Here is a 115,343-nt window from a genome sequence, read left to right on the forward strand (position 1 = left end):
GAATGTGCAGATATGCGAATGTGCAGATTAAGAAATGTGCAAATAGGCAAACATGCAGCTATTCGGATTTAAAATTTCTATTAATTATCAAATATGAGAATATATAAAATTGTTGTTCATTTTTCTTTTTCATCTGCATATCTAAAATTCGCACATCGTTCTCTTTTTCATCTGCACATCTGCATATCCAAAATCCGCACATCATTCTCTTTTTCATCCGCACATTTGCACATCAAAAATCCGCACATCGTTTTCTTCTTCATCCGCACATCAGTCATCACTCGTATCTCCATTACCATTGTATGCACTTTTGCGCACTATAGGCATGCCCACGGCCTTAAACAGATCATCCAGCTTTAACAGGCTGCCGTTTGAAAGGTTTGTGAGCAGTACAACGGTAATATCATCTTTAATATCGCGCAAATAAATATGCCTGAATCCGTGCCACCAGCCTGTGTGGTAAATAACCTGCTTGCCCGGTGCTTCAAAAATGCGCCATCCGTAGCCATAGCTAAAATGTCCGTGAACCATAGGGTTGCGCGGAACGTAGGCCGAATCCATAGTGCCTTGTTTTAGTAACCTTCCGGCGCGTAGTGCGCGGTCATAAAGCCAAAGATCGCCTACTGTACTGTAAATGCCTTTATCGCCAACTGGGCCGTCCAAAAAATTCTGGACTACCGAGTAGCGCCATTGCCCCCTGTCATGTCCTACCACATCTACCGGAATTTTATCATAAACCGCCTTTGAATAAACTGCCGTATTCAGCATTTTGGCAGGTTTAAAGATGTGCGTCTGCATAAAATCGGCATATGACTGGCCGCTTACTTTCTCAATGATAGAGCCAAGCACCATAAAGTTTGAATTGTTGTACAAAAACCTGGCATTAGGTTTATTAAACGGCCTTGGTTTGTACTGGGCTATCAAAGCCATCTCTTCGGCATTGGTGATCCCCTTTTTTTGGTTAATGTGCTGGCTGCGGTACAGGTCATCCGTAAAATAAACATAGTTCATCATGCCTGAGCGGTGAGTAAGCAACAGGCGGATGGTAACACCATCATACGGAAAATCAGGAAAAAACTTCTTTACATCATCATCCAGCTTCAGTTTCCCCTGCTCCATCAGCATTAATATTCCGGTGCTGGTAAAAGTTTTGGTTACCGAGGCCAGCTCAAATTTCGAGCTTATTTTCAGGCTGTCGCGGTGCAGGTAATCTGCCCAGCCAATTGCTTTTTCATATATTATTTTGCCGTGTTTGGCAACAAGTACATTCCCATTAAAGCCGCGTGTTTTATGAAGCTGCTGCATAACCTCATCAATCTTTTTATCGGCATTTTTAGCATCGTACGCTAAAAATGCTTTGGTATCAAACGGGGCATCAGGGTCAGTACCGGGCAGCTTTGCGCTTTTATCACTTTGTTTAGAAGAGCAGGCGGTTAAAACAAACAGGAAGGATGTAAATATTATAATGGGCTTGTACACTAATCTCATAAAGTAAAATTCTCACTTGGTAAACGGTGGCAAAAGTCAGAAATTATACAGCAGTTATAAAGTAATGTTTTAAATATTTTTTCTTTTAGTTAATTCCACTTCCTAATTTTAGCCTATGAAATATTTTCAATACCTGCTGATAAGCCTTTTTATAATTACAATTTGCAGCAAATCATCTGCCCAAAACAATGAAGATGCGCGGGCATTGGTTAAAGAAGGTGTAAAGCTAAATGACGAAAAAAACTATGCCGGGGCAATAGAAAAATATAACCAGGCGCTAAAGCTGGATACCGGCAATTTATATGCGGATTACCAGCTGGCCTATTCTTTATTTTTATCGGATAAAGGAAAAGAAGGCATCCCGTACCTGCAGAAGGTTGTTAAAAGCGATAACAAATTAAACTCTGCTGCTTACGATTTGTTGGGATTGATCTATTTTAAAAATAAGCAATACGCCGAAGCGGAGAAAAATGCAATTGAGGCCATAAAGCTCGACCCAAAACATGCAAGCACTCAACGAATGTATGCCCTGGTTTGCTTTCATCAAAACAAACGCGCAGCTGCCCTGCTGGGCTTTTGCAGCTTTATTTTGCTGGAGCCAAACACAGCCCGCAGCGCCGAAGCATACGGCAACATTCAACATATTTTACAAGGCGGCGCATTAAAACCCGAACCGGGCGAAATGGCATCAAACGCTATTGAGGCCAATACCAGCGCCTTAAACCAGGCCATAACACAAGCCGTTGCTGATTTTAGCAAAAGAAGGTACACCTTTGCCGGCGACCTGTTAACAGCCGAGCTAAAAGCCATATTTATAAACACGGGCCAATTGGCCGAAAAGCAAACCGGCAATGATTTTTTCAGGAAATATATGGTTGCCTGGTTTTATCAGCTGGCACAATCGCCAAATATGCCGGCCTGTGCAAGGCTGGTTAGCTTAAGTACACCTGAAAGTGCTAAATGGGCGAAGGAAAATGCGCAGCAAATGACGGATCTGGACAATTGGGTTAATGGAAATCAGCGGAATTTCTAATAATTCTGTCTCCTTGTATTTCTATAATAAAACAGGCCGTGGTCAACCTAACGTGTTTTTAAAAAGATTTCACATGGCATTTTAAAGCATAAAAAAATGCTTTGACGTATTAATAATTTATAGTTTTGGCGTTTTTCTGAATTTAATCGTTAAGAAACAGAAAGGTTAAATTTAGAAGATACATCGTTCCTATGAGTAAGAATTATATCAAATATTTTAAAATAGTACTTTTTATTTTCGCGGTTTTTTATGCTTTTAAATGTGCTAAAGTCGGCCATGATTTTGAAGTTTTTGTATATGCTGGTGGTAAATTAATAAATGGGCAAAACATTTACAAGCCGTCATTTATACAGGGCTTACAATACTATTACAGCCCTTTATTTGCATTATTACTGGCTCCGTTTTCCAGCTTACCTATTATTATCCCTCAAATACTCTGGATCTTCCTTTCCTACTATCTATTATACCGCACCTGGATTTTATCCGCTGCATATTTTGATGTTTCAAAGTTTACCGCTAAGCAAAAACTTTCGTGGATAATTATTACTTCAGCCCTATCAATACGATTTATACTGATTGATATCGGATTTGTACAAATGACCATCTTTTTATTATGGGCCACTTTGCAAAGCATGCAGCTTATTAAACAAGGGCGCTATATTTCAGGAGCCGCCCTGCTTGCATTTGCAATAAATATCAAGCTTTTGCCATTGGCGTTTGTGTGTTATTTATTTTATCGTAACCAAATAAAAGCAGCAGCGCTTACCTGCGTGTTTTATGTCTTGCTTCTGTTTATCCCGGCTTTATATTTAGGATGGGATAGAAATCTTAGCCTTATTCATGATTGGTTTAGTATTATTAACCCTTTAAACAAAGAATGGACAGTTGAAGCAGAAGACGGCCCAAGCAGCCTTGTGGCCTTAATTCCGGTATACCTTACTAAAACAACCGGTGTGTTGTCCTTTAAACGGAATTTTTTAGATCTAAATTTAAGCCAGGTTACGTTAGTTCTTAATATAGTAAGGCTGTTTTTTGTATTACTTACACTGGTGTTTTTACGTACTAGGCCATTTAAAGCCATAAACAATAATACCAGGAGCTTTTGGGAAATGTGTTATTTATTTATAATAATTCCTTTAATATATCCACATCAGCAACAATATGCGTTTGTGTATATCATTCCGGCATTTGTTTATATAACATGGTTCTTTGTGCTGAACTGGGATACTATTAAGCAGAAATTTAATCCTTTCACTTGGATACTCCTCCTTATTGTTTGCTTTAACTTTACCCCCCTTATTGGGCGCGATATTATAACAAGCCATTTTTTTGAGGTTTTATTATATCTAAGAATCCTTCCTTTAGCTGTCATAGTGCTGATCCCGGTATTATGGTATTGCCGGCCTAAAGAGAAATTGAAATTAGCGATTTGATTAAACATTTCAACTAGCCGCCAATGTGAGCAGCTGTTTGTGAGGACACAAACAGCGGAGTTGGGAGGCTTTACAATTTAAACTTTACCGCCAGCATTTCCTTCACTTTTTCCCGGTTTAGCTTTGATACGGGGATTTTAATACCATCCGTTAAAAGCAAGCTGCCGCCATCTTCCCGCAGCCAGCTTTTTATAAATGCAGTATTAACCAGGTGCGACTGATGGCTCCGTAAAAAACCATAATTGAGCAGCATATCGGCATACTCCTTTAGCGTTTTTGATACTAATATTTGCTCCCCACCAATAAGCGCAAATCGTGTATACGTATTATCGGCCTCACAGCGTACAATGTCATTAATGTTTACATAACGCGTTTCGCCAAACAGAGGCAAGGCAATGCGGGGCCTTATTTGGTTATCATCTTTTAAATATTCAAGTAAATAGCCCAGGCGTTCGTTCTTTTGTTTTTGCTTGATTGCTTTGCGGGCTTTGCTTATGGCAGCCGTTAACTCGTCAATATCTATAGGTTTCAGCAGGTAGTCAAGCGCGGCAAATTTTACAGCTTGTATTCCGTATTGATCATAAGCGGTAACAAATATGATCTCAAAATTTATTTCGCCAAGCTGTTTCAGCAGGTCAAAACCAGATTGCTCATACAATTGAATATCCAAAAACACAAGCTCGGGCCGATGCAGTTTTATGGCTTTCAGGCCGGTATCAACATCTTCGGCAACAGCGCATACTTCCACATCGGGCTCGTACCCCTGCAGCAGTTGCTGCAAGTTTTCCCTGTTTGAGGCTTCATCATCAACAATAAGCGCTTTCATCTTCTTTTATAGCCAGTTTTTTAGCTCAACAGTTATCAGCGTACCATTGTTGCTTTGCACATTTTTATGCAGCAAGATAGTGCTATTTTTATAGATGCTGTTCAGCAGCTTTATCCGCTCTTTACAAAGTTTTATCCCTATCCCGGTTGTTTGCGTATCATTAAATCCCTTGCCGTTATCACTAACGCTTAATATCAAATCATTATCATTTTTGGCAATACCTACGGTTATCAATCCTTTGTCTTTTAAAGTTGACACCCCGTGCTTAACTGCATTTTCAACAAAGGGTTGTAGCAGCATAGCCGGGATCTCTATTTGCTGGTCAATATCATCCACATTAATATTAAATGTAAAGCCAAAGCGCAGTTGTTCCATTTGCAGGTAATCGTTCAGCAAGTCGGCTTCATGCTCAATGGCGGTTAGCTCTTTATTGCCATCATCAAGCACACTACGGGTAATGCGGGCAAAACGGGCCAGGTATTTATTAGCAAGCTCAATTTCATTTTTATTCATCAGATTTTGGATACCTGCCAGTGCATTGAACATAAAGTGCGGATTAAGCTGTGAGCGTACCGACTGTAGCTGCAAAGTGGCAATCTGCCTGCGCTGGGCTTCGGCTTCGAGGAAACGCTTTTGCCGTTTGCGATAATATAGAAACAGCAGCGCGATAATGACAGTCAAAACAAAAGCCATTAGTATTACTGCGCGTAACGGGATACTATGCCTAACATCCAAAGCGGGTAATACAGTGAAGTTAATGCTGGTATCCAGCTTATGCAATAACGTTATTGGCTCACCACCATGCTTATGAATCTTTGGCGTAAAGGTAATTTTGTACTTACCCGGATTTTTCCAAAACTCTTTATACAGTACAAATTTGTCGTTTGTCTCACCGAAGTCTATACTGTCTGTATATCCGTCAACTTCTCTTTTCAGGCTGATCCGGTAATTATAAAGCCTTTTACCATTAGTTATACCAAAAGAGATGTTTTGCAGCGAATCGCCAAGCCTGAACTTTATATCGTTTATTGAGCTGGTTTCTATAAAGTTTAAAGAACCCGGTATAGTAATGGTAACATACTTTCCCAATATTAACCGCTTCTCCTTTTTAGCCGGATGTTTAATGTCCTTTAACCATGCTGAAAGCAATCCGTTATCTGGAATATGAAAGCTTTTGCTGATAAATTGAATAACACCGCCAACGTTTGCAGCCTCAACTTTCCGCCAGTCAATCAGTAAAGCATCCTGCTGTTTGAAATTTTTAGTGTTATAGATCTCAACCTTTAGTACCTGGCCGGGTACATAATTAAACCGGCCTAAATAAGCATATTTAAAGCGTTTATCGGCTGTATACTTAAAAACGGAGGGCTTTGTCCATGGCGCCAGTTCCTGATTATCGTTTTGTATAACCCGGTATAAATAATAGGCGGCGTTTTTTTCGGTTACATCAAGGGCTGATAACTCAACCGCGCAATCTCCGTCAATAATAATGCTTTTCAAAAATTTGCTGCCGCCCCAGTTCAACCCTTCGTAAACATCACTTTTAATGTTGCCATTGTTGTTAAATTTGATGCCAAGGTTGCCTGCATAAGGAAACTCATAATAGTAATGCTCTTTTATCAACTGCCTTAGCCTTTGCAACTCATGAACTTTCGTAATTTGTTCATGGGTTGCATTCAGGGTGTCTATCAGTTTATAATTATCATAAACTTTAAAATTATTGTTTTTTTCAATAACGCTTCTGCCCGCCTGGCAGAAAGCCGTTAAACTTAAAAAGGATAAAGAAGCAATTAATATACTCTTTTTTATCAGCAGTTTCATTGTTTTCATATTTAAATTTTGTTTGCTGATATAAAACTGCATAGCCTGCTAAATATACACAAGCACCAAACAGTAAACAACCTTTGCCGGTTAGTATCCGGTAGTGTTTGCTTAAAAAAATTGCAATGTATTAATTTTATGGCAACTGGCTTTAAACCACATAAAACTATAAATTTGCACCCGCATAACATACTATCATCATGAGTTTCAGAACCGAACACGACACCATGGGCGAGGTACAGGTACCTGCCGATAAATACTGGGGAGCACAAACCGAAAGATCACGCAATAACTTTAAAATTGGCCCTGAGGCATCTATGCCTAAGGAAATTATTGCGGCATTTGCTTATCTTAAAAAAGCTGCCGCTTATACCAATACCGATTGCGGCGTACTGCCTGCCGAAAAACGCGACCAGATTGCACAGGTTTGCGACGAGATCCTTGATGGCAAATTAACCGGCGAATTTCCGCTGGTGATCTGGCAAACAGGCTCGGGCACACAATCAAACATGAATGTGAATGAGGTTATTGCCAACCGCGCCCATGTGGTAGCAGGCAATAAGCTGGGTGAAGGCAAAACCTTTATCCACCCGAATGATGACGTAAACAAATCACAATCATCAAACGATACCTACCCCACCGCCATGCACATTGCCGCCTATAAAATGGTGATTGATGTAACTATACCGGGCATTGAAAAACTGCGCGATACGCTGAAAGCAAAATCTGAAGCGTTTAAAAGCGTAGTTAAAATTGGCCGCACACACCTGATGGACGCAACGCCATTAACTTTAGGTCAGGAATTTTCAGGCTATGTATCACAACTGGATCATGGCCTAAAAGCGTTAAGAAACACGCTTGACCACCTTTCCGAACTGGCATTAGGCGGCACCGCTGTTGGTACCGGTATTAATACGCCAAAAGGGTATGACGTAAAAGTGGCTGAATACATTGCCAAATTCACCAATCTGCCTTTCCGCACTGCCGAAAATAAGTTTGAAGCGCTTGCAGCGCATGATGCTATTGTTGAAAGTCATGGCGCATTAAAGCAGATAGCCGTTTCATTAATGAAAATTGCCAATGATATCCGTATGCTGGCTTCCGGTCCGCGTTCAGGGATCGGCGAGATCCACATTCCGGATAATGAACCGGGATCGTCAATTATGCCGGGCAAGGTTAACCCAACCCAAAACGAAGCCGTTACCATGGTAGCAGCACAGGTTATGGGTAACGATGTAACCATTTCTATTGGCGGCTCAAACGGGCATTACGAGCTTAACGTGTTTAAACCGGTTATGGCAGCCAACTTTTTACAGTCGGCCCGCTTAATAGGCGATGCATGCACCTCGTTTAACGACCATTGCGCCGCAGGTATTGAGCCAAACTACGCCGGTATTAAAAAGCACCTGGAGAACTCATTAATGCTGGTAACCGCATTAAACCCTCATATTGGCTATGAAAACGCTGCTAAAATTGCCAAAAAAGCGTTGAAAGAAAACCTTTCTCTTCGCGAAGCGGCCTTAGGCCTTGGCTTGCTCACCAATGAGCAGTTTGATCAATGGGTTCGTCCGGAAGATATGATTGGTAGCTTAAAATAAGATCCTTGTGCCTCACCCTAAATCCCTCTCCAAAGGAGAGGGACTTGAAAAATACACTTCATGCAAAAGCCCTTTCGCCTTTCGCCATTTACCTTTCGCCTCCTGGCTTTTAGCTTCCTGCTTTCAGCTTTTACCTCCTCGTGCAGCTTCAATCCCAATAGGCAAACACCGGGGCAAAGCTATTTACAGGGTGAGTGGCAGCAGGACTCCGTGGCCGGGCAAAAGCAACTGGTAAGCTATTCGTTATATCGCCTTAAATTCAGCTGCGATTCTTTTTTTATGGCGATCCACTCCTATAGTAAAGTAAGTACCGGGACTGATAGTTGCACGAGCAAAGGCCAGTGGACAGAATATTGCCGGGGCACCTATACTGAAAGGCATGATACCCTGCACATGAAGGGCCTGTTTTGCAATGCAAATATGACCCTAAAGGATGATAAAGGCTGTTTCCGCTCCGGCGATTACGAGGAGTTTTTTAAGATCAGCAAAAAAACTGATTCACTAATCCAATTTGCCAGTACTACAAACGTTATCCCTATCAACGCACATTTAATAAAAAGAACATCCTGTGTCCCAAAACCGCTATAAAACATATTAGTGTTATGAAAACAAACCTTTTAAAGAAACTGGCGATAGGCATTGCCATAATTTATGCACCGCTGCAATCAATGGCATGGGGCGCCGAGGGGCACCGCATTTGCGGACAAATTGCCGACAGTTATTTAAGCCCGCAGGCAAGAAAAGCCATAAAAGAAATTTTAGGTAATGAGTCAATAGCCATAACCAGCAACTGGGCCGATTTTATAAAATCAGACCCGGATTTTAACTATCTGTCGTCGTGGCATTATATTGATTTTGACAAGGCTTATACCTTGCCTGAAATGCAGGATTTTTTAGCGCACGACACCAAAGTTGATGCCTATACCAAGCTAAACTTCCTGATAACCGAGCTAAAAAAGAAGGACCTGAGCAAAGAGAATAGATTACTTTACCTGCGGATGCTGATCCATATTATTGAGGATGTTCATCAGCCCATGCATACTGCACATACCGATGACAAAGGCGGTAACGATTTTAAAGTGAACTGGTTTAATACGCCAACAAACCTGCATTCTATCTGGGATTCGCAGCTGATAGAGTTTCAGCAATTAAGCTATACCGAATATACCAACGCTATTAATCATGCTACGCTGGCTCAACGTAACGAGTGGCAGAAAGCCCCAATAGCCCAATGGCTTTATGAATCGAACCAGATTGCTGAAAAGCTGTACACCGAAATAAAACCCGGGGATACCTTGAACGGCTATAAATACAATTTTAATCACATTGATACCCTGAACAACCAACTGCTTAAAGCCGGCGTAAGACTAGCAGGGGTGCTAAATCAACTATTTAGTTGATTGGGTTGATTAAGTGAGTGGTTGATTGAGTTAAAAAAACTTAGCTACATTCAACTTAATCAACCCAATCAACCACTCACTTAATCAACTGATTCACAATGAAACTACTAATGGTTTGCCTCGGCAATATCTGCCGGTCGCCGCTGGCTCATGGGATAATGGAGCACCTTGCTAATGAGCAGGGACTTGACTGGGAGATCGAATCTGCCGGTACAGGCAACTGGCATGTGGGTGAAGGCCCTGACCGCCGGTCAACCCGCACTGCACGCGAACATGGGATAGATATCAGCAAACAAATTTGCCGCCTGTTCAGGATCAGTGATTTTGATACGTATGATCACATTTTTGTGATGGATAAAAGCAACCTTAGCGATATACTCTCCATGGCCCGAAACGAGGAGGACAGAAAAAAGGTGCGCTTATTACTGGTCGATAAAATAGTACCCGACCCATATTATGACGATACCCAGTTTGAGCCTGTTTTTCAAATGATTGAGAAGGGGTGTAAGGAGATAATTAAACAATTGACCTAACTACATATTCCTATAATATTAAATTAAGCCTGTAAATAGCTATATTTGATTTATAACAACTATTTGAATATGGACAGAATAGTTTTTGAAGTAGATGACATTTCAGCAAAGAACACCGACGATTTTTGGCTGTTTTTAGACGAGGTAGGTAGAAAAGCAGAAGAAAACGGCCTTACCGAAGAACATTTGAATAAGTTGTTAAATGAAGACTAAACAAACATAGTTTATTATAGTATTATTTCTGCTTCATATTTCTTAAATCAATTTTAGATCAGGCTCCTAAAAAACGCCAATTCCTCCCCATTTCTGAAATAATTCCCATCTCTTTTCATTCCGGCTTTTTCAAGCACCCGCTGTGAGGGGATATTGCCCAGGTCGGTCACAGCTACAAACTTTGCCGCCTGGTTGATATTCCGCATATGAGTTAAAAGTGCGTCAGCCATTTCAGATGCTACGCCTTTGCCCCAATGGTTATAATGTAACGCATACCCCAACTCAATGCTATCGCTGCCATCATCAAAAAGCCGTAATAAACACATTCCTATAAAATCATTATCCGCCTTATTAAATAGTCCCCAACGACCGGTAACGCTTCCAACCGGACCCGTAACAAGATGCTCTCTGAATATTTTAATATGCTCTTCCCTGCTGCGGAAAGGCAAGTATAACATCACCCTTTCGTCGTTATAAAGACTCAGGTACATTTCTTCTTCTTCAGGCTCAAATAAGCGAATAATAATTCTCGGGGTTTGGGTTATAATGTTCATTGGGTTCAAATTTAATCAACAATGGCGTTAAATTTAAAATCCCATGTCATTACTTTATAACATTTTAGCTTCTTCAACATTTATAACCTTTCCAACTTTTCAACTATAAAAAGTACCTTTGCGCCCTATGGCATCCATCAAACCATCCGTACCAAAGGGCACCCGTGATTTTTCACCTACCGAAATGGTGAAGCGTAATTTTATTTTTGATACCATTAAAAGCGTATTCCGCAAGTATGGCTATCAGCAGATAGAAACGCCGTCGATGGAAAAGCTATCTACCCTAACTGGTAAATATGGAGAAGAAGGTGATAAGCTAATTTTCAAAATACTTAACAACGGAGATTTTTTATCTGATGCCGGGATCAGCGAATCAAACATCACAACTGATAGTAAAAAGCTTGCGTTCCAGATAGCAGAGAAAGCTCTCCGTTATGACCTCACCGTCCCCTTTGCCCGTTATGTAGTACAGCACCAAAACGAGATCACTTTCCCTTTTAAGCGTTTCCAGGTGCAGCCGGTTTGGCGTGCAGACAGGCCGCAAAAAGGCCGTTACCGTGAATTTTACCAATGTGACGCCGATGTGGTTGGCTCTGACAGTTTATTGAACGAAGCTGAATTTGTGCTGATCTATGACGAAGCTTTAAGCAAGCTTGGATTAAAAGATTTCACCATAAAAATCAATAATAGAAAAATACTATCAGGCATTGCCGAAATTATAGACAAAGCTGATAATATTATTGATTTGACTGTAGCCATTGATAAATTGGACAAAATTGGTCTTGATGGCGTGATAAAAGAACTGATGGATCGTGGTTTTACCGCAGATGATATTGAAAAAATAAAGCCTGTTATTTTGCTCGAAGGATCAAACAGTGAAAAGCTGGAAAGCCTGCGCAGCGCGTTAGCAAGTTCAGTAACCGGCTTAAAAGGCTGTGAGGAACTGGAAACAGTATTCAATTATATTGCCAACTGCCAACTAATAACTGCCAGCTTAGAACTTGACATAACTTTAGCGCGCGGCTTAAACTACTACACCGGGGCCATCTTCGAGGTAAAAACCAATGAGGTAGCCATGGGCAGCATAGGCGGTGGCGGCAGGTATGATGACCTTACCGGGATGTTCGGCTTAAAAGGACTAACCGGTGTTGGCATCTCTTTTGGTGCCGACAGGATCTATGATGTAATGGACGAGCTTAACCTTTTCCCCGAAGCAACAAGTCAGTCCACCCAATTATTGATCTGCTGCTTTGATAAGGACGGTGAAAAGTTTGCCATGCCGATTTTGCAGCAACTGCGCAAAAAAGAGATTACTGCGGAGCTCTATCCGGCCGGGGCTAAACTTAAAAAGCAGCTTGATTACGCCAATAATAAAAATATTCCATTTACTATTATCATTGGCAGCGACGAGATTGAAAGCGGCTTGTTAACTATTAAAAACATGCAAACAGGTCTGCAGGAAAAATGCAGCGCTGATCAGATCCTGGAAATTATCAGCAAATAAAAAGGGAATAGGATCCTGAATTTATTTAAGCTCTCCATCTGCTAATTAACCTATCCAGATGACAGCCTCCTTGTGGTACCTAAACAGGTATTGATGCGGTGGGCTTTTGGAATGAACTTATAGATATCCCTTTAAGAATTACTGTATCGCTTGTATTACCTGTATTGCACAATACAAACGATACAGCGATACAATAATTTAAAATATAACTTATAGATATCCCTTTAAGAATTACTGTATCGCTTGTATCACCTGTATCGCACAATACAAACGATACAGCGATACAATAATCAAAAAATATAACTTATAGATTTCCCTTTCAGAATTACTGTATCGCTTGTATCATCTGTATCGCATAAACCTAACGATACAGCGATACAATGATTAAAAAATATACTTTATAGATATCCCTTTGAGAATTACTGTATCGCTTGTATCACCTGTATTGCATAATACCTAACGATACAGCAATACAACAACCATTTATTGCAATATAAAAGTGTATAAGATCAGTATTACTAAATGATATTGAGTTTATAGTTTAATAAAACAGACAGGTAGTTATTAAAAATATACTATATATATAATTATACTATTCTATTTAGATTACCTTAACCGTTGATACTTCAAATGCTTAGCTTGTATCGTTGTATCACTATGCTTACTGATACAACGATACAAGCGATACAGGCGATACAGGTTCACCCCTATTGGCTAATAATCCCGATATGAATTAAAATGCTGTTCTGTATCGTTGTTCTATTCGATACAGGCGATACAGTGATACAGGAAAACCAAAGCAGCAGGTTGTCTGAACCATGATTAGTAGGATTTAAGGATTATCATGATAAGCCCCAATTAAAAAATCAAGTCATCCTAAAATCAAGCGAATCATGGTTCAAAAAATAGCAGGATGATTAAGGAGTGTGCACCCCCATCAGGTATATTACCCCAATACAAACAATACAGCCATTACAAGCATTCCGCCCTAACTCTCTGTATAAAAGCATTATATAAAATAAAACATAACGGTGTTTTTGTAAAATCTTTGTTCCCGTCTTGTCATCTAAACAAAAAACTTTATAACTTGTACTACAATAAAGCCATTACTTATGGAAGACGAAAGAGACCATGCTTTGCCCGGATCTGAACCGGAGGCGAAGGATAATTCACGCCGTAATTTCTTAAAACAGAGCACCTTATTAACTGCTATTGCCCTAACACCAGGCACAGCTGTTAAAGCCGCAGAGATGCACGTTGATGAAAAAATAGCGGCGGTATTTGAAAAGATGCCCATAAAAATGGAGGTTAATGGCGTTGCGCACAGCCTTTCGGTTGAGCCGCGCGCTACTTTGCTGGATATTTTACGCGAACAGCTTGACCTTACCGGTACAAAAAAGGGTTGCGACCACGGCCAGTGCGGCGCCTGTACCGTGCATGTTGACGGGCATCGGGTAAACAGCTGCCTTACCCTTGGCGTTATGGCCAGCGGTAAAAAGATAACCACCATTGAAGGGCTTGCCAAAGGCGATGAGCTGCACCCCATGCAGGAAGCTTTCCTGAAACATGACGGGTTTCAATGCGGATATTGTACGCCGGGGCAAATCATGTCGGCAGTAGCTTGTATCAGGGAGGGGCATGCCAATTCAGAAATGGAGATACGGGAATATATGAGCGGGAACATCTGCCGCTGCGGGGCTTATCCAAACATAGTTAACGCCATACAGGAAGTTAAGGAAGGAGGGCAAGCCGTATGAAACAGTTTCAATACACCCGGGCATTAACCCAGCAAAGCGCCATTGAGGCCATAGCCAAACCCGGCACAAAGATAATAGCAGGCGGCACCAACCTCATCGACCTGATGAAACGTGGTGTTACCGCGCCTGATAAGCTGGTGGATATAAACCATCTGCCATTAAAAAACATAACGGCTACCAAAACCGGCTTGCACATTGGTGCGCTGGCATTAAATAGCGTAGTATCAGAAAATAGCCTGGTGCTGCAAAAACAACCTTTGCTCAGTATGGCCTTAAAGGCAGGGGCATCGCCGCAGCTGCGTAACATGGCTACAGTTGGTGGTAACATGATGCAGCGCACCCGCTGTTCATATTTTTACGACACCACCATGCCCTGCAATAAACGGGCCCCCGGCACCGGCTGTGGTGCAATGGAAGGCATTAACCGCATGCATGCCATATTTGGCACCAGCGACCAATGTATAGCCGTAAACCCAAGCGATATGAGTGTGGGCCTGGCAGCACTTGATGCCGTAGCAATTATCGCAGGCAAAAAAGGCGAAAGACGCATTCCGTTCACCGAATTTCACCGTCTGCCCGGTGATCATCCTGAATTAGACAATCATTTAGCAGCCGGAGAGATGATTGTTGGTGTGGAGATCCCCGACAATAACTTTGCTAAAAATAGCTATTACCTGAAGGTGCGCGACAGGCAGTCGTACGCTTTTGCGCTGGTATCGGTAGCGGCAGCTTTGGAGATCAGCAACGGCACTATAAAAAATGCCCGGTTGGCAATGGGCGGTGTAGCGCATAAGCCATGGCGTTTGTTTGACGCAGAGAAAGCACTGATAGGCAAACCCGCAACCGAAGACAGCTTTAAGCAGGCTGCACAGATAGCCATGCAGGGCGCAAAAGGCTACCAGTATAATTCATTTAAATTAAAGCTGGCCCCGGCAACCATTACCGAAGCGCTGAAACATGCGGCGGGGTTAGCTTAATGTGAGTTGTAAGGGTTGTAATTGTTGTAGAAGTTGTAAGGACGTTTACGAAGCAAAATAATTCAACTGATTAACAGGTTCCTTTTTACCAATGACATAATGACTAATAACACAATGACCAAAGGAATGAGCCGGATAGACGGGCGGTTAAAGGTTACCGGGGCAGCCAGGTATTCGGCAGAGTTTACGCCTGCCGGTATGGTTTATGGGGTACTTGTGGGCAGCACCATCACCAAAGGCAGCATCCGGTTGATTGATACTAAAGCGGCTGAAAGAGCGCCTGGTGTTTTAAAGGTGATCACCTGGTTAAATTCGCCAAAAATAGCGGGTTACCAGGTTGAGCACGGCAAGCCCGAACCTGCCAAGGGTACTTATAAGCTGTTTTATAATAATAAGATCCTTTTTAACGGGCAGCCGATTGCTGTTGTTGTTGCCGATAGTTTTGAGCGGGCTTTATTTGCCGCATCATTGGTTAAGGCGCAATATAATGCGGACCCGCACCATACCAACTTACGTGATAATGCCGCCAAAGCCTTTGCACCCGAAGGCGACGGGACAACCAAACGCGGAACAGAAGATGCATGGAAAACGGCCCCGGTAAAATTGGAGCAGGAATACATTATCCCATCCGAAGTGCACAGCCCAATGGAGCTCCATGCCATCATAGCAAAGTGGGATGCTGAAGATAAACTTACCGTATGGACCAAAACCCAGGGCGTACAGGATACCCGCGATGGCATTGCCGGAATATTTAAACTCCCAAAAGAGAATATCCAGGTGAACTCAAAGTTTGTTGGCGGTGCTTTTGGCAGCGCTTTACAGGTTTGGCCGCATGAGGTGGCTGCTATTTTAGCTGCAAAAGCGGTTAAGCGCCCGGTTAAGCTGTTGCTTGGCAGGGCCGATATGTTTACTTCGGTGGGCTACCGCCCCTATACCTGGCAAAAGATAGGAATAGGCGCAACTGCCGATGGAAAACTGGTAGGCATCACCCACGAGGCCATAGGCCAAACATCAACTTACGAAGATTTTAACGAAGGGCCGATAGGTGTGAGCAGATCCACCTATGCCTGCCCCAATGTAAATACCATTTATAAGCTTGCTGCGCTTGATATCGGTTCACCAACATGGATGCGCGGACCGGGTGAAGCAACCGGAGCCTTTGCACTCGAATCAGCGCTGGATGAGCTCTCTTATGAGCTGAAGATCGACCCGATAGAACTCCGCATGAAAAACTATGCATCAACCGATCCGGAGAGCGGCAAACCTTTCTCAAGCAAGTTTTTGGACGAAGCTTACAAGCTGGGTGCCGAAGGGATAAACTGGAAAGACAGGAACGCTAAACCTGCATCCGTTACAAAAGATGGCTGGATGGTTGGCTACGGAATGGGCGGCGGCATGTTTGGCGCATACCGCGATAAAGCTGCCGCAAAAGCAATACTGATGGCTGATGGAACACTGATCATCCAAACAGCCGTTAGCGATATTGGCCCCGGCACAGGCACAGCAATGGTTACCATAGCAGCCGGTGTTATGGGGATTCCTGCGGATAAGATCAGGTTTGATATGGGCGATTCCTCACTGCCCCTGGCGCCAAGCCAGGGTGGGTCGGCAACTACTGCAACCGTAGGCTCGGCAGTTTACCAGGCATGTACCGATCTGAAAGAAAAATTTCAAAAGCTGATAGGTAATGGCGGTACAGATCATCCTGATTATGCAGCTATACTAAAGCAACATAGCCTGCCCAAACTGGAAGTAACTGTAGAATCAAGCGGCGGAACTGAGCGCGATAAATATGCGTTTTACTCATGGTCGGTTCATTTTATAAAGGTATTGGTGCACCCGGCAACAGGTGTTGTTAAGGTTGACAGAGCAGTTTGTGTGGCGGATTCAGGGAGCATTGTTAGTCCTAAAACTGCCCGCAGCCAGATAGTAGGCGGCGCCATTGGCGGCATTGGTATGGCGCTGATGGAAGAAACCGTGATAGATCATCGCTACGGAAATATAGTGAACAACAACTTTGCCGATTATCATGTGCCTGTTAATGCGGATATCCCGCAGATAGAGGCCCTGTTTGTTAACAAACCCGATCCGCACATAAACCCAATGGGCGCAAAAGGCATGGGCGAGATTGCTTTAATAGGCATGGCCGCAGCAGTAGCTAATGCGGTATACAATGCAACCGGTAAACGGGTAAGGGAATTACCTATTACACCTGATAAGCTGGTAGGGATGGATTTGGAGTTGAGTTAGGTGGGGAGAAGTTGATTGGGTTGATTAAGTTGGATTAGGTTGAATGAGTTAAGAGAGTTATAAGGGTTGGAGTTGTTGTAAAAGTTGAAGGCATTTTTCCTCCCTCTTTACCGCTTTCGGTAAAGAAGGAAAAGAAAACTAATAAATCAAAGTCGTTCCTTACCTCTTTACGCGCAGCGAAGAGAGGTCGACGAGCGAAGCAATGTCGGGTGAGTCAACTCTGCGCCATGCGTTTACGTAAAGCAGTGACGTTGGTGCATTGGCGTTCATGTCGCCAGCAGATTTTACTCACCCGGTCGACGCTTCGCTGGACCTGCCCTCTCTTCGCTGCGCGTAAAGAGGGGGAAGAAGTATTGATTAAGGATTGAAATTATGCAACTGCGCAGCACAAATAAAAACCCATGAAAAGCATCCCAATGACTAATGACATAATGACCAATGACAAACCAGGTCTCAGCCGTGTTGATGGCCGCCTGAAAGTTACCGGCAAAGCCAAATATTCTGCAGAATATAGTGTGAAGGGATTGGTGTATGGCGTGCTGGTTGGCAGTACCATTACCAAAGGCAGCATCAAAGCTCTCGATACAAAAAAGGCTGAAAGTGCACCCGGCGTACTTTCGGTGCTTACTTATTTAAATGCGCCCAAAATTCCGGGTTACCAAACGGATAGCCCTACATCAAAAGGTCCTCTAAAAATATTTTATAACGATCAGATCTATTTTAACGGACAACCAATTGCCCTGGTAGTTGCCAATACCTTTGAACGCGCCTTGTTTGCTGCATCGCTGGTAAGCTCAACCTATAACGTTGAACCGCATTTAACCGATTTAAAAAGCAACCTGGATAAAGGATTTTCAACCCGGAAAGAAGATAAGGATTATGTGCGGGGCCAGGAAGATGCCTACAAATCGGCCTCCATAAAAGTTGAGCAGGAATATATCATCCCCACCGAGGTGCATAACCCCATGGAGCTGCATGCCATTATTGCCCGCTGGGATGCTGATGATAAAATTACCGTTTGGGATAAAACGCAGGGTGTAAAATCAACCCAGCGAAGCATTGCACAGGCATTTAAAATTCCGCCTGAAAATGTGCAGGTAACCTCGCCTTTTGTTGGCGGAGCTTTTGGTGCTGCCCTGCGCACCTGGCCGCATGAAATTGCTGCTGTGCTGGCGGCAAAGGTATTGAACAAGCCTGTTAAGCTGGTTTTAAGCCGTGCCGATATGTTTACTTCGGTAGGCTATCGCCCTTATACATGGCAAAAGGTTGGTATTGCCGCTACTGCCGATGGTAAGCTTACAGGCATTACCCATGAAGCTACCGGGCAGTCGTCAGTTTATGAAGATTTTACCGAGGGAGTGGTTAACATCAGTCAGCTGATGTATGCCTGTCCGAATGTAAATACCCGGTATAAGCTGGTATCGTTAAATGTAAATACTCCTACACCCATGCGTGGCCCCGGGGAAGCAACCGGCGCATTTGCATTGGAATGCGCGATGGATGAACTTTCCTACGCGCTTAACATCGACCCAATAGACCTCCGCATAAAAAACCATGCCGATACCGACCCGCTTAGCGGCAAACCTTATTCAAGCAAATATTTAATTGATGCATACAAAATGGGCGCTGATAAAATAGGCTGGCAAGACAGGAACGCCAAACCGGCATCGGTTACAAAAGATGGCTGGCTGGTTGGCTACGGAATGGCTGCCGGCATGTTTGGCGCTCACCGCAGCTCAGCCACGGTAATGGCAAGAATGATGGCCGATGGCACACTGATATTGCAAACCGCAGTAACAGATATAGGCCCGGGCACGGGTACGGCAATGGTAACCGTAGCATCCGAAACTATGGGCATCCCTGCCGATAAGATCAGGTTTGATCTGGGCGATTCATCGTTGCCGCCATCACCAACACAGGGCGGCTCGCAAATAACATCAACCGTTGGCTCGGCAGTGCATGATGCCTGTGTAGCGCTTAAAGAAAAGTTTCAAGCCCTGGCAGGCACTACTGATGCCAGCAACTATACGCAGATCTTAAAGCAGCAAAACCTTGATAAGCTGGAAGTAACAACCGCTTCAAAAGGCGGAACCGAGATGGGTAAATATGCAATGTACTCATGGTCGGTACATTTTATGAAAGTGCTGGTGCATCCGGCTACGGGAGTGGTGAAAATTGATAAGGCCATTTCAACAGCGGATGCCGGAACAATCATCAGCGCAAAAACTGCCCGCAGCCAGATGATAGGCGGCACCATAATGGGGACTGGTATGGCGCTGATGGAAGAAGCAGTAATAGATCACCGTTATGGCAGGCTTATAAACAACAACTTTGCCGATTACCATGTACCGGTACAGGCAGATATACCGCAGATAGAAGCCTACTTTGTAAATAAACCCGATCCGATCATTAACCCTATAGGCGCAAAAGGCATGGGTGAGATAGCCACAATAGGCGTAGCCGCAGCCATAGCCAATGCCGTTTATAATGCCACCGGTAAACGGGTAAGGGATTTGCCTATTACACCGGATAAATTGATTTGATGGTTAATTAAGCTGATTGAGCTAAAATACCGGCAATTCAAAAAAAGATAACACTGTCGGCAACATTTCCGTATAAACAGTGAAACTTCTTTTATTTTAATACAAACGCACTATAAATCAGGGCTCTGTATAAAATAAAACTGCGGTTTTTAAGGTTTAAAAATAAATTAAATCATCATGGTTGCCGAGCAAGTGAATGCTAAATCAAATTACAAGGGGATAACATCAATCGACAAAAGGACAAACCTTTCGCACGAGGAATTTATAAAGGAATATGTTAATAAATCACTTCCCGTAATACTTACCGATGCTGCAAAAGATTGGAAGGCAATGGGAAAGCTGACTCCTGCTTTTTTTAAGGAAAACTATCCTCATATTACAAAAACCATTAATGGGGTTACCTATAAGATGGACGATTTTATCGACCATATGTTAACTTCAACCACCGAAAACAAGGCGCCATACCCGTATAATTTTGATGTGGAAAAAGTTTTTCCTGAATTGATGGCTGATTTTTTACCGGAAATAATTTACGGTAACATTGACAGGATCAACCATAAGCTTATGCCCCGCAAATTGCTGAAGGGAACAACCCTTTACGAAATATTTTTAGGCGGAAACGGCAGCAGCTTCCCATTTCTGCATTACGATGCCTTGTTTATGCATACGCAGATAACCCAGATCTACGGATCGAAGATCTTCATTATGTATCCACCTGACCAAACACCAAACATGTATCCTTATGAGGATAATCCTAAATTTTCACAGGTAAATTTCCTCGATCCCGATTATGAAAAATTCCCGCTTTTTAAAGAAGCACGCCCAATAGAAATTACCATTAACGAGGGTGAAACCATTTTGTTCCCATCGGGCTGGTGGCATACTACCCGAATTACTGAGCCATGTATCTCACTGGGCCGTGCACAACTAAACGGATATAACTGGGATAACTTTATCCACGACCGCTATGTTAACTGGAAGAAAAAAATCTCATACGCAGCTGCACCTGTTTTAGCCTATGGTAAAATAGTTGGCAGTATAATGAACGCGCAAGACCGCTGATCACGATCATAAAAGTATCAGACAATCCTTTAATCAAGCGAATCATGGTTCAAAAGATTAAAGGATTTTCTTTTTTAGATCAGCGTAATCTCTTAATCAGTCAAAATCAGCGATCAAATAATCTGCTAAATCACAATCATCCGTAAAAATCAGCGATCGAAATCGGTGAAATCCTTAATAAACTGTAACTTTGCCTGTCATAATGGCTCATAAATTGCCGTGGCGCAATTGTTGAGTTTGTTGCAACAGATAAAAAATAGCATGTTAAATTTTATAAGTAAGCTTTTCGGAAGCAAATCAGATCGGGACGTAAAAAGCATATTGCCCATAGTTGAAAAGGTAAAGGCTGAATTTGCCAAACTTGGCAGCTTAAGTAACGATGAACTTAGAGCTAAAACCATAGGTTTTAAAGAAACCATTGCAGCAGGCCTTGCCGTTATTGACGGCGAGATTGGCTCAATTAAAGAGCGGATTGAAGAGAACCCCAACCTTGACGTAAATGAAAAGGTTGAACTATACACCCAGCTTGATAAGCTTGAAAAAGACCGTAACAAGGAACTGGAAGAAATATTAATGCGCATTTTGCCCGAAGGCTTTGCCGTTGTAAAAGAAACAGCCCTTAGGTTTAAAGAAAATAAAACCATTGAAGTTACAGCAACCCAGTTTGACCGCGACCTGGCTGCCCGTAAACAAAACGTAATTATAAAAGGAGATAAAGCTATTCACCATAACACCTGGCTGGCAGCCGGCAACGAAGTTACCTGGGACATGGTACACTATGATGTACAGCTGATAGGCGGTATTGTATTGCACCAGGGTAAAATTTCGGAAATGGCCACAGGTGAAGGTAAAACGCTGGTAGCTACACTGCCCGCATACCTGAATGCGCTTGCCGGCCAGGGTGTACACATTGTAACCGTGAATGACTATCTGGCACGTCGTGACTCTGAATGGATGGGTCCGCTGTATGAATTCCACGGTTTATCGGTTGATTGTATCGATAAGCACGAGCCAAACTCTGAAGAACGCCGCAACGCATACCAATCAGACATTATTTTTGGAACCAACAATGAGTTTGGTTTTGACTACCTGCGTGACAATATGACACGCAGCCCTGAAGAATTGGTGCAGGGAAAACTGCATTATGCCATGGTGGATGAGGTTGACTCGGTATTAATTGATGATGCCCGTACCCCGCTGATCATTTCAGGCCCTATCCCACGCGGTGATGAGCATGAGTTTTATGAGCTGAAACCACGCATTGAGCGTTTGGTTAACGCGCAAAAAAATTATGTTAACGGCGTTTTAAATGAAGCTAAAAAATTAATTGCCGACGGTAAAAGCGGACCCGACGAAGGCGGCTTAGCTTTATTGCGCGCATTTAGAGGTTTACCAAAAAGCAAGGCCTTAATTAAATACTTAAGCGAAGGCGGCAACAGGCAGCTTTTACAAAAAACCGAAAACTTTTACATGCAGGACCAAAGCAAGGAAATGCATAAGGTGGATTCCGAACTGTTTTTTGTGATAGACGAAAAAAACAACCAGGTTGAATTGGCAGAAAAAGGTATTGAGCTGATCACCGCATCAGGTGAAGACCCCGGCTTTTTTGTGATGCCGGATGTTGGTACCGAGATCTCGGATATTGAGAAATCAGAATTACCTGCGGAAGAAAAAGTTGGCCGTAAAGATGAGCTGATGCGCGATTTCTCTATAAAATCTGAACGTATCCACTCGGTTAACCAATTGCTAAAAGCCTATACCCTGTTTGAAAAAGATACCGAATACATTTTAGATGAAGGCAAGGTAAAGATAGTTGATGAGCAAACGGGGCGTGTGCTTGATGGTCGCCGCTATTCTGATGGCTTGCACCAGGCAATTGAAGCAAAAGAAAACGTGAAGGTTGAGGACGCTACCCAAACCTTTGCAACCATTACCCTTCAAAACTATTTCAGGATGTACCACAAGCTTTGCGGTATGACGGGTACTGCCGTTACCGAAGCAGGTGAGTTTTGGGAGATCTATAAGCTGGATGTGGTTGAAATACCAACCAATACAAATATCAGCCGTGATGACAGGCAGGATTTGGTTTACCGTACTGTACGTGAAAAATACAACGCGGTAGCCGAAGAAATTGTTGCTTTAACAACAGCAGGCCGCCCGGTACTTGTAGGTACTACCTCGGTTGAAATTTCGGAACTGTTAAGCCGCATGCTTAAGCTGCGTGGTATTAAACATAATGTACTGAACGCCAAGATGCACCAGAAGGAAGCCGACATTGTGGCTGAAGCCGGGCAGAGTGGCACTGTAACCATTGCCACCAACATGGCTGGTCGTGGTACGGATATAAAACTTGGTGCGGGTGTTAAAGATGCAGGTGGTTTGGCCATTGTGGGTACTGAGCGCCATGAGTCGCGCCGTGTTGACCGCCAGTTGCGTGGTCGTGCAGGACGCCAGGGTGACCCGGGATCATCACAATTCTTTGTATCGCTTGAAGATAACCTAATGCGTTTGTTCGGCTCTGAAAGGATCAGCAACCTGATGGTAAGGATGGGCATAGAAGAAGGCGAAGTGATTCAGCACTCTATGATCTCCAACTCCATTGAGCGTGCTCAGAAAAAAGTTGAAGAAAATAACTTCGGCATCCGTAAGCGTTTGCTGGAGTATGATGATGTGATGAACTCACAGCGTACCGTTATTTATTCAAAACGTAAAAATGCGTTGTTTGGTGAGCGTTTGGAGGTTGACATTAACAACACCATTTTTGATGTGGTTGAGGATGTGGTGACTGAATATAAAGAATCAAACAATTATGAAGGCTTTACGCTGGAAATGATCCGTTTGTTCTCTGTGGATGTTGAGATCTCCCATGATGAATTTGCCGGCAAAAACATAAATGGGCTGGTTGACAGAGCGTTCCAGGAAGTGAATGATTTTTACAAACGCAAACAGGAAGCCATTGCCCAGCAGGCATACCCGGTATTAAAAGACGTGTATGACACCCGCGGCGAATACGTTGAAAACATTGTAGTGCCGTTTACCGATGGTATAAATGGCATCCAGGTTTCGGTACCGCTTAAAAAAGCAATTGCTAATAAAGGCCAGGAAGTGTTTAAATCGTTCGAAAAGAATGTTACCCTGTATCTTATTGATGATGCATGGAAAGAGCACCTGCGTGAAATGGACGAGCTGAAACAGTCAGTACAAAACGCCGTTTACGAACAAAAGGACCCGTTATTGGTTTATAAGTTTGAGGCTTTTGAATTGTTCCGCCAGATGCTTGCAAGCGTAAATAAAGATTTGGTGAGCTTCCTTTTCAGGGGAGGGATCCCGGTACAACAGGAGGCAGAAGATATTCGCGAAGCTAAACCACAGCCGAAGCTCGATCTGAAAAAAATGCGCACCTCAAAACCGGAGCTTGTAAGTGAAGCAAACGGGGTACCAATGATGGATATACGCGAGCTGCAAAAAGCAACACCGGTTAGGGTTGAGCAAAAGATAGGCAGAAATGACCCTTGTCCTTGTGGTAGCGGTAAAAAATACAAAAATTGCCATGGCGTAGGCCAGGCGTAACATCCTCAAGCCTCACCCTGCCCTCTCCAAAGGAGAGGGTTCTGAAAAGAGCGAAGTTAAAGTCCTCTCCTTTGGAGAGGATTTAGGTGAGGCAATGAAGCTTAGATGAAGAATAAAACATTATGAAAAATGCACTATCTTATTACACAACTAAATTTAGTAAAATAGGATACTGCATTTTTTTTATGGCGATATTTTTGCCGGCACTGGCAGCCGCCCAAACCCGCGGCACTGTGCAAGTTGTAAAAGATCCGCTTATTGACACCCTGATGGCCCGGCGCACCTCCCTTAACAAAAGCATTTCCACAGGCGGCGGTGGCGAGGAGACCTCAAGCGGCTACCGTGTACAGATCTTTTTTGGTTCAAGCAGGCAGGCGGCATATGATGCGCAGGCAAAGTTTAATGAAGAATACCCTGAGTTGCGCACCTACGTCAGCTATAGCGAGCCAAACTTTAAAGTACGCGCAGGCGATTTCAGAACACGCCTGGAAGCACAGAAACTTGTACAGGAAATAAGGCCGATGTTTACCAGCCTGTTTATTATTCCCGAAAAGATAAATCCTCCAAAAACAGACCCCTCAAATGATTAAAGAGCAAATTCAGCAGCTATCGAAAAATATTTTTAATGATGTTGTGGCCAATCGCCGCCATTTGCACTCACATCCTGAACTTTCCTTTCACGAAGTGGAAACATCTGCTTTTGTTGCCGGAAAACTGGATGAGCTGGGTCTGAAATATGAAAGAATGGCTGACAATGGGCTTGTAGCCCTGATAAAAGGCGATAAACCATCGGATAGAGTGGTAGCCTTAAGGGCTGATATGGATGCCCTGCCTATTACCGAGGTTAACGAGGTTTCTTACAAATCACAAAATATTGGTGTAATGCATGCCTGCGGACATGACGCACATACTTCATCGTTATTAGGAACAGCCAAAATATTAACCGATTTAAAAAGCCAGTTTGGCGGAACTATAAAGCTGATCTTTCAGCCGGCAGAAGAAAAGCTACCCGGCGGAGCCAGCATAATGATAAAAGAAGGCGTGCTTGAAAATCCAAAACCACAGGCAGTATTGGGTCAGCATGTTATGCCTTTAATTGAGGCAGGCAAAGTAGGCTTCCGGGCAGGCAAGTACATGGCCTCGACAGATGAGATCTATGTTACCGTAAGAGGCAAAGGCGGCCATGGCGCACAACCACAGCAAAATGTAGACCCAGTTATCATCATGGCGCACATGCTAACCGCTTTGCAGCAGATAGTAAGTCGTTTTGCCGATCCTAAAAGCCCGTCTGTGCTTTCATTCGGGAAGGTAATAGCCAATGGCGCAACCAACGTGATCCCTAACGAGGTTTACCTGGAAGGCACCTTCCGCACCATGGATGAAAAGTGGCGCAGCGAGGCACACATAAAAATGAAAAAAATGGCCGAAGGTCTCTGCGAAAGCATGGGCGGCAGCTGCGAATTCAATATTATGCGTGGGTATCCTTTCCTGATTAATGAAGAAAAGCTAACAAACGCAACCCGCGGCCATGCGGAAGATTATTTAGGAAAAGAAAATGTGCTTGATCTTGATATCTGGATGGCTGCTGAAGACTTTGCCTATTACTCACAGGTTGCAGATTCCTGCTTTTACCGCCTGGGTACCCGTAATGAAAGCCGTGGTATAACTTCATCTGTCCATACCCCAACCTTTGATGTGGAAGAAGATGCGTTCAAAATTTCCACAGGATTAATGGCTTATTTGGCGGTTAAGCAGTTGGGGAATTAGAGAAAGGTTCATAGTTGATGGTTCATAGTTCATAGCAGCTTCACTTATTTAATAGTACCGTTTCCGCAGGGTCTCTCGCAGAAGACCCTGAGCTGGATTAGGTCTCTAAGAAGAATGCGGCCGTTTGCATAAATGAAAAAGATTAAGTAAACCACAAACATTGCGCAGGGTCCTCTATGAGAGACCCTGCGAGGACAAGAATGAAAAAACTACTCCCCGCTTTTTGCTTTCTCCTTTTCGCTTTCAGCTTAAAAGCCCAGCAGATCAAACGCTTTAACCCTGATTCTATCCGCACTATTGTTATTGATTCGGCAATAAACATCCATTCACACAAACTTAACGCCCAGGATTTTATTGATGCCGTACTGGCCGATACCGGCTTTTACCAGGCATTTCAAAACATGAAACATTATGGCTTTACTGCCGAGAACCGTATTTATACTTATAACAACAAAAACAAGGTAGACGGTAAAAGTTATCGTAAAATAAAGCACAGCTATATTGATGGGAAACCTAAAGCTGAATACCTGGCAAAAAGCGATAGCGGTTCTCTTTATAAAAGCAATGGCAAGCCGCAGCTTTACACGGTTGAGATGTTTGATTATATTTTCACCAATGCCTATAAATCAAACTTTGTGCCCGGCCCTATGAAGCAGGGTGCCGATAGCAAGAACGGATCATACAAAGACAAACTAAAAACACTGATCTTTGCCCCCGGTCATAAAGTAAAAGGGCTGCCGTTCCTGAGCAGTAAAACTGAGATCTTCGGAAAAGATATGAGGGGCTATTATTTTTACCAGTTTGCCCGGGGCAAATATCTCGATACCATCCCGGTGTACCGGTTCCGCGTAGTCAGAAAACCAAGCATTGCAGACAATGATGTGGTAATAAACGAGCTCACTACCATTTTTGATATGCGCACCTTCCAGATCCTTGGCAGGTATGTCGACCTCAAATATCACAACATGCTGTTCAGCTTTGACGTGCAGATGAACATTGAGCTAAACAATGTTAATGGCGAGCTATTGCCTGCAAAAATAACCTACCAGGGCAACTGGGATGTCCCTTTCCATAAAACTGAGCGGGCAAGTTTTTTGATAGTGCAGAAAGGATATAACCGCTGATTTTGATTGATTTTTATGATTTCGCTGATTTGAAAAAAGGGCCTTCACTCAAGACTTACAAAGTTTTGAAAACTTCGTAAGTCTGTCATAGGTAGTTTCCGCAGTTTCTTTTATCACCCTATTCCGCTCCAACAAAAGCCTTTCCATATACAGGCCTAAAAAAAGAAAATTAGCCATCCTCCCCAGCCAACCATAAGGCGATTCAAACAGGAAAATATCCTTCATTACCGTTTGATTGTTCACTGTATAAAAGAGATGCTCGTGCCTGAAGCTTTTGAATGCCCCGCTTACCATTTCGTCAGTGAATGAATTAGGGGAATCAAATTCGGTGATCTTTGAAGTAAGATTCTGCCAGATCCCGAAGTGCTTTGCCCGCCAGGTAACGGTTTCGCCCAATTCAATCAATCCGCTGGCACGTCCGGTAATAACCGTTTCACCGGTTTGCTTGGTAGATTCCATGTGCAGGTCAATGCTCCGGGCCAGGTCAAAGCAGCGTTCGATTGGGGCATTGATATGGGTAGATAGTTCTATTTGGGTCATGATTGGTTTGTTTTTAGGCAATTTAACCCCATGTCATTGCGAGCGCAGCGCGGCAATCGCGAACTATACAGGGCAAACAGAAAGGTGTAAAACCTGTATTGCCGTTGTGCATAGTTCGCGATTGCCGCGCTGCGCTCGCAATGACAAGTTTGCTTAAGCGCAATCAAAAAATCAACGACAATCAGCGGTTAAAATTCCGCATTTTTCGGATACCTTGGGAAAGGGATCACATCCCTGATGTTGCCCATTCCGGTAACAAAAAGCACCAAACGTTCAAAGCCAAGCCCAAAACCAGCATGTGGACAAGCGCCGAACCTGCGGGTATCCAAATACCACCAAAGTTCATCTTTAGGGATGCCCATCTCGTCCATGCGTTGTTCCAGTTTATCCAAACGTTCCTCACGCTGCGAACCACCAACAATTTCACCAATGCCCGGAAACAGGATATCCATTGCGCGTACGGTTTCGCGGCCATTGGCGTCCGGCTCATTCTGGCGCATGTAGAATGCTTTTATTTCTTTAGGGTAATCGGTAAGGATCACCGGCTTTTTAAAATGCTTCTCTACCAGGTAGCGCTCGTGTTCTGATTGCAGGTCAGTGCCCCAACCTTCAACAGGGTATTGGAATTTCTTTTTCTTGTTCGGGGTCGATTCCTTTAAGATGTCAATCGCCTCGGTATAAGTTAGGCGCTCAAAATCGTTATCCAAACAAAACTGTAGCTTATCTACCAGCGTCATTTCTGAACGCTCATTTTGTGGTTTTTGCTTTTCTTCCTCGGTTAAACGCTGGGTTAAAAATTCAATATCGTCAGCGTTTTTATCGAGTGCATATTTTATCACATATTTCAGCATGTCCTCGGCAAGGTCCATGTTGTCGTCCAAATCGTTAAAAGCAACTTCCGGCTCAATCATCCAAAACTCAGCCAGGTGGCGGGTAGTGTTTGAGTTTTCAGCACGGAACGTCGGCCCGAAGGTATAAATATCGCTCAAAGCCATTGCTCCAAGCTCACCCTCCAGCTGACCGGAAACAGTTAGGTTAGTAGCTTTAGCAAAAAAGTCTTGCGAAAAATCAATCTCGCCGTTCTCTGTTTTAGGTGGATTTGCCAAATCGAAGTTGGTTACATGGAAAGTTTCACCGGCACCTTCTGCATCTGATGCGGTGATGATAGGTGTATGCAGGTAAATAAACCCGCGTTCCTGGAAAAACTGGTGTACTGCAAAAGCCAGGCTATTGCGTACACGGAATATCGCTCCAAATGTATTGGTACGGAAACGCAGGTGTGCTTTCTCACGCAAAAACTCCAAAGTTTGCCTTTTAGGCTGCAACGGATATTCTTCCGGATCGCAATCACCTAAAATTTCAATCTCCTTAGCTATAACTTCTACTTTTTGGCCCTGGCCCTGTGAAGGGATCAGTTCGCCGGTAACGCTGATTGCTGCGCCAAAAGTGATGCGTTTAAGCAAAGCAGGATCAGTATTTTCAAAATCAACAACAATCTGGATGTTGTTATTGGTTGAGCCATCATTTAAAGCAATAAAACGATTTTGACGGAATGCACGCACCCATCCTTTAACGGTTATGTCAATTCCCGTTTGTTCACTCTCTAATAATGCTTTGATCTTGATCCGCTGGCTCATATAAAATATTTTGAGGGGCAAAAATACGATTATTTGATTGTTGTCTGAATCAGAATTAAAAGATTTTCAGAATGCTAAGCGATTATCCTGTTAAACAATTATCTTGTTAATTCTCTAATTCTGGAAACGGCGCAGTCTTCTTGAACGCCTTTTAAAAAAAATAAACTTAACATGTGAAAAATTCTGATTCAGACAATTAGTAAGTTTGTCGCATAATGAATCCCAAAGCAAGCCTTATCATAGGCATCCTCTGTATTTCTTTTTCACCAATTTTTGTTAAGCTTGCCGGGGCCGAGCCTTTAGCTTCAGGCTTTTACCGCATTTTTATAGCCTGGCTTTGCCTGCTGCCCTATTGTATCATAAAAGGTTATTTAAAAATAGGGCGTAAAGAATTAATGATAGCCTTAATAGGGGGTGTGGTTTTTGGAGCCGATATTGCTGTTTGGAACTTGTCGCTGGTAAAGATCTCGGCCACTGTATCAACGCTTATTGCTAACCTTGCCCCGGTTTGGGTAGGGTTAATAAGCTATCTGATCTTTAAAAAGAAATCGGGCAAATTATTTTGGATAGGTACATGGGTTGCCATTTTTGGGATGGTTATTTTAGTGGGCTATCAAAATATATTATCGCTGCAGTTTAATATCGGCATTCCTCTTGCCCTTTTGGCCAGTTTTTTTTATGCAATTTATATTGTGATTACCCGCGGCATCCTGCAAAAAATAAGCACCATTACTTTTATGTTTTATAACATGCTGGCCGGGAGCATCTTTTTGTTCGTTATTAACCTGTTCCAGCACAATGAGCTTGTTAACTTTTCTTCATCAACCTGGTTGTGTTTTTTAGGTATGGGGCTGCTATGCCAGCTTGCCGGGTGGTTAACCATCAACCATACGCTGCGTTTTTTGGAATCGACAAAAGTGTCCATCGCCCTGCTAAGTCAAACGGTAATAGCAGGATTTTTAGCCATACTGCTTTTAAATGAATCGCTGGAACTAAAAGAGATCATCGGCAGCGTGATTGTTTTGGGTGGAATTGCGATAACGTTTTTGAAAAAAGCGGAACGAAAAGCCACAGCTTCTTAAAGGCTACTTACAAATATTAAGAAAAGCGTAATTAACCCGGCTCAATCCGGCAGCTTTACCCTAAATATTCCGTTGTTAAACTGCAGGGGAACATATTCGTTTGGGTTATTACTATCCTTTATCAGGTTAAGCTCAAATGTTCCGGATATTATATGGGTTTGGGTGCTATAGCTTTTAATTGTTATCGAGCTGTTCCTGGTAAAATCCAACTTGTAACTGGTGGCCAAACTACCGACAGCTGTAAAAAATGCTGCTTGTTTACCCGTTAGCTGGTATACGCCATTACCGTTAAATTTAATGTTAATATAAAATTGTTCATCTCCGGTTGCTGTTAATGCCGTTAGCCTTAAACTGTCGCCCTGGATAGAAGAAGTGTTGCCCTGCGCTCCCCAGTCTACACCGTTTTTACTGGCTGTAAAAGAATAATCAGCAGGTACCAACTTGCTATCTTTATGACATGAATAAATAAGAGTGATACAAATCGCAAAAGAAACCAGGATCAATATTTTTTTCATTTTTACTTATTATATGTTTTAATACGATACGGTAAAGGTAACAAAATGATACATCAATAAATTAATCAGCGTATTTAAGAACCTAAGAAACGGTAAAAAAGCTATTTTTGTGGTTACACTAAAGCACTGCATTTATTAATGATTACCAAGCCAACTATCGACCGTATTATGGAAGCCACAGATATTGTGGAGGTGATAGGCGAGTTTGTACAGTTAAAAAAACGCGGCGCCAACTATGTGGGCCTCTCGCCTTTTGCTAATGAGCGCACGCCATCATTCACCGTGTCGCCGGCTAAGGGGATCTTTAAAGATTTTTCTTCTGGAAAAGGCGGCTCGGCTGTTACTTTTTTAATGGAGCTGGAGAAATTCACCTATCCCGAAGCGCTTAAATGGCTGGCAAAAAAATACGGCATAGAGGTTGAAGAAACGGTTGAGGCTTTTGAGAATAAAGAAGAAGAAAACCACCGCGAAAGCCTGATGATCGTTTCCGGTTATGCAGCCAAATTTTTCCATGAAAGCCTGCTCGAAACAGATGAAGGCAAAAGCATCGGGTTAAGCTATTTTAAAGAGCGGGGCTTTACCAACGATACCATAAAAAAATTCGAGCTGGGCTACTCGCCTGATCAATGGGAGGCTTTTACCGGCCAGGCTCTAAAAGAAGGTTACCAGCAGCAGTTTTTAGAAGAGAGCGGACTTTCGGTTAAGCGCGACAACGGATCGCTGTATGATCGCTACAGAGGCCGTGTGATGTTCCCCATCCACAGCTTTACCGGCAGGGTAATAGCATTTGGTGGCCGAACGCTTAAAAACGATAAGAATGTACCCAAATATGTAAACTCGCCAGAGTCAGAGATCTACCATAAATCCAACGTGCTTTATGGGCTTTACTTTGCAAAAAAAGCGATTCGCGAGGAAGATAATTGCTATTTGGTTGAAGGTTATGCCGATGTGCTTTCAGTACACCAGGCGGGGATTGAAAACGTGGTGGCATCATCCGGCACCTCGTTAACCGTTGAGCAGATCAGGCTTATTGGCCGTTTCACAAAAAACATTACCATTTTGTATGACGGTGATGCTGCCGGGATAAAAGCATCATTGCGTGGTTTGGATATGATATTGGAAGAAGGCCTTAATGTTAAGGTTGTTCTTTTCCCTGATGGGCATGATCCGGACTCATACGTACGCAACTTTGGCACCAATGGCTTTAAAAAGCACATTGCCGATAATAAGAAAGACTTTATCCTTTTTAAAACCGACATCCTGCTCAAGGAAGTAGGGAATGATCCAATAAAAAAGGCAGATGTAATAAGGGAAATTGTTGAAAGCGTTGCCAAGATCCCCGACTCAATCAAAGCATCGGTATTTATAAAAGAATGCAGCTATTTATTGCAGATAGATGAGCGGGCGTTGTTATCCGAGCTCAACAAAATCCGGATGGCGAAAGCCAAAAAAGATTCGCAGCAGCAAACCTCAAGGCCTGCTCCGCTTGATGAACCCCATTTTTTTGATGAGCCGGAGATAAAGGTTGAAAAAGATGAGTCAAACCAGGAAAAGGAGATCATCAGGCTATTATTATTATATGGCAACAAGGTTATTGATTGGGATGGTATAGCAAATACCTATATCGGTCCATTTATGATAGCTGAATTAAGCGATGTGGAGTTTGAGTATCTGCCTGCTAAAAAGTTTACAGAGATCTATCGCAAAGAAGTTGAAAATGGAGTGCTGCCCGATGAACAATATTTTATTCATTACCCGGAAAAAGATATTGTTGATATAACCGTTAACCTGATAGCAACCAAATATACCCTGAGCGAAAACTGGTACGAGATGCATAAGATACTGGTGAATGATGAGCAAAGCAATATGAAAGCCACTATTTTAGGGGCTATCTTTCATCTTAAAAAGCAAAAAGTTGGCAAAATATTACAAGGCTTGCGGAACGAATTGCAAAAAACAAACGTTGAAGCCGACCAGGAGATCTTACTGAACCAATACATGCAGATGAAAAAGGTGGAAAAAACCATTTCCGATTACCTTGGCTCAGTAATATTAAAATAATGGCACAGCATAACGACCTGGGCCGAAAGGGAGAAAGTTTAGCAAAGGCACACCTGGAAAATACCGGGTACGAGATCCTTGATGAGAACTGGACCCATGGCCGCCTTGAGGTTGACCTTATTGCATATAAAAACAAGGTGATTATATTTACCGAAGTAAAAACCCGGACCGGCAATGGTTTTGGCGAGCCGGAAGATTTTGTAGATGCCCGTAAACAACGGTTATTGGTTGAGGCGGCAGAAGAGTATATTTACCTGATGAACCACCAGGGCGAGGTACGGTTTGATATTATATCGGTTTTGTTTGACAGGAATAACAATTACATACTAAAACATATAGAAGACGCGTTTTGGCCAACAGCCATGTAAACAATATCATGAAATTTAAATTCAACCTATTATTAGCAGCCGCGGCCTTGTTGGTTTTTAGCTGTAACAACAAACAGCAGGATGCCGGCATAAGCATCAGCCCCGAGGCCGGCACTACCTACAAATCAGGCGATATAGTTGCTGTGAAAGCGCATTACCCGGCCGGATCAAAACCCGATTCTGTGGTTTACCTGCTCGATTCTATAAAGATCGGCTCGAAAAAAGATTCAACAGCGTTATCATTAAAAACTGATACCATTGCATTGGGCCCCCGGATAATAACAGCCAAAGTTTATAGTGGCGGCAAAAACCAGGATATCTCAACAAATATCATTCTGCTGCCGTCAAAAGCGCCCGAAGAATATACATTTAAAGTTGAAAAGGTTTTCCCGCATGACACAGGCAGCTATACCGAAGGTTTATTGTACCAGGATGGCTTTTTGTTTGAAAGCGGCGGTGGTTATTTAGATCCGCCGCCGGGTCAGGTAAAAGATCGCCAGTCGAGCTTAAGAAGGGTTGATTTAACTACGGGCAAGGTATTGCAAAAAACAATGGTTGACCCAAAAGTATTTGCAGAGGGGATCTCTATTGTTGGCGACAAGATCATCCAGCTAACCTATCATGAAAAAATAGCCAATATATATGATAAAACATCATTTAAACTGCTGAAAACAATTCCGTTTAATATAGGCGTTGAAGGCTGGGGAATGTGTTTTGATGGCAAAAAACTATATATGGATGATAGCACCAACAGGATCTTTTTCTTAGACAAAGATACCTATCGCCAAACCGGGTTTATTGATGTTTATGACGATAAGGGAGCGGTGAACGAAATAAACGAACTGGAATATATTGATGGTAAAATATATGCCAATGTCTGGAAAACCGATACCATTATAGCGATAGATCCTAAAACCGGTGCCGTTTTACAAAGGATAGATCTAAGCAGCCTGTATCCCGAAGGGAAACGGTCGCCAAGTGCCGATGTGTTAAACGGCATAGCCTACGATGCATCAACAAAAAGAATTTTTATAACCGGCAAAAAATGGCCGCACTTGTACCATGTTTCGTTCACTAAAAAGTAATAAAAGAGGCAAACTAAAACACTGCCAATAAACACAACGTTTATTATTTATGATAGCAGACGAAATAATTATAAAATATATTGGAGGCGCAACCGCGTTGTTTGAAGTTGCCGGATTAAGGTTTTTAACTGACCCGGCCTTTGACCCCAAAGATACCACATACGATACAGGTTTTTACGTGCTGCACAAATTATCAAACCCGGCAATAAACGCTGGTAGTCTAGGCAAAATTGATTTTGTGCTGCTTAGTCATGATCATCACTTTGATAACCTTGATCATGCGGGAAGGCAATTTTTATCGGCAGTGGATAAAGTATATACAACTCCACCGGGCGCTGAAAGGCTGGGCGGCAATGCCATCGGCATAAAAAACTGGGAAACCATTGAAGTGCCAACCAGGGACAACCGTATTTTACAAATAACCGGAACACCCTGCAGGCATGGACCTGTAAATGGTGACCGCGGACCTGTAACCGGATTTGTATTAAATTTTAAAGATGATACTGATGGCGCTGTTTACATAACCGGCGATACCGTTTGGTATGAAGGCGTTAAAGAAGTTGGCGAAAGATTTGATATAAAAACCGTTGTTCTTTTTATGGGCGCGGCTGTAGTAAAAAACGTTGGCGCAGCCCATTTAACCATGACGATTGATGAAGCAATTACAGCAGCAAAATATTTTGCTAAAGCCAAAATAGTTCCCCTGCATTTTGAGGGCTGGGAGCATTTTACTGAATCAAAAAATGAAATAGAAAAAGGCTTTGCCAATGCTGGGCTTTCAAACCGGCTAATGTGGGCGGAATAATTACCACAGTACTTTGTTGATTTTCGGACTTTTCCGACTCAAAAACCTATCTTTGCCCTATGAACATCCTGCTCCTCGGTTCGGGCGGAAGGGAAAGCGCCTTCGCCTGGAAATTATCCCAAAGTCCAAAATGCGAACAGCTTTTCATAGCGCCCGGCAATGCCGGTACCGGCCAGTATGGCACAAATCTGAATGTTAAAGTAACCGACTTTGAAGGTATTAAACAGGCTGTTTTAAATAATAAGGTTAACCTGGTTTTGGTTGGCCCCGAAGAACCGCTTGTTAAAGGCATTCATGATTTTTTCCTGGCCGATAACGAGTTGAAAGACATCCCGGTAATTGGCCCTCAACGCGAAGGTGCACAGCTTGAAGGCAGCAAAGATTTTTCCAAGCAGTTTATGGCTCGGAACAACATCCCCGCAGCAGCATCCAGAACCTTTACCCGCGATACCTTGCAGGAAGGCTTTGAATACCTAGCAACCATAGGCTTACCTATTGTATTAAAGGCTGACGGACTTGCAGCAGGAAAAGGTGTTTTGATCTGCTTAACCGTACAGGAAGCACAACAGGAACTAAAAGAAATGCTTACGGAGGCTAAATTTGGTGAGGCCAGTTCAAAAGTGGTGGTTGAACAATTTTTACAGGGGATTGAGCTATCGGTTTTTGTACTTACTGATGGCAATAATTACAAGGTATTACCATCTGCTAAAGATTATAAACGCATTGGTGAAGGCGATACCGGTTTAAATACCGGCGGTATGGGCTCTGTATCACCAGTGCCATTTGCAAATGAGGAATTTTTACAAAAGGTTGAGCAGCGGGTTATTATACCCACCATTAATGGCTTAAAACAAGAGGGCATTCCTTATAAAGGCTTTATATTTATCGGGCTGATGAACTGCGGCGGCGACCCTTATATGATAGAATATAACTGCCGCATGGGCGACCCGGAAACCGAGAGCGTAGTGATGCGCATAGAAACCGACCTGGTTGATCTGTTGCAGGGAGTTGCCGAAGGGAACCTTGATGAGAAAGAATTAATTATATCCAACAAAGTAGCTGCCACAGTAGTTATGGTTGCTGGCGGTTATCCCGGCGAGTATTTAAAAAACAAAACCATAACCGGCATTGAAAACGTCCGCGATTCGCAGGTATTTCATGCAGGCACTTACCTTGATGGCGAAGAGATAAAAACATCGGGCGGAAGAGTTTTGGCAATAACTTCTTTACAGGATGACATGTTTACAGCCCTGCAGCAAGCCACTGCCGACGCAAGCCGCATTTATTATGATGGCATGTATTTCAGGAAAGATATCGGATTTGATTTGTTGTAATCCAAAAGTTGGTAAAGTCAGTAAATACCATAGGTGCAATTACCGGTCTTTACCGACTTTCGGACTTTACTGACTTTCCGACTTTTCCAATTTCTACCAGATCCTTACTCTCTTATCCGGATCGAGCCACATTTTATCCCCTTTTTTAATGTGAAATGCTTTATAAAATTCGGGCACGTCAGTAACAGGGCCGTTTACCCTTAAAAATGCCGGGGCATGTACGTCTGTTAAGATCTGGTTAGCTAATACTTCATCCCGCTGATGGCCGAGCCAGCTTAAGGCATAGCCTAAAAAGTACCGCTGCATGGGTGTAAAGCCATTTATCTTTTTACCCTCTTTGTATTGCGTTGTTTTTTTAAACGCGTCAACACCTAAAACTATCCCGCCAAGGTCGGCAATATTTTCGCCAAGGGTGGCTTTGCCGTTTATGTGCAGGCTATCCAGCACCACGTAACCATTAAACTGGTTTACCAGCACCTGGGCACGCTGTGTGAATTTTATAGAATCCTGTGCGGTCCACCAGGTTTTTAAATTGCCTTTGGCATCAAACTGCCGGCCTTCATCATCAAAACCGTGGGTTATTTCGTGCCCAATAACTGATGCCGCCACATAGCCATAAGCCACTGCATCATCAACCTCATCGTCTTTTATTCCCGGAATAAGCAGTTGAGCTGCAGGTAAAGTGATCTCATTGTTTGATGGGCTGTAGCTGGCGTTGTAGGTTTGCGGTGTCATGCTCCACTCCTTGTGGTTTACCGGCTTGCCCAGTTTATTTATATTCACCAGGTAGCCCCAATGCCTGGCCTGCATCACATTGCCGGCATAAGATTCGCGGCTAATATTCAACCTCGAAAAGTCCTTCCATTCGTCCGGGTAGCCAACTTTTGGGTGGATGGCATTTAGTTTGACAAGCGCTTTTTGTTTAGTTTCGGCACTCATCCAGTCCAGTTTTTGAATATGCTCGCGGTAAGCCTGCCTTATGGCCTCAACCATAGCCACATAGCGCACTTTGCTTTTTTCGGGGAAATATTCTTTTACAAACAGCTGGCCCAGCAACTCGCCCATTATGCCGTTTTCGGTATCAAGTACCCGTTTCCATCGCGGCAGCTGCTCTTTTTGGCCACGTAAAACTTTTCCCGAGAAACGGAAGCTTTCATCAGCCACTGCATTGTTTAAATAGGGGGCGTATGAAGTGATCAATTTTAACCGCAGGTAAGCCTTCCAGTCATCGGCAGAAAAGGTTTTTAAAGCCTTATTTACTGCCCTGTAATATTCCGGCTGCCCTACAATTACAGAATCGACAGGTTTAAGCTCTAATGTTTTAAAAAGGGTCGTCCAGTTAATACATGGTGTCAAGTTGCTTAACTGAGCAATGGTTATTTTGTTATAGTTATGATAAGGATCGCGCAGGTCTTCCAGTTTGCGGCTGCTATCAGCCAAAAACTTTTCAATGGTATAGGCGCTTTTTGCACCAGTCAATGCTTTTTGCTCATCCCAGCCGGATAATTTAAACATTGCGGGCAAATACTTGTCTGTATAATTGGCGCGGATGCGGGTAGTACGGGCATCTGTTTTAAAATAATAATCGCGGTTAGGCAGGCCCAAGCCGGTTTGCCCCAGCTGCACCATCATTTTCGAGCTGTTTTTATCATCCTGTCCTACCCGCATGCCTAAAATATTACGTGTGCCGGTGGTGGTTAATATAGCAGCGGCGTTCAAAATGTCCTGCGCATTTTCAGCCTTATCAATTAAGTTTAATTGCTCCTGCAATGGTGAGATTCCCGCCTTTTCAATGCCGGTACTATCTAAACCGCTATAATAAAAATCACCTATTTTTTGGGTGGATGTACCTTTAGCCGCATTAGCTTTTAAGGCATCTTCATTGATCTTTTTGAGGCGATCACGGATCTCTTCCGTTACCACGTTCCCAATACCCCAGCTTGAATAGGCAGGCGGGATAGGGTTCTGTTTTATCCAGGTGCCATTAGCGTATAAAAAGAAATTTTCGCCGGGACTAACTGACGAATCAAGGTTTTTATGGATCGGGTCGTTGGGTTTATCGATCAATATTTTGGCTTGCCAGGCACACAGCGCGAATGCTGTCAATGCCGCTATATAAATAACAGGTTTAGTAGTTATTATTTTCATGAGAGGATCAGTTAGCTATTAACAAATGTAGTAAAAAGAGAGATAAGAGGCTAGGGATCAGAGATTAGTTTTGGAAAGGTGGTTAGAGATTAGTTATAAAATGCAAAGAGGTGCAAAATTTGCACCTCTAAAAAATACCTTTTTAGAACCCCCTCCTTTGGAGAGGGCAGGGTGAGGCGTTACCAGATCTTCACCCGTTTATCCAGATCAAGCCACATTTTATCGCCCTTTTTAATATGGAAGGCTTCATAAAATTCAGGTACATCGGTAAACGGCCCGTTCACCCGCATAAAGCCCGGGGCATGTTCATTGGTAAGGATCTGGCTTGAAAGCGCTTCTTTCCGTTCCTGCCCAAGCCAGCCCAATGAGTAACCCAAAAAGAACCGTTGCACAGGCGTTAACCCGTTTATTGATTTTCCCTCTTTATACTGATCGGTTTTCTTGAAAGCATCGAGGCCGATAACTATTCCACCAAGGTCGGCAATGTTTTCGCCTTGTGTAGCTTTCCCGTTTACATGCAAGCCATAAATGCTGTAGCCGTTAAACTGGTTGATAAGCATTTGGGCGCGTTGGGTAAACTTAACAGAGTCTTGAGGCTGCCACCATTCTTTAAGATTGCCTTTAGCATCAAACTGGCGGCCTTCATCATCAAAGCCATGCGTCATTTCGTGGCCTATGGTTGATGCTGCTGCATAGCCATAAACTACGGCGTCATCAACATCCTCATCCTTTACACCCGGAATAAGGAACTGCGCAGCCGGCAATACGATCTCGTTATTTGACGGATTATAATAAGCGTTATAAGTTTGCGGTGTAATCCCCCATTCGGTACGGTCAACCGGTTTGCCTAATTTATTTGCTTCGTACCGGTGCCAAAAGGTATTAGCGCGCATTACGTTTAAAGCATATGGCCCGCGGTCAATGGTCAGGGTTGAAAAATCTTTCCAGTGATCGGGATATCCTACCTTCGGATTAACTTTTGCCAGCTTACCATAAGCCTTTTCTTTGGTTGCCTGGCTCATCCAGTCAAGTTTTTCAATATGTTCTTTAAAGCTGGTGCGCATGGCTTCAACCAGGTTTACATAACGTTCCTTGGTTTTTTCAGGGAAATATTCTTTTACAAAAATTTGCCCTAATACTTCGCCCATTAAACCGTTCTCGGTATCTAATACGCGTTTCCAGCGGGGCAGTTGCTCTTTATTGCCGGATAGAACAGTTCCATAAAACCTGAAGTTCTCGCTATCGAACGGTTTGCTCAGGTATGATCCGTATGAGATTACCAGGTTTTTGCGCAGGTAGTTTTTCCAGTCGGCAATGCTATAAGTGCTTAGCGCTTTATTTAATGCCCTGTAATACTCCGGCTGTCCAACTATAACTGTATCGACATTCTTATAGTCCATTTTTTCAAATGTTCCCTTCCAGTCAATTGTCGGTGTAAGTTTGCTAAGGCCGGCTAAAGGCATTTTATTATAGTTGTGATAAGGATCGCGCAGGTCTTCCAGTTTGCGGGAGCTATCAGCCAAAAACTTTTCAAGTTCATAGGTCTTTTTGCTTGCAGCAATTGCTTCATCCGAGCTTAATCCTGATAACTTGAAAATGATAGGTAAATGTTTTTGCTGATAATCGGTCCTTATCTCAACGCTATGCGCATCGGTATTAAAATAATAATCGCGACTTGGCAGGCCTATGCCTCCCTGAGAAAGCTGCAGCAAGTTTTTATTGCTATTTTTTGCGTCCTGGCCAACGCCGGCGGCTATCGGAGTTTCAACCCCTATGGTTTGCAGGTGCGCAAACTCATCAACAAGGCCTTTAACATCCTTTACCTGGTCAATTTTATCTATTTCGGGTTTAAGCGGGTCTAATCCTTGTTTTTCAATATTAATGGTATCAAGTCCGCTAAAATAAAAGTCACCAATTTTTTGGGTGTTACTACCTTTTGCGGCGTTTGCGGTTAAAGCTTCCTCATTGATCTTTTTTAAACGATCCCTTAATTCTTCCTCAACCACATTCCCGATCCCCCATGACGCGTAAGCTGCCGGGATAGGATTTTTTTTAAGCCAGCCGTTATTAGCATATTTAAAAAAATCGTCACCAGGTTTAACCGTGGTGTCCAGATCTTTAAATATCACATCATTATCGGCATAGTTTTTTGTTTTGTTATTACAGGCGCATATAAATAATGTGCCGATGATACTTGCCATTATGGCCAGCATCGCTAATTTTTTATTCATCAGTTTTATTTTAATGTAGATAATATAATACAACAGGTGTATGAAATATCAGACAAGATATTTCAAAAATTAGAATTTTATGCATTCTGACCAAAATTCAAAACAAAGAAACATCAAAAAAAAGCATATTTTAATGCTGAACTCACCAATTAGCTTGCTTAGAACAACAAACAAGGTAACATTTACGTTACGTTTCGCTGATATTTTATGACTAAAGAAATGTTGAATTTCAGTTTGGCCCAAAGTTTCTTGTGACTATATGCTATAAAACCAACAGTTAAATTTGTTAACCAGTTAAAAATCAACTCCTAAATAGTTACGCTACCTTCTTAAAATAAATTTAAGACATAACCTTTGCTTTTTATGCGGACTACGGCCTTTGCCAAAAAATAAAAATTTATGGCTTAACATTTGTATAGAAGTGAACAGCCCTGCATACAATCTGTGAAAAACGATAAAACATCTACCTATAGAAAAACTTTGTTTTTGAATTCTCAGACGCCCAAGCTGAGGTTTTTTTGTTCTTTGTTTTGGGTTTAATCAATAGTTTAAATTAATTAGGGGAAAGGGAGCTTCAAAAAAGCTCTCTTTTTTTTGTATATATTTTTTACTATGCATGCATAACATTATTTTTGACGACCGAATTATATAAAGATGTATTTTGAATTAACCGAAGAACAAAAAATGATCCGCCAGGCAGCGCGTGATTTTGCGCAGACCGAACTTAAGCCTGGTGTAATAGAACGCGACGAACACCAGAAATTTCCGGCAGAGCAGGTGAAAATGCTTGGCGAGCTTGGCTTTTTAGGAATGATGGTTTCACCTGAGTATGGAGGCAGCGGCATGGATGCTATTTCATACGTGCTGGCTATGGAGGAACTATCGAAGATTGATGCTTCCACATCCGTAGTGGTTTCGGTTAACAATTCACTGGTGTGTTATGGGCTGGAAAAATATGGTAATGAGGTACAAAAGCAAAAATTCCTGGTGCCATTGGCTAACGGTCAAAAAATAGGCGCTTTTTGCTTATCAGAGCCCGAGGCCGGTTCAGACGCTACCTCACAAAGAACCACCGCGGTTGATATGGGCGACCATTACCTGCTTAACGGGGTAAAAAACTGGATCACCAACGGCAGTACCGCATCAACCTATTTGGTTATAGCACAAACAGATGCTGCTAAAAAACACAATGGCATTAATGCTTTGATTGTTGAACGCGGCGTGGAGGGGTTTGAAGTAGGTACCAAAGAAAATAAGCTGGGGATCCGTGGCTCTGATACGCACTCATTGATGTTTACTGATGTTAAAGTTCCGAAAGAGAACAGGATTGGTGATGACGGGTTCGGGTTTAAGTTTGCTATGAACACTTTGGAAGGCGGTCGCATTGGCATTGCCGCACAGGCTTTGGGCATTGCATCAGGCGCTTATGAATTAGCGCTAAGTTATTCAAAGGAGCGAAAAGCTTTTGGAAAAACCATTGCCGACTTGCAGGCCACCCAGTTTAAGCTGGCCGATATGGCTACAGAAATTGAAGCCGCCCGTTTACTGTGCCTTAAAGCTGCATGGTTAAAAGACCAGGGATTACCATATGCTCAAGCCAGCTCGATGGCAAAATTATACGCAAGCGAAGTGGCTATGCGTACTACTATTGAAGCGGTGCAAATTCATGGCGGCTATGGTTTTGTAAAGGAATACCATGTGGAGCGTTTAATGCGCGATGCAAAAATAACCCAGATCTATGAGGGAACTTCCGAAATTCAAAGAATTGTGATATCAAGGGAGGTATTGAAATAGCTGTCAGATAAGGATCTATTAGTGGTTATTTCAGAAATGCTGCGAAAACAGGATCAGCAGGCGGAAATATTAAAGGAGACCAACGAAACCCTCAAAAATTTCGTGGATATTTCCGTTCAACAATTTCAGCAACAGCAAAAATTTAATGAGCATTTTTTAGGCCGGCTGGATCAGGTAAAGGAGCAATTTTCAATCAATTTTGAACGGCAGAATGCGTTCAATGAGCGAACTATAGCCCAGGCTGACAAACAAAACGAGTTCAATGAGCGCTTTCTAAGCAAGCTGGATGAAATCGTTAAAAAGCCTTAATGCTGAAAAAGTAAAATAATTACTTAGCATTCACAGTTTTCTTCCGTCCAATTATAGGAGATTTCCTCAAATTCAAAGAATTGTCATATCAAGAGAGGTGCTGAAATAATTTAATAAAAATTTGATAGGTTTGGGTATGCTATTAAAATCACGACTCATCCTATCAATTTTATTAACATTTTCAATATTAAGCACAGCATCTGCCCAGGTCAAGCTAAAAACAGGGATTTGGCGCGGAATACTAAAAAACGAAAGCAAGCATGAGCTGCCTTTTAATTTTGAAGTAAGCAATGTTGCCGGTCATCAGCAAATAGCCATTATAAATGGCGCCGAGCATTATAAAGTACCCGATGTAACAACCAAAGGCGATTCTGTTTTTGTAAAAATGCCTCTGTTTGACTCTGAATTCAGGCTAAAGCTAGTGGACGCTAACCTTAGCGGGAACTGGATCAGGCACCTGGGCGACCATGATTCTGCTTTACCATTTAGCGCAGCCCCAAATACTTCATGGCGGTTTTTAAAAGATCCGCAGAAACCTGCATTTAATGTAACCGGCAGGTGGGCTGCTGTTTTTGGCGAAGGCACCGATGGCCGCGACGAACTTGTTGGTGAATTTAAACAAACCGGCAATAAACTAACCGGGACATTTTTAAGTACAACCGGCGATTACCGCTACCTGGAAGGTTCGGTATCAGGCGACAGGCTTTATCTTTCGTGCTTTGATGGCTGCCATGCCTTTTTATTTACGGCCAAAATTACCAGCGATAAAGTAATTACCGATGGTGAAAATTACTCAGGTTATTCAGCCTTTACAAAATGGACAGCCATAAAAAACGCCAATGCCAAATTGCCCGATGCCTATTCACTAACCGCATTGAAACCGGGCTTTAAAAAAATCGCTTTTACCTTTCCTGATATTAACGGACATAAAGTTTCGCTAAGCGATGCGCGTTTTAAGAATAAGGTTGTTATTGTACAGATCTTAGGGTCATGGTGCCCTAACTGTATGGACGAAACCAACTTTATTATCAACAGCGGTTATTACAAAAAATATCATGCAAAAGGTGTTGAGGTAATTGGTCTGGCATATGAACGTACCGCTGATTTTAAAAAATCGCAAAAAACACTGGCGCAACTAAACGATCATTTCAAGATCCCCTACCCTTTACTGATAACAGGCTTTACCCCCTCCAAAGGCGACCCAATGAAAAGCCTGCCTGCACTGGCCGATTTTAAAGGCTTCCCCACTACCATTATAATTGATAAAAAGGGAAATGTTCGCAAGATCCACACCGGCTTTAACGGCCCGGGAACAGGCGAGCATTACACAGAATTTGTTGTTGAGTTTGATAAGCTTACGGAAGATCTGCTGGCAGAGAAAGGTTGATGTGCAGATTTCGGATGTGCACATGTGTGGATATGCAGATGTGCGGATGATAAAACTAAATCCGCACATCCGTAATTTGCACATCCGCACATCAATTCTTACTCATCAGTCTTGAATGGTTTTGAGTATTGCGGCCTTATCATTTTCCATATTATTTTATCAACCGGCTTATCATCAAGCAGCGCAAATAATACTGCCGGGTATTTTTGAGATTGAAAATACATGGCGGTTTCTCTACGGTTTGTGTGGATACCGGCATCTAATTGCTGAAATGAGCTTTTACTATCTGCCAATATCTCACTATACTGACCCTTTAAGCCCTCAATGGTTTTTTTAACCCATTCATAGAACTCGTCGGGTACTTTTTCCAGCAGGTCTTCGAATGAGCGATCTTCTGATAAATGCTCCCATATTACCAGGTTCGAAACGCCGGTTACAATGCGGTGCAGCCGCAGGTATTCGGCAAGCTTTATTTTTACCCGAAGGCCGCTTTTAAATTTTATTACAAAGCCTTCCTTGCTGGCGTCGTCAAAAGATTTTAGAGCCTTAAAATCATTAATGCCATCATACTTTTTTACAAGCGGAAAACCAATCGCCGACAATGGCAAATCTGCACCCGTCTTATTGTCGATAACCGCCAATAGCACCAAATCATCAATATTACCGTAGTCAACTACAATCCTGTTATCTGGATAAACAATCTCAAATAAATAAGTGGCGGCCCTGTTTATCTTAGTAAAAGTACCGGCATATTTATTTTTCAGTATTTCAGTTGCATGTGCCGCCTGGCTGCTGATAAAACTGCCCCGGGTTGCTATAAAAGGTTCATCATTCAGCCAGTACAGAACGCCAAGGGAGCCATCCATTTTCTCATACACCTCAAACGGCTCATCCGGAATTTGTTCAGCCGGCAACTCGTCCAAATTAAAGAACTTCATAAACGGCTTTGCAACAATATTAAAACTCGCATCAAGTATCAGTCCACGGCATTGCAGGGTTACCTCGTTCCAGGTATTGCTGTATTGTGCTTTGGCGGTGTAATTGTAAATAAACAAATCGGCAAGTGGATGCTTCTGAACAGATACATATCGTTCATCAATCATCTGCCGAAGTAGTTCATTATTCATAAATATCCAACATCATTCATACATCATCTAATTTCTTCATTCGCACATCCGAAATCCGCACATCACCCCCTCTCCTCCCACACCATGCACAAGTGCAAAATAGTTTCAACGGCTTTTTGCATGTCCTGTACCGATACCCATTCCTGTTTGCTGTGGAAGGCGTGTTCGCCTGCAAAAATATTGGGGCAGAGCAGGCCCATAAATGAAAGACGCGAGCCATCTGTACCGCCGCGGATGCTGCAAAGTTTTGCATCAAGGCCAGCCCGTTTCATAGCCTCCATGCCATATTCAACTATCCGCGGGTGTTTATCCAGCATGCTTTTCATGTTGCGGTATTGTGGTTTTACCTGCAGCTCATAAGTTGATGAAGGAAAGTTCTTCAATACCCCATCGGTTATTTTACGGACCACGTTGGCGTGTTCGGTAAGTTTATCATCATCAAAATCGCGGATTATAAAATCAATGCTTGCCGTTTCCACGTGCCCTTCTATAGCCACCGGATGTACAAAGCCTTGCTTATCTTCCGTTCCCTCCGGCGATAATTCAAAAGGCAGGGCGGCAATTATTAGCCCCGCAATTTTTATGGCGCTTTCCATTTTTCCTTTCGCAAAGCCGGGATGCGAGCTTAGTCCGTTTATAACCAGCTTTGCCCCATCTGCCGAAAATGTTTCATTCTCCATGTTGCCTGCACTTTCGCCATCCATGGTATAACCGGCATAGGCCCCAAGCTTTTTTATATCAACCTTATCGACACCGCGGCCAATCTCTTCATCAGGCGTAAACAGAATTCTGACCTTGCCATGTTTTATTTCAGGATGATTGATCATCTGGTAACAGGCATCCATAATTTCGGCTACACCGGCTTTATTATCGGCGCCAAGCAAGGTTGTACCACTGGCCGTAACCACGTCGTTTCCCAGCTGGTTTTTCAAATCAGGATAATCTTTTAGTTTTATTATTTGTAACGGATCATCCGGCAAAATAAGATCCGCCCCCTGGTAATTTTTGTGAACGATGGGTTTTACACCTGTGCCGCTACAATCGGGCGCGGTATCCATGTGCGAGCAAAAACAGATAACCGGCACATCCTCCTTATCAGTATTTGACGGTATAGTAGCATATACATAACCAAATTCATCTAAATGAGCATCCGTTACACCCATTTCCAGCAATTCATTCACCAGCACACGCCCCAGGTCTTTTTGTTTTTCTGTTGATGGGATAGATTCAGAAGCCGGATCAGACTGTGTATCGATAGTTACGTATTTTAAAAATCTGTCGGCAACTGTGAAATGGAGGGGGTAATTAAAAATCATAGTGCACAAAGGTGCAGATATTATTTTATTATGATTAAATCATCATCCGGAATGATCCACTGCTTACTACCCGCATCGGTGCAATAGTAGAAATTCATATCATAATTTGATTGCAAATAAAGGCTATCAACTATAAATGGCGCAGTTGAACCCCGAAGCTTAACGTTGCTATCCATTTTTACTTTTGTTCCATTAGGGATACGCCTTAAATCTGAAGATTTCTTACACCCTACTATAGACAATAAGGTTAAAGTAGAAATTAATATCCATTTCATCGGTTCAATTGTTGTATTTGCTTCAACACCATTAAGGTTTACGTTGAAACAAACGATCTAAAGAATAGGTGCTATTAAAAATTTATCAAATCGGATACCTGTAAGATATCTTGCTATATTATTACATAACAAAAACAATACCTTTAAATTACAAAACAATGCCGAATTGTGGAAAACTAATAATTTATCAAAAACCAAATATAACATTATGTAATTCAATATGTTACAATTTGAGAAAAAATAAAAAAAATTATTTATCCTTCTAAAACAATAAGTTATCAACAATTACCGACTGGGGAAAGATTGAGACAATATGTGCAAATTATTTCTCATATATGATTATATATGCCTTATAAATATGCTATTACGCACAGACGCCCGATTTCTCAACAACTCACACGGCATAAAGCTTTCATATAACAATTTTGCGCTGTTAAATTTATCAAACAGCTTATTCTATATAGGTGATCTAAAAGCATCATTTAACTTTTTTTGAATTCTTAAATGCACACTAGCATATAGAGTTATAGACACTGTGTTAATAAAAACAGAGGCATTTTGTTTAAAATAAACATTTCATTTGCCAATAGACGCTTTTAATCAACATCAACTATTAGGATAATCAACTATAATACAAGCATTTGAACCTTGCTCCTTAATGTAATTAGTTAAACAAGCAGGGGGGCTGAATTATGGATAAGTGCCTGTATAAAATAATTCATATCAGCTAATATGGCTCTAAAAAATCAATCTGCATTGCGAATATTATTTACACCGTTGTTACTTAGAAAATAAGTTTATCGAACATTTATTTGAAGCTTATCGTTTAAACAATCAAGATGATTAATCTTACAACTTGACTTTGAAAAATTTTATTATATTTTTTGTTGCAGTAATTGCAACTGTTGGGGCAAAAGCACAGGCCGGTTATAATTATTACCAATTTGGTGTAGGAGGAGGGGCAAGCTATATGCGCGGTTACACTAACATTCCGCGACAGGATAGTAAAATTGGCTTTAACGCAAATCTTATTTACAATTACAACCCTTATTTACCAATCGAGCTTGAACTTCAAAAAGGCCAGTTATCCGGCGGTGGCTTAACTGTTGATAAAGATATGTTTGGCCGCCAGTATACCAATAATTTTTTGGCAGTTTATCTGCATGCCGATGTGCACCTGGGCTCATTTATTGATTATGGAAATGGCTGGTTTTTAAATGTTGTAAAAAACTTTTACCTCGGTTCAGGCGTCGGATTACTTAGAAACAACAATACAGTACAGCGAACGAATGTAATTGTTGCAAACGGACCATTGTTCTATGTTTTCCCGGGAAAAGATAAAAGCACCAATATATCTATCCCATTAAGGGTTGGTTATGAATTTAAGATCTTTGATTCATATGATGAGCCTGGCTGGGCCATTGATGTTGGCTACGTTCATAATATTGTTTTTGGCGAGGGGCTGGACGGGTATGACGACCCAACCTCGAAATTTAAAAACAATGCCGTTAACCAATACCGGCAGATCACCATTGGCTTTAAGTACTTTTTTGGCACAACAGTGGCATACAACAAATTGGTTAAAGAATACGGGTTTTAAGATGAATATTGAAGAACTTCGCGATTATTGCCTGCAAAAACCAGCAGTTACTGAAGGATTACCTTTTGGCGAGGATACACTGGTTTTTAAAGTTGGCGACAAGTTGTTTTTACTTACCGGCATCCAGGCAGGAAACCGTTTTAATGTAAAATGCGACCCTGAGCTGGCAATTGAGCTAAGAGAGCAATATACCGAAGTACAGCCCGGCTACCATATGAATAAAAAACTGTGGAACACGGTTTATATGGATGGCTCGCTAACCACCAAACAGCTGCACCAAATGATAGATCACTCCTACGACCTGGTATTTAAAGGCTTACCCAAAAAGCTGCAGGAAGAAATTATTTCCGGTAACCAATAAGATACATTTTTATTGAGTCGCGCTAATTATATTTGTCAAAAGCCCTTTTCATGAAAACACTTTTATCAGCATTGCTTACCTGTTTTATTTTTTTTAGTGCCAAAGCCCAGTTAACTCCGTTTGAATTAAGTAAGGATAAAAATTATACCGCAACTTATAACGAAGTGATTGCTTATTATCAAAAACTTGCTGCGGCAAACCCGCAGATGAAGTTGTTTAACTATGGTACAACAGATATTGGCAAACCTTTAACACTGGTTGTGTTATCGCGCGATAAGGTTTTTGATCCGGCATTGATAAAAAGACAAAATAAAAGAGTACTGCTAATAAATAACGGCATTCATCCCGGCGAGCCGGAAGGTATTGATGCCAGTATGATGTTTGCCCGCGATCTGCTTAAAAAAAATGCACTGCCAAAAAATGTGGTGATCTGCATGATTGCTCTTTATAATATTGACGGCAACATGAACCGCGGACTAAGCCGGGTTAGCCAGAACGGACCGCGTGCTTATGGCTTTAGGGGTAATTACCGCAACCTTGACCTTAACCGTGATTTTATTAAAGCGGATAGCCGCAATGCGCTGGCTTTTGAGCAAATAGTAAATACCTGGAAGCCCGAAGTATTTTTAGATAACCACACCAGCGATGGGGCCGACTATCAATATGTAATGACGCTGATCGAGACTCAAAAAGAAAAGCAAAACCCAATTCTGGCTAATTATACTTCCAAAACATTAACGTCCGAACTTTATAAAAGAATGAAAAAAGGCGGTTATGAGATGATCCCTTATGGCGCGGGTGAAAGAGGCCTTCCGGATTCGGGCATTGTGAGCTTTTTGGAAACACCTAGGTTTGCAACAGGATACACGGCTCAGCGCAACATTATCAGCTATATTACCGAAACCCATATGCTGAAATCATTCGATAAAAGGGTTTATGCTACGTATGATTTTGAGCAGCACCTGGTTGATATTTTTGAACGCGACGCCAAACTGATAGGCAAGCTGAAGCAAAAAGCTGATGAGCAGGTGATCAATCAAAAAACCTTTGCTTTGGATTGGGATGTTGATATGAATAAGGTTGATACCATAACTTTTAAAGGATATGCAGCATTATATAAACCAAGTGATATAAGTGGCTTAAAACGCTTGTATTATGACAGGAACCAGCCTTATACAAAAACTGTAAGGTATTGGAACAGCTATAAAGCAACCGACTCAGTAAATAAGCCGCTTGCCTACATTATTCCGCAGGCCTGGGGCAAAATAATCGACCTCTTTAAACTGAACAGTGTTGCCATGCATCGCTTAACGCATGATACTACCATAGCTTTGCAGATGTATTATATTGAGGATTATAAAACCCCGCAAAAACCTTTTGAAGGCCATTACCTGCACAGCAATGTAAAACTAAACCCGGTTGATACGAGGGTTAAATTTTACGAGGGCGATTACGTGGTATATACCAACCAGCCCCTTAACCGTTATATTGTGGAAACGCTGGAGCCACAGGGTGTTGATTCATTTTTTGCCTGGAACTTTTTCGATTCGGTTTTAGGAGAGAAGGAATATTTCAGTAATTATGTATTTGAAGATAAAGCTGCTGACATGCTGAAAACAGACCCCGATCTAAAGAAAAAACTGGAAGATGCAAAAGCAAAGGACCCTAAGCTGGCTAGCAGTGCCGGGGCACAATTAAACTTTATATACCGCAACTCTATCTATTTCGAAAAAACATATCTTCGCTATCCTGTTGGCCGGTTGCTGACAGATACTAAACTCGACCTGAAATGATGGATCTTTTAATGGCGTCTCCTGTGGCGTCAGTTATATTTGCTTTTACTATACTAACTTCCCTTTGGGCGTTTTCAAATGATAACGTTTATGCCCAAATGATCCTGCACCCTTATAGTGTAGCGCGGGGGCAAAGACGTTATACCGTAATTACCAGCGGCTTTATCCATAACGACTGGATGCACCTGTTCTTCAACATGCTATCCTACTATTTCTTTGCCTTTGATTTAGAAAAAGCCTTAGGGCACTGGCAATTTGCTTTGCTATACTTTGTGAGCCTTATATTAAGCGATCTGCCAACGGTATATAAGCATAGAAATGATGAATGGTACCACAGCCTGGGCGCATCAGGAGCAGTAAGCGCGGTTATATTTAGCGCTATTTTGTTTAACCCGCTTGGCAAAATGATGATACTGCCTTTGCCTTTTGGCATCCCAGCCGTATTATTCGGGGTGATCTACCTGTTTTATTGCAATTACGCTTCCAAATATTCAAGAGACAACATTAACCATGATGCTCACCTTTTTGGCGCATTAAGCGGGCTGCTGATAACTATTGCATTAAACCCGCACATTGTAAACTTCTTTATACAGCAAGTTAGCGGGGGAGTTCAATCGCTGATTCACTGATCAGGCTGCCATCGGGATTAAACAAAAAGCTCATGGGTTGTTCGGGGTTTTTAATGATCTCTAAAAGCAGGAAGCCCCAGTTTTTCCAGAAGCTTTCCAGCACCTGGCCGTAGATCTTGTTCAGCCAATCGTCAAACATTGGCTTGCTACTCATACCGCGCAGGGGCATGGCTTCTATAAAAATTTCATCGCCCACCGGTAGTACATTATATTCAGGCAGGCGGTTAAACAGGTAAGCTGAATAAAATACCCTTCCGCAAAACTCCTCGAACTGGATGGGATGAAGCAGCTGATCCTTTATTTTATCATATACCTCCTGGTGATATATAGCATTGGCGCCATTATCCTGTAAACAAATGATCAGACCAAAATCGCGGATACGGAGCGAAAAGGTAAGCGTATTGATCTCATCTCGATAGCCAAACTCAACCGGATTATTATCAACCTTAAAAAGAAAGATGCTGTAGGGCTTAAAGTCTTCAAAAGTAATTGGCAGGTTAAGGCTTTGCAGCATTAAATGCAGGTTATTGAACTTGTGAATGATAGATTGCGAAATATTAAACTCCTCGCCTTTTGAATGCTGTAATTTTATCCCGCTCTGTACCTCGTTAAAGATCAGTCCGTAAAGCATTTTGCCTGCCCATTGAAAAAGCTTCAGCTCGTCAAGCTCTTTTATAGCGTTGTAACCAATTTCAAAGGCAGCGGCTATTTCTGTTTCCAGGGGTTCAAGATAGGCTTCGTTTACATTTGCAGCGCAAGGGATCTTGATATCCTTGTAGGTAGCCATGCTTTCATCAAGCATTTTAAAGGCCTTATCTTCCAGCTGGTACCGGCTCATCAGCCATTGCGGAAATACCTGGATCTTTTCCTCTTCTGAAGAAAGCACCTGACCGGTTAAAAAGCAATTGCGGTTACCGAATTTAAAAGATTCAAAAGGATGATAAATTTCCTGGGCCATGGCGCAAAGATAAGCATCAAATCCAACCGGAAAATTTTAGCTTTGAATTTAACATGAAGCTGACTTACCAACCCTTCGAACTGCTGCTGAAGCGCACCTTTACCATCGCCAAATTTTCGCGAACCTCTACCCCTGTAATGCTGATCCAAATTGAGCATGAAGGCAAAACCGGTTACGGTGAAGCATCAATGGTGCCCTATATGGGCGAAAGCTTTGAAACAGCAACTGACTTTTTAAGCAAGGTTGATGTTACTCAATTTCAATACCCTTTTAATTTTGAAACCATAATAGCCTACCTTGATAGTATTGCACCCGGCAACCCTGCCATTAAAGCCGGGATAGATATTGCCCTGCACGATCTTGATGGCAAGCTGCAAAACAAACCCTGCTGGCAATTGCTTGGTTCCGATCCGTTAAAAATGCCGGCAACCAGCTTTACCATTGGTATTGATACGCCCGAAGTGATCATCCAAAAAGTAAAGGAAGCGCCCGACTGTAAAATTATAAAAGTAAAGCTTGGCCGGGATAGCGACCGGGAGCTGATAAAAACCATCCGCTCTGTAACAGACAAACCCCTGTTTGTTGATGCTAACCAAGGCTGGACAGACCTGGAACAAAGCCTTGACCTGATCTACTGGTTGCATGAGCAGGGTGTTTTATTGATAGAGCAGCCTATGTTAAAAACCGATCTCTACAGCAATGCCTGGCTAACTGAGCGCAGCCCTATCCCTTTAATTGGTGATGAAGCTGTACAGCGTTTGGCTGATGTTGAAAAAGCGAAAGGTGTTTACCACGGTATTAATATCAAGCTGATGAAATCTGCCGGGATGTATGAAGCCCATCAAATGATCTTGAAGGCAAAAGAGCTGGGTTTAAAGCTGATGATAGGCTGCATGAGTGAAACCAGCTGCGCCACCCTTGCCGGCATAGCCCTTGCCCCCCAATGCGATTGGGCCGATCTTGACGGTCCATTTTTAACCAGTAATAATCCTTATAAGATGCCGGAGTTTGTGGGAGAAAAATGGGTGCTGGGGAATGATGCGGGATTGGGAATTAAAATTTAATTACACGAATTTGATGCCCTTGTTGGAGTTGTCTCCAACAAGCAGCATGAAGCCATGCATATACAAAAATCAGTAGGACAAGCCGTGCAAAATGGCACAAACCATAGACATTGCGTTTTGTTGGAGACAACTCCAACAAAGGCGTAAAAAAGACTTATTAGAGAAAACTCTTTATAAAAGAGAAAGGCGTTGATCACTTTTAAAAGTGGTCAACGCCTTTCTCCCAAATTCGTAAAATTCGATCTAATCCGTACCTATTGCTTATCACTCAGCATTATCGGATTCCCGCCCTTGCCGCCAATTATAATAACCTTGGTATTGGGCGATAATGCAATTTCTTTTTGAGCTTTAATGCTTTCGTACATCAGTTGCTTATCAGATAATCCAGTCGACAGGATTTTTTGGTAATCGGCAATACCTTGTGCTTCCACACGTTTACGGTCGGCTTCCTGGCGTTCTTTTTGCAAAACGAACTGCATTTTTTGTGCTTCCTGCTCCGCCTGGATCTTTGATTCAATACTTGCGCGAACAGTAGCCGGCAGGGTTATGTTACGCACCAGGATCTGCTGTACCGACAAGCCGTTTTTAGCGAAATTCTCGGTGATTGATTTGTTAATCTTAAACTGGAACTCTTCTCGTTTGGTGGAGTAAAGATCAACAGCCACATAATTTACTGCATTATCGCGGATGGCGGTGCGGGTAACCGGGCGAACGATCTTATCCTCGTAATTTACGCCAATGTTTTGATAGATGTATGGTGCCTTTACAGGGATCACCTTATAAAGCACGGAAAGATCAATGGTAACCTCCAACCCGTCTGACGAAAGTACCCGGATGGCATCATCGCCAGCAACCTGGCCTTCGCCGGTTTTGGCGCTCATGGTATAGTTTTCTGTCTGGATGCTGAACGTGGTAACATCAACCAATGGGTCAATGATGTGTAAACCACTTTCCAGCACGCCATCCTGCACCTTGCCAAAAAGTGTTTGCACACCAACTTTACCGGGGTCGATTATTTTTACTGTCGATAAAAGCACCCCTACCAGGATAACTAAAACTGCTATTTTGTTAATAGTACCGGCAAAGCGGCTGCCGGGTTCGGGTGAGCGCTTGAGCACTATGCCCACAACGAGCATAATGACACCTAATATTGCGATAAACATAGTTTGAGGGTTAAGGGTTTTTTTGAGCGTTTTTTACTTCTTTCAGAAGCCTCACCTTAAGCACTATAAATATAGCAATAATAAACACTGCACCTGCTAAAAACACATAATTGGCTTTCTCAATCCCGTAGGTATATCCTGTAATTAAACATATAAATATGCATATGTTATACAGTACATTTAAAAACATTTTTTTGCCCATAACCTAATAAACATTAATGGTAGGGTCAATTTGATCAGCCCAGGCTAGTATACCGCCTTGCAGGTTATATAAATTGGTGTAACCATGTTGCTCCAGCTGCATTATAGCTGCTGCGCTGCGTTTACCGCTGCGGCACATTACCACTACCGGCTTATCTTTTTCTACCTTCTCGGCTTCAATTAAAATGCCGCTTAAAGGTATTGACAATCCACCCAGGTTGCTCATCTCGTACTCAAAGTCTTCCCTTACATCAATTAACTGAAAATCCTCACCTTTATCCTTTTTGTCTTTTAGTTCCTGTACGCTAATTTCTTTCATGTTGATTATAATAATCGTCAAAGGTAATTGTTATCATTCAAATATTTAGGTCTGAAGTTTGTAACATTCAATGCCCTAAAGCGTTTCATATATGTTTACACACTGATAATAATATTGATGAAGAATATTACACGCTTTTTCTGGTTCTGTTCAGGAGCCCATATAGGTACTTTAAAAAAATATCCCCTTGAGCATAATAAATACGTAGGCATTGGCGCCACCATATTTTTTACAGCTGTATTTGCCTCATTATCCGGTGGATATGCCATGTATTTTGTTTTTGCGGGTAACCCTTTCGCCGTTGTTTTTGCCATTTTATTTGGCCTGTTATGGGGCACTGCCATTTTTAATATGGACAGGTATATCGTATCAAGCATTGACAAACAGGGCACAACAAACCAGCAGATCATCCAGGCATCGCCCCGGATCTTACTGGCTATAATGATAGGGATAGTAATATCGCGGCCATTGGAACTAAAGATCTTTGATAAGGAGATCCGCCAGAAATTAAAAACTGCCTACTTAAAGGGCCAGCATAGAAAGATTGACACCCTTACCAAAACTTATACTGATAAGTACGCCATGGAGCTGGGTAAAAACAAAGACCTGAAAAAAGAAAAAGATTCGCTTGAACGGGATATTAACAGGTCGCGAGAACAGCTAAATCAGGAAGTATTTGGCGACAAAACCGACCAAACATCGGGCATCATCGGCTATGGTACCTATGCTAAAGGAAAACAGGCCGTATTGCAGGAAAAAGAAGATCGCCTGAAAACCGTTACCGAAAACCAGGCAAAAATGGACGATTACCTGAGCGCACGAAAAAACTATGAGGGCGTAAACGATATCCGCCTGTTTAGCGAGCACCAGCTTGACAGCCTTTCGAATGTCGCCGGTTTTAGCGACCGTAACTGGGCACTTGGACAGCTGTCATATAACGAAAATGGCACACGCGACCTGGACACCTTTCTAGCCGAATCATTTATCAGCTGGCTATTTGTTTTGTTTGAATGTTTGCCTGTATTTGTGAAGCTGATGTCGCCAAAAGGAGCTTATGATATAGCTGTTTCAAAGATCTCGGAGGCGGATGAATACTATGCTGAGCGGGATAAAGAACGGCATATAGAGGTAACCAAAAATGTTTACGATCATAGGTTAGAACGTGATATTGATAAAGAGAAAAAGATAATCTCGGCACAATCTGATTACGATATTGAGCGGCATAGTTACGATTAGGATGTAAAAGTTGTAGTTGTTGTAAGGGTTGAAAACGTTGTAGAATGTATCAATTATTTTACCTCTTTAACGTTTACAACAACTACAACCTTTACAATTTTATTACCTCTTCTCCTTATTAAATAGTAATTTCATCGCTGCTAATTTATATACATGAAGAAATTACTACTAATAGCGGGCATCTGTTTTATAACATCCGCATCAATTGCTCAGCAGCCTGTAAGGCCTATATTTTATTCCGTTTCATTTCCCAATGCTGCGCATCACGAAGCAGAAATTGTGATGTTTGTTCCTCAGGCTCCTGATGGAAATTTTAAGGTGCGTATGAGCCGCTCATCAGCAGGGCGCTATGCCACCCATGAGTTTGGTAAAAACATTTATAATGTTACCGCAACGGATGCGAAAGGGAAAATTCTCCCTTTAAAGCAAATTGAGGGAGATGTATACGAAGTTGGCTCACATCCCGAAACGGTTAAAATAAGCTATACCTTGTTCGCAAACCTTACCGATGGCACTTATGCAGGGATTGACCCCAGCCATGCCCACCTGAACATGCCTGCCACTTTTATGTGGATCCCCGGCCTGGAAAAACGCCCCATCCAATTTGAGTTTAACGATCTTGATAAATACGGATGGCGAGTTGCCACCCAGTTAAAACACGAGGGCGGCAAAGTTTACAGTGCCCCCGATATGCAATACATGATGGATAGCCCAACCGAGCTTTCCGATTATAAGATCAGCAGCTGGGATGTGGTGAATACCGATGGAAAAACGGAGAAAATAAATCTAACCGTACATTCAGACGATAGCCAGGCTGTGATTGACAACTTTAGCAAGATGGTTCAAAAAATGGTGCTTGAAGAAAAAGCTGTATATGGCGAGCTGCCAACGTATGATTATGGCGAGTATACTTTTTTGGATGATGTTTACCCAACTGTATCCGGAGATGGAATGGAGCACCGTAACTCAACCTGTATAGTGCAGCCTGCTCCTAAAGTTGAAGGCAATGAAGTTGATCTGCTGGGTACATTTTCACATGAATATTTTCATAGCTGGAATGTAAAGCGCATCCGCCCAAAATCACTGGAGCCATTTAACTTTGAGCATGCCAATATGAGCAGCGAGCTTTGGTTTGCCGAAGGCTTTACCCAATATTATGGCGAATTATTGCTGGTACGCTCCGGCTTCCTGAAGGTAGATGATTATACGGGTACTGTTGCAGGCCTGGTAAATTCTGTTTTAAATAAGCCGGCTTCCAAAAATTATTCGGCGCCGCAAATGAGCCGTTATTCGGTATTTGCTGATGCCGGAGTATCTATCGACCCAAATAACAACAATAACGTTTTTACCAGCTACTATGTTTATGGCGGCGCAATAGCCTTGGCGCTCGACCTGCGTTTGCGCAGCGACTTTAATCTTACCTTGGACGATTATATGCGCACCGTTTGGCTTAACCGCGGTAAGGTAATGAAACCATACACTATCCCCGATCTGCAGGCCGATCTTGCACAGGTAACCAAAAATCCAAAGTTCGCCGCCGATTTTTTCAGCAAGTACATTTACGGGCTTGATAAAAATGATTATGAGGCATTGTTGGCAAAAGCAGGATTGATATTGCGCAAGGTAGGCACAGGTAAAGCGTGGGCTGGTCCGCTTTCTGTTACACAAAACCGTGGGCGTTCAGGCGTGGCCAGGACTGCAGGAACTGTTGGCTTACCCATCCAGGCAAGCACTGTACAGGGAACCCCGGTTTACAAAGCAGGGCTGGATGCAGGCGATATTATTTTAAAAGCCGATGGCAAAGAAGTAACCGATGCAAAATCATTTACTGACATTGTAGCAACAAAAAACATAGGCGATAAGCTGGTGGTTAACTATAAAAACCGTACCGGCGAGCACGAAACTACCGTAACACTAGAAGAAAATCCAGCGCTTGAAGTGGTCACTTATGAAAAGGCCGGTAAAGAATTAACAAAAGAACAGCAAACATTCCGTAACAATTGGCTATCATCAAAGGTCAAATAACAATAACCATGAAAAAAACTATAATCGCATTGGCCTTACTGGCTGCAACAACCTACAGCTTTGGGCAGGATGTAAATAAATTAATCAACCAGGACGAGGTAGCGCAGGTTATCAAAACCTTATCCGCAGATGATATGCAGGGCCGCGCAACGTTTACACCCGGCATTGAGAAAGCGGCGCAATACATTGAGAGCCAGTACAAACAAGCTGGCCTGGTGCCTTTAGCAGGCAATAAAGATTTTCGCCAAAACTTTGCAATGACCCGCATTACCGCTGTTAAAACCCTGGTAAATATTAATGGCAAGTTAATTCCGCAGGATAGCGTTTTTGCCAATACCAGCGCAACAACCTTAAACTGGAGCAATAACAGCGAGGTTCAGATTGTAAAATTAAGTGCGGATAAAAATTTCCGCACGGAGTATATGAGCTATATTAAGAGTGGAAAAAAGATGCTAATTTTGGTTGATCCACAGTTTACCGCTATTTTTCAAAGTCTTAAAGCCCGCTCGGCAAAGGGAAGCGTTACAAAAAACACTAATGATGACCAGGCGCTGGTTTTTGTGCTGGGCAACCACGACGATATAAAATCATTTGATGTAAGTTATACCGGCAAATCGGAAAAGTTGCCATTGTTTAACATAGTCGGCATGATCCCCGGCAAAACAAAGCCGGATGAATCTGTAATATTTGGCGGGCATTATGATCACTTAGGGATCCTTAAGCCGGTAAAAGGCGATAGCATTGCCAATGGCGCCGATGACGATGCCTCAGGAACTACTGCCGTTATCACACTTGCTAAATACTATAAAAAATTAAACAACAATGCCCGCACATTAATTTTTGTGGCATTTACTGCCGAAGAGATTGGCGAATATGGCTCACAGCATTTTGCCACAACGGTTGACCCTGATAAAGTAGTAGCTATGTTTAACATTGAAATGATTGGCAAGGCTTCAAAATTTGGCGAAAACTCAGCCTTTATTACTGGCTTTGAACGGTCTGATTTTGGCACCATCCTGCAAAAGAGCCTGGAAGGAACAGGCTTTAAATTTTACCCGGACCCGTATCCTGATCAAAACTTGTTTTACCGCAGTGATAATGCATCACTGGCAGCAGTAGGCGTACCAGCCCACACCATCTCAACCGACCAGATTGATATAGATAAGCTTTACCACACGGTAGGTGACGAATTCAGCACTTTAGATGTGGCAAATATAACATCAACCATAAGGGCAATTGCCTTAAGTTCAAGAGGTATTGTATCCGGCAAAGACACGCCGAAAAGAGTACCCAAGCTGGAAAAATAATCGTACGTAACCTAAACGTTAATTAAAATGGATAACCAACCGCACCTGATACCCGCTGCAGCAGTTAAAGGCATTGCCTCCGGCTTACTGATGATGGCTTCTTTTACCCTAATATGGGCGGGTATCGCGTACGGTGGTTTACATACCAGCGTACTGGCATGGGCATTAGTGTTATTCCCGGTACTTGCCATAATGTTTATAGCCAACGGAATTTCTTTGTTCAGGCTATCCAAACAATTCCCAAAAGTTGAATCGGAAGAAGATAAAGCCGAGGGGAAAAAGATGAGCATGTGGTTCGGGATCATCTTTGGTGCCGAAGGGTTATTGATCTTCATCGCTATAAATATTGTAATTAATTTGGGGCACCCCGAGCTAACGATCCCTGTTATTGCACTGGTTGTAGGGCTGCACTTTTACCCTATGGCCAAAGTTTTTAAACGCACCATTGATTATTACCTGGCCACCTGGAGCACAATAATTGCAATTTTAAGTATTGTATTCAGCTTAAATCATACCTTATCCCAACCTAACATTTTAGCTTTTACAGGGATCGGGCTTGCCGTAGCTACATCCTGCTATGGCTTGTATATGGCATACAGGGGGCGCGAATTGCCGAGGCCCGCAGCTATGAATTAGCACTTTTCCTTATTGTAGTTACAATTGAGCCCTGGTGAGTGTGTTCATCCCTTTGCCGGATCCTGCCCGAAGATCCTGCTCAGCATGTCATAAAGTTCAGGGTGCTTAGTTTGAAACTGGTCCGGTTTTTCAAAAAAATATTCAGACACTACCGCAAAAAACTCCGCCTCGTTGGTAGTTGCATAAGGGTTGATATCTGAGTGCCCTGCTTCAATCTTATGGATCTCCTGGTGCATCATCCGCACCCATGGCTTTATGTATTCAAATGGCAGGAAGCCTTCAGGAATCCCGTCTGTGGCGCCATCTGCCTTATCAATCAGGTGTACAAACTCGTGAATAGCGGTATTTTCCATGCCCGGATTTTTTGAGAACCCTTTTATCAATGCATTTCGCGACAATATCATTTGCCCGTTCATATAACCGGTACCAACCATCCCCATAATATTACGGCCTTCGGTGGCTTCATATTGGTAATCTTCATCAAATGTGTCGGGATAAAGCAGCACATTGGTTATGTTGCGGTAGCGCCAGTCTTTAAACCGAAAAATGGGGATCACCGCGCTTGATGCCACCATCAGGCGGTCGAGGTCAGTTACCAGCAGGCCAACGCCCTCAATTCTTACATCATCTAAAAACTGCTCTACCTTATCTTCAAAGTAAGCCTTATCGAGGTCTGAAAGCTGGTTATAATAGTCGATGTTCTTTGCCAGCAATATCTTTTGCACATCGGTAAGAATTACCTGGGTAAGCATTTTTTTTCGCCTGCGCTGATAAAGCGTAAAACTTATTACTATTACGATGATGATGGCGAAGTAGAGCATGGAATGTAATAATACTATTAATTCAACTAAGTATTTGTTAATTAGCATGTGTTCCAAACAAAAACAGCGATAAACCCTAAAGTTCATCGCTGTTAATATTCTAAATCCGAAATCGAAAATCCAACTTCCGAAATCTCTTAAACAAGCATTCTTACTGGTTCTTCCAGCATTGATTTTAATGTTTGCAGGAATGCGGCACCTGTTGCGCCGTCAACCACGCGGTGGTCGCAGCTTAGGGTAACCTTCATTACGTTGCCCGGTACTACCGCACCGTTTTTAACAACCGGTACCTGCTGAATGCCGCTAACGGCAAGGATACAGGCATTTGGTGTATTTATAATGGCGGTAAACTCATCAACACCAAACATACCAAGGTTTGATATGGTGAACGTTGAGCCTTCCATTTCATTAGGCTGTAATTTTTTTGCTTTTGCTTTGCCGGCAAACTCTTTCACTTCGGCGCTGATGCGGCTTAATGATTTACCATCGGCAAATTTTATAACCGGTACCAGTAAACCTTCGTCAACTGCTACGGCTACACCAATGTGTACGTGCTCGTTGGTGCGGATCTTATCGCCCATGAAAGATGAATTAATAGCAGGGTGTTGTTTTAAGGCAACCGCACAGGCTTTTAATACAAAATCGTTAAACGAGATCTTAACCGGGGCCACATCGTTAATACGGGTGCGGGCTGCAATAGCCTGGTCCATATCAATGCTCATGGTTACGTAGAAATGCGGAGCGGTAAACAAGCTTTCGCTTAAACGGCGGCTGATAGCTTTACGCATCTGGCTAACGTTCCGCTCGGTATATTTCTCTTCGCCTGTGTATTCCGATAGTGGTGCTGAAGGAGTGGCAGTTATAGGTTGTGAAGGTGCAGCTTCTTTATTGTTACTTTCTGCTACTGGCTTAGCAGCCGGTACATATTCTTCAACATCTTTCTTAATAATACGACCGCCTTCGGCAGATCCTTTTACATCATTAAGGTTGATGCCTTTTTCTTTTGCTATTTTACGGGCAAGCGGCGATGCTTTAACGCGGCTGTCGTCTGCTGAAGTAGCATCTGCCGGGCTGTCCGACTCTGTTTCTTCGGCTCTAGCTTCTGTAGCAGGAGCTTCTTCGGCCTTTGCTGCCGGTGTGGCTTCATCGTCAGACAACAATGGCGTAATATCAGTGCCGGCTTTACCAACAATGGCTATAATGCCATTAACAGGAGCCGCTTCGCCTTCTTTAGGGCCTATGTATAATAAAGTGCCCGCTTCGTAGCCAACAACTTCCATTGTGGCTTTGTCTGTTTCAACGTCAGCAAGCGAGTCGTCACTTTTTACAGTATCGCCAACTTTAAAGTTCCATTTGTTTATAACGCCTTCCGTCATGGTATCGCTTAGGGCGGGCATACGGATAACAGTTGCAGGAATACTGCTTTTATCAACCTTTGGCTTAGCTTCAACAGCTTCAGCAGGTTTTTTATCTTCAGTTGTTTTTAGTGTTTTTGTTTTTGCAGGCTCGGCAGCAGCTTCAGCAGCGGGTGCGGCCGGCGCATCAGCGCTGATGGCCGTTTTATAATCTTCGCCCTCTTTGCCTATAACAGCAATCAGCGCATCAATCGGAACCGCCTGGCCTTCTTCAACACCGATATAAAGCAAAGTGCCATCCTGGTACGATTCAAAATCCATTGTGGCTTTATCAGTTTCAATTTCGGCCAATACATCGCCCGATTTTACCTTATCACCAACTTTTTTATGCCATTTAGCCAATACCCCTTCGGTCATGGTATCGCTCATTTTAGGCATTTTAACTACTTCGGCCATATATTATTTGATTCAATAGTTCTTATAAATTCAATTTAAATATAACGATTAGCTCATTATATAAGGGTAATCTTTTTGAACGTACACATCAGTATACAATTCTGATGCTTCAGGCCATGGCGACTCTTCAGCAAATTTTACCGACTCATCAACCTCTGCCTTTATTTTAGCTTCAATCTCTTCAAACCATTTTTCATCGGCATAGCCTTCTGAAAGTATGGTGTGCTTAGTAAGTTCGATAGGATCTTTTGCTTTGTATGATTCCAGCTCTTCCTTGGTACGGTACTTCTGCGGATCAGACATAGAGTGGCCTTTATAACGGTAGGTGCGCATTTCGAGGAAGGTAGGTCCTTCACCTGCACGTGCACGCTGAGCGGCTTCGTCCATCGCTTTGTGCACAGCAGCCGGATCCATACCGTCAACCGGTGATGATGGGATGCCATAAGGCAAGCCTAATTTATAAATATCGGTTTGTGCAGTTGTACGCTCTACCGAAGTACCCATTGCGTAACCATTGTTCTCACAAACAAATATTACAGGCAGTTTCCAGAGGGCGGCCATATTAAAGGTTTCGGTTAATGCACCCTGGCGTACGGCGCCGTCGCCCATGTAGGCTACGTTTAAAAAGTCGGTTCCTTTATATTTTTCGGCAAAGGCAATTCCTGCACCCAGGGGTACCTGTCCGCCAACTATGCCGTGGCCACCATAAAAATGTTTTTCTTTATCAAACATGTGCATAGATCCGCCCTTGCCTTTTGAGCAGCCGGTAGCCTTTCCATACAGTTCGGCCATTATAGAGTTTGAGGTAACACCTTTAGCAATGGCGTGTGCATGATCGCGATAAGCGGTTATCATGCTGTCTTCCTGTTTAAGTACAGACATTGCTCCGGCTAAAACGGCTTCCTGGCCTATATACAAGTGGCAAAAGCCTCTTATTTTTTGCTGTCCGTATAATTGCCCTGCTTTTTCTTCGAACTTTCGCATCAAAAGCATTGACTCGTACCACATCAGGTAAGTGTCCTTATTTATTTCGATTGAACTCATGTATTATAAACGATCAATTTTATTATAAAGCGCAAATCTAATTATATCTGTGAAATATAGAAACTGCAATAGGGCTGTTAAACGATGATTTTATTAAAAAGATTTGTAATATTTTCAATATACCGGTCAATATCAGCACCAACAACCAAAAGTATGTGTAAAAACAACACCAATTGCTGTTATTTATGGATTGTCAAAAAAATTACATTTTTGATATTTTATGAATAAACCTCCAGATAATTAACAATTGCAGACAAATGTTGAAAAAAAACAGTCATTCTGTTGCAATTTTAAAAAATTTAAATAGTTTTGTAGCCAACAATAGACAGGGTGTCCAATTTAATAAACAATTTGTTGGCCTAACACAACAAACTAATCGATTAAATGAAGAAAATTACTATCGTTATTGCGTTATTTTTCAGCACATTAGCTGTTCAAGCTCAAACAAAAACCAGTCCAGGAACAACGGACGACAAAAATCCTGACGAACAGGAATCATTAGCCAAAGATTATTTATCCCAGATAATGGGTGTTGCAATGTCGGCAACATCAAACATGAAACTTTTTCATTTTGTTTACGATTGGATCGGTACCCCGTATCGTTTTGGCGGAAGCTCAAGAAGAGGAATTGATTGTTCGGCATTTACCAAAGAATTATACAGCGAGGTATTCAATATGGATATCCAGCGCAGCTCACGCGATATTTTCAGCATGGTTAGCCCTGTTAGAAGAGACGACCTTAAGGAAGGTGATTTAGTTTTCTTTAAAATTCACAGCCGTCGTATCTCGCATGTGGGGATCTATTTAGGCAATAACAGATTTGCCCATGCATCATCAAGAGGTGTTGCTATCAGCAGCCTTGACGATGCTTATTACAGGCGTTACTTTTACCGTGGCGGCCGGATGCTTGAATCATTTAAGGCTGAACTGGAGAAACAAAGCTCAGACAACAGTACCAGTACAGACAACAACTAAAACTTTATAATAAACCTAATTAATTTAATCCTTTCCTGACCAGAAAGGATTTTTTTGTGTTCGCTATTTTCATTTATCCCTACAAATGAATAAAATTGTTTATGTTCGCTACCGAAGCAGCGGCAATTATTACAATTGAATAATAAGCAACATACAAAACGATCAGTGAATTTAGAGAGAACCTGCTTATTGCCTTTTATAAGTGTAATTCTCCTGATCTCCGCCTGTCAAAATCGTCATAAACCACAGCCTGAAGTATATCATCCCCCAATAAAAAAGCCGGTTGTTATCAAGCGTGATACGGCGCAATTAAAACAGGACCCTATTCAGCGCGATTCATTTTGTGTTGCTGCCGTTGGCGATATTATGCTGGGCACGTCTTACCCCGATAATAAAACACTACCGCCCGATAGTGCAAAAAGCAGTTTTAAAAATATTTTAAATGAGCTGCGCAAAGCCGATGTGCTTATGGGAAACCTGGAAGGCACCTTACTTGATACCGGCGCCCCAGCCAATTACAGGCTGCACCAGTTGAGCAGGCCCTGGCTGTTCAGGATGCCGGTGAGATACGGAAGTGTATTAAAAGATGCCGGATTTAATGTATTGAGTCTTGCCAATAATCATATCGGCGATTTTGATAATGCCGGCCGCCTCAGCACCATGAAAGTGCTGGATAGTTTAGGGATCAATTACGGCGGCCAGGTAGCACATCCCTCATCAATTTTTAAACTAAACGGCATAACTTATGGCTTTTGCGCATTTGCACCTAATGGCTATACATTATCTATCCTCGACCTGAAAGGTGCAGCTGCCATCATCCAAAACCTTAAAAAGCAATGCGATGTGGTCATTGTATCATTTCATGGGGGCGGCGAGGGTGTTGATTTTGAGCATGTGCCTTTTACAATGGAAACCTTTGTAAATGAAAAACGCGGTGATGTAAACGCCTTTACCCATGCTGCCATTGATGCCGGTGCTGACCTGGTTTTTGGCAACGGCCCGCACGTTTGCCGCGCCATGGAACTCTATAAAGACAGACTGATAGCTTATAGCCTTGGTAATTTTTGCACTTATACGGGCGTAAGCGTTGCCGGAGTTTGCGGTATGGCGCCTATTCTTAAAGTTTACGTAAACAAAAAAGGAGAATTTTTAAGCGGACGCATTGTTTCGGCTATTCAAACCCACTATGATGGATTAATGCTTGATACTTTAAACAAAGCAGCCATCCGCATTAAACAGCTAACCGAAACAGATTTCCCGGATGCCGGATTACAGATTGATGATGATGGCACAATTACCCGATCTGAACTATAATTTGCCTGATAAAAGGTAATAAGCATCAGCGCAATCACTTAATCATTAAAATCAGCGGTTACACCTCATCCTTTGTAGTTCTTACTAAACTTATTCCTGTAAAGAAAAACAGTATCGCTATAATACCTACAACTACAAGTGTGGTAATCTGTCCGCCGTGGTTAATTATTTCAACACCGGTATAAATTAAGCCTATAATACCCAATACGGTAAGTATAGCCCCGAAGGTTCGTTTTAAGTTCATAGTTGCGTGCTTTTTTGTTAAGCTTTTTATTAAAAACAAATAGCACACCAATAAATAATCATACATTTAGATTATTAAATTTTATTAACCATGACCCCTCAAATAGGCTTTTTAGTTGTTGCTTTTATTTTCCTGGTAATATTACTTTCATCTTTTGTGTCTGTAAAACAAGGCACTATAGTAGTAATTACAGTGTTTGGCAAGTATCGCCGCATCTTAACCCCCGGCTTAAACTTCAAAATTCCTTTTATCGAAAACATCTATTCAAAAATATCTATCCAAAACCGCTCCGTCGAGCTGGAATTCCAGGCGGTGACATTTGACCAGGCCAATGTTTATTTTAAGGCAATGCTGCTCTATTCGGTATTGGATCAGCAGGAAGAAACCATTAAAAATGTAGCCTTTAAGTTTGTTGATGAGCGTAACCTGATGCAGGCGCTGATCCGCACGGTTGAAGGCTCTATCCGCGCATTTGTGGCTACCAAACGCCAATCGGAGGTATTGATATTAAGGCGTGACATTGTGGAGCACGTTAAAGAGCAGCTGGATGTGATACTGGAAGGCTGGGGCTACCATTTACAGGATTTGCAGCTGAATGATATCACTTTTGATGAGGTGATCATGAAATCAATGAGCCAGGTAGTGGCCTCAAATAACCTTAAAGCCGCTGCTGAAAATGAAGGCCAGGCTCTACTAATCACCAAAACAAAGGCCGCTGAAGCTGAAGGTAATGCTATTAAAATTTCCGCCGAGGCCGAACGCCAGGCGTCACAGCTGCGCGGGCAGGGTGTTGCTTTGTTCCGCGAGGAGGTAGCCAAAGGTATGTCAGTTGCTGCTAAAGAAATGAAAGATGCTAATATGGACACTTCGGTAATATTATTTACCATGTGGACTGAATCCATTAAACACTTTGCCGAGAACTCGCAGGGCAATGTGATATTCCTTGATGGGTCAACCGATGCCATGCAGCAAACCATGAAAGAAATGATGGCGTTAAACCAATTGCACTCGGAGAAAGTCAAAAAGTAAAAATTTTACTTTGACCAGCTAATGAAATTTGGATTTGTGCGATTGATCAGCTTTACTGCAATGTGGCTTTGTATTGTAAATAATGTTTCGGCCCAGGCTTTCCGCCAGCTAACCGTTAATGATTTTAAGGGTATTCCGGTTACGAATCAGAGCACAGTTGCTTATACCAATTGCTCCATAAGCTTTCAGTATGAGGCCCACCGGGAGCGGAACTTTTACCTGCTTGATTTTAACATCCAGCTAACGCTTAATGATTGCAAATCATGGATAGATAAAAAACGCATCACATCTGACCAGATGCTTACCGAAGTGTTGAAACATGAGCAGGGACATTATCTCATAGCTTACATGGAACAGCAGGAACTATTAAGAACCGTAAGCAAAACTATTTTCTATGCCAATTATCAGTCTGCCGCGCAAAATATTTTTAACCGGATTGACGCTAAGTACAAACAATTGAACATGGATTATGATGCCGACACCCAGCACATGCAAAACCGTACCCAGCAGCAAAGCTGGGATGCTTATTTTAAAAAGCGCTTAACATATATGCCGCCTCAATAAAATGCGGAGTGCGGAATGTTTATTGCGGAATGGCAATTAATTAGTTTTTTTGTCATCTCTGAGCAGCGTAAAGAAAATCCGAAATGGAACATCCGACATCCGAAATAATAAAGATAGCAGTAGTAGGCCCCGAGTCTACCGGCAAATCAACCATGTCGGCTTACCTGGCCAAACATTATAACACCATCTGGGTACCTGAATTTGCAAGAGGCTATTGTGAAAAACTTAGCGGGCAGCCTACCTGGCAGGATGAGATCAATATGTTTTACGGGCAGGTTGCGCTTGAGGCTGAACTATTGCCAAAGGCAAACAAGCTGCTTATTTGCGACACCACTTTTCTCACCGTAAAGATCTGGAGCGAACACGTTTTTGCCAAATCACCACAAGAAGTACTGGATGAACTTCCCAAACATCCATATGATCTTTACCTGCTGCAAAACATCGATCTTCCCTGGGAAGAAGATCCATTACGTGACTTTCCAGATATGCGTGAGCATTTTATGGAAGTATGGGAAAAAGAATTGAAGAGTCTTAATGCCAACTACGTAATCATATCCGGTATCGGGCAAGAAAGATATGAAAGTGCGGTGAAGGCGGTGGACCGATTTCGGATTTCGCATGTTCGATTTGGGATTTAGTAAAATTGATAATTCTAAAACCCTGATTCAAACAATAATAATTCCGACATTGAACATCCGAAATCCGAAATAAATCTGAAATAAATCCCACCTTCATGCAACGTTGTAAAAACCTTTGCGTCATATAACATGCAAGCTGATCAAAATTTGGAAGCCGTATATATTGACAAGCATTATAACCTGGTGGTTGAGTGCAAACAAGGCAGTAAAAAAGCCTGTTATGAGCTGTACAAACTGTATTCTAAAGCAATGTTAAACGTTGCCTTTAGGATAGTGGGAAATATTGCCGAAGCTGAAGATGTTTTGCAGGAAGCTTTTGTTGATGCTTTTAACAAACTGAAGGATTTTAGGCAGGACACTACTTTTGGTTTGTGGCTTAAACAAATAGTTGTTAACCGGTCTATCAACCTGCTGCGCAAACGCAAGCTGGACATTATAGACCTTGAAGGCGACCAACTGGAAAATATTGCGGATGAGGAATATGATGACGGGGAAGAAACACAATACCAGGCCGCAAGGGTTAAAGAAGCAATGAAGGAATTACCGGAAGGATATAGGTTAGTAATATCGCTATACCTGCTTGAAGGATATGACCACGAAGAAATAGGACAAATATTGAATATTTCAGAAAACACCTCACGCACCCAGTTTTTAAGGGCAAAAAGGAAACTTCTGGAAATTTTAAAAAGAAAGGGGATAACATCATGAGCAAGCGATTAGAGGATTTTATGAAAATGAACAGGGAAGAATTTGACGACCTGGAACCATCAGCAGATTTGTGGAGCAGGATTGAAAAGCATTTGCCGCCGCAGGAAAGCGAATTAAAAAAGCGTGAAACAAAAACTTTTTCACTTGGCTTTGTGCTAAGAGTAGCTGCATCGGTTATTGTAATAATGGGGATAGGTTTTGCTGCATACCTGCATCGCCAGGAAAAGAAACCGATTGATCTGGCTGCTATTAACCCGCTATATGCACAACAACAAATTCAATACACTTCATTAATTGAAACAAAACGTACTGAGTTAAAATCGATCTCAAAAACTGATCCTGCGCTTTATAAAGAGTTTAGCGGCGAAATAGCCAAAATGGATTCAACCTACAAAAAATTAAACAGTGATTTAGCCAATAGCCCCAACCAGGAGCGTGTTTTACGCGCAATGATCCGGAATTTGCAGGTCCAAACACAGGTGCTTACCCAGCAATTGAATGTTATTGAGCAGCTGAACAAATCAAAAAAGGAACAAAACAATGAGATCAAGAATATATAAACCGGCACTGCTTGTAATGGCTGCGTTGCTTGCCGTTAACAGCGGGGGCTTTGCACAAAAGAAATCAGCCTCAGCAAAAAAAAAGCCGGTTGTTTGTGTTACAGCAAATTTTAACGAGGAGGATTTCCAGGCGAAAATGGATAATCTTGGTAAAAGCCTTGAAGCCGGAATGAAGGATTTAGGCAAAAATCTGTCGGCATCAATAAACAACCTTGCATCAAGTATAAGCATTAATGTAAATGATGGGGATAATGACAATGTGGTTAATGTTGACCCAAAAATTGAGCTTAATGTTGATGGTTTGTTAAAGAACCTCGATATTAATGTTGCTGACAATAATGAGGGAGATGCAACTGAAAGCGACAACCAAAGCTTAAAGATAAAAAACTACAGCAAGAGCTACCCCCTTGATGCTAACGACAGGATAAAGCTGAGCAACCAGTATGGGAAAATTACGGTAAATACCTGGGACAGGCGCGAAGTGAAGGTTGATATCCAGATTAAGGCCGAAGCCAGGAATGACGACGACGCCCAGAAACTAATGGATGGCGTACAGATAAGCGACAGCAAAAATGGCGACCAGGTATCATTTAAAACTAATATCTCGCGGGATGACGATGGGTTTTGGAGTCTTTTTAATTTTGGCGGAAGAAATAAAAAACAAAAACTTACCATAAATTATGTGGTTTACATGCCCGCCAAAACAGATCTGAATGTTGAAGCAAGTTATGGTTCAATTGAGTTGCCTGACCTGGATGGAAAGGTGAAAATCAGCACATCATATGGCAGCACTTCTGTACAGAGCTTATCAAACCCATCAAATGAAATTGAGGGCAGCTATGGCAGCTTAAAAGTTGGCTCGATGAATGGCGGCAGACTTGATTTTTCGTACGGAAGCGTTGATATGGAAGAGTGTAATAATTTAAAAGCCGATTTGAGTTATGGCTCATTCAAATTGGGTAAATTAAAGGGTATCGGCGAGTTTGACTTATCATATGTAGGTGGCTTTAAAATAGGTGAAGTTGCAAGTTCATTAAAAAGGCTGAATATCAATAGTTCTTATTCAGGGGCAGATGTAGGCATTTCGCCAAACAGCAACTTTGAGTTTGATATTACCACAAGCTATGGTGGCTTCAACTACAATGATAATAACGTATTTATCACCAGCAAAAACCCGCCTGATGGCAGCAAACACATTGGCACAACCCGTAACTATAAGGGCCATGTTGGTAAAGGTAATTCAGATGCCCGCGTAACCATTAATACAAGCTATGGAGGCGTTCATTTTGAATAAGGCATTAACTTTTAGCATTGGGTTTCATACACCTGGCTTATGAAGTTTTGAACCGGCGTAGCCCTCAAAAAGACTTCTAAAAATTAAATCGAATTAATTTTTAGAAGTCTTTGGGCTTTTAGTCAGTATCTTATTTAAACTTTTTTCTATCGTCGCCTTATCTGTTTCCGACTTTGCCAACTTCAGTGCTTTTTTTAGATGTTCACCGGCCTTTTCATTATCCACATCGGTATATAAATGACCCAGCAGGGAATAATACAAATGATTATCCACCAGCTTTAGTTTTTCAGCTTCAGCAATAGCAGCCGGTTTGCCGTTTGCTTTGGCAAGCGCATATGTGCGGTTCAGCGCCGCCATTGGCGAGTATTCAATTATAAGCAGCTTGTTATACAGTTGCAAAACACCTTCCCATTTTTCAGTTGTATCGTTACGATTGGTATGCCACCAGGCTATACCGGCTTCAAGATGGTATTTTGATACTTCGTTGCCTTCAGCGGCGGCATTTAAATAATACTTTCCTCTTTTTATCAGATCATTATCCCAAAGGTTGATATCCTGGTCTTCGTATAAAACCTGTTCGCCATGCTGATTTATCCTGGCCTCAAATCTTGATGCTTGGAAACACATCAAGGCCAGTAAGGCATTTACCATGGGTTTATTTGTAGCCTCATTTGCAGTAAGCAAATAGTTGAGGCGCATAGCTTCAACACAAAGCTCTTTCCGCAAACTTGTATTTTGCGAGATAGAATAATAACCTTCATTAAATAGCAGGTATAAGGTAGTTAATACAGTTTCAAGCCTTTTATCAATCTCCGCGCTTGCGGGGAAAGCAATCTTCACATTTTCTTCCCGTAATTTTCCCTTCGCCCTGGTAAGGCGTTTATTAATGGTTTCTTTATTACTTAAAAAAGCATTCGCAATCTCCTCGATCCCAAAACCGCAAAGGATCCGTAACGACAAACCAATCTGTGCTTCGGCAGGTATAGAAGGGTGGCAAATGGCAAACATCATTTGCAGCTGGCTGTCAATTATATTATTGTCAGACAAGTCGATGTCTATCTCATGCAATTCGGCGTTACTATACCTGATCTCTGTTGTAATCTTTTCGGCAAACAGCTTGTTGCGCCTTAAATAGTCACGGGCCTTATTTTTTGCTACCGTGTAAAGCCATGCCACCGGGTTTTCGGGCAAGCCTTTAATGCTCCATGTTTCTGAGGCCAGTAAAAAGGTATCGCTGGCAATGTCTTCGGCAATCTCTATGTGCTCAAAACCAAATAGCTTACCCAGTACAGCCGTAATTTTACTAAACTCTGTTCTAAATAAATGCGGGATCAATTCCTGTTGTTCCATAATGAAAAAAGCCTCTGCAATAATACAAAGGCTTAAGTAAAAAGTTTAAATATCGAACACTGAATATTGAACGCTGAAGTCAGTCATTATTCATCATTCGATATTTATTTAACTTACATTGGGTTAATGTCCCGTACTTCTACATTCCCGTCAAATTCAAAAATCGGGCAGCCTTTTGCTATCTCAACAGCTTCATCGTACGATTCAGCATTGATAATAGAATACCCACCTATTAATTCTTTAATTTCGGTGTAAGGGCCGTCTGTAACCACATTGTTTGGCCTTACTACTTTACCTTCTGAACCCAGACGGTTGCCCTGGCTGGTTAATTTGTTTTGGGCAGCAATCCCGCCGATCCAATCCATCCATTTTTTGGTGACAGCCTGCAATTCTTCCGGAGAACCAGTTGGCTGGTTCTTAAAATCGTTTCTGTAAACTAAAAGAAAATCTTTCATGATGCTTAGTGTTTTAATGTTTATACCCCAATGACGATTGACGTTTTAAGGACAGGACAAATGATAAAAATTTATTTTCGAAACCTTTCGCCTTTTACCTTTCAGCTTTCACCTCCCCCTCAAAATACCCTGCAAAGCAGCCCCTTCAAATATTCGCCCTCCGGGAATGATGCCCTTACTGGATGATCTTCCGGCTGGCAAAACTGGTGAATAAACTGAACCTGCTTCCCCGCATCCAAAGCAGCCCATGCAAGCACCTGTTTAAAGGTTTCCATGTCCATAGCGCCTGAGCAGGAATAAGTTGCCAGTAAGCCGCCCTTATTCAGCAGCAGCATACCCAGACGGTTCAGGTCTTTATAAGCACGGGATGCTTTATCCAGGGCAGACCGTGATGGCGCGTATTTTGGCGGATCAAGTACCACAATATCAAAAAGCTCACCCTCCTCCCTGAATTTACGAAGCTGTTTATTTACATCAGATGCTATGGTTGTTACTTTATCAGCATCAAACTTATTCAGCAGCACATTTTCTTTTAAGGTATCAATTGCCAGTACAGAGCTGTCAACAGCGGTAACTGCAGCAGCGCCGTTTTGGAGACTGTTTAAGGTAAAGCCACCGGTATAACTAAAGCAATCCAGCACCTTTTTCCCTTTTGAATATGCAGCCACAATTTTGCGGTTATCTCGCTGATCGCAATAAAACCCGGATTTTTGCCCTTCGGCTATATTTATGTTATACTTAATTCCGTTTTCAATAACCTCAACCCTTTCAGGCGGGTGATTGCCTGCGAGCACAATATTTTGCGTTTGTAATCCTTCGTGGTTCCTGGATGATGCATCACTTTTATCAAAAATACTTTCGGGCTTTAACAAACGCTGCAACTCTTCGATAATACAAGGCATCATTTTTTCAATACCTGAAGTCAGCACCTGTACGGCCAGGTGATCGGCATATTTATCAACTATTAGTCCGGGCAGGTAATCAGATTCACTGAATATTAAACGGCAGGTATTGGTTATTCCATCCGCTAAAAGCTCATTACGGCCTGCAACGGCTATAGCTACCTTTTCTTTAAACCATTGTTCATCAACGGCTACAGATTCATCCCACTCCAGCAAACGCAGCGCAACCCTTGATTGATCGTTATAAAAACCATAGGCCATAAAACCGCCTTTGGCATCAATCAGTTTTACAATATCACCATTTGCAGGTTTCCCATTTACCTTTTCAATGGCGCCCGAAAACACCCAGGGGTGACGGTGTAAAACTGCTTTTTCTTTACCCTTTTTTAATATAACCTCAATCATGTGTGCAAAGGTAGAAAATCAGTTGGCAGTTTTAAGTTGGCAGGAGGCAGTAATTCAATTGACCTGGACGGAGTTTTTTTACGAGGCTTCTAATCCCTCCAACTTCCTGATACTTTTATAACAGATATAAAGTGGGATAATCCCGAAAACGCCGAAGCAGCAATCTATCAATCGCCAGTAAACGGGGATCTGCCGGATAGGCCCGGCAATAAATGCCAGCGGTAAAACCATTGCGCAGGCAATCATCCCAAACTGAATTACCCAAATGTTTTTTACCGGATCTTTTAGCGGACCAATAAACGCGGTAGCAATAACTATATGGCCGAAAGCCAGCCAATCGGTCCCATAACTTAAATAAGGATAGCGGGTATTAGTATCTTTGACTGCAGCATAAATAGTTTCAACCCAATGTGCCATAAATGCAGGGAATATGGACGAATGATTCACCATAAAGGCCAGCTCTGTTTCAATAGGGAATGCTGTAACCCCGCTTAGTACCAGGCCAATAATAAAGATCAATACCCAAATCCTGATCCGTTTCTGTAATTGCTGCTCATTCATCAGGTGTTATATATTTTAAATTATAAAGAGCGAAGCCTCTAATTTAAAAAGATCTCATCCATAAACGCCCATTCCGGCCCTTTTTTTACCGAGTCCCAGGATGGCAGGTTTTGGATGTTTTTTGCTATGATCTTTAAGCAGGTAACTGGTTTAGCTGTATTTAACTTACAATCAATGCCCATTGCCATTGCCGGATCATCCTTTTTGGCAGCAGGTGGTATTACATTGCTAAGTAATTTCATATGGTTGATGTCTGCACCACCCCAAATCTCAATCCCGATAGGTAAAAAGATCTGGCTGCCTAAATTCCGTAAACAATTTATGGTGATGGTATGCAGGTCAACCGGTTTGGCAAACTGCATGTAGATCTCTATGTTTTTTTGAGCGCCTATCCATTTACCGTTGCCAAAATTTGTACCGCCAAGGTCCTTATCTATTAGTGATTTAGCGCCATCAGCACTGTATTTTGTATTAGGAGGGGCTATAAAGCTGATGCTATCAGGCGTGTAGGTACTTTTAAATACATTAAACTGTACCACATCGCTGCTAAGCCAGCCGGACTTATATGCTTTTACCTTTACGCCTGTATTTTGGCTAAGCTCAAGGCCCGGTTTATAGATGGCGGATTTTACGCTGTCGGGATTAGTGCCATCGGTTGTATAACGCAGCTCAACGCCTTTTATAGGGTGACTTAACTGCAATGGGATGGATTTAGCAAATACCAGCGTGGTGTTTTTTAACTGAGGGTCATTTAGCTTAATAGGTTTGCCATCATCCTTAAAGCTCTTTATAAATTCAATGTTTTTGCTGTGCTTTTGCAGATTCTGTACTTCGGCATCAGTTAAACCGGTATCCCACAGGGTAATTTTTGTGAGGCCTTTTATAGCGCTAATCTGTTTAACAGCTGCTGCATTAAGTGGTGTTCCTGCAAGCGAGATCATTTTTAAATATTTGAGCTTTGCAAGTTCTTTTAAACCACTTCCGGTAATATCAGTAAAATTCAGATTCAGGACGTGCAGGTTTTCAAATTGCGCAATGGTTTTCAACTCAGCATCTTTTACAGGCATCTTGCTTACATCAAGGGATACCACCTGTTGCTTTATCGCGCTCAACTCTTCTAACGCTTTGGGTTGATAGGTGCTTTTATTATAAATATTCACTCCCAATGCCGGTGATTCTTTTGCAAGCGGATAGATAACCCGGTAATTATTATTCAGTTTTTTGATGAGCTTGTCGTCTGCGGCAGCAAAATCATATTTCTCTTCTGTTTCTTCGGCCGGTTTTAAATAGGTTGATGCAATTAACCTTAACGAATCATGAACAGGCAGATCGATCACCTTTTTCTTAAAATCTGCATTTTCTTTTACCCAAAGGTAAAGCATGTTCAATTCATCCGGCGTTAGTTGCGGTTTGCCGGACGGCGGCATATGTTTTTTATCTTCTGCAACAAGGTGAATGCGTTGCAATAGCAAGCTGATCTGCGGTTGCCCGGGAACAATCAGCTTTCCATCCTTACCCCCTTTTAAAATTGATTTTTCGTCTATCAGCATCAGCCCCCCTTTTGTTTTATCGGGGTTGTGGCAGCTGATACACTTGCTTTCAAATATGGGTTGGATCACATCCCTATAAACCAGCGCTTTATCAACCGGGACTAATTTTTTTTCGGGATGCCAAACCGGGGCTAATACAAAGTTATCGCCATGGGTAAGGTCGGCACCGAAATGACCTGCAAGTACAAGTGACAGCACGACAACAGCAGCTCCTGATCTTGCAACTTTCACATTGTACCACCCGGCACTGCGGCACCAGTAAATTATTGTCGACACAAAAACAACACCTGCCCCAAGCCATTTGTGCCATTGCAGGGTGCTGCCCTCATAACCAGGCTCTTTTGATAAAAACAGGCCCATAATTGCTGTAAATGCAGCAAAAATTGCCCCTGTTAACCACAAATAGGTAGTAAAATCGTGGTATAGCTTTTCTGTGCTGAACCTTTCTTTAAACCTGAAAAATTCCAGCATCATAGCCATTATCAACACCACAATAGGGAAATGAAGTATCAGCGGGTGCAACCGCCCAACCGGCTGTAGCCATTGCGGAATAACTATGCCCGAACCGAATACAAGAAAAAAGATGATAAAAATATTAAGGGCAAATAACAAATTCTCCACAAAACTTTTGTGCTTGCTTTTTATCATCTAATATGAATAGTTTAAATTTTTAGTTCTATAGATTTATTAAATCTCTGCGTTTCTCAGTGTATTTCTCTCTGTGAACTTTGTGGTTACAAAAATAACCACAGAGGTCACGAAGCAACCGCAGAGAGCGCAAAGTTTGTATATAATGTCTTACACCCTTGTAAACTTATAAGGATAAACCTTGCCCGATGCCCATTGCGCCACATACAAATTCTCGTCATTATCAACCAGTACATCATGCGGGTTTAAAAAGATCTTTTCGGCTTGTGCCATGGGTTGTAATACGCCGTCTTTGTATATAGGTTCGGTACCACCAAGGTTTGATACTACCTTGTTATTCTTATCCAAAATAGTAGTAAAGCCGGAGTTTTCTTTACCCAAATCAGGCGAGCGCAGTACCGCAGCATATAAATGATCGCCCTTTATTACCGGGCGGCATACACATGCTCCTGGAAGTTTTATTACTTCCATCAGCTTGCCATCCATACTAAAGCGTTTAAAGCAATTACGGGTACGATCAGTAATCAGCAGGGTTGGCGTTGGGTTGCGCCTGTCAATTACAATTCCGTGTGCATTATCCAAATGCTCGTCGCCATCGCCGCGCCCGCCAAAAAAATGTTTCAGCTTTCCGTTTTTATCATAATGCATTATGTATTGCGATCCGTAACCATCAGCAATAAAGAAATCGCCATTGGTATCAACGGTGGTTTCAGTCGGGATAAAATCTTCGGGCTTTTTATAGACACCTGTTTCAAGCGGAACATCAATGGTCATCAGGATCTTACCATCCATGGTGGTTTTATAAACCTGGTGCTTTACGGTATCTGTTATAAACAAAAACTCGGCGCCATTTTCATTAACCAAAGTAAGGCCGTGCGCTCCAGGAAATTCGTGTCCCCAGGTGTCCAGCAACTTGCCTGATTTATTATAGATAAGCACATTGTTCTTGGTTTCATTAGTAAGCAGCAAGATCCTGCCTTTTGAATCCTGAACCATCTCGTGGCAATCGTTCACCGGGTTTTTCATCGGATCGGCTTTGCTCCAATCCTTATCCATACGGTAGCGCATATTACCATGCCCGTAAATTGGGCCGTCATTTTTTGCCAACAGATCTTTTGCTATAAAAAAGCTGCCGGTGAATACGGCTGACTGCTTGATGAATTTTCTTCTTTCCATATTTTTTTTGATCTTTTTTTGTCTGAACCATGATTTACCTGATTTCAGGATTTCCTGATGCTTGTCTAGTCTTACATCATGTCAATCCTTTAATCCTACGAATCATGGTTCAAAAACTACGACAATATCCCCTTTACCACGTTCCCGGCAACATCTGTTAACCTGTATCTGCGGCCCTGGCTTTTAAAAGTTAATTTTTTATGATCGAGTCCTAATTGGTTTAATATGGTTGCATGAAAATCATGCACGTGAACCGGGTCTTTAACAATATTATACCCAAACTCATCCGATTCGCCATAAACTATCCCGGGCTTTATGCCTCCGCCTGCCATCCAGATACTGAAACAGCGCGGGTGGTGATCTCTACCGTAGTTTGCTTTTTCCAACTTACCCTGGCTATAGTTGGTGCGGCCAAATTCGCCGCCCCAAATTACTAAAGTTTCGTCAAGCAGGCCGCGTTGTTTAAGGTCAGTAATCAATGCTGCCGATGCCTGGTCAACATCCTTTGCCTGGCCAGCCATTTCCTGCGGCAGGTTGCTGTGCTGATCCCATCCCTGGTGATAAAGTTGCACAAAACGCACTCCATTTTCGGAGAGCTTGCGCGCCAAAAGGCAGTTGGCGGCATAGGTACCCGGCACCAGGCAATCCGGTCCGTACATTTTTATAATATCGTCTGATTCTTTGGAAACATCCATAATTTCAGGCACGGCAGATTGCATCCGGTAAGCCATTTCGTATTGCTGTACTTTGGCTGAGATCTCCGGGTCGCCAAATTCTTTATAGCTGATATCGTTCAATTCCGCCAGCTTATCCAGCATTTTGCGGCGTTCGCGCCTGTCAATGCCGGGCTGATCATTCAGGTAAAGCACCGGGCTTTCGCTGCTGCTAAACTGCACGCCCTGGTGAATGGAATCTAAAAAGCCATTGCTCCAAAGCTTTGAATACACCCCCTGCCCGTTGCCTTTGCCTTTTGAAAGCAAAACGGTAAAAGCAGGAAGGTTTTTATTTTCGCTGCCCAAGCCATAGCTCACCCACGATCCCATGCTTGGGCGATTACCTTGCTGCGCCCCGGTCTGAAAAAAGGTTAAAGCGGGATCATGATTAATGGCTTCGGTATACATTGATCTGATGATACAAATATCATCGGCAATTTTACCTATGTGCGGAAACAGATCACTAATCCATGCTTTTGATTCACCGTACTGTTTAAAATCATAAAACGAGCCTATCAGCGGAAAATGGGCCTGGTTGGCAGTCATCCCGGTAAGGATCTGGTTACCGCGAACTGACGGCGGTAAATCCTGCCCCATCATTTCCCTTAGCTTCGGCTTATAATCAAATGATTCCAGCTGTGAGGGCGCTCCATCCTGGAAAAGGTAGATCACCCGTTTAGCCTTTGGCGCAAAATTGGGGATACCCGGGATAAAATCGGCTTCACTTTCGGAACCGCTGCCACTAAAAAGATCAGGAATAAGCAGCGAGCCCAGGGCAATGCTCCCTATCCCAAGGCTTAATCTCGAGAGAAACCTGCGCCTGTTTATATTTAGGCGATGCTCTAAAATATCTTTTTCCATTGCCATCAGGTTTTTGTAATCGCTTCCTCTAAGTTATAAATTGTATCAACTGTTTTCATCATAGCGGCAAGCATAACTTTATCTATGTTTTGAGGAATAGGATACTCGCCTACGCTCAGCACTTTTTGCGCATCCTTTTTATTTAATGTTTTAAGCTGATCGTTATAATAACCGGTTAAGATCCCCAGCTCCTTTTCATTTGGCGTCCGGCACATAATCAGTCGGAAAGCTTTTTTGATCTTGTCATTTGCATTGCTGTTGTCGCTTAATAACTTAGCTGCTAAAACCCGCGCAGCTTCCAGCACAGTGGGATCATTCTCCATTAGTAATGCTTGTAAGGGCGTGTTGGTACGTAATCTTTTCACCTCGCATTGATCGCGGTTGCTGGCGTCAAATATGGCCATTTCAACAGGGGGAACGGTACGCTTTATCAGCGTGTACATACCGCGACGGTAAAGGTCGGGCCCATGAACCTGTTTATAGCTGGCCAAAAGCCCCCGACCGGATGTAGCATTTTCCCAAAGACCGGGTGGCTGGTATGGGTTTACGCTCGGGCCGCCAATGGTTTTAGTTAACAACCCGCTGCTTGCTAGCACCAAATCTCTCACTAACTCTGCAGGCAAGCGGTAACGCGGACCACGGGTTAACAAGGTATTATCCGGATCGATCTTTGTTTTATCCGGAGTGATTACTGCTGATTGCCGATAGGTGGCAGACATCACCATTTGTTTTACAAGCCGTTTCATATCCCAGCCATGATTCATAAAATCAACAGCCAGCCAGTCCAATAGTTCAGGATGTGAAGGCAGGTCGCCCTGCATCCCAAAATCGCCAGCGCTTTTTACAATGCCTTTGCCAAATAGCTCCTGCCAGGTTTGGTTTACAAATACCCGGGCCGTGAGCGGGTTCCTTTTATCAAAAAGCCATTCAGCCAAACCAAGCCTGTTTTTTGGCAACGAATTATCAAAAGGCAATATTGATCTTGGTGTTCCCGGCTCAACCTCATCACCGCGTGTATCATAGTTGCCGCGCCTTAGGATGTATGTTTTACGGTAAACTTCGCTATCTCCCATTACAGAAACGATGAGCTTGCCGGTATCCTGCTTGTTTATAAATTTCAAAATGCCTTTCACATCATCATTGGTTACCTGCATCAATGGCCTTTTGGCATAAGTTTCGGGTCCGCCAACTGTAGATTGCAATCCCGGCTCTTTCACGCTGTTAAAAAACGAAAAAAGCTGGTAATACTCCTTTTGCGAAAAAGGATCGTATTTATGATCATGGCAATGCGCACATTCGATTGTAACGCCCAGCAGCGCTTTGCCAAAGGTGTTGGTGCGGTCGGTAACATAGGCAACACGGTATTCTTCCTGTATTACCCCGCCTTCTTCAGTTATTTTGTGATTGCGGTTAAACCCGGTTGCTAACAATTGTTCCTTTGTGCCGTTAGGCATTAGGTCGCCGGCTAGCTGCCAGGATATAAATTTGTTGTAGGGCAGATTTTCGTTATAAGCATGGATCACCCAATCCCTCCAGGGCCATTGCGTACGGTAATTATCGTCCTGGTAACCATGCGAATCAGCATAACGGGCAACATCCATCCAGTGCAAAGCCATCTTCTCGCCATAGGCAGGGCTTTTCATTAGCTCATCAACTATCTTATTATATGCATCCGGACTTTTATCAGCCAAAAACCTGTTTTGCATTTCAAGGCTGGGTGGCAAGCCTGTCAAATCAAGGCTTACACGTTTTAAAAGATGCTCTTTATCTGCCTCAGGGTTTGGCTTAACTCCGTATTGTTCCTGCTTTTTCAGTATAAAGTTATCTATTGGGTTTTTAGGCCATTCTTTGTCCTTAACTTCGGGAACAGGCCATGATTTTGGTGCTACAAAAGCCCAGTGTTTCTCGTATTTGGCACCCTGCTTGATCCATTTTTTTACCAGGTCAACCTCATGAGGGGTTAAGCGCTTTAGATTTGAATTTGCCGGGGGCATAATCTCAGAAGTATCATTGGTTGATACCCGCCTGAATAGTTCAGACATCTCCGGGCTACCCGGAACTAAAACATGCGCTCCCGGATTGTCCTTTAATGCTTTAAATGCGCTCTCCGGTTTATCCAGCCTTAAGCCTGCCTGCCTTTTACTGGCATCAGGGCCATGGCATTTATAACACTTATCAGAAAGAATAGGGCGAATGTTAAAATTATAGCTTATGGTATCAGGAATCTGATCCTCAATATTTGATGCAGCGTTATTACAGGCATTAAACATGGCCGCAATACATCCCGCGCACAAGATCCATAGTAAATATAATTTACATCGCATATCAAAAGTAGTAATGTCCGTACAATTGGTTTATAAAAGCTAAAATTAAACAAATAATTATAAAAATAGCATAAATACTTTTTTACCTAAGTGTATTGAGACAAGTTTTTTACAAGATGGCCTAAAATTTCATTATTGATGGTTTATAAATTAAATTTGATTTAACGATTGCTAACACCTTATCAACATGACTAATAACAACGACGAAATGCCCGACCAGCCATTAAGTAATGATCCTGAAGAAAACCTGCGAATAGAAAATGAATTGCTGCGTTTGAAATTGCAGGCTGAACTTGGTGGTCAATCACATAGTTCAGGCAATCTTCCCCCCGAACTTGAGAATGAATTTCTCAAAAACATATTCGCGTTTGAACAGAATTACGCCAAGGCCAATCGAATTAAAATTTATGACCTGTTAGGCAAGCCCGGATTTAAAAAGACCGGAGATTTAGATGATAGCACAATTGAGGCAGCCCTGGAGGATGTGATCAACCTATTAGCGCAAAAAAATATTGTAGTGCATTTTGATGAAGAATGTGACAGCCGTACACGGTACCATTTTATTACTGAAGAGCTTTTTGAAAAAGAAACCGATGATTTTAAGATTCCGGGGATGACCACAAATTTTGATTATGAAGAGTTTCACCCCAATCATAAAAAAGACATTCAAAACCGGGCAATTGAATTTTTATCCGAATGGTTTAAGCAAAGTTTTGATGAAAACAGCTGGGAGCTTGCAGACCATTTTATACTACCCGACAGAAGAGTATTAAGCAAAAAAGATATTGTAGCCCAACTGAAAAATATTTTTGATGCTTATAAGGCTTTTACCAACGAAGACTTTTTTATTAAAGAAGTGAAATTTGAACTGAATGAAAACGGTGGATTAGGCCATGCTGAAGGCGGTGTAAAATATGATGCTATTTTGGAAAGCGGAGAAACGATAGTTATTCAGGGAGGGTTTAAATTATACCTATCCAATGAAAATGGTTGGTGGAGCATTTTCCACATCGTGTTTCCAGGTTTTAAATATTAATTTATTTTCCGGACGGTAATCAGTGCTTTATCACCTTGCTTTACTACCAGGTTATAGTCTTTTCCATTGTTTGGGCTTATTCTAGCAGCCAAAGTATTTGGCGACGACATTAAAAAGAAGCTGCTATTACTGGTAAAATACATCCGCTCAAAATTGCCATTACCACGTGCTGACAGTTGCAGCTCATCATTTTTACGAATAATTTTAATTTTTAGGGCGGGTTGATCACTTTGGTATTCGCCGATGTATTGATTCGTTAGTGTATCTGGCAGTTTAACCAGTTTCCGTACTTCCGGATTATAAAACCCCTTCCAATTGTAAGCCATAGCCACACTATTTACCAGTTCATCTAATATTTTATCATTATCTGAATTGATAAGGATCACAACACCATTCTCTGTATTAAAACTGCCATAATAGATGCTGCGGTAACCCATATTTGCACCGGTATGCGTAAAATACTTTTCACCGCCTTTCTCTTTAATAAAGACCCCCAATGCCGCATCCGAGCCTTCAAGCACTGGTGTTATCATCTCGTTGGCCATCTTTTTGTTTAAAAAACCGCCTTCTTCTCTAAGTGATCGCTGCAGGGCCAGGATAAATTTGGCGTAATCGGTAGGGTTTGTCCATAAACCATCAGGCGCCTGTTCAGGGTAAATATAATACTTGCCAGGCATCTCCTTTTTGTTGATGTCATAAGCCACAGCAAAATTTTTATAGTGTACGGGTAAAGGTTGTACAAAAGTGCTGCCTGTCATACCCAAGGGTTGCAATACTGTCGTTCTAATCAATCCGACATAGTCAGCATTGATATTATCTACCAGGATCTTTTTTGTAACCAATGTTCCGCCGCCGGAATATTGTTTCGTGGTGCCTGGGATCAATACAGGTTTTACGGCATCACTATTTGCAGGAAGCTTTCCATCCAATATCTCATTAATAATCGGCAGCCGGTCTTCTTTTTCATATCCCTTAAATCCACCGGTACTTAAACCTGCAGTGTGGCTTAGCAGGTTCTTTAATGTTATTGTTTTTCCTTTTGAAAAGTCGTTATCCGGGAAAGTCCAGGTCTTCAACGATGTGCGAATGTCTTTGTCCAAATCCAATTTACCATCCTGGGCCAGTTTAATAATACAAAGCGCATTGATAGATTTGCTGATAGATGCCGCCTGGTAAAGGGTGTGTGGATCTGCTTTGCGGTTATCGGTTACATCAGCTAGCCCGTAAGCTTTCGCCCATGCTATCTTACCATTATTGATCACAGCTATTGATACCGAAGGAATATTATAATAATGCATTCGTTCCTCAATATTAAAATGCTTTGAAACACTATCCGCAAAAATAATTTCCGCATTGGGCGTCAGACCATTTTCAACCGCTCTGATCTTTTGAACCGGTGACGGGTTTTGTGCACGAACGGAAGACATGGCAGCTAAAAAGAAAAGTAACAGCGCAGGGATCTTTGTTTTCATATCAATTATTTAGGGTGTTAGTCGCCTAAATAGCTGTTGAGGTTTCAGGTTACGGTAAATATTTTTAAAGGATCGCTAAAAAGGACTCGATTGGTATTTAAGCCGATTGTTTGACTCGATTTAATAATTAGGATTAATACCAGGAGTAAATAATGCTAAACATCATTTACTATTCTTTTTATCCAGCAACTCCCTTAACTTAACAAACGAATTATAGGGGCCTATAGCCATGGTGGCATTAACAAGCCATGACGGGATATTGCCGCCCGGATCAACACTAAAAGTATAGTCGACTTTTAATTTATTGTCATTGGCCTGGGTTACTTTCCATTTTGCTAATGAATATGGAACACGGACAAATTTTTTATTTTGCGGCAGATATTCAGGAAGGCTTTTTGCCTGGATCTCTAAAATTTCGGGACCTGAATTAATATCAAGCTGCACAACCAGGTCGCGGTCTTTAATGGGCCATGGTAAGCGTGATTCGGTATAATAAATTATTTTATGCGGATTCAGGCTTTTTAATATTTCCGACTTTTTATTCGAGTATACCCAATCGTTATAATTGCCAATATCCTGTAATGTACTGATCAACTGCGCCTTTGTTGCATCCAGCTCACAAACAACCCTCAATTCCTTTAAATTCCCGGTTGCAGGTTTGCGGGTATAAACGGCTATCCCATTTTCATTTTTTTTAAGCTCCCAGCTCCCCTGCGCAATTACGGCAGAAAATACAAAGAAGAATATATTTAACAGGATCAGTTTCTTTTTCATGAATATCAAGGCGTTATAAATATAAGCTACTAATACTCATTATTTGATAAAACAGTATACCCTATGGGATATAAATTAGCTAACATTTGTTTGCGAAATCTGTAAAAGCAAAAAGCGCCCCTAAACCTGGAAGCGCTTTTGTTTAACATTTCTTATTATAGTCCTACCTCACAAAGGCCATCGCCACACCACCATCTACATTCAAAACATTTCCGGTTGACTTATTAAGCAAACCGCCAACCAAGGCAAAGCAGGCATTGGCAATATCTTCCGGCAATATGATCTCATTCAACAATGTTCTTTTGGCATAGTAGGCCGGCAATTCTTCAACGGTTACACCATAGGCTTTTGCACGCCCGGCGGCCCAATCGCCTGCCCAGATCTTACTATCAGATATAACAGCATCAGGGTTAACCACGTTTACGCGGATATTATCTTTACCCAGTTCGGCAGCGTTTAACCTGCTGAGGTGTAATTGCGCAGCCTTTGCCGATCCATAGCCTGCATTATTAGGCCCCGATACCAGCGCATTTTTACTTACAATGTTTATTACATCACCCCCTGTATCCTGCTTGCGCATAACTTCGACTCCCGCCTGGGTAACCATAAACTGGCCCTTTACCAATACATCGTAAAGCAGGTCCCAATCTTTTTCCGTATGATCTTCAATTGGTTTTGAGATGGATAGCCCGGCACAGTTCACCACAAGGTCAACTCCCGCAAATGCTAAAACAGCAGCTTCGTAAGCTTTATTAATAGCGGCCTTATCAGTCACGTCCATTAATGCTGTGGTGTAAACATCTTTGCCATACTGTTTCAAAAACTCTTCGTTTGCATGCGCTAAACGGTCTGCATCATTGTCATTGATTACTACACAGGCACCTTCATCAGCAAACTTTTTGGCTATGGCTTTACCTATTCCGCCGGCGCTGCCTGTTACCAGGGCAACCCGGCCCGAAAGTGATTTTGGCTTTGGCATACGCTGCAGCTTGGCTTCTTCAAGTAACCAATACTCAATATTAAAAGCTTCCTGGCGTGGCAATGAGGTATATTCGGAGATAGCCTCTGCGCCCTTCATTACATTAATAGCATTGATGTAAAATTCGGCAGCAACGCGGGCTGTTTGCTTATCCTTCGCAAAGGTAAACATGCCGATCCCCGGATAAAGGATAACCACCGGATTGGCATCGCGCATTGCAGGGCTGTTTGGATGCTTGCAGCTTTCGTAATACGCTGCATACATCTTGCGGTAAGCTTCGAAGGCCGGAGTCAGCTTTTCTTTTATTGCTTTGGTATCGCTTAAATCATCCTCAGCCTTAAGTTCCAAAACCAGCGGACTAATCTTCGTTCTTAAAAAATGATCGGGGCAGCTGGTGCCCATTGGGGCCAATCTATTCAAATCGTTCGAGTTGGTAAATTCAAGCACGCGGCTATCATCCGTAAAATGACCAATCATGCGTACATTGCCAGAGCAAAAACCACGTAGTATTGGCGCTATCGAGATAGCCTGTTTTCTGCGGATGTCAATATCGGAACTGGTAAGCTTGATACCACCAAATACTGGTCCTTTTTTGCCGTAGTTTTTCTCCAAATATTCTGCGCTTTGCTCAATTACCTCAAGGGTGTTCATATAGCTTTCGTAAGCCGTATCGCCCCAGGTAAATAAACCATGCGAGCCAAGCATTATCCCCCTTATGCCGGGGTTTTCATCAAGGCATTGTTTTAGTTGCAGGCCCAGGTCGAAACCCGGCCTTTGCCATTCAACCCAGCCAATAGTTCCTTTAAACAGCTCCTGCGTTATTTTTTTACCCTCTTTTGCTGCCGCGATAGCAATTGCAGCATCCGGATGCAGGTGATCAATATGTTTGAAGGGTAAAAAGCCATGCAGCGGCGTATCTATTGATGGTGCTTTTGAACTCAGGTCAAAAATGCAATGGTTAAAAAGCTCCACCATTTCGTCTTCATGTTCAATGCCGCGGTAAACATTGGTAAGGCTGCGCAGGCGGTTAACATACAGTGCCGCAAGGCCGCTTTTCTTTAATGTACCCAAGTCGCCGCCTGATCCTTTTACCCACATTACTTCGGTATCCGCACCTGTTAAGGGATCTTTTGCTGTAACCTTGCAAGATGTATTGCCGCCTCCATAATTGGTGAGCCGCAGATCTGCGCCCAAAAGATTTGAACGGTAAATAAGCAATGCCACTTCATCGCCCGCAAGCGCTGCCGCTTTGGCATCATCCCATAAATAGCTTACATGCTTAAAATTTGTTTCTCTGACAGACATATTGTTTTTATTAGGAGAATCAGGAAGTCAAGAGCCAGGAATCAAGAAAGAATAAACGCTCTTATCTTGATTCTTGACCTCTTGATTCTTGCATCTCATTTTACTTAATAGCGTTCCCGTATCCTACTACAAGAACTGATAATATAATTACAGCTATCCCAAGAATAACTGTGTTAAAAGCTTTTTTGCTCACCCCTTTCCATTCCTTTAAAATCAGTCCCCAAATATTAGCTATGAGGATGATAAAAGCCATGTGAAGGATCCATGAGCTGGCACCGTTACCAAGCCTGCTTTCGCCCATTCCATAAAAAAAGAACTGCAAAAACCAGGTTGTTCCGGCAAGGGCCGAAAATAAATAATTTTTAAGCAATGGCGTTTTCGGATTTGTATAATCGCCAAAGGTCTTGTTGCGCGCATTCAGGATCATACACCATATAAAATTGGTGGTGAGGCCGCCCCAAAGCACTACAATATAAATCACATTGTTCCGGAACAGGAAGTTGCCCTGGGCTGGGTGCGCTGTTACCCAAATGGTATTTGCCGTATCAGCCATTGATTTACCGGCTTCCAAGCCAAAATTAAAACAGGCGCTTAAAATACCTGATACAATGGCTACAAAGATTCCCAAGCCAAAACGGTAATCTTTATTTTCAGCTTTTGCAGAACTATTTTTGGCGAGGTCTGCCTCCTTCATAGTGCCCGCCTTACCGCAAATAATTATACCGATAACGCAAATTGCTATGCCAAGCAATACCATTTGGCCCCAATGCGAAGTAAGCAGCATGGTGAAAGTATCTTTACCCTCCTTTGGAAAAAAGTTATAATAAACTGACGGCACCAGCGACCCAAAAACCGCACAAAGACCCAGGATAATGGTGCTACCCAATGATACACCCAGGTATCGTACACCAAGCCCATAGGTCAATCCACCAATGCCCCATAAAAGGCCCATTAGGTAGGTCCAGCCTAAAACATCAAAGCCTGTGCTTTTTATGATCTCAACAAAACCAGGAATAGTAAGCCAGGCTGCCAGCGGCGGCACTATAAGCCACGAAAATATGCCCCCAACTATCCAGAAGCTTTCCCAGGCCCAGCCCTTAACTTTTTTATAAGGGATGTAAAAGCTCCCCGAAGCAAAGCCCCCGAGGAAGTGAAAAAAAACGCCAAAGATTATGCCCATAAGATTAGTTGATTAGGTTGATTAAGTTTTTGCATTAAAATGATGTTTATAATATTAGTTAATCCATCTGTCGCGCCCTTGTTGGTGTTGTCACCAACAAGACTGGGTTTGCAAAATGTTTACATTTTCCGATAAGCCGCCGGCATTTTCGACCGCACAAAAATCATCTGTTGTTGGTGACAACACCAACAACGGCGTAAATTGATGCATAATGCAAGGGCGTATGCAATACGCCCCTACGGTTATATTTTTACGGTTTCACCGTACTAAAATGATAAACCCCTGATCCTATATTAACTGCCACATAACCATCTGCTGCATCGCCGGTTTTTATGCCGAACGAGTTTGCAATTGCTTTGCCGCTTTCTGTAATCGTGCTGCTATTGTTCCCAGGGATATAGATAGTAGCCGTTGTATTAGCCGGGATCTCCACATCAAGCAATAGGTTACTGCCGTCAATCTTCCAGTGCGAACTTACTTTTCCATAATTTGTTTCATAATCAGCTTCCACATTACTCAAATTACCCCCGAGGGTCGGTTTTATAACGATCTGCTTATATCCAGGTGCATCCTCTTTGGTATCAATCCCGGCTATAACGCGGTACATCCAATCGCCAATGGCCCCATAGGCATAGTGGTTATAGGAGTTCATAGTAGGCGTTTCAAGAGTGCCATCAGGTCTGATGCCGTCCCATCTTTCCCAAATAGTTGTTGCACCCATTTTCACAGGGTATAACCATGATGGGTAGGTATCCTGGAGTAAAAGGCCGTAAGCCACATCAGCATGCCCAAACCTGCTTAGCACATGGCATAAGTATGGTGTCCCTAAAAAGCCGGTAGTTAAATGGTTGCGGTAACGTGCAATGTTATTTGCCAAACGTTGCGCTGCCTGTGGCCTTAAGTTTTCGGGCAGCATATCAAATTCAAGCGCCAGCACATAGGCTGTTTGTGTATCAGACGAGATCAACCCGTTTGGCGTTACGTACTCATTGAAAAAAGCCTTCTTAATTTTAGCCAGCAGATCAGTATAATAAGCCTCATCATCCTTTTTGCCTAAAACCTTTGCTGTATTGATCATCAATTGTGTTGAATGCGCATAAAAACATTGCGCTATCAGGTATTTGCTGGTAATGGCCGAACTGCCATCGGTATCGTCATTTACGCTGTAAAAAAGCCAGTCGCCGAAATGAAAGCCTGTGTTCCAAAGGTCGTTTTTACTTTTATCCTGCATGAATTTTACCCAGGCCTTCATGCTGCTGTACTGGTTTTCCAGGATCTGCTTATCGCCATAAGCTAAATACATATTCCACGGAATAATGGTTGATACATCTGACCAGCCAGTGCTGCCGCCGGCTTCGTTTTTATTATTGCCCAACACATCGGGTATAACAAACGGAACACTGCCGCTTGGGTACTGGTCGGCCGCAACATCCTTAAGCCATTTGGTAAAAAAGTTGTGCACATTCATGTTGTAAGTTGCCGTGCGCGAAAATACCTGCGCATCGCCTGTCCAGCCTAAACGCTCATCGCGTTGCGGGCAATCAGTAGGAACATCCAAAAAATTACCCTTTTGGCCCCATTGTATGTTGTGCTGTAATTTGTTAATCATTTCGTTCGAGCAGCTGAATGTTCCCGCCGGCTTCATGTCTGAATAAAGGGCAATGGCCGTAAAATCAGCGGCGTTCAAATCCTTTTTGTAGCCCTCAACCTTAATATATCGGAAACCCTGCCAGGTAAATTGCGGTTCAAATACCTCTTCGCCGCCGCCCTTTAAAATGTAGATATTCTGGGCCCGTGCAGCGCGCAAATTCTCGGTATAAAAATTGCCAGGTTTGTCTAAGATCTCGGCATGCGATAGCCTGATGGTGTCGCCTGCATTGCCTCTCACTTTCATTTGCACCCAGCCAACCAGGTTTTGGCCAAAGTCAATTACCTCCTCGCCTTTTGGCGTTTTAAATATTTTTACAGGCTTAAAGGTTTCATGCTTCCTAACCGGCTCGTTAACGGTGGCAACTAAAGTGTTTTTTGTATAATCGTTAACCGTTACACCCGACCAGCTTTTATCATCAAATGTGGCTGTCGACCAGTTTTTTTGCTGCATGCGATTATCAATGGTTGCGCCATTATAAATCTCGGCAAATCTTACCGGGCCGGTAGATGATTTCCACGATTCGTCGGATACTATGGTAGCCGTAGTACCATCGGTATAAGTAACATCCAGTTGAAATAGCAGGGCTATATCTTTTCCGTAATAGTTTTGCTGATGCGAAAAACCGATATGCCCGCGGTACCAGCCGCTGCCTAAGGTCGCGCCAACAGCATTTGCGCCGGGCTGAAGCAAATTAGTAACATCATAGGCCTGGTATTGCAGGCGTTTATTATAAGTCGTCCAGCCGGGGGTTAAAAACGCATCGCCCACTCGCTTGCCGTTTATCTGCGCCTCATATAACCCGTGCGAGGTAATATAAGCTGTGGCCGATTGTACCTTTTTGGTTAAATTAAACCCTTTGCGAAACAATGGGCTTGGCCTGTTTACTGAATCTTCCACAAAACCGGGAGTTATCCATTTGGCTTTCCAGTCGGCAGGTGTAAGCAGGCCCATTCGCCAGCTGGCAGACTCGCTCCATACAGAAGCTTTACCTGTGTTATCCCAAACTCTTACCTGCCATACATATTTTTGCCCGGCAACTAATGGCTCACCTTTGTAGGTGATGTACATTGATTCGTCAGACATTACCTTGCCGGTTTTCCAAACTTCGTGCTTGCCTTTGCCCTGGCTGCTTACCTTTAATTCGTAGGCGGTTTGCATTACACTGCGCTTATCGCCTGCATTTAACTGCCAGCTGAGCCGCGGGTTAATGGCATCAATGCTGATAGGATCAACCTTGTTTTCAGTTAGTAAATACTGTACCTTAACCTGTGCCAAACAAATACCTGCAAGGTGTACTGCAAAAAATAAAATCAGTAGCTTTCTCATCTTTATTAATCGGGATATATTTTAAATTGGTTAGGCAAGTTAATGAAAATGCTTTTAGTTAACTATCCTGTACTGTCTTTACCACAAGGGTTTTTCATGCAATTTTATTTAGTTTTAGCCTTTTAAGATTGCCGGAGGTTACTGCAGATGAAAAACTATTTAAAAATTATCAAAATAGACGAATACTCCATCACGCCTAAATACCTGCAGATAAGCAATTCCATTTTAAGGGGGATCGAGGATGGGAATATTGAAAAGGATGATATTCTGCCTTCAATAAACGACCTGAGTATTGCCCTTGATGTTTCACGGAACACCATTGAACGCGCCTATAAGGAATTGAAGCAATATAATGTGATCACGTCTGTAGCAGGCAAGGGTTATTTTATCTCAAACATCTCTTTTAATCAGCCGGTAAAAGTTTTGTTACTGTTTAATAAGCTGAGCAGCCATAAAAAAATAATTTATGATGCATTTGCCGAAACGCTTGGCAGCAATGCCGCTATTGATTTTTACATCTACAATAACGATTTTAATGTTTTCAAAAAGCTGCTGGCTAATAACACAGAGCATTATTCCAAGTTAATAGTTATCCCTCATTTTATAGAGACCGCTGAAAATGCCTTCGCAGTGATTAATGAATTACCGAAGGATAAACTGATCCTGATGGATAAGCTCCCCGAAGGAGTAACTGGTAATTTTGGCGCCGTGTATGAAAACTTTGAACAGGATATTTATTTTGCCCTTGAGCAACTACTGGAGCAGCTAAGCAAATACCACACATTAAAGATTATTTTCCCTGAGAACAGCTATTATTCCAAAGAGATATTGACTGGATTTTTAAACTTTTGCGGTCAGTATGCTTTTGAGTATGATATCATCCATCACCTAAAAAACGAGCTCCTGCAGCCCGGCACCGTGTATATTAATTTAATGGAAGACGACCTGGTTGAGCTGATTGAAAAGATCATTGGCGATAAATTGACCATTGGAAAAGATATCGGTGTGATCAGCTATAACGAAACACCATTAAAAAAGATCATTCTTAACGGGATTACCACCATCTCTACAGATTTTAGGCTGATGGGCGAAAAAGCAGCTGAAATGGTACTAACCAATAGTAAGGAACATGTGGCTATTCCTTTTAAGGTTACTTATAGAAACTCATTGTAATTAATTACTCCAGGTATCTGTCCGAAAAGGTTCGGCGGGTAGTCCGGCGGAATTTTGCAGATTGGTTACCGGTGCATTTGTAAATGCGTATCGTACCGCCTGTACAGGCAATGGAGTATTTGCCGGCGCTGTAATTGAAATTGTATTCCCTTGTATGGTTGCTGTTCCCTGCCTGAAAACATGATCAGTACCTGCAACAAAAAAGAATTGATTTAAAGGATTATTATTAACAGTGCTTAATCCGTTAGCTGTACCGCTGCTAAAACTTATAATTGCTGTATTTCCATTTACCGACCATGACGAATAATGCGGCCCGTAACATTCCACATTTTGGTTATAAGTGTTTTTTAAAGCCAGCAATGCCAGGCGCTCACCTACCGGTTTTTTATTACGCGGGTGATGATTGGCTTCTTCGCCAACATCCATCGTAACAGCCATGCCTGTTCCCGCAACTGAAAGAATGTTTGCCTGCCCTTCCCTGAATTTAGCCAGGTAATTCAGCGTTTTGTCGCCGCCGGGCGGGGTGGTAGTGTTGTAGTCTTCCGCAAATGGGGTTAGCTGTACAAAATAAAAAGGAAGCGCATTATCATTAAACTGGGTTCGCCAGCCTTTAATTAATGCGCTGTTAAGCTTAGTGTAATTAGCCGGATCATCACGCTGGTTATTTTCGCCCTGGTACCAGGTAAATCCTTTAATGGCAAGATTGGTTAAAGGGTTGATCATCCCGTTGTACAAAGTTGAACTGTTATGCGAATAAACCGAATTTAAAAGCGGGTCATTCACTATAGCATCTTTATTGGCCCATTCCTGGCAGTAAGCCCCATTAATTGCCGAAATGATGACACCAACGGGCACGTTAAGTGTTGTATGCAATTTACGGGCAAAAAAATAAGCTGTCGCGCTTAAATTACCCGCATTTGCCGGGGAACATACATTCCATTGCGCCGGAAAATTGAGCCTGGATGCCGGCGCGCTTTCATAATCGCTTTGTATAGTAAGCGTACGGATTAATGGATATTTTGCCGATGCTATTTCCGTTTGGTAATTAAGCACCCCGGTAAACGGAGCAATTAAACCAACGGGCATTACCATGTTTGACTGGCCCGAACATAACCATACATCGCCAATTAAAACATTGGTCAAAATTACAGCATCAGTCCCTTCGGCTTTAGCCGTTATAGTTTGCGGGTTAGTATTAGCTGCGCTTGCAGCCACGGTTACCCTCCAGTTGCCTGAATCGTCTGCAATGGCATTAAAGGTTGTTAGGTTCCAGCTTACGTTTACTGCTATTTTTTGTTTTGCTGTTGCGCTGCCCCAAATTATAAATGGCTTATCGCGCTGCACTACCATATTGCTTTGCAGCGGCGAACCCAATACAGGAGTTGCATTACTATGCTTCTGTGGATTTATATCTTTTTTGCTACAACCTGCCATTATTAGTATCAGCAGCACTAAACACAACCATCTTGTTTTCATATATCAACAGGCCGTGTGTTTAAAAGACAAGGCATTAACATTATCAATAGTTTATAGGGTACCAAAATAAAGAAATAGCGCCTATTAAAATAGCATGGCAATACATTTTCAACAAAATTCCCCTTTTTTAAGGCCCGGCAAGTACAGCAAAAAGATAAATCATTACAACATATTGCATATCGTTGAAGCCAGGGATGGCCTTCTTAAGCAAGTTGACTTTAAAGAAAAAAGTGCCTGAATCGTTGATCCAGGCACTTTTAAAAATTTGTTTGGTAGTTTTAATTGCACAGCGGAAGTTTTGTATGAGCATTGCTTATAGTCGCTACAGTAACAAAAGCAAGGCCTTTACTTAATTTTTACAACGACTTTTCCTTTAGCACGGCCGCTTTCAACATAGCTCATCGCTTCCTTGATCGATTCGAAAGGGAAAATTTTGTCTATAACTGGTATTATAGTACCGGAATTTATAAGCGAAGTGATCTCTTTTAACTGTGCTCCATCAGCCTTCATAAATAGAAATGAAAAGCCCACATTAAGCTTTTTTGCTTTTTTCCTTACACTGGAGCTTAACAGGCGCATGATTAATTTCACGAACCAGGGAGCACCGATCTCTTTCGCAAAATCCGGATCAGGCGGGCCTGAGATCGAGATGAGTTTTCCACCAGATTTTAATACGCGCAGCGATTTTTCGAGTGTCTTGCTGTCCTGACTATTCAAAACCAGGTCGTAACCGTGCAGAACTCGCTCAAAGTCCTCTTTCTTATAGTCAATTACAACATCTGCACCGAGGCTTTTCACTAAATCAATATTGGCTGCACTTGTCGTTGTAGCTACTGTAGCACCAAGGAATTTCGCCAGCTGGATGGCAAATGTGCCTACACCACCGGAGCCTGCCTGGATGAATACTTTTTGTCCTGCTTTCAGTTTCCCTTTTTCAACCAGTGCCTGCCATGCGGTCAGGCCCACCAGAGGGATGGATGCGGCTTCTTCCATGCTCAGTTTTTTCGGTTTAAGTGCAACATCGGCTTCCTTAATCGCAATGAAATCCGCAAATGTTCCAATGTGATGATCTGCAGGTCGTGCGTAAACCTCGTCTCCAATTTTAAATTGCTGCACACAAACCCCGGCCTTAGTTACAATTCCCGCAACATCATGGCCCAAAACGAATGGCGTTTTATATGGCAAAATGAGTTTGAACTCCCCGTTTCTGATTTTGGAATCCAGGAGGTTTATACCGGCAGCGTGTACTTCTACCAACACCTCATCAGCCTGTAGTTCCGGATCAGGTATTTGACCAATGCGCCCGCCATCCTTGCTTTTATATTTGTCTATGATGAATGCTTTCATTTTTTTATATATGATGAGAATAATTTCTATGATGCTATTACTTTGTAACTTTTCTTAGGATTAATCAAACCAAAAGTCATTTTCGGAAAAAGCCGATTGAGTATATACACTGTTTTGGTGTCACCTATACGGATCGTAAGCTGATCTTTCTCAAGGCCCGCAATAAACGCTTTCACCATATCTGCCGTGGTCATTTTTTTGCCGTTCATGTCAGTTGTCATTTCTGTGGCGACAAGCGGCGGTAGAAGTTCAAAAATTTTTACGCTGCTGTTCAAAATTTGCAGATGCTTCCTAAGCGATTTGGTATAAAACTGCAATGCTACTTTGGATGCCGCATAAGTGGCTTCCAGCAATGACGGAACATAACTGAGTAACGAAGTGGTGTTGATGATCGCGCTTTCTTTTCTTGATTTCAGCATATCCATAAACAGGTTGTTAAGCCGGATCACTCCCAGGTAGTTGACGTTCATTTCGTACGCCGCATCCTCAAAATGCTGACCGTTTGCTGTCCCGAGGTTGATCGGGTCTGTTAACACCCCTGCATTATTGTATAAAATATCTATACCGCCCAGTTGCTGTACCTGGTTGAAAAGTTTTTGCGCATCACCCGCATCTGATACATCACTTTTAATGGCCGTAATTGCCGGATACAGCCTCATGGCTTCATCTAATTTTTCCTGGTTTCTGCCGGTGATGATCACGCTGGCGCCATTGGCTAAAAATTGTTTTGCTGATTCCAGCCCGATACCTGATGCACCACCCGTGATCAATACCGTTTTTCCTTTTAATTGCATGGTTTTATTTCTTTTGTTAACTCTATTTTGAAGTGTTAATCGATTTCAGAATGGATTTCTCGAAAAACTTATAGGCGAAATGTTGAAGCAGGAGTACGATTGATGATCCTTTTCCGACAGGGTAACCAAACGTTGGATTTTTTTCCTTTACTGCTCGCAATAAAGTAGCGATAACCGGCGCAGGGTCGGGTGCCTTATCAAATGCCGTTTTGGTATACGCGATGACCTTTTGCCTGAACTGATCATAGTCTGCGATCGTTCCTTTCGCTATAGTTGCACTTTCGCCGATATTAGTTTTGAAACTGATCGGCTCAACCATAACCACCTTGATGTTAAATTGGTTCAATTCAAACCGAAGTGCCTTAAAATAACCTTCGAGGGCGTGTTTGGAAGCCGAATAGTAGGAAGTATTTGGAAGACTCACTAAACCCAGCAGGGAACCAAGCGTAATTATTTTTCCATGTTTTTGCCTCCTGAAGTAAGGTAGCAGTTCGTTAGTTATTTTGATCGTTCCCCAAAAGTTGGTCTCAAACTGCTGCTTGCCCAACTCAATAGGGGTTTCCTCGGCAAGTCCGTTTACTAAGTAACCTGCGTTGTTGATCAGCATATCTAAAGTTTTGATCTGGCTGAACAGCTCCTTGCCAAAAGACGCGATGGAATGGTCATCATTCAGATCCAATGGCAGCAACTTAAATGGTAATTTTGCCTGGTGTTTTTCCGGATTCCGGCTTGTGCCGATTACCTGGTAGCCATTTTCGTGGAGCTTGCTGGCCACAAGCAGCCCGATGCCCGATGAGGCACCTGTGACTAATACTGTTTTTCCTTTTAATTTCATGTTTTTTTTATTTTAGACTTTTTAGTATATTTTCATTGCGGTTTTGTGCTTTTATTTACTTAATTGGTATGATGTATTTATGCTTGGTTTTAGGTGTGTTTACAAAAAAGACTTTTTAGTATATTTTATATCAAAAAAAATCATATCGCATAGCTCTCCAATTCTGCCTTCAGGCTCCTGAGTAAACCGGCCATCGGTTTTGCTGTATTCGTCGCCCGGCACATAACAACGGCGCCTTCAACAGCGGATACCGCTTTGAATGCATAAACCGCCGGATCAAGTTTGTCAGAAAATTCACCGCCGGCAATGCCTTGATTTAAAACACTAACAAACAACTCCTGCCCCTGTCGGATAACATCCGCTATCTTTTCTTTAATGGCCGGAAAGTTATCATCAGACTCCACAGCAATATTAAATATGGGGCATCCCCCTTTAAGATAAGTATTCAAAGGATCTTTATAAAAATCGAGAAAGGCAAATACCTTAGCCTTCGCTGTTTTACCCTTGCTGATAGTTGATAACATTTTTTCGCCGTTAGTATTCAGCATATGGTCAACAACCTGCAGAGCCAGGTCTTCCTTGCCTTCAAAATGACCGTAAAGACACCCTTTAGTCAATTTTGTGGCAGCAAGTACATCGTCTATATTCGCGCCGGATATCCCTTTTTGATTAAAAATAGGGGCCGCTGTTTCCAGGATAAATTGTTTTGTTCGTTCCGCCTTCGTAAGCATCTTATTTAAATTAACAGTACAAAAATATACTAAAAAGTTTATTTAAAAATAAAAATTCAAGATTCTCATTGTTTATGACCCGAAGATGATATTTATTATAAAGTGAACGGGAAAAGATTTATCCGGCTTATATTCTTGGAAAACTCTGAAAGTAAATTGAATGCATCTGAAGAACATTCAATTGCGAACGTGGTGCGTTCGCAATTTGAATTATAGCGTGATCTCCAATGATTAGGTTGATGCTGACTGTCTTTTTATACGATGTTGTTTGGATTATTCTGAAAATGCCAAACTTTCATTTCGAACATTTCGGCAATTTTGCTTGCACGCCATTTGGCCTCTTCTGCTTTTTCTCCCGTAAAAAGTTCATCGATCGTTTCGGTAAATAAGGATACCCAACGGCTGAAATGCCGGTGTTCGACAGGAAGCGTTGCATGCGGCGGAAATGGACGTCCAGTATAGGTATGTTCGCCCAACAAGGTGGTTTGCCAAAAGGTATACATTTTTTCAAGGTGATATGGCCAGCGGTCTTCAATCCTTTTGTCGAATACTGGCCCTAACAATTCATCTTCCCTAACCTTTCCGTAAAAGGTGTTCACCAGAAGCTTTATATCCTCCAGGCTTAATATTTGTCGTTGGCTTTCCACTATGGTAAAGCTAACTCTTAAGATCAAATTCCAAGTAAACAATTTGTCATAAAGAATATATTTAATAAGGTGTAAAGCAAGGCTAACAAAAAGTCAATTTTGCCCGCAGTGCGGGCTAAAGGACCCGAACCCTCGGACCAATGATGACTGAGGTCGGTTGGGATGGTTTGATATCACCAAAATTTAAGCGATCCAAGAAGCCAGAATTTTGAGCTGTTTTTAATTCCAGATTTATCATTATAATAAATTGAATATCAATTAGTTAATCGTTAATTAGGCGACTAAATTAGTTATTAAAAATCAGTCACTGAGTCATAAACCTTGAGCACTTGTGCGATTTTTTGAGCAAAAAAAACGCTTAAACCATGTGATTTAAGCGTTTTACGAAGCCTTGTGGCTCTTTTAGCGGAATGGACGGGACTCGAACCATTTCCTTATTGCGCTAACCTACAGGTATTTATAGAATCTAAAAACTATTAGTCACCGATTAAGACACCGGATAACTTGAGGTAGGTTGAGTTGCTTTAAAGAACTTTTGACAAAACAAATTTAAAAAAAATGAACTTAACTTCCGGACTGTTTTTAAAAAAATGTTTAGTGAAAATTCATTTTTAGAAATCTCAATTCCTCTTGAAATTATGTCAATTTATGTAATTCTAAATTTATGTAAATTTGTAATTAACCACCAGGAAAGCCAACTGAAAAAAGGCGATCAAGGCCTTTAATCATAACCCACTAAACGTTGCAGAATCAGACCTTGAAATTAACTGCCAAATTAGTAAAGGAAGGCAAATCAAAATAAGGGGTATATAAAAATCAAGAATTAACCAGGTGACACCGCTGGCCTTACCCCATAGTGGCTCATGGGCTTTACGCACAAATCCGACAACAACATCTACAATTGTTTCTATTACAAGCAACCACGAAAATAAAATTCCCAGTCGCTCACGCTTTCGAAAAGCGGCAATTGCAGCCAAGGCAACTATTGCCCCTACAACATCGCCGACTACTGCTTCTTTTGCTGCAATAGCAGAGATCGGATAGCATTCCCGTTGTGCAGAGTACATAATTAATGTAATATATCTCGGAATATGAACCCAAAGCAACACTATTATTGCTTTGGGTTTGGAAAGTCTTTTAAGCAAGGGGATGAGATACCAAACAGCTATTAATATAAAAACAACGAGGCTGATCACCATTGCGCCTATTTGCGCCTTAATAAGCATTGAATTTTGATTGTTCATCTTTTTTGAATTAGAAGTAATCTATTGTGGATCATTTTACAATAAGTGTCATCGTTTGCGTGGTATGTGCGCTGAAATAACCAAGCGTTGCAGGGTTTACATTCGTTGGTGGGTTTGCAGGTGCTACAGCTCCCGCAGCGTTATTTGCTTGTTGTGATTCCAAGGTAAACCAGTAAGTATAAACCGGCCTATCGATACATTGCATTTCCACTTTAACAATATCCCCGGCGTAGATATCAATATCCTGTTCGAGCAAATCGCTGGTTACATACCTGCCGTCGGTCAGCTGGTCATCATAACTGAATACACTTTTAACCTGCACACCATTGACCCAAAGAATAAAGCGGTATTGGTTAGCTACACCGGGAGGGTCCTGGTAATAAACCGTGATGACTTTTTGATCTTTCCCGTTTTGCGGACGGTTGAGCGGCCTGTTTTCATCGCTTAATGAATCCATTTTTACCGTTGCAGGCATCGTGGAAATAGCACTATACGCCTGCCCAGCGGCCAAAACATTCAGGGTATAAGTATTCCCAGCCACTCCGGCTAGTGCACTGGTGGAATACGAACCCTGCGGGCCTTCGGTAAGCGTATAACTTTTTCCTGTCTGGCCTTTGATCGTGACCGTTGCGCCGGTTACCGGCGGGTAAGTATTTATATTACTAAAAGGCACATTGGTAGACAAGCGAACTGTTTGTGGCCCGCTGATATTTGTCAGGTTGGCTTCTATGTCCAACTGACTGGCTGCGTTATCCAGTTTAAGGTCTATGACCTTGGTGCATGAATCTAAGATCAGGGCGGCACCGAATAAAAACAGGATGGTGTTAAATAAGTACTTTTTCATTGGTCTAAAATTTAAAGTTCCAGGTAACAGATGGTATCGGTTTTGGGAAAAGGCTCGTTTCCACCGCCTCAGTTGTATTCGGCACCGTTTTGCTGTCACGGAAGGTGATGGTGTATGGGTCCCAATGCCCGTAAACGTTATAAATGCTGAATGTCCAACTGGAATGGTATCGTTTGTGTTCCTTTCCTTCCAGTGTCGCGCCTAAATCAAGCCTGTTGTTGGCGGGTTCACGATAACCGTTCCTTCCGGAATAAGAGAAAGTGGTCAAGCCGCCGGTGCTGTATTTACCGGTAGGATAACTAACTGCGTTGCCGGTGTTATAGATAAAGGTTCCGGATAATGTCCACCGCTTGTTGAGTTTGTAAATACCAACGGCAGAAAAATCGTGCGTCCGGTCCTGCGATGCCGGGAAGTAGCTATTGTTGTTAATCGCTGAAAATTTATCTTCGGTGCGGGATAGCGTATAGCTGATCCACCCATTGAAGCGGCCGTATTTTTTCTTCAAATAAAGCTCTAATCCGTAAGCCCGCCCTGAACCGTAAGTTAATTGAGATTCCACATCCTGGTTGGCGATCAGGTTGGCCCCGCCCTTATAATCGATCTGGTTTTGCAGCCATTTATAGTAAATCTCTGCGGAGAACTCAAACAGGTTATCGTGGAAATTTTTGAACCACCCGGTAGAAATTTGGTCGACAATTTCGGGCTTAATATTGTTGCTGCTCAAAACATACAAGTCTGTCGGCGTGCTGCTCGTCGAATTATTCAGCAGGTGTATATTTTGTGTATTCCGGTTATAGGATGCCTTTATAGAATTTTCGTCATTCAACTGGTAACTGGCCGAAAAGCGCGGTTCAAGATTAACATAGTTTTTCACTAATTGACCCGAACTGTAAGTTTGAGAACTTACGGTGTTGCCGGATGCAGCATAGGTACTGAATGTGCCAGGCCCTAACAAGGCTACGCCGCTTAACCTAAGGCCGTAAAGGACAGTCAGCTTTTCCGATGCTTTCCATTCATCGCTCACATACAAGGCATTTTCAAACCCGTAGCGTTCCTCTACACTTTTATTATTCACGCTGGATGTTTCCGATGAACTGATATTCCCCGGCGCAATAGTATGGTGAAGTATGTTTAAGCCGAATTTAAGCGTGTGCGTATTAGACAGGGAATATTGCAGGTCTTCCTTGAAATTCAGGTCTGTTATTTTTGATGTGGCCGCGAAGTCATCATTGGTCAGAAAGCTTTGTACCTGGTAATGATAATTGCTGTAGATCAAAGAGGTGTTGGAGAACAGCCGGTTATTGAAAATATGATTAAAGCGGATTGTACCGGTGGCATTACCCCAATTCGTCCCGAATGTATTCTTTAAGCCAATGTCATCATGTCCAAAGTAGCCTGAAATGAACAGGGCATTTCTATCATCGAAATGATAGTTGCCTTTCGCGTTAATATCATAGAAGTAGAGTGAACTGCCTTTTACCACAGAGTCTTTAGCGGCCTTGGTAAAAAGGTCGATATAGGTTCTTCGGGCGCTGACTAAAAATGATCCTTTGCCGGAATCTATCGGCCCCTCAACTTTTATACGTGAAGCAATCAGGCCCAGACCGCCTTCCACCGTAAAATCTTTTTTATTCCCGTCCAGCATTTTGATATCCAAAACAGAGGACAACCTGCCGCCATATTCAGCTGGCATCCCGCCCTTGTAAATGCTGACATCCTTTATCGCATCCGAATTAAAGGTGGAAAAGAATCCCAACAAGTGAGAGGCATTGTAAACCGTTGCTTCGTCCAGCAAGATCAGGTTTTGATCTGAAGCACCGCCCCGAACGAAGAAACCCGTGTTACCTTCCCCTGCTGCTTTTATTCCGGGTAGCAGCGAGATCGTTTTCAAAACGTCTTTTTCTCCTAAAAGCACGGGAACGCTGTTGATCTGGGACATGGTCAGCTTTTCAACACCCATTTGCGGTGACGCAATTTGATCGTTGTTTGGGCGGTTCCCACCGATGAGCACCTCTTCTAACTGGTTCTTTGCCGAAAGAGAAATATTGACGGTCAACGGTTTATTCAATGAAACCTGCTGTAATATGCTTTCATAACCGGTATAGCTGACCACTAAAGTGTATTCACCCGGCGCGGCACTAACGGAATAAAAACCATAGGCATTGGTAGCAGTGCCGGTTTGTGGAATTTCTTTTATGATAACCGATGCCCCGATAAGCGTTTCACCGGTAGCTGCATCTTTAACCGTACCGCTAACGGTAACCCGGTTTTGCGCTGAGGATGAAAAGGAAAGCAGCAGCAAAAAAATGACCGCCACGCTTTTAAAAGCGACTTTAGCTATATGCGAAACATTCACGTAAGCCGGTAGCGGTGTGCTGTTATCTGAAAGACTATAGTAAAAAAATAACAGCAGGACTGTTGCCGGTAAAAGGATACCGATGATCGCGTCGCCCACTTTATCCAGCCTATTCATACCCGAAATATCATAGTGAAATGATCCCGTTATGAGCAAGCGTACAAGCCCGGATAACAGCGTAACAAAAATGAGCGATGCAGCCGCTCGCAGCAGCCAAAGCAATAAGCTTTCGGCTCGTGATTGATGATGGTTGTTCATGATAGTTAGCTTTTGATGATGGCGGTGGCCGGATTTTTTTGCAACCGCTGATAAGTGATATAAGAGACCGTAAGAATAGCTATCGGTACCAGCAGCAAGTAATAGAACACGCCCTCCACGACAAAATGCGACCATAATGCTCCGATGAAATCAATGTAAAAGCCGGCATAGGCCCATTCCTTAAGCCGCTTAAACTTTGGTGTTGCCAGCGAAACAGCACCCAATATTTTAGCGACACCTATGATATCGAGCAGGTAAAGCGGATAATGCAAGCCAAGTGTGCGTTTTACAAAAAAGGCGGAGTGCAAAAGGTAACGTGTACCGGTAATTAGGAACAGGCCGGCAAAAAAAAGGGTACTTACCCAATAAACGATTTTTAATGCTTTCATGATTTTTCTTTTATTAGCAATGATTATTTAGCTGCCTTTAACTCATCATACATATAACCTACAAAGCGATCCGCGCTGGTTCCCAAACCGGCAGGCAGCGGGGTAATTCCGCCCGGTACCTCGACATCATAAGAAGCGGTCAATTTTGCGGCAAGCACTTCGGGCCTGGTTTTTCCTTCACCGATCATTGTTTGAACTTTGGCCTGGATGTCGAGGATCATGGAGCGGTATAATACCAGGTCCTTTTTTTGAATCACGGTGCCATGTCCGGGCAGTAATTTGGTATTAGGCCCGGCAATTTTCAGCAGCGTATCAACCGCTGAAACTATTCCCTTGAAAGTGCCGCCATGTGTAGGGTCAGTGAAAGGATAACCATAGTTTCTGTAGAAGTCACCGATCATGATGACATCTTCGTGCTCAAATTTGATCATCGAATCGCCATTGGTATGAGAGGTTACTACCGGGATCAGGTCAATCACTTCGCCGTTAAGGTATATTTTCACTGTTCCTTTACTGCCGTAGGTGACGGTAGGTAACCTTGCCGGGTCTTTATCGGAAGCTGCGCTCCCAATTACGGCGGCTACAGCTGGCGGGAAGGGTTTTATCAAATCTTCCCTCACTTCCTCCCTGGAAAAAAGCAACGCTCCTAATTTGGCAAAATTGGGGTTGCCTCCGGTGTGATCGGGATGCTCATGTGTATCGACCAGGAAGCGGATAGGCGCATCGCTGATCTTCCTGATGGCAGCCATGACCTTGTCAGAAAGCGGCGCGTAAGAAGCGTCTACCATAAATATTCCTTCCGGGCCGACGAAAACGCCAATCCTGCCGCCGGCACCCTCCGGATGTCCGGGATCAACGCCTTTAGAACCGGTTAGCGCATAAAAATGCGGAGTGATCTGCGTGGTAATGATTTCTATCTTGCCAAAAGGGATTGCCGGAATTTTTGAGGCAGCAGGAAGCTGGGCATGAACTGAATATCCCAAAGAAAGGGTCAATAAGGCTGCAAGGCCAAACCGGGTGAGATTTTTAATTTTTTTCATGGTCTTTTATTTTTAACTGATGTTTCAGAAGCAAAACTTCAAAAGATGTAGGATAAAAATTACAAAATGCGACAAGCCCCCTGATTTGTCTGATGTGGGGCGGATTTTCTGCGAACTTTGCCATTTAGTGAAACTTTAGGTTCCAGCTGACTGACGGTACCGGCTTAGGCAAAATCTTATTTTCTACCACACCAGCACCAGAAATACCGGAGTTCCAATACCCATTTAAATTATAAATTCCTAATGACCAGCTGTTTCTGAAATCCTGATGGGGCTGACCCTGAATGGTCGCGTTGAAATCAAAACGGACATTATTTCCAACTTGATAACTGTTAAAGGTGTAGCCGGACGGGCCATAGACCAGGTTACCATTGCTTTGGATCAGGTTGCCTGAAAAGGTAAACCGGTCCGTAAACCGGTAAGTGCCGACCAATGAAAAATCGTGTATGCGGTCCTGAACCGTGGGGAACCAATTAAAGTCGTTACTGGTATCAAACGGATTTTCCGTTCTGGATGTCGTATAGCCGATCCAGCCGGAAAACCGGCCCACTGGCTTTTCAGCTATTAAATCCGGGACACTGATATCGGCAGGTTGTGTTAAGATAAACCTTGAACCCGCGCGGTGAATTGTATACTTTTTACCAGTTTTAGAAAATGGATAAACATTGTTAGTGGCAACTGTCTTCTGATTTTTCTGGTGGTGAAGATTTGAATTAGCCCATGATTCCTGATTGAGCGCGTCCGGCTTTAGCCGGGGTGTGTCCGCTCTAAGAACAGCTGTATCCTTTTTAGTTAGTTCCTTTCCCGGTTTAGCTTGCGCCAAACATGGGTTAAATACCGGGCAAAATAAAACAACCGCAATAGCGCATTGCAGAATCAAGATGTTCCTGTTTTTCATAGCATAATTTTTAGGAGTGGATGAACCGGAAACACTGGCTTGGAATTAGCCTTATTCCATTACAAACCTTGGAAAGTTTAGAACACCAAATCATTAAATGCGACATGCCCCCTTATTTTTCAGATGTAGGGCTGATTTTCTGCGAAAAAGGGTGTAATAAATTCCGATATTTTTACTCAAAATAACGGTGTCGGCCATATGGAAAAGGATGAAGACAGCAACTTATCCGTCTTTCATCCGACAAATCGACCCGTTTATCTCAATTTTTGAATTTTACTTTTATAAGCAAGTACTTTTGACCCTGTTATGCAAACCATAAAAAAAGTTAACCGCTATAGCGAGGCTATCCCTGTCCTGGTATGGACCTTCATATTTGTTGTGCCTTTCGTGCTCCGTATGGCTTTATTTAAAAATGACCCCAGAAACGGCTCCTTATTGAACATATTTTTCTCATTTTTAACCATCATCGCTATTTTCTATATTCATACATATGCCATTTACCCGTTCCTTAAAAAACGGTATGGCAAATGGACCTATGCCGGCTTAGTATTAGCGTTATTCATATTCTTCCTAATTGCGATGGGCTATTTTATGCACGACCTCACCGGGGTTGCGCAGGCTCATGGCGTACCCAATACACCAGGGAAATTTAATCCGGCACGGATAGTTTTGATCTTCCCATTTGCTCTGGTGATATTTTGCAGCTATGCTTACCGCCTTTATATTGAAAAGATCAGGCAAAATGAACTGATCAAAGAAATGGAAACCAATCACCTGAAAACGGAACTGGATTTCCTACGGTCACAGGTAAGCCCGCATTTTATGTTTAACCTGATGAATACCCTGGTTTCCATGGCCCGGAAGAAGTCGGAACTAATGGAACCGTCATTAATTAGTCTCTCCCAACTGATGCGTTATATGTTATACGATAGCAACGGTGACAAATTAAGCCTGCCCAATGAAATTGAATACCTTAAAAACTACATCAACTTACAGCTTTTAAGGTTTGGCGACAGTGTACGGTTCAACCTGTTTATATCCGGTGATCCGGAAAATTATAAAATTGAACCGATGTTATTGATCCCCTTTGTAGAGAACGCTTTTAAACACGGCACCAGCGTTGATGACCCGATGATAGAAGTGGCAATCATCGTGGATAATGAAGCGAGTTCGCTGAATTTAATGATCTCCAATAATGTCGGCGGTGAAGTGAAAAACAAAGATGAAGGTTCCGGCATCGGACTGGTCAATGTCAAGCGAAGGCTGGAGCTTTTATATCCGGCTAATCATTCTATTGTTATTGATGAAAATGCAGCGTTATACACGGTAAATTTGGAACTTAATCTTTAGGCTATGAATTGCATCATTGTTGACGACGAACTTCCTGCAAGGGAATTACTTGAAGATAATATCAAGCAAATTCCGTTTCTAAATCTCATCGGGAAAGCGAAAAATGCCAGCGAAGCACTCGCTTTACTTAACAGTCTGGATGTTGATCTCATGTTTTTGGACATTCAGATGCCCAAGATTACAGGTATGCAGTTCCTTGCTTCGCTAAGAAAGCCGCCGCTGGTGATTATGGTGACCGCCTTTGAACAGCATGCCCTGGAAGGGTTCGAACTGGAAGTCATTGATTACCTCGTCAAGCCGGTTCCGTTTCCCCGCTTTGCAAAGGCTGTACAGAAAGCTTCGGAACTTCATAAAATGAAAAAGCTTACCGCCCAGTCGGTAGTTGGGTCGCTTGAACATGTTTTTGTGAGCGCAAATTATTCACTGGTCAAAGTGATGCTGGATGATATCACGTTCATTGAAGGCCTGAAAGACTACGTTAAAATACATTTGGCATCCGGAAAAGAAATTGTGACAAGGCTAAGCCTAAAAGCTGTTGAAGACAAGCTCAACCCTGCAAAATTCATGCGCATCCATAAGTCCTATATTATTGCCCTGGATAAAATAGACACTATTCAAAAAACTCAGTTGATGATAGGTCAAAAAGAATTACCAATAGGTGATGGCTATCGGCAGATGGTATTTGCCTACCTCAATGACAAGAATTTTTAATACCCAAAGGGTCAAATAGCTTATCCGTTCCTGATCGGTTCACGGTGCCTGAGCCCCCATTCCAGCAACTCCAATAATAATTTATCCAGTGACCTCGCGTGTTGCGTTATGGTATAATTTACCGTTGGTGGAAAGGTGTCAAGAACCGTTCTTGTCACCAGTTTATTGACCTCCAGGTCTTTTAATTCTTTAGAAAGCATCCAGTCGGTGATACCGGGGACATTCCTTGATATTTCCTTAAACCGTTTGGCACCAAAGCTCAGTGATACGATGATAGGCAGCTTCCAGTGACCGCTCAGCATTTCAAGTGAATCCCTTATGGGCAGGATGATCTTGGCACAGTCCACCGACCCTTCAGATGGTTCCTTACCCGCTTTACGAGCTGCTAAACCTGCCCCTTCATACCTTTGTATCGTTGTCGCTTATATCATAAAGCGCAAATTAAATGATCAAATACAATGGAAAAAAGAAAATTAGGTAATACGGGCCTTGAAGTTTCTGCTTTAGGGCTTGGCTGTATGAACATGAGTTTCGGTTACGGCAATATCGTCGACAGGCAAGATATGATAAGCTTGATGCATCAGGCGGTACACAGCGGGATCAACTTTTTCGATACCGCAGAAATGTATGGCCCTTACACCAACGAAGAATTGGTAGGTGACGCATTATATTCTATGAGAGACAAGGTAGTCATTGCTACGAAATTCGGATTTGAATTTGACGCGCAGGATCCTAAAAAAATGTCGCTTAACAGCAAACCTGAGCATATTCGCAAAGTTTGTGAAGATATGTTGAAACGTCTGAGAACCGACCGGATCGACTTGCTGTATCAGCACCGGCCAGACCCGGCTGTACCAGTAGAAGAGGTAGCGGGTACCGTCAAAGACTTGATTAAAGAAGGAAAAGTTTTGCATTTTGGCTTGTCAGCTTCCGATCCTGATAGCATCCGTAAGGCACATGCTATACAACCGGTAGCGGCTTTGCAAAGTCAATATTCTCTTTGGAACCGAGAGCCAGAAACATCCGTGTTCCCTGTCCTGAAAGAACTCGGTATAGGCTTTGTCGCCTACGGTCCGTTAGGTCACGGTTACCTAACTGGTGCGATCGATAGTAACACCACTTTTAACGCAAACGATGTAAGGAATAGATTTCCGCAATTTACAAAGGAGAACAGGGAAGCCAGTGCCCAACTAATCAATGTTTTTACTGCTTTTGCGGATAGAAAACAGATAACTCCGGCACAGCTTGCGCTGGCTTGGGTGTTGCATCAAAATCCCGGTTTTGTGCCGATCCCCGGTACTACCAAAGTAAATAGGTTAAAGGAGAATATTGCCGCGGCCGACATCCAGCTTTCTGCTGAAGAAGTAGCGGAACTTGACAGGATCAAAGGCTAAAGAAAAGAGCGGCCCGGAAGGACTGCTCTTTTTTTATAACAAAAGATCGCTTGTGATAGGCTGTCAGGAATAGGAGAATCTTTTAGGATTCAGGCCGTAATGTTTTTCAAACAGCCGGCTAAAGTGGCTGAGGTTTGAGAAGCCCATTTCGTAGCCCACCTCGGCAACAGAGCGCTTTCCTTTCTTTAACAAAAAGGCAGCCTCCTCCATTCTCGACTGCTGAAAATAGGTATAGATCGTCATTCCGAAAGTTTGCTTGAAAAGCTGCTTAAGTTTGGTTTCGCTCATAGCAGCGATATAGGCCAGTTCACGTAAGACAGGAGGATGGCTTAGATCACGGATAATTTCGTTACGGATATATAGCAATCTGGCGGCGTCTGCGCTGTTAATGGTCTGTTGGTCGCTATTTTCACGAAGGGATAATTTATAGAATACCTGGTAAAGCAACTCCTGCACTTTGATCTGCATATAAAAGTTGCTTAAGGTGTCCTTCAGGTCGACAGCGATCAGGTTCTTCAGTAAAAGTTTCGTTTCTACCGACATGTTCTCAAAGTAAAGAAAGGAGCTTCCGTTGGCGCTGATCGTTTGTAACGTTGAATTAGGCTGATCAAATGCTATCAGTTCCGTGAGCCGCCGGGGCTTAATGGCCACAACCATATAATGAACACGTTCATTGGCCGGAAACCGGATAGTTGAGGCAAGATCATTTGACGTCACCTGTATCGCTGAATCATCCTGTTCGGAAAATGTGATTTGCGGCGTATTGTTATAGGCGATCCCGAGTGATTGCTCATTGGTGTAAAAGAAAACGGTGATCAGGTCATTGCCAAGCCCGGATGGGTTGCGTTTAATGATCAGGTCTTCTTTGAGCGTATAATGGTGTATTGTGATTCTGAAATCGGGGCCGAACATCAGTTTACGGATATAGCCATGACCCAGCTTTTCGGGGATTTCTAAAACACCATCGTGCACGGTCGCCTGAATATGCCGCGCAAAGCTGGTCATAAAATCAAAGTCGGGTGTCGCTGAAAAATTGAATGTCATAACGGTAGATGTTAAATGATCAAGTCAGATAATAGCAATGATCCTGCGATTGCCGTTTTAAGCCTGCTCGTATTTTTCCTTAAATTCATTCGCAAATTGTTCTGTTTTTATCCGGCCGGATACTTTCTGGCCAGATTCAAAAAAGTGCCGGGTGATGATGCCTGTACGGACACCCTGACCCATTTCTACCACTAAGCCGATCAGTTCTGCAGGCAAACCGGCAGATGTTAACCCTTGCTGCAATATATCGTCCGGTACCTGAGACCAGCCCAATTCAGGCTTGCCAATGGCCTGGCCCAGGATCGAGGCAATCTTATTCCCGGTTGAAATGTCGCTGATCACGTACTTAACCTCATGGCCGTTTCCTTTAATTTGCAGTTCCTGAGCAATGGCCCTAGAAAGGTCATCCGGGTGTGTCAGCAGCAGCCTGTCATCGCCTTTGTAATTATTGCCAAAAGTATTTCTGGCTTTTATCAGCGGTATATCGCGGAAAAAGTTAGAATAAAAAAAGCCTGAGCGCAACACGGTAAGATTGACTTGAGTGAGCGTTTTAAACGACTCTTCGATATGATGAACTCCCCGAATCGGTCCGGTTCCTTCAGCGGCGTCTGCCCCCACGCTGCTCAGCATGACCACTCGTTTAACGTTCGCAGTTTGGATCGCCTTAACATAAGCCTTTCCTGCATTGGCAATATTTTCGATCATATTCGTTGTGCCCATAGTCGGGGGGACCATTGTAAAAACAGCGTCTGATCCTTCGAATGTCTTTGTTAAAAAATCGGCGTCGCTGATTGATCCGACCGCGGCTGTTGCGCCCAAGGCTTCTATTGGTGCAGTTCGTTCGGATTTCGAAGTGATCACAGTCACGTTATGTCCGGCAGTGATCAGTTTTTTTACTACTAAGTTGGCCACATTTCCCAGCGAGCCGGTTGTTACTATTTTCATGATTTCTGTTTTAATATAAGTCAAAGTTAAATTGATACATACTTTTATACAAGTACCTACCTAAAAGTGTGTATTTGATTTTAAGAATTTGATTTTACCACACCCTTAAAGCAAAGAAGTAGCTAAGGGCCATTGCGATCATTGATAAATACATCTTGGTTAAGAGCCTACGTGGCTTCGCATTGGCCCCTTGGTGGATCAGGTGGTGTTCCGATATTTCTTCCCCGTAATTTGAGAAGGTAAATGCTTCCCGCATGATTACGAGTACACAAATGACCATTATCACATGGGAGAATATAAACATCGTTTCCATAGCTAGTATTTTTAGTGTGTATAAAACTGTTCTTCCCCTACCTGTTAGCTATAAGCGTACCGTTATTTCAAGTGATTGAAAATCAATTACATGGATATACAGTAACGGTATTTCGTTATTTATTTTCGTGAATAATCGAAAATGGCGTTATACTAACGAATCGTATGGCCTGGCAGAAACCGTGTTATTCGGTATGAGGGATACCCACGTTCTTTTCGTCATCAAATCATTGCTTATCTTTATCTGAGAAATATCACGATTGTGGAAACAAGACAGCGCAAAATAGCCAATATCAAAAATAAAACGGTTCATAGCCGATTGCTTGCTATTGTATGCTTTTTGCTGTTTGCTCTTCCATGTCAGGCCAACAGTATCCCTATAGATTCGACCCAGCTATTAAAGAAGGAGCTCCTTCGCAAGCAACCCGATTCTCTAAGGGTTAAGTCCATGATCCACTTAAGTAATTACCTTATCAATAAACCGGATGCCACTAATAAGCAATTGGACAGTGCAAAGTCGCTGATGAATACAGGTATAGTGCTGGCAAAAAAGATCCGTTCGTTAAGTTTGGAGTTAAAATGTCGTCAGACTTTACTGACAAACAAACTGATCTTCAGTAAAGACACTACCGGCGCTGCGCAAGGCTATAATGCTTTGATCGAAACATTTCACCAAGCAAATGATCTCGAAGGCGAAGCCGATTGTTGGAAAGATCATGGAATGATCCTAAGGGAGTTGACGAAAGATTTTCGCGGGGCTGTAAGCTGCAATGTAAAGGCGGAATTGCTGTACCAAAAGCTCAGTAATAATTACGGGGTTGCAAATGCAAGGAAAGCAATCAGCATTATACTCACCAAGGAAGGCAGGCTTACAGAAGCTGCCGACGAATTGTCGAAGGCTTATCGTTATTTTAAAGAAGCTGGAAGGGGCTTTGAAAAGATTTCTTGCGAAATCGAACTGGCCAGTCTCTACTGGAAAATGGGAAATACCCAGCAGGCATTATATTTTAATTCTGAAGCATTAAAGTCGGCGAAAATGATCAACGATGACCGCTTGATCGCCGTTGCTACTAATTCACTGGGCCGGCAGTTCTATAACCTTGAAATGTACGCAGAGGCATTGCCCTATTTAGAGGGGTCACTGGCTTCAACAAGGAAAACCAAATCACAATCCGACTATTCTATTGCTCTACTGTGTGTAATTGATGATCGGGTGAAGCTGAAAAGCACCGCCGGACTGCTGCAATATCTGATCAAAGCTGACCGGGCAATGCCCTCGGTAAAGGATATTGACAGAATAAATATCTATTGTTCTTACGGACTGGTGTACAGTAACATTGGACTACCGGATAAAGCTGAAATTTGGTTTTTAAAAATGATGAGCACTTTCGATACGCTGGAAAAGAAGAAAACATTCGGAAATAATGCTCACCTGTTCCTTCAAACGTATAACAAAACTATTGGAGACTTTTATATTGGAGCCCACAGATTTGAAAAAGCAAGGCCTTACTTTGAAAAGGTTCTGGCGCTACCGAAAAAATTCATCTCACCTGCTTCAGAAAGTGATGTACACCTGGCTTTATACCGGATCGATTCGGCATCGGGTAACTATATTTCCGGTATAAGGCATTTACAGAAATATCATAGGCTTCATGAGTCATTGTTCAACGCGAGTTCCGCAAATCAGATCGCCGGCCTAAAGGCAAGATATGCGGAAGATCAGCGCTCAAAGGATCTGGTAATCCTGAAGAGTCAGCAAAGGGCACAGTCTGTTCTGGTACAAAATACAAAACTTGAAAGGAACATTACACTCGGCGGCATTGCAGCAATACTGATACTTGCCTGTCTGGCGTATTGGGCTTATCGAAAGAAACAAAAAATCAACAGGCACCTGGAGTTTCAGAAGGAAAAAATAGACCATCAAAACGTTTCCCTGAAAAGCCTTTTAGAAGATAAAGACCTGTTGTTGGCTGAGAAGGAAATATTACTAACCGAGAAAGATTGGCTATTAAAAGAAGTGCATCATCGGGTCAAAAATAATCTGCAGGTTATAACAGGTTTACTCAATTTCCAAACTTCTTCAACAAGCAAGGCAGAAGTATTGGATGCCATAAAGATCAGCCGAAACCGTATCCAGGCGATTTCACTGATTCACCTGAAACTTTCTAACGGAAACAATCTGGCTAGCCTGAATATGCAATCTTACGTTTCCGAATTGATCAGCCATTTACGTGACGTGTTCGATCTTCCTGCCCAGTTTATTATATTTAATAAGAACATAGAACCCATTGACATAGATTTGAAGCAGGCCGTTCCGATTGGTCTGATCCTGAATGAAGCAATAACAAATAGCATCAAATACGCGTTCGATAAAAAAGGTGGCGCAATTTCGCTTGGCTTAAAACTGATCGATGAACAAACATTACTCCTGGAAATTGCTGATAATGGAAAAGGGATCCCTGATGACCTTGATCCGTTTAAAACAGAATCATTAGGTTTTAAGATCATGCGCGGACTGAGCGCACAGCTGAAAGGAAATTTCCAGTTAGAAAGTAACCCCGGAACCAGGATTGCCATTCGCTTCCCGTTGAGAATAGCGAAGAAGTTTAAGAATTTCAACATTGATCGCGTCAACTCCAATTGATTGGGTTCCCCGACGGCATCATCATCATTTTTCATAGTCTCTGAGTCTGATCTATCCAGAATTTAAATTGCCGTTTCGGACTGTTCTTGTGTCTTATTCGATTATTTCCCGCGTGCGCTGGCTTTTAATTTTGCCTCAATAAATTAATCATCCATATTAAATACTATGAAAACATTAAAATTAACTTCGCTTATGCTGTTAAGCATCTTATTGCTGAACATCTCAGAATCAAAGGCACAAAGCATTGCCGACAGCACTATGGCCAAGATCGGGCAGGAAAGAGCCTACTATGAGACGCTGGGGAAAATATATCCGCCGGCCGAAAAAGTTACCATTACTGAAACGTCAATCGCAGGCGTGAAAAGCTACTGGTTTAACCAAAGTCTTACTCATCAGAAACGGATCATTATTTATTTACATGGCGGTGTTTACGCTTTAGGCAGCATCAACTCATATAGGGCGATGGTCAGCCACCTGGCACA

At 42.5% G+C, this 115,343-nt stretch carries 98 protein-coding genes (1 of these 98 cut by a window edge); 50 read left to right on the plus strand and 48 right to left on the minus strand.

Annotation, left to right across the window (positions count from 1 at the left end):
* Positions 1 to 270: 270 nt before the first annotated feature.
* Entirely contained in the window at positions 271 to 1,488 is a 1,218-nt protein-coding gene (locus BUE31_RS10650; protein ID WP_073403266.1) for a serine hydrolase domain-containing protein, read from the minus strand.
* 115 nt (positions 1,489 to 1,603) lie between these two features.
* Here BUE31_RS10650 and BUE31_RS10655 point away from each other — a divergent pair, with 115 nt between their 5' ends.
* Both BUE31_RS10655 and BUE31_RS10660 read left to right on the plus strand, forming a co-directional pair.
* Positions 1,604 to 2,521, plus strand: a complete 918-nt coding sequence (locus BUE31_RS10655) for a tetratricopeptide repeat protein (RefSeq protein ID WP_073403268.1) — start codon at positions 1,604 to 1,606, stop codon at positions 2,519 to 2,521.
* A gap of 191 nt (positions 2,522 to 2,712) precedes the next feature.
* Positions 2,713 to 3,954 (plus strand): glycosyltransferase family 87 protein, encoded by a 1,242-nt coding sequence (locus tag BUE31_RS10660; RefSeq protein ID WP_073403271.1) that lies wholly within the window; start codon positions 2,713 to 2,715, stop codon positions 3,952 to 3,954.
* Positions 3,955 to 4,024: 70 nt separating this feature from the next.
* Here BUE31_RS10660 and BUE31_RS10665 read toward each other — a convergent pair whose 3' ends face one another.
* Both BUE31_RS10665 and BUE31_RS10670 read right to left on the minus strand, forming a co-directional pair.
* Positions 4,025 to 4,780 carry a LytR/AlgR family response regulator transcription factor gene (locus tag BUE31_RS10665; protein WP_073403273.1) on the minus strand — a complete coding sequence of 252 codons (756 nt, stop codon included), beginning with the start codon at positions 4,778 to 4,780 and terminating at the stop codon, positions 4,025 to 4,027.
* A gap of 6 nt (positions 4,781 to 4,786) precedes the next feature.
* Positions 4,787 to 6,610, minus strand: coding sequence for a sensor histidine kinase (locus BUE31_RS10670; protein WP_159440660.1), 1,824 nt, complete (start codon positions 6,608 to 6,610; stop codon positions 4,787 to 4,789).
* A 191-nt stretch (positions 6,611 to 6,801) separates the two neighbouring features.
* On the opposite strand from BUE31_RS10670, the gene fumC reads away from it, so the two are divergent.
* The 5 genes from fumC (at position 6,802) to BUE31_RS31005 (ending at position 10,345) form a co-directional block, all read left to right on the plus strand.
* Entirely contained in the window at positions 6,802 to 8,199 is a 1,398-nt protein-coding gene (fumC, locus tag BUE31_RS10675; RefSeq protein WP_073403277.1) for a class II fumarate hydratase, read from the plus strand.
* Positions 8,200 to 8,259: 60 nt separating this feature from the next.
* Positions 8,260 to 8,787 (plus strand): hypothetical protein, encoded by a 528-nt coding sequence (locus tag BUE31_RS10680; RefSeq protein ID WP_073403279.1) that lies wholly within the window; start codon positions 8,260 to 8,262, stop codon positions 8,785 to 8,787.
* 14 nt (positions 8,788 to 8,801) lie between these two features.
* A complete protein-coding gene (locus BUE31_RS10685) occupies positions 8,802 to 9,599 on the plus strand; it encodes a S1/P1 nuclease (protein ID WP_073403281.1) in 798 nt (265 codons plus the stop codon).
* Positions 9,600 to 9,697: 98 nt separating this feature from the next.
* Entirely contained in the window at positions 9,698 to 10,132 is a 435-nt protein-coding gene (locus BUE31_RS10690; RefSeq protein ID WP_073403283.1) for a low molecular weight protein-tyrosine-phosphatase, read from the plus strand.
* Positions 10,133 to 10,201: 69 nt separating this feature from the next.
* A complete protein-coding gene (locus BUE31_RS31005) occupies positions 10,202 to 10,345 on the plus strand; it encodes a hypothetical protein (RefSeq protein ID WP_159440661.1) in 144 nt (47 codons plus the stop codon).
* A 53-nt stretch (positions 10,346 to 10,398) separates the two neighbouring features.
* On the opposite strand, the gene BUE31_RS10695 is transcribed toward BUE31_RS31005, so the two are convergent.
* Entirely contained in the window at positions 10,399 to 10,899 is a 501-nt protein-coding gene (locus BUE31_RS10695; protein ID WP_073403285.1) for a GNAT family N-acetyltransferase, read from the minus strand.
* Positions 10,900 to 11,026: 127 nt separating this feature from the next.
* Here BUE31_RS10695 and hisS point away from each other — a divergent pair, with 127 nt between their 5' ends.
* The 10 genes from hisS (at position 11,027) to BUE31_RS10745 (ending at position 27,453) form a co-directional block, all read left to right on the plus strand.
* Entirely contained in the window at positions 11,027 to 12,403 is a 1,377-nt protein-coding gene (hisS, locus tag BUE31_RS10700; RefSeq protein ID WP_073403287.1) for a histidine--tRNA ligase, read from the plus strand.
* A 1,112-nt stretch (positions 12,404 to 13,515) separates the two neighbouring features.
* A complete protein-coding gene (locus tag BUE31_RS10705) occupies positions 13,516 to 14,160 on the plus strand; it encodes a (2Fe-2S)-binding protein (protein ID WP_073403289.1) in 645 nt (214 codons plus the stop codon).
* Positions 14,157 to 15,137: an FAD binding domain-containing protein gene (locus BUE31_RS10710; RefSeq protein WP_073403291.1), complete on the plus strand. Its 981-nt coding sequence runs from the start codon at positions 14,157 to 14,159 to the stop codon at positions 15,135 to 15,137. Before BUE31_RS10705 ends, BUE31_RS10710 begins: the two co-directional genes overlap by 4 nt.
* Positions 15,138 to 15,236: 99 nt before the next feature.
* On the plus strand, positions 15,237 to 17,387 hold the full coding sequence (locus BUE31_RS10715; protein ID WP_073403293.1) for a xanthine dehydrogenase family protein molybdopterin-binding subunit: 2,151 nt from the start codon (positions 15,237 to 15,239) through the stop codon (positions 17,385 to 17,387).
* A 401-nt stretch (positions 17,388 to 17,788) separates the two neighbouring features.
* The gene (locus BUE31_RS10720) at positions 17,789 to 19,930 is read left to right on the plus strand and encodes a xanthine dehydrogenase family protein molybdopterin-binding subunit (protein ID WP_234997788.1); all 2,142 of its coding nucleotides are present in this window, start codon (positions 17,789 to 17,791) and stop codon (positions 19,928 to 19,930) included.
* A 177-nt stretch (positions 19,931 to 20,107) separates the two neighbouring features.
* Complete coding sequence (locus BUE31_RS10725) at positions 20,108 to 20,992, plus strand: cupin-like domain-containing protein (RefSeq protein WP_073403295.1); 885 nt, start codon at positions 20,108 to 20,110, stop codon at positions 20,990 to 20,992.
* 261 nt (positions 20,993 to 21,253) lie between these two features.
* Positions 21,254 to 24,562: a preprotein translocase subunit SecA gene (gene secA / locus BUE31_RS10730; protein WP_073403297.1), complete on the plus strand. Its 3,309-nt coding sequence runs from the start codon at positions 21,254 to 21,256 to the stop codon at positions 24,560 to 24,562.
* Between the two features lie 122 nt (positions 24,563 to 24,684).
* On the plus strand, positions 24,685 to 25,152 hold the full coding sequence (locus BUE31_RS10735; protein ID WP_073403300.1) for an SPOR domain-containing protein: 468 nt from the start codon (positions 24,685 to 24,687) through the stop codon (positions 25,150 to 25,152).
* A complete protein-coding gene (locus BUE31_RS10740) occupies positions 25,145 to 26,329 on the plus strand; it encodes a M20 metallopeptidase family protein (protein WP_073403302.1) in 1,185 nt (394 codons plus the stop codon). The genes BUE31_RS10735 and BUE31_RS10740 overlap by 8 nt, the downstream gene beginning before the upstream one ends.
* A 200-nt stretch (positions 26,330 to 26,529) precedes the next feature.
* On the plus strand, positions 26,530 to 27,453 hold the full coding sequence (locus BUE31_RS10745; RefSeq protein ID WP_073403304.1) for a hypothetical protein: 924 nt from the start codon (positions 26,530 to 26,532) through the stop codon (positions 27,451 to 27,453).
* A gap of 48 nt (positions 27,454 to 27,501) precedes the next feature.
* On the opposite strand, the gene BUE31_RS10750 is transcribed toward BUE31_RS10745, so the two are convergent.
* Together BUE31_RS10750 and asnS are read right to left on the minus strand one after the other, a co-directional pair.
* Complete coding sequence (locus tag BUE31_RS10750; RefSeq protein WP_073403306.1) at positions 27,502 to 27,993, minus strand: SRPBCC family protein; 492 nt, start codon at positions 27,991 to 27,993, stop codon at positions 27,502 to 27,504.
* A 188-nt stretch (positions 27,994 to 28,181) separates the two neighbouring features.
* A complete protein-coding gene (gene asnS, locus BUE31_RS10755; RefSeq protein WP_073403308.1) occupies positions 28,182 to 29,630 on the minus strand; it encodes an asparagine--tRNA ligase in 1,449 nt (482 codons plus the stop codon).
* A gap of 215 nt (positions 29,631 to 29,845) precedes the next feature.
* On the opposite strand from asnS, the gene BUE31_RS10760 reads away from it, so the two are divergent.
* Positions 29,846 to 30,712 carry a DMT family transporter gene (locus BUE31_RS10760; protein ID WP_073403310.1) on the plus strand — a complete coding sequence of 289 codons (867 nt, stop codon included), beginning with the start codon at positions 29,846 to 29,848 and terminating at the stop codon, positions 30,710 to 30,712.
* A gap of 41 nt (positions 30,713 to 30,753) precedes the next feature.
* On the opposite strand, the gene BUE31_RS10765 is transcribed toward BUE31_RS10760, so the two are convergent.
* Entirely contained in the window at positions 30,754 to 31,227 is a 474-nt protein-coding gene (locus tag BUE31_RS10765; protein ID WP_073403312.1) for a DUF6252 domain-containing protein, read from the minus strand.
* A 138-nt stretch (positions 31,228 to 31,365) separates the two neighbouring features.
* On the opposite strand from BUE31_RS10765, the gene dnaG reads away from it, so the two are divergent.
* The 5 genes from dnaG to purD are packed head-to-tail and all read left to right on the plus strand — an operon-like array spanning position 31,366 to position 36,880.
* Entirely contained in the window at positions 31,366 to 33,288 is a 1,923-nt protein-coding gene (dnaG, locus tag BUE31_RS10770; RefSeq protein WP_073403314.1) for a DNA primase, read from the plus strand.
* Positions 33,288 to 33,656, plus strand: a complete 369-nt coding sequence (locus BUE31_RS10775) for a YraN family protein (protein ID WP_073403316.1) — start codon at positions 33,288 to 33,290, stop codon at positions 33,654 to 33,656. Before dnaG ends, BUE31_RS10775 begins: the two co-directional genes overlap by 1 nt.
* An 8-nt stretch (positions 33,657 to 33,664) precedes the next feature.
* Positions 33,665 to 34,741 (plus strand): glutaminyl-peptide cyclotransferase, encoded by a 1,077-nt coding sequence (locus tag BUE31_RS10780; protein ID WP_073403318.1) that lies wholly within the window; start codon positions 33,665 to 33,667, stop codon positions 34,739 to 34,741.
* A 49-nt stretch (positions 34,742 to 34,790) separates the two neighbouring features.
* Entirely contained in the window at positions 34,791 to 35,546 is a 756-nt protein-coding gene (locus tag BUE31_RS10785) for an MBL fold metallo-hydrolase (protein ID WP_073403320.1), read from the plus strand.
* Positions 35,547 to 35,605: 59 nt separating this feature from the next.
* A complete protein-coding gene (gene purD, locus BUE31_RS10790) occupies positions 35,606 to 36,880 on the plus strand; it encodes a phosphoribosylamine--glycine ligase (RefSeq protein ID WP_073403322.1) in 1,275 nt (424 codons plus the stop codon).
* 93 nt (positions 36,881 to 36,973) lie between these two features.
* Here purD and BUE31_RS10795 read toward each other — a convergent pair whose 3' ends face one another.
* Entirely contained in the window at positions 36,974 to 39,028 is a 2,055-nt protein-coding gene (locus tag BUE31_RS10795; RefSeq protein ID WP_073403324.1) for a M13 family metallopeptidase, read from the minus strand.
* Between the two features lie 179 nt (positions 39,029 to 39,207).
* Entirely contained in the window at positions 39,208 to 41,259 is a 2,052-nt protein-coding gene (locus tag BUE31_RS10800; protein WP_073404223.1) for a M13 family metallopeptidase, read from the minus strand.
* 654 nt (positions 41,260 to 41,913) lie between these two features.
* Here BUE31_RS10800 and BUE31_RS10805 point away from each other — a divergent pair.
* From BUE31_RS10805 to BUE31_RS10815, 3 genes are all read left to right on the plus strand, one after another.
* Positions 41,914 to 43,053 (plus strand): acyl-CoA dehydrogenase, encoded by a 1,140-nt coding sequence (locus tag BUE31_RS10805; RefSeq protein ID WP_073403326.1) that lies wholly within the window; start codon positions 41,914 to 41,916, stop codon positions 43,051 to 43,053.
* Positions 43,054 to 43,089: 36 nt separating this feature from the next.
* Entirely contained in the window at positions 43,090 to 43,362 is a 273-nt protein-coding gene (locus tag BUE31_RS10810; protein ID WP_143167090.1) for a hypothetical protein, read from the plus strand.
* 136 nt (positions 43,363 to 43,498) lie between these two features.
* Positions 43,499 to 44,749 (plus strand): peroxiredoxin family protein, encoded by a 1,251-nt coding sequence (locus BUE31_RS10815; protein ID WP_073403330.1) that lies wholly within the window; start codon positions 43,499 to 43,501, stop codon positions 44,747 to 44,749.
* A gap of 98 nt (positions 44,750 to 44,847) precedes the next feature.
* Here BUE31_RS10815 and BUE31_RS10820 read toward each other — a convergent pair whose 3' ends face one another.
* The 3 genes from BUE31_RS10820 to BUE31_RS10830 form a co-directional block, all read right to left on the minus strand.
* A complete protein-coding gene (locus tag BUE31_RS10820; protein ID WP_083619683.1) occupies positions 44,848 to 45,876 on the minus strand; it encodes an RNA ligase in 1,029 nt (342 codons plus the stop codon).
* A gap of 62 nt (positions 45,877 to 45,938) precedes the next feature.
* Positions 45,939 to 47,192: a peptidase T gene (pepT, locus tag BUE31_RS10825; RefSeq protein ID WP_073403334.1), complete on the minus strand. Its 1,254-nt coding sequence runs from the start codon at positions 47,190 to 47,192 to the stop codon at positions 45,939 to 45,941.
* A 20-nt stretch (positions 47,193 to 47,212) separates the two neighbouring features.
* Complete coding sequence (locus BUE31_RS10830; protein WP_073403336.1) at positions 47,213 to 47,467, minus strand: hypothetical protein; 255 nt, start codon at positions 47,465 to 47,467, stop codon at positions 47,213 to 47,215.
* 862 nt (positions 47,468 to 48,329) lie between these two features.
* Here BUE31_RS10830 and BUE31_RS10835 point away from each other — a divergent pair.
* Genes BUE31_RS10835 through BUE31_RS10850 form a run of 4 tightly spaced genes read left to right on the plus strand, consistent with a single transcriptional unit; the run spans position 48,330 to position 51,850 of the window.
* A complete protein-coding gene (locus tag BUE31_RS10835; protein ID WP_073403338.1) occupies positions 48,330 to 49,067 on the plus strand; it encodes a porin family protein in 738 nt (245 codons plus the stop codon).
* Between the two features lies 1 nt (position 49,068).
* On the plus strand, positions 49,069 to 49,428 hold the full coding sequence (locus BUE31_RS10840) for an MmcQ/YjbR family DNA-binding protein (RefSeq protein WP_073403340.1): 360 nt from the start codon (positions 49,069 to 49,071) through the stop codon (positions 49,426 to 49,428).
* 50 nt (positions 49,429 to 49,478) lie between these two features.
* A complete protein-coding gene (locus BUE31_RS10845) occupies positions 49,479 to 51,221 on the plus strand; it encodes a M14 family zinc carboxypeptidase (RefSeq protein ID WP_073403343.1) in 1,743 nt (580 codons plus the stop codon).
* Positions 51,218 to 51,850 carry a rhomboid family intramembrane serine protease gene (locus BUE31_RS10850; protein WP_073403345.1) on the plus strand — a complete coding sequence of 211 codons (633 nt, stop codon included), beginning with the start codon at positions 51,218 to 51,220 and terminating at the stop codon, positions 51,848 to 51,850. The genes BUE31_RS10845 and BUE31_RS10850 overlap by 4 nt, the downstream gene beginning before the upstream one ends.
* On the opposite strand, the gene BUE31_RS10855 is transcribed toward BUE31_RS10850, so the two are convergent.
* Positions 51,819 to 52,808, minus strand: coding sequence for a hypothetical protein (locus tag BUE31_RS10855; RefSeq protein ID WP_073403347.1), 990 nt, complete (start codon positions 52,806 to 52,808; stop codon positions 51,819 to 51,821). The two genes, BUE31_RS10850 and BUE31_RS10855, sit on opposite strands and share 32 nt — an antisense overlap.
* A gap of 53 nt (positions 52,809 to 52,861) precedes the next feature.
* Between BUE31_RS10855 and BUE31_RS10860 the strand changes: the two genes are divergently transcribed.
* Positions 52,862 to 53,872, plus strand: coding sequence for a dipeptide epimerase (locus tag BUE31_RS10860; RefSeq protein ID WP_073403349.1), 1,011 nt, complete (start codon positions 52,862 to 52,864; stop codon positions 53,870 to 53,872).
* 254 nt (positions 53,873 to 54,126) lie between these two features.
* Here the strand turns inward: BUE31_RS10860 and BUE31_RS10865 are convergent, their stop codons facing one another.
* The 3 genes from BUE31_RS10865 to BUE31_RS10875 are packed head-to-tail and all read right to left on the minus strand — an operon-like array spanning position 54,127 to position 55,555.
* Positions 54,127 to 55,035: a prohibitin family protein gene (locus tag BUE31_RS10865; RefSeq protein ID WP_073403351.1), complete on the minus strand. Its 909-nt coding sequence runs from the start codon at positions 55,033 to 55,035 to the stop codon at positions 54,127 to 54,129.
* 10 nt (positions 55,036 to 55,045) lie between these two features.
* Positions 55,046 to 55,237: a DUF6358 family protein gene (locus BUE31_RS31680; protein ID WP_073403353.1), complete on the minus strand. Its 192-nt coding sequence runs from the start codon at positions 55,235 to 55,237 to the stop codon at positions 55,046 to 55,048.
* Between the two features lie 3 nt (positions 55,238 to 55,240).
* On the minus strand, positions 55,241 to 55,555 hold the full coding sequence (locus BUE31_RS10875) for a rhodanese-like domain-containing protein (RefSeq protein WP_073403355.1): 315 nt from the start codon (positions 55,553 to 55,555) through the stop codon (positions 55,241 to 55,243).
* Positions 55,556 to 55,672: 117 nt separating this feature from the next.
* Here BUE31_RS10875 and BUE31_RS10880 point away from each other — a divergent pair, with 117 nt between their 5' ends.
* From BUE31_RS10880 to BUE31_RS10895, 4 genes are all read left to right on the plus strand, one after another.
* On the plus strand, positions 55,673 to 56,791 hold the full coding sequence (locus tag BUE31_RS10880; RefSeq protein ID WP_073403357.1) for a DUF4407 domain-containing protein: 1,119 nt from the start codon (positions 55,673 to 55,675) through the stop codon (positions 56,789 to 56,791).
* A gap of 153 nt (positions 56,792 to 56,944) precedes the next feature.
* Entirely contained in the window at positions 56,945 to 58,816 is a 1,872-nt protein-coding gene (locus tag BUE31_RS10885) for a M61 family metallopeptidase (RefSeq protein ID WP_073403359.1), read from the plus strand.
* Between the two features lie 8 nt (positions 58,817 to 58,824).
* The gene (locus tag BUE31_RS10890) at positions 58,825 to 60,123 is read left to right on the plus strand and encodes a M20/M25/M40 family metallo-hydrolase (RefSeq protein WP_073404225.1); all 1,299 of its coding nucleotides are present in this window, start codon (positions 58,825 to 58,827) and stop codon (positions 60,121 to 60,123) included.
* Between the two features lie 27 nt (positions 60,124 to 60,150).
* Positions 60,151 to 60,759: a hypothetical protein gene (locus tag BUE31_RS10895; protein ID WP_073403361.1), complete on the plus strand. Its 609-nt coding sequence runs from the start codon at positions 60,151 to 60,153 to the stop codon at positions 60,757 to 60,759.
* 44 nt (positions 60,760 to 60,803) lie between these two features.
* On the opposite strand, the gene BUE31_RS10900 is transcribed toward BUE31_RS10895, so the two are convergent.
* From BUE31_RS10900 to pdhA, 3 genes are all read right to left on the minus strand, one after another.
* Complete coding sequence (locus tag BUE31_RS10900; protein ID WP_234997790.1) at positions 60,804 to 61,628, minus strand: M90 family metallopeptidase; 825 nt, start codon at positions 61,626 to 61,628, stop codon at positions 60,804 to 60,806.
* 89 nt (positions 61,629 to 61,717) lie between these two features.
* Positions 61,718 to 63,391, minus strand: a complete 1,674-nt coding sequence (locus BUE31_RS10905; protein WP_073403363.1) for a pyruvate dehydrogenase complex dihydrolipoamide acetyltransferase — start codon at positions 63,389 to 63,391, stop codon at positions 61,718 to 61,720.
* Positions 63,392 to 63,439: 48 nt separating this feature from the next.
* A complete protein-coding gene (gene pdhA / locus BUE31_RS10910) occupies positions 63,440 to 64,435 on the minus strand; it encodes a pyruvate dehydrogenase (acetyl-transferring) E1 component subunit alpha (protein ID WP_073403365.1) in 996 nt (331 codons plus the stop codon).
* 384 nt (positions 64,436 to 64,819) lie between these two features.
* Between pdhA and BUE31_RS10915 the strand changes: the two genes are divergently transcribed.
* Complete coding sequence (locus tag BUE31_RS10915; protein WP_073403367.1) at positions 64,820 to 65,410, plus strand: C40 family peptidase; 591 nt, start codon at positions 64,820 to 64,822, stop codon at positions 65,408 to 65,410.
* 165 nt (positions 65,411 to 65,575) lie between these two features.
* Positions 65,576 to 66,724, plus strand: coding sequence for a CapA family protein (locus BUE31_RS10920; protein ID WP_073403369.1), 1,149 nt, complete (start codon positions 65,576 to 65,578; stop codon positions 66,722 to 66,724).
* Positions 66,725 to 66,782: 58 nt separating this feature from the next.
* On the opposite strand, the gene BUE31_RS10925 is transcribed toward BUE31_RS10920, so the two are convergent.
* Positions 66,783 to 66,968, minus strand: a complete 186-nt coding sequence (locus BUE31_RS10925) for a hypothetical protein (protein ID WP_073404229.1) — start codon at positions 66,966 to 66,968, stop codon at positions 66,783 to 66,785.
* Positions 66,969 to 67,058: 90 nt separating this feature from the next.
* Here BUE31_RS10925 and BUE31_RS10930 point away from each other — a divergent pair, with 90 nt between their 5' ends.
* The 6 genes from BUE31_RS10930 (at position 67,059) to BUE31_RS10955 (ending at position 71,761) form a co-directional block, all read left to right on the plus strand.
* Positions 67,059 to 67,997 carry an SPFH domain-containing protein gene (locus tag BUE31_RS10930; RefSeq protein ID WP_073403371.1) on the plus strand — a complete coding sequence of 313 codons (939 nt, stop codon included), beginning with the start codon at positions 67,059 to 67,061 and terminating at the stop codon, positions 67,995 to 67,997.
* A gap of 21 nt (positions 67,998 to 68,018) precedes the next feature.
* Positions 68,019 to 68,561 (plus strand): DUF922 domain-containing protein, encoded by a 543-nt coding sequence (locus BUE31_RS10935; protein WP_073403373.1) that lies wholly within the window; start codon positions 68,019 to 68,021, stop codon positions 68,559 to 68,561.
* An 83-nt stretch (positions 68,562 to 68,644) separates the two neighbouring features.
* Positions 68,645 to 69,199 (plus strand): AAA family ATPase, encoded by a 555-nt coding sequence (locus tag BUE31_RS10940; RefSeq protein ID WP_073403375.1) that lies wholly within the window; start codon positions 68,645 to 68,647, stop codon positions 69,197 to 69,199.
* A 129-nt stretch (positions 69,200 to 69,328) separates the two neighbouring features.
* Entirely contained in the window at positions 69,329 to 69,907 is a 579-nt protein-coding gene (locus BUE31_RS10945; RefSeq protein ID WP_073403377.1) for an RNA polymerase sigma factor, read from the plus strand.
* A complete protein-coding gene (locus BUE31_RS10950; protein ID WP_073403379.1) occupies positions 69,904 to 70,467 on the plus strand; it encodes a hypothetical protein in 564 nt (187 codons plus the stop codon). Before BUE31_RS10945 ends, BUE31_RS10950 begins: the two co-directional genes overlap by 4 nt.
* Entirely contained in the window at positions 70,448 to 71,761 is a 1,314-nt protein-coding gene (locus BUE31_RS10955) for a DUF4097 family beta strand repeat-containing protein (protein ID WP_073403381.1), read from the plus strand. Before BUE31_RS10950 ends, BUE31_RS10955 begins: the two co-directional genes overlap by 20 nt.
* 93 nt (positions 71,762 to 71,854) lie before the next feature.
* On the opposite strand, the gene BUE31_RS10960 is transcribed toward BUE31_RS10955, so the two are convergent.
* From BUE31_RS10960 to BUE31_RS10995, 8 genes are all read right to left on the minus strand, one after another.
* Positions 71,855 to 73,111 (minus strand): RNA polymerase sigma factor, encoded by a 1,257-nt coding sequence (locus BUE31_RS10960; protein ID WP_073403383.1) that lies wholly within the window; start codon positions 73,109 to 73,111, stop codon positions 71,855 to 71,857.
* Between the two features lie 113 nt (positions 73,112 to 73,224).
* Complete coding sequence (locus tag BUE31_RS10965; RefSeq protein WP_073403385.1) at positions 73,225 to 73,566, minus strand: YciI family protein; 342 nt, start codon at positions 73,564 to 73,566, stop codon at positions 73,225 to 73,227.
* Between the two features lie 119 nt (positions 73,567 to 73,685).
* Entirely contained in the window at positions 73,686 to 74,873 is a 1,188-nt protein-coding gene (locus BUE31_RS10970; protein ID WP_073403387.1) for a class I SAM-dependent rRNA methyltransferase, read from the minus strand.
* Between the two features lie 78 nt (positions 74,874 to 74,951).
* Positions 74,952 to 75,434: a hypothetical protein gene (locus BUE31_RS10975; protein ID WP_073403389.1), complete on the minus strand. Its 483-nt coding sequence runs from the start codon at positions 75,432 to 75,434 to the stop codon at positions 74,952 to 74,954.
* A 38-nt stretch (positions 75,435 to 75,472) separates the two neighbouring features.
* Positions 75,473 to 77,632 carry a c-type cytochrome domain-containing protein gene (locus BUE31_RS10980; protein WP_083619688.1) on the minus strand — a complete coding sequence of 720 codons (2,160 nt, stop codon included), beginning with the start codon at positions 77,630 to 77,632 and terminating at the stop codon, positions 75,473 to 75,475.
* Between the two features lie 150 nt (positions 77,633 to 77,782).
* A complete protein-coding gene (locus BUE31_RS10985; RefSeq protein ID WP_073403391.1) occupies positions 77,783 to 78,808 on the minus strand; it encodes an NHL repeat-containing protein in 1,026 nt (341 codons plus the stop codon).
* A gap of 116 nt (positions 78,809 to 78,924) precedes the next feature.
* Complete coding sequence (locus BUE31_RS10990; protein ID WP_073404233.1) at positions 78,925 to 80,382, minus strand: DUF1501 domain-containing protein; 1,458 nt, start codon at positions 80,380 to 80,382, stop codon at positions 78,925 to 78,927.
* 5 nt (positions 80,383 to 80,387) lie between these two features.
* Positions 80,388 to 82,706: a PSD1 and planctomycete cytochrome C domain-containing protein gene (locus tag BUE31_RS10995; protein ID WP_073403393.1), complete on the minus strand. Its 2,319-nt coding sequence runs from the start codon at positions 82,704 to 82,706 to the stop codon at positions 80,388 to 80,390.
* A gap of 187 nt (positions 82,707 to 82,893) precedes the next feature.
* Between BUE31_RS10995 and BUE31_RS11000 the strand changes: the two genes are divergently transcribed.
* Positions 82,894 to 83,742 carry a hypothetical protein gene (locus BUE31_RS11000; RefSeq protein ID WP_073403395.1) on the plus strand — a complete coding sequence of 283 codons (849 nt, stop codon included), beginning with the start codon at positions 82,894 to 82,896 and terminating at the stop codon, positions 83,740 to 83,742.
* Here BUE31_RS11000 and BUE31_RS11005 read toward each other — a convergent pair.
* From BUE31_RS11005 to BUE31_RS11025, 5 genes are all read right to left on the minus strand, one after another.
* Entirely contained in the window at positions 83,739 to 85,214 is a 1,476-nt protein-coding gene (locus tag BUE31_RS11005) for a serine hydrolase domain-containing protein (RefSeq protein ID WP_073403397.1), read from the minus strand. The genes BUE31_RS11000 and BUE31_RS11005 overlap by 4 nt on opposite strands.
* Before the next feature lie 162 nt (positions 85,215 to 85,376).
* Positions 85,377 to 85,988, minus strand: a complete 612-nt coding sequence (locus tag BUE31_RS11010) for an START domain-containing protein (RefSeq protein ID WP_073403399.1) — start codon at positions 85,986 to 85,988, stop codon at positions 85,377 to 85,379.
* A 163-nt stretch (positions 85,989 to 86,151) separates the two neighbouring features.
* Complete coding sequence (locus BUE31_RS11015; RefSeq protein ID WP_073403401.1) at positions 86,152 to 88,272, minus strand: bifunctional aldolase/short-chain dehydrogenase; 2,121 nt, start codon at positions 88,270 to 88,272, stop codon at positions 86,152 to 86,154.
* Between the two features lie 100 nt (positions 88,273 to 88,372).
* Positions 88,373 to 89,452, minus strand: a complete 1,080-nt coding sequence (gene rhaT, locus BUE31_RS11020) for an L-rhamnose/proton symporter RhaT (protein ID WP_073403402.1) — start codon at positions 89,450 to 89,452, stop codon at positions 88,373 to 88,375.
* 250 nt (positions 89,453 to 89,702) lie between these two features.
* Complete coding sequence (locus BUE31_RS11025) at positions 89,703 to 92,429, minus strand: glycoside hydrolase family 78 protein (protein ID WP_073403403.1); 2,727 nt, start codon at positions 92,427 to 92,429, stop codon at positions 89,703 to 89,705.
* Between the two features lie 147 nt (positions 92,430 to 92,576).
* Here BUE31_RS11025 and BUE31_RS11030 point away from each other — a divergent pair, with 147 nt between their 5' ends.
* Complete coding sequence (locus tag BUE31_RS11030) at positions 92,577 to 93,602, plus strand: GntR family transcriptional regulator (RefSeq protein WP_083619691.1); 1,026 nt, start codon at positions 92,577 to 92,579, stop codon at positions 93,600 to 93,602.
* Here BUE31_RS11030 and BUE31_RS11035 read toward each other — a convergent pair whose 3' ends face one another.
* From BUE31_RS11035 to BUE31_RS11095, 12 genes are all read right to left on the minus strand, one after another.
* Entirely contained in the window at positions 93,603 to 95,078 is a 1,476-nt protein-coding gene (locus tag BUE31_RS11035; RefSeq protein WP_083619694.1) for a sialate O-acetylesterase, read from the minus strand.
* 345 nt (positions 95,079 to 95,423) lie between these two features.
* Positions 95,424 to 96,425 carry an NADP-dependent oxidoreductase gene (locus BUE31_RS11045; RefSeq protein ID WP_073403406.1) on the minus strand — a complete coding sequence of 334 codons (1,002 nt, stop codon included), beginning with the start codon at positions 96,423 to 96,425 and terminating at the stop codon, positions 95,424 to 95,426.
* Positions 96,426 to 96,451: 26 nt separating this feature from the next.
* Positions 96,452 to 97,219: an SDR family oxidoreductase gene (locus BUE31_RS11050; protein WP_073403407.1), complete on the minus strand. Its 768-nt coding sequence runs from the start codon at positions 97,217 to 97,219 to the stop codon at positions 96,452 to 96,454.
* A gap of 22 nt (positions 97,220 to 97,241) precedes the next feature.
* Positions 97,242 to 98,054 carry an SDR family NAD(P)-dependent oxidoreductase gene (locus BUE31_RS11055; protein WP_073403408.1) on the minus strand — a complete coding sequence of 271 codons (813 nt, stop codon included), beginning with the start codon at positions 98,052 to 98,054 and terminating at the stop codon, positions 97,242 to 97,244.
* A 140-nt stretch (positions 98,055 to 98,194) separates the two neighbouring features.
* Positions 98,195 to 98,785, minus strand: coding sequence for a TetR/AcrR family transcriptional regulator (locus BUE31_RS11060; protein WP_073403409.1), 591 nt, complete (start codon positions 98,783 to 98,785; stop codon positions 98,195 to 98,197).
* 254 nt (positions 98,786 to 99,039) lie between these two features.
* Entirely contained in the window at positions 99,040 to 99,432 is a 393-nt protein-coding gene (locus BUE31_RS11065; protein WP_073403410.1) for a group III truncated hemoglobin, read from the minus strand.
* Between the two features lie 725 nt (positions 99,433 to 100,157).
* Entirely contained in the window at positions 100,158 to 100,676 is a 519-nt protein-coding gene (locus BUE31_RS11070; protein WP_073403411.1) for a hypothetical protein, read from the minus strand.
* 31 nt (positions 100,677 to 100,707) lie between these two features.
* Positions 100,708 to 101,520: a DUF4249 domain-containing protein gene (locus BUE31_RS11075; protein WP_073403412.1), complete on the minus strand. Its 813-nt coding sequence runs from the start codon at positions 101,518 to 101,520 to the stop codon at positions 100,708 to 100,710.
* A 4-nt stretch (positions 101,521 to 101,524) separates the two neighbouring features.
* Complete coding sequence (locus tag BUE31_RS11080; protein ID WP_234997791.1) at positions 101,525 to 104,134, minus strand: TonB-dependent receptor; 2,610 nt, start codon at positions 104,132 to 104,134, stop codon at positions 101,525 to 101,527.
* A gap of 5 nt (positions 104,135 to 104,139) precedes the next feature.
* Complete coding sequence (locus BUE31_RS11085; protein ID WP_073403413.1) at positions 104,140 to 104,523, minus strand: DoxX family protein; 384 nt, start codon at positions 104,521 to 104,523, stop codon at positions 104,140 to 104,142.
* Between the two features lie 23 nt (positions 104,524 to 104,546).
* Positions 104,547 to 105,563 carry an MBL fold metallo-hydrolase gene (locus BUE31_RS11090; protein ID WP_073403415.1) on the minus strand — a complete coding sequence of 339 codons (1,017 nt, stop codon included), beginning with the start codon at positions 105,561 to 105,563 and terminating at the stop codon, positions 104,547 to 104,549.
* 124 nt (positions 105,564 to 105,687) lie between these two features.
* On the minus strand, positions 105,688 to 106,461 hold the full coding sequence (locus BUE31_RS11095) for a hypothetical protein (protein WP_073403417.1): 774 nt from the start codon (positions 106,459 to 106,461) through the stop codon (positions 105,688 to 105,690).
* A 306-nt stretch (positions 106,462 to 106,767) separates the two neighbouring features.
* On the opposite strand from BUE31_RS11095, the gene BUE31_RS11100 reads away from it, so the two are divergent.
* Together BUE31_RS11100 and BUE31_RS11105 are read left to right on the plus strand one after the other, a co-directional pair.
* Positions 106,768 to 107,811, plus strand: coding sequence for a sensor histidine kinase (locus BUE31_RS11100; protein ID WP_073403419.1), 1,044 nt, complete (start codon positions 106,768 to 106,770; stop codon positions 107,809 to 107,811).
* A gap of 3 nt (positions 107,812 to 107,814) precedes the next feature.
* Positions 107,815 to 108,522, plus strand: a complete 708-nt coding sequence (locus BUE31_RS11105; protein ID WP_073403421.1) for a LytR/AlgR family response regulator transcription factor — start codon at positions 107,815 to 107,817, stop codon at positions 108,520 to 108,522.
* Positions 108,523 to 108,542: 20 nt separating this feature from the next.
* Here the strand turns inward: BUE31_RS11105 and BUE31_RS11110 are convergent, their stop codons facing one another.
* On the minus strand, positions 108,543 to 108,869 hold the full coding sequence (locus BUE31_RS11110) for a winged helix-turn-helix transcriptional regulator (RefSeq protein WP_073403423.1): 327 nt from the start codon (positions 108,867 to 108,869) through the stop codon (positions 108,543 to 108,545).
* A gap of 111 nt (positions 108,870 to 108,980) precedes the next feature.
* On the opposite strand from BUE31_RS11110, the gene BUE31_RS11115 reads away from it, so the two are divergent.
* On the plus strand, positions 108,981 to 109,916 hold the full coding sequence (locus BUE31_RS11115; RefSeq protein WP_073403425.1) for an aldo/keto reductase: 936 nt from the start codon (positions 108,981 to 108,983) through the stop codon (positions 109,914 to 109,916).
* A 63-nt stretch (positions 109,917 to 109,979) separates the two neighbouring features.
* Here BUE31_RS11115 and BUE31_RS11120 read toward each other — a convergent pair whose 3' ends face one another.
* The gene (locus BUE31_RS11120; RefSeq protein WP_073403427.1) at positions 109,980 to 110,960 is read right to left on the minus strand and encodes a helix-turn-helix domain-containing protein; all 981 of its coding nucleotides are present in this window, start codon (positions 110,958 to 110,960) and stop codon (positions 109,980 to 109,982) included.
* A gap of 57 nt (positions 110,961 to 111,017) precedes the next feature.
* The gene (locus BUE31_RS11125) at positions 111,018 to 111,905 is read right to left on the minus strand and encodes an NAD(P)H-binding protein (RefSeq protein ID WP_073403429.1); all 888 of its coding nucleotides are present in this window, start codon (positions 111,903 to 111,905) and stop codon (positions 111,018 to 111,020) included.
* Between the two features lie 574 nt (positions 111,906 to 112,479).
* Here BUE31_RS11125 and BUE31_RS11135 point away from each other — a divergent pair.
* Both BUE31_RS11135 and BUE31_RS11140 read left to right on the plus strand, forming a co-directional pair.
* Complete coding sequence (locus tag BUE31_RS11135) at positions 112,480 to 114,861, plus strand: tetratricopeptide repeat-containing sensor histidine kinase (protein WP_143167092.1); 2,382 nt, start codon at positions 112,480 to 112,482, stop codon at positions 114,859 to 114,861.
* 165 nt (positions 114,862 to 115,026) lie between these two features.
* A protein-coding gene (locus tag BUE31_RS11140; protein ID WP_073403435.1) for an alpha/beta hydrolase fold domain-containing protein crosses the window boundary here: on the plus strand, positions 115,027 to 115,343 show its beginning. The gene runs 589 nt beyond the window's last position; the window shows 317 of its 906 coding nt (coding positions 1-317); its start codon is at positions 115,027 to 115,029; its stop codon lies off the right edge, out of view.

It is taken from the genome of Mucilaginibacter sp. OK098, assembly GCF_900142915.1.
Taxonomy (GTDB): Bacteria; Bacteroidota; Bacteroidia; order Sphingobacteriales; family Sphingobacteriaceae; genus Mucilaginibacter.

Coding starts and splice junctions, on each gene's coding strand:
- BUE31_RS10650 (WP_073403266.1), bottom strand. CDS start 1,488: ATGAGATTAGTGTACAAGCCCATTATAATATTTACATCCTTCCTGTTT.
- BUE31_RS10655 (WP_073403268.1), top strand. CDS start 1,604: ATGAAATATTTTCAATACCTGCTGATAAGCCTTTTTATAATTACAATT.
- BUE31_RS10660 (WP_073403271.1), top strand. CDS start 2,713: ATGAGTAAGAATTATATCAAATATTTTAAAATAGTACTTTTTATTTTC.
- BUE31_RS10665 (WP_073403273.1), bottom strand. CDS start 4,780: ATGAAAGCGCTTATTGTTGATGATGAAGCCTCAAACAGGGAAAACTTG.
- BUE31_RS10670 (WP_159440660.1), bottom strand. CDS start 6,610: ATGAAAACAATGAAACTGCTGATAAAAAAGAGTATATTAATTGCTTCT.
- fumC (WP_073403277.1), top strand. CDS start 6,802: ATGAGTTTCAGAACCGAACACGACACCATGGGCGAGGTACAGGTACCT.
- BUE31_RS10680 (WP_073403279.1), top strand. CDS start 8,260: ATGCAAAAGCCCTTTCGCCTTTCGCCATTTACCTTTCGCCTCCTGGCT.
- BUE31_RS10685 (WP_073403281.1), top strand. CDS start 8,802: ATGAAAACAAACCTTTTAAAGAAACTGGCGATAGGCATTGCCATAATT.
- BUE31_RS10690 (WP_073403283.1), top strand. CDS start 9,698: ATGAAACTACTAATGGTTTGCCTCGGCAATATCTGCCGGTCGCCGCTG.
- BUE31_RS31005 (WP_159440661.1), top strand. CDS start 10,202: ATGGACAGAATAGTTTTTGAAGTAGATGACATTTCAGCAAAGAACACC.
- BUE31_RS10695 (WP_073403285.1), bottom strand. CDS start 10,899: ATGAACATTATAACCCAAACCCCGAGAATTATTATTCGCTTATTTGAG.
- hisS (WP_073403287.1), top strand. CDS start 11,027: ATGGCATCCATCAAACCATCCGTACCAAAGGGCACCCGTGATTTTTCA.
- BUE31_RS10705 (WP_073403289.1), top strand. CDS start 13,516: ATGGAAGACGAAAGAGACCATGCTTTGCCCGGATCTGAACCGGAGGCG.
- BUE31_RS10710 (WP_073403291.1), top strand. CDS start 14,157: ATGAAACAGTTTCAATACACCCGGGCATTAACCCAGCAAAGCGCCATT.
- BUE31_RS10715 (WP_073403293.1), top strand. CDS start 15,237: ATGACTAATAACACAATGACCAAAGGAATGAGCCGGATAGACGGGCGG.
- BUE31_RS10720 (WP_234997788.1), top strand. CDS start 17,789: ATGAAAAGCATCCCAATGACTAATGACATAATGACCAATGACAAACCA.
- BUE31_RS10725 (WP_073403295.1), top strand. CDS start 20,108: ATGGTTGCCGAGCAAGTGAATGCTAAATCAAATTACAAGGGGATAACA.
- secA (WP_073403297.1), top strand. CDS start 21,254: ATGTTAAATTTTATAAGTAAGCTTTTCGGAAGCAAATCAGATCGGGAC.
- BUE31_RS10735 (WP_073403300.1), top strand. CDS start 24,685: ATGAAAAATGCACTATCTTATTACACAACTAAATTTAGTAAAATAGGA.
- BUE31_RS10740 (WP_073403302.1), top strand. CDS start 25,145: ATGATTAAAGAGCAAATTCAGCAGCTATCGAAAAATATTTTTAATGAT.
- BUE31_RS10745 (WP_073403304.1), top strand. CDS start 26,530: ATGAAAAAACTACTCCCCGCTTTTTGCTTTCTCCTTTTCGCTTTCAGC.
- BUE31_RS10750 (WP_073403306.1), bottom strand. CDS start 27,993: ATGACCCAAATAGAACTATCTACCCATATCAATGCCCCAATCGAACGC.
- asnS (WP_073403308.1), bottom strand. CDS start 29,630: ATGAGCCAGCGGATCAAGATCAAAGCATTATTAGAGAGTGAACAAACG.
- BUE31_RS10760 (WP_073403310.1), top strand. CDS start 29,846: ATGAATCCCAAAGCAAGCCTTATCATAGGCATCCTCTGTATTTCTTTT.
- BUE31_RS10765 (WP_073403312.1), bottom strand. CDS start 31,227: ATGAAAAAAATATTGATCCTGGTTTCTTTTGCGATTTGTATCACTCTT.
- dnaG (WP_073403314.1), top strand. CDS start 31,366: ATGATTACCAAGCCAACTATCGACCGTATTATGGAAGCCACAGATATT.
- BUE31_RS10775 (WP_073403316.1), top strand. CDS start 33,288: ATGGCACAGCATAACGACCTGGGCCGAAAGGGAGAAAGTTTAGCAAAG.
- BUE31_RS10780 (WP_073403318.1), top strand. CDS start 33,665: ATGAAATTTAAATTCAACCTATTATTAGCAGCCGCGGCCTTGTTGGTT.
- BUE31_RS10785 (WP_073403320.1), top strand. CDS start 34,791: ATGATAGCAGACGAAATAATTATAAAATATATTGGAGGCGCAACCGCG.
- purD (WP_073403322.1), top strand. CDS start 35,606: ATGAACATCCTGCTCCTCGGTTCGGGCGGAAGGGAAAGCGCCTTCGCC.
- BUE31_RS10795 (WP_073403324.1), bottom strand. CDS start 39,028: ATGAAAATAATAACTACTAAACCTGTTATTTATATAGCGGCATTGACA.
- BUE31_RS10800 (WP_073404223.1), bottom strand. CDS start 41,259: ATGAATAAAAAATTAGCGATGCTGGCCATAATGGCAAGTATCATCGGC.
- BUE31_RS10805 (WP_073403326.1), top strand. CDS start 41,914: ATGTATTTTGAATTAACCGAAGAACAAAAAATGATCCGCCAGGCAGCG.
- BUE31_RS10810 (WP_143167090.1), top strand. CDS start 43,090: ATGCTGCGAAAACAGGATCAGCAGGCGGAAATATTAAAGGAGACCAAC.
- BUE31_RS10815 (WP_073403330.1), top strand. CDS start 43,499: ATGCTATTAAAATCACGACTCATCCTATCAATTTTATTAACATTTTCA.
- BUE31_RS10820 (WP_083619683.1), bottom strand. CDS start 45,876: ATGAATAATGAACTACTTCGGCAGATGATTGATGAACGATATGTATCT.
- pepT (WP_073403334.1), bottom strand. CDS start 47,192: ATGATTTTTAATTACCCCCTCCATTTCACAGTTGCCGACAGATTTTTA.
- BUE31_RS10830 (WP_073403336.1), bottom strand. CDS start 47,467: ATGAAATGGATATTAATTTCTACTTTAACCTTATTGTCTATAGTAGGG.
- BUE31_RS10840 (WP_073403340.1), top strand. CDS start 49,069: ATGAATATTGAAGAACTTCGCGATTATTGCCTGCAAAAACCAGCAGTT.
- BUE31_RS10845 (WP_073403343.1), top strand. CDS start 49,479: ATGAAAACACTTTTATCAGCATTGCTTACCTGTTTTATTTTTTTTAGT.
- BUE31_RS10850 (WP_073403345.1), top strand. CDS start 51,218: ATGATGGATCTTTTAATGGCGTCTCCTGTGGCGTCAGTTATATTTGCT.
- BUE31_RS10855 (WP_073403347.1), bottom strand. CDS start 52,808: ATGGCCCAGGAAATTTATCATCCTTTTGAATCTTTTAAATTCGGTAAC.
- BUE31_RS10860 (WP_073403349.1), top strand. CDS start 52,862: ATGAAGCTGACTTACCAACCCTTCGAACTGCTGCTGAAGCGCACCTTT.
- BUE31_RS10865 (WP_073403351.1), bottom strand. CDS start 55,035: ATGTTTATCGCAATATTAGGTGTCATTATGCTCGTTGTGGGCATAGTG.
- BUE31_RS31680 (WP_073403353.1), bottom strand. CDS start 55,237: ATGGGCAAAAAAATGTTTTTAAATGTACTGTATAACATATGCATATTT.
- BUE31_RS10875 (WP_073403355.1), bottom strand. CDS start 55,555: ATGAAAGAAATTAGCGTACAGGAACTAAAAGACAAAAAGGATAAAGGT.
- BUE31_RS10880 (WP_073403357.1), top strand. CDS start 55,673: ATGAAGAATATTACACGCTTTTTCTGGTTCTGTTCAGGAGCCCATATA.
- BUE31_RS10885 (WP_073403359.1), top strand. CDS start 56,945: ATGAAGAAATTACTACTAATAGCGGGCATCTGTTTTATAACATCCGCA.
- BUE31_RS10890 (WP_073404225.1), top strand. CDS start 58,825: ATGAAAAAAACTATAATCGCATTGGCCTTACTGGCTGCAACAACCTAC.
- BUE31_RS10895 (WP_073403361.1), top strand. CDS start 60,151: ATGGATAACCAACCGCACCTGATACCCGCTGCAGCAGTTAAAGGCATT.
- BUE31_RS10900 (WP_234997790.1), bottom strand. CDS start 61,628: ATGCTAATTAACAAATACTTAGTTGAATTAATAGTATTATTACATTCC.
- BUE31_RS10905 (WP_073403363.1), bottom strand. CDS start 63,391: ATGGCCGAAGTAGTTAAAATGCCTAAAATGAGCGATACCATGACCGAA.
- pdhA (WP_073403365.1), bottom strand. CDS start 64,435: ATGAGTTCAATCGAAATAAATAAGGACACTTACCTGATGTGGTACGAG.
- BUE31_RS10915 (WP_073403367.1), top strand. CDS start 64,820: ATGAAGAAAATTACTATCGTTATTGCGTTATTTTTCAGCACATTAGCT.
- BUE31_RS10925 (WP_073404229.1), bottom strand. CDS start 66,968: ATGAACTTAAAACGAACCTTCGGGGCTATACTTACCGTATTGGGTATT.
- BUE31_RS10930 (WP_073403371.1), top strand. CDS start 67,059: ATGACCCCTCAAATAGGCTTTTTAGTTGTTGCTTTTATTTTCCTGGTA.
- BUE31_RS10935 (WP_073403373.1), top strand. CDS start 68,019: ATGAAATTTGGATTTGTGCGATTGATCAGCTTTACTGCAATGTGGCTT.
- BUE31_RS10940 (WP_073403375.1), top strand. CDS start 68,645: ATGGAACATCCGACATCCGAAATAATAAAGATAGCAGTAGTAGGCCCC.
- BUE31_RS10945 (WP_073403377.1), top strand. CDS start 69,329: ATGCAAGCTGATCAAAATTTGGAAGCCGTATATATTGACAAGCATTAT.
- BUE31_RS10950 (WP_073403379.1), top strand. CDS start 69,904: ATGAGCAAGCGATTAGAGGATTTTATGAAAATGAACAGGGAAGAATTT.
- BUE31_RS10955 (WP_073403381.1), top strand. CDS start 70,448: ATGAGATCAAGAATATATAAACCGGCACTGCTTGTAATGGCTGCGTTG.
- BUE31_RS10960 (WP_073403383.1), bottom strand. CDS start 73,111: ATGGAACAACAGGAATTGATCCCGCATTTATTTAGAACAGAGTTTAGT.
- BUE31_RS10965 (WP_073403385.1), bottom strand. CDS start 73,566: ATGAAAGATTTTCTTTTAGTTTACAGAAACGATTTTAAGAACCAGCCA.
- BUE31_RS10970 (WP_073403387.1), bottom strand. CDS start 74,873: ATGATTGAGGTTATATTAAAAAAGGGTAAAGAAAAAGCAGTTTTACAC.
- BUE31_RS10975 (WP_073403389.1), bottom strand. CDS start 75,434: ATGAATGAGCAGCAATTACAGAAACGGATCAGGATTTGGGTATTGATC.
- BUE31_RS10980 (WP_083619688.1), bottom strand. CDS start 77,632: ATGATAAAAAGCAAGCACAAAAGTTTTGTGGAGAATTTGTTATTTGCC.
- BUE31_RS10985 (WP_073403391.1), bottom strand. CDS start 78,808: ATGGAAAGAAGAAAATTCATCAAGCAGTCAGCCGTATTCACCGGCAGC.
- BUE31_RS10990 (WP_073404233.1), bottom strand. CDS start 80,382: ATGGAAAAAGATATTTTAGAGCATCGCCTAAATATAAACAGGCGCAGG.
- BUE31_RS10995 (WP_073403393.1), bottom strand. CDS start 82,706: ATGCGATGTAAATTATATTTACTATGGATCTTGTGCGCGGGATGTATT.
- BUE31_RS11000 (WP_073403395.1), top strand. CDS start 82,894: ATGACTAATAACAACGACGAAATGCCCGACCAGCCATTAAGTAATGAT.
- BUE31_RS11005 (WP_073403397.1), bottom strand. CDS start 85,214: ATGAAAACAAAGATCCCTGCGCTGTTACTTTTCTTTTTAGCTGCCATG.
- BUE31_RS11010 (WP_073403399.1), bottom strand. CDS start 85,988: ATGAAAAAGAAACTGATCCTGTTAAATATATTCTTCTTTGTATTTTCT.
- BUE31_RS11015 (WP_073403401.1), bottom strand. CDS start 88,272: ATGTCTGTCAGAGAAACAAATTTTAAGCATGTAAGCTATTTATGGGAT.
- rhaT (WP_073403402.1), bottom strand. CDS start 89,452: ATGGGCATAATCTTTGGCGTTTTTTTTCACTTCCTCGGGGGCTTTGCT.
- BUE31_RS11025 (WP_073403403.1), bottom strand. CDS start 92,429: ATGAGAAAGCTACTGATTTTATTTTTTGCAGTACACCTTGCAGGTATT.
- BUE31_RS11030 (WP_083619691.1), top strand. CDS start 92,577: ATGAAAAACTATTTAAAAATTATCAAAATAGACGAATACTCCATCACG.
- BUE31_RS11035 (WP_083619694.1), bottom strand. CDS start 95,078: ATGAAAACAAGATGGTTGTGTTTAGTGCTGCTGATACTAATAATGGCA.
- BUE31_RS11045 (WP_073403406.1), bottom strand. CDS start 96,425: ATGAAAGCATTCATCATAGACAAATATAAAAGCAAGGATGGCGGGCGC.
- BUE31_RS11050 (WP_073403407.1), bottom strand. CDS start 97,219: ATGCAATTAAAAGGAAAAACGGTATTGATCACGGGTGGTGCATCAGGT.
- BUE31_RS11055 (WP_073403408.1), bottom strand. CDS start 98,054: ATGAAATTAAAAGGAAAAACAGTATTAGTCACAGGTGCCTCATCGGGC.
- BUE31_RS11060 (WP_073403409.1), bottom strand. CDS start 98,785: ATGCTTACGAAGGCGGAACGAACAAAACAATTTATCCTGGAAACAGCG.
- BUE31_RS11070 (WP_073403411.1), bottom strand. CDS start 100,676: ATGAACAATCAAAATTCAATGCTTATTAAGGCGCAAATAGGCGCAATG.
- BUE31_RS11075 (WP_073403412.1), bottom strand. CDS start 101,520: ATGAAAAAGTACTTATTTAACACCATCCTGTTTTTATTCGGTGCCGCC.
- BUE31_RS11080 (WP_234997791.1), bottom strand. CDS start 104,134: ATGAACAACCATCATCAATCACGAGCCGAAAGCTTATTGCTTTGGCTG.
- BUE31_RS11085 (WP_073403413.1), bottom strand. CDS start 104,523: ATGAAAGCATTAAAAATCGTTTATTGGGTAAGTACCCTTTTTTTTGCC.
- BUE31_RS11090 (WP_073403415.1), bottom strand. CDS start 105,563: ATGAAAAAAATTAAAAATCTCACCCGGTTTGGCCTTGCAGCCTTATTG.
- BUE31_RS11095 (WP_073403417.1), bottom strand. CDS start 106,461: ATGAAAAACAGGAACATCTTGATTCTGCAATGCGCTATTGCGGTTGTT.
- BUE31_RS11100 (WP_073403419.1), top strand. CDS start 106,768: ATGCAAACCATAAAAAAAGTTAACCGCTATAGCGAGGCTATCCCTGTC.
- BUE31_RS11105 (WP_073403421.1), top strand. CDS start 107,815: ATGAATTGCATCATTGTTGACGACGAACTTCCTGCAAGGGAATTACTT.
- BUE31_RS11115 (WP_073403425.1), top strand. CDS start 108,981: ATGGAAAAAAGAAAATTAGGTAATACGGGCCTTGAAGTTTCTGCTTTA.
- BUE31_RS11120 (WP_073403427.1), bottom strand. CDS start 110,960: ATGACATTCAATTTTTCAGCGACACCCGACTTTGATTTTATGACCAGC.
- BUE31_RS11125 (WP_073403429.1), bottom strand. CDS start 111,905: ATGAAAATAGTAACAACCGGCTCGCTGGGAAATGTGGCCAACTTAGTA.